The following is a 115,343-nucleotide window of genomic DNA, read 5'->3' as shown; positions in this document are numbered from 1 at the left end:
ACGAACAGCGTCGGGCCGGTGATGATCAGCACGAGCCACGGCACCGGCGTCGTTCCGGTCGGCCTGCTGACGATCAGGTCGAAGGTGGCGGCAGTGCAGACCACGCCGGCCAGCATGACCAGATGGGTGAACGGGGCCAGCCGGGTGGCCCGGCTCCCCTTGGACCCGGCTGCCACCAACAACTCGCCGGCGCGGAAGACGTAGATCTGCCAGAGCAGCAGCATGACGGCGAATGCGCAGAGCAGGGAGGCGAGCCGGAGCTGGTCGAGATGGCCCCGGCTGACCTGCAGCGTCGGCACCAGGATGATGTCGCCGAGGGCCAGGATGATGAACTGTTGGTACCGCTCGCCGAGGTGCTCGGTGGTCCGGCCGTACTGGGTGAGTGGCACCTTGCCCAGCCGGGGCGTGGGGTAGCGGGCCGCCCCGGCGACCAGGTCGATCGTTATGGCGATCCCCCAGAGCGCCCAGTTCGGCGTTTCTGACAGCGCGCCGGTGATCCAGAAGACGCTGGACACCGTGAACCAGAAGAGAAACCGGGTGGCCCGCTCCCTGGCCGTCTGGTGCCGCTGCCGGTGCAGGGCGGTGACCAGGATGATGCAGCGAATGACGTGCGTGCCGACGTACGAGGCCACGAAGAGCAGTTGGTGCCCGATGGTGACCATTGGCAGCGATGCCGCCATCGCCACCGACCCGACCATCGCCAGCATCAGGATGGCCTGGATCGGGCGTTGCTGCGGATCGTAGAACTCGGTGGTGGTCGCGGTGACCGACCACGTCCACCAGACGGCGGTCAGCATCAGCAGCAGCTTGGCGCCGCCGGCCCACGAGAGTTCCTCGGAGAACAGTTTCGACGTCAGCGCGAGGGCGGCCACGAAGACCACGTCGAAGAGCAGCTCCAGCAGCGTGGCCCGGGTCGACCCGTCCAGCCGGCGTACCAGCGTCGCATTCCCTTCGGTGGTCATGCCTGGCCTCCCGCCGCGTCTCCCGAGGATTATCGGTGCCCTGGCACGGGCCGTCCCCCGGATCGGTGATTCTCGCTGGTCGGGGAAGAGGGCGGGCGGAGCTTGCCACGGTGCCGAGCGCCGCGCGATGCTGCACTGCATCCATCGTTCTCGATCTCTTCGGAGGTTCGGATGCGTCGCTCCCCGCTGGCCGCCCTCGCCCTGACCATCCTGCTGCTCGTCACACCCGGCGCGGCGCAGGCCGCCGTCCCCGACCGGGCCGCCGCGCCCACCGCCGACCCGGTGGCCCTGCTGAGTGGGGTACGCACCGCGGGCACCGCCTGGGGCCTCGACCCCGGCACCGGCCGGATGACCCTCACCGTCGACGACACCGTGACCCCCCGCGACCTGCGCGCACTGCGGGCGGTGGCCGACCGGGCCGGTGCGCTGCTGCGCCGTGAACCCGGAACGCTGCGCCCGCTGATCGCCGGCGGGCAGGGCATCTACGGCGGCGGTGCGCGCTGCTCGCTCGGCGCAAACGCGCGCAGCGGCAGCACCTACTACGTGATCACCGCCGGGCACTGCACCGCGGCCGCCGCCACCTGGTACGCCGACAGCGCCCAGAGCACCGTGCTCGGCACCCGCACCGCCACCAGTTACCCCACCAACGACTACGGGCTGATCCGCTACACCGGTCGGATCGCCCACCCGAGCGCCGTCTACACCTACCCCGGCCTGCTGACCATCAACGGCCCCGGCACCGCGTACATCGGTCAGGCGGTGTGCCGCAGCGGCAGCACCACCGGGGTGCGCTGCGGCACGGTCACCGGTCTCAACCAGACCGTCAACTACGCCACCGGCGTGATCTACGGCCTGATCCGCACCAACATCTGCGCCGAGCCGGGGGACAGCGGCGGACCGCTCTACGTGGCCGCCACCGGCACCATCCTCGGCATCCTCTCCGGCGGCAGCGGCAACTGCACGACCGGCGGCACCACCTACTACCAGCCGATCGCGGAGGTGCTGGCCGCGTACGGGCTGACGCTGCCCTGACGGCGGGACACCGCTTGCCCGTCCCGCGCGCGACACCTAGGCTCGGCGACGCCCAGCACCCCCCGCCGCGAGGACGTGTGCCCGATGCCGACCGACCCCCGACCTGACCAGGCGAGTGTGCCGGCCGGCCATCCGGCGGTGGAGGTGGCCGCGGTGGGGGAGACGATGGTGGTGCTCTGCCCCGCGCCGGGTGAGCTGCTGGAGCACGCCGAGCGGGTCGCCGTCTCGGTCGGCGGCGCCGAGTCCAACGTGGCCGGTTACCTGGCCCGCCTGGGACACCTGACGACCTGGGTGAGCCGGGTCGGCGACGACCCGTTCGGCCGGGCTGTCGTGCGGCACGTCGCCGCCGCCGGCGTCCGCGTCGACCAGGTGTGCGTGGACCCGGCCGCCCCCACCGGCCTGTACGTCAAGGACCCGGGCCCGGAGGGGACCGCCGTGCACTACTACCGGGCCGGGTCTGCGGCCACCCGGATGGATCCGGCCACGCTGGCCGACCCGGCGTTGGCCGGTGCCCGGGTGCTGCACCTGTCCGGGATCACCCCGGCGCTGTCCGCGTCCTGCCGGGCGCTCGTCGAGCACGCGGTGACCGACCGGCCGCTGCCGGCGGCCCGGGTCAGCTTCGACGTCAACCACCGGGCCCGGCTGTGGTCCGCCGAGCAGGCCGCGCCGGTGCTGCGGGACCTCGCCAACCGCTGCGACCTCGTCTTCGTCGGCCAGGACGAGGCGGAGACCCTCTGGGGCGTCACCGACCCGACGGCCGTGCGTGAGGTGCTGCCCGCTCCGGAGACGGTGGTGGTGAAGGACGGCGCGGTGGGCGCGACCGCGCTGGTCCGCGACGCCGACTCGGTCTTCGTGCCTGCTCCCCGGGTGACGGTGGTGGAGCCGGTCGGTGCCGGCGACGCCTTCGCCGCCGGCTACCTGGCCGGGCTGCTGCGCGGCCTCGACCCCGTGCGGCGGTTGCGCCTCGGCCACCTGATGGCGGCGCAGGCGTTGACCAGCAGCGCCGACAACTCCCCGGTCCCACCGTGGGCCTGGTTCGAGAAGCTGATCGACGCCCCGGCCGACGCCTGGTCGCCGCTCGACCTGACCGACCTGGGGGCGACGACCTGAGCCGGGCCGCCGGGTGGCGCCCCGGCCAGCAGCACCACTGTCACCGCGACCTTGGATGGAGTGCACCATGACCACACCGGACTTCGACCACATCTTCGGCGGCGCCCGGGTGATGGCGATCCTGCGCGGCCTTCCGGTCGCCGAGACCGTTCGGCTCGCCGAGCGGGCCTGGGACCTCGGCATCGACGTGGTGGAGGTGCCGGTGGCCACCGCCGACGCGGTGCCGGCGTTGCGGGCCGCCGTCGCGGCGGGGGCCGAACGTGACCGGATCGTCGGTGCCGGCACCGTGCTCGACGTCGACCAGGTCGCCGCGGCGGCCGACGCGGGCGCCCGGTTCACCGTCGCGCCCGGCCTGGACCTCGCGGTCGCCGATGCCGCCGCCGCGCGGGGCCTGCCGCACCTGCCCGGTGTGGCCACCCCCACCGAGGCCCAACAGGCACTGCGGCACGGTCTCACCTGGCTCAAGGCGTTCCCCGCGATCTCCCTCGGGCCGGCCTGGTTCAAGGCCATGGCCGGTCCGTTGCCGCAGTTGCGTTTCGTCGCCACCGGTGGCCTCGACGCGGGCAACGCCGGCCCGTTCCTGCAGGCGGGCGTCCGCGTGGTGGCCGTCGGCTCCGCCCTCTCCGACACCACCCAACTGGACGCCCTCGCCAAGCTGACCCGCACCACCCCCTGACCCCGCCGGGCGGGGGACGGGTGGCGGGGTTGTGCCATGGCGTAAAAGCGTCGGGGGCGGCGGCGGTTTTGGGCGGGCTGTTACGTCGATGCTGTGGTGCGTACCACTTCTCGACACAAAGAGGTCACCGTGGCTCTGTCTCACCGGCGTCGCCGATCCGGGCTGATCGCCCTCGGCGCCGCCCTCACCCTGGCGGCCGGGTTCACCCCACCCGGCGCGGGAGCGGCCGCCGCCCCGCCGAACCAGCCCGACCGCCCGGCGGGCCTGCCCCCGGCCGCCGCCGGGCGCGCGTCCACCGTCACCCTGATCACCGGTGACACGGTCACCGTCACCACCGCGGCGGACGGCAGCACGGTGTCGACGGTGCGCCGACCGGACGGCAGCACCCCGAGCTTCCACCGCACCGTGCGCGACGGCGACACCTACGTCTACCCGGACGCCGCGCTGTCCTATGTCACCAGCGGCCTGCTGGACCGGCAACTGTTCAACGTCACCGACCTCATCGCCGACGGCTACGACGACGCGCACACCGACGCGCTCCCGCTGATCGTCACGATGACCGACGCGGCGGCCCGCAACCGCACCCGGCCCGCCCTGGACGGTGCCGAGCTGGTCCGACAGTTGGACAGCGTGCAGGGCGCGGCGCTGACCCGCCAACGCGCCACCGCCGACCGGTTCTGGACCGCGCTCACCGCCGGCTCGACCCGACGTACGGGCGACGCCCCGACCCTGGCCAACGGCATCGCGAAGGTCTGGTTGGACGGCCGGGTGCACGCCGACCTGGCCGAGTCCACCGCGCAGATCGGCGCGCCGACGCTGTGGACCGAGGGCAACACCGCCGCCGGCGTCGACGTCGCGGTGCTCGACTCGGGGGCGGACGCCGAACACCCGGACCTCGTCGGTCAGATCGCCGAGTCCAGCAGCTTCGTTCCGTCGGAGCCCGACATCCTCGACTACAAGGGGCACGGCACGCACGTCGCCTCGACGATCGCCGGCACCGGCGCGGCGTCCGGCGGCGTCGAGCGGGGCGTCGCCCCCGGCGCCCGGTTGCACATCGGCAAGGTGCTCAACAGCGAGGGCAGCGGCCAGGACTCGTGGATCATCGCCGGGATGGAGTGGGCGGCCCGCGAGCAGAAGGCCCGGGTGGTCAGCATGAGCCTGGGTGGTGAGTCCACCGACGGCAGCGACCCGATGAGCCAGGCGGTCGAGCGGCTCAGCGCCGAGACCGGTGCCCTCTTCGTGATCGCCGCCGGTAACAGCGGCCCGGCCACCATCGGCAGCCCGGGTGCCGCGAACTCCGCCCTCACCGTGGGCGCCGTCGACAAGGCCGACCACCTCGCCGACTTCTCCAGCCAGGGCCCACGGGCCGGCGACGGCGGGCTCAAGCCCGAGATCACCGCCCCGGGCGTGGACATCCTGGCCGCCCGCTCGCACCTCGTGCGGGGCGGCTCCGGGGACTACACGCTGATGAGCGGCACGTCGATGGCCACCCCACACGTGGCCGGCACGGCCGCGCTGGTCGCCGCCGCGCACCCGGACTGGACCGGTCAGCGCATCAAGGAGGCGCTGGTCAGCACGGTCAAGGCCACCCCGGAGTACACCCCGTACCAGGCGGGTGCCGGCCGGGTCGACGCGGTGGCCGCCGCGCACGCCACCGTCTTCGCCACCCCGAGTGCGTACTCCGGCTTCCAGGCGTGGCCGCAGCAGCCGGGCATGACCGTCGACCGCACTGTCACCTACACCAATGTCGGCGGCACACCGGTCGCGCTCACACTGGCCGTCGACGCGGCCACCGCGCCGGCCGGTCTGTTCGCGCTCTCCGCCGACCGGGTCACCGTGCCGGCCGGCGGCACCGCCACCGTGACGGTCACCGCCGCGTACGACAAGCTGCCGGTGGAGAAGCAGGTCAGCGGCATGATCGTCGCCACCGACGACGCCGGTGCGGTGCGTGGCCGCACCCTGATCGGCGCCGGCAAGGAGGGTCAGCGGCAGAACCTGACGCTGGTCGCCAAGGACCGGGACGGCAAGCCGCTCGTCGGCAAGGTCATCCTCACCGCCGACACCCTGTTCACCGCCGTGGACCTGCCCGAGAGCGGCACCGCCACACTGCGGCTGCCGGTGGCGAGCTGGAACGGCTGGATCTCGGCGGACGTGCGCGGCGTGCACGGGCCGCACTCCAAGGGCATGGCGATGCTCAGCTTCACCGACGTCAACCTGGACACCGACCGCACCGTCACCCTGGACGCGCGCGCCGCCCGGCAGGTGCAGGCCCGGGTGCCGCAGGAGGCCACCGCCAGTGCGCTGCGGATGGACATCCACCGGTCCACGAAGAACGGTCTCACCGAGAGTCAGGTGCTGCCCGACGACTCGTACGACAGCATGTGGGCGTTGCCGACGAGCCGTCCGGTCACCGACGGCGAGTTCGAGTTCGGTGCCCGGTGGCGGCTGGAGCAGCCCGCGTTGACCGTCTCGGCGGGCGGTCGCTCGTACGACGATCTGTTGGTGAAGCGGGCGACCCCGGCGCTGCCGGAGGGTCGTCGTCAGCTGGACGCGGTGTACGTCGCCGACGCGTCGGCGGCGGGGCTGGCCAAGCGGCCGGTCCGGGACCGGGCCGTGGTGGTGCGCCGCAGCGACACCGTGGACATCGCCACCCAGGCGCAGGCCGCCGCGGCGGCCGGGGCGAAGCTGCTACTGGTGGTCAACGACGGTGTCGGTCGGCTGCAGCCCTGGGACGAGTCGGCGTGGAGCCCGGAGAGCCCGGCCCCGGTGACAGTGGCCACGCTCGGCGCGGACGAGGGTGGGCAGCTCATCGCCGAGCTGGAGCGCGGCGCGGTGCGGCTCACCGTCGAGTCGCACCCGGAGACCACCTACCTGTACGACGTGGCGCACCACTGGTCCGGCACGGTGCCGGCCGATCCCACCTACCGGCCCACCAAGCGGCAGTTGGCCCGGGTCGACGTGGAGTTCCGCAACTACCGGCAGGGCAAGGCGCTGGAGTTCCGCACCGACGTCTGGCGCGGCTGGGCGTCGAGCAACCAGGAGCCGGCCCCGGCGCAGGGTCGGCGCACCGACTGGGTGAGCGCCGACCAGCGGTGGGTCGACGACGCGTTCATCGTCGGCGAGACCGGTCAGCACCTGATGGCGGTGGCCACCTACCCGGCTGGCAAGGCGAGCGCCGTCACCTGGTTCGGGCCGATCCAGCGCCCCCGGATGGGTGGCGGCTACGTGCCGGTCCGGTACCTGGACACCGTCTACCTGCCCGCGCCCGGGTGGGGCGACGGAGGCGGGCACATCGGTGAGGCGTACGCCAACTACGACATGGTCAACCGGACCACCCTCTATCAGGGTGACCAGGAGCTGAACTGGGGCAACGCCGAGTACCTCCAGGTCTCCGGGCTGGCGGAGAAGCGACTGCCGTACCGGCTGGTGGTGGAGAACGACAGGGCCGCCTGGAGCAACCCGTACTCCCGGCAGACCCGCACCGAGTGGGGCTTCACCTCGGCGGTGACGGGGGAGGAGTCGGCCGAGGTGCTGCCGATGATCCAGCTGGACTACCAGGTGGACATCGACGCCGCCGGCCGGGCGGCGCGGCGGGCGCCGCTGACCGTTGTCGCCTCCCACCTGCCCGACGTCACGGGCACGATCGGCGCGGTGACCGTCGAGGTGTCCTACGACGACGGGGCGAGCTGGCAGAAGCAGCGGCTGACCCGGCACGGGGACGGCTGGCGCACCTCGCTGGCCGCACCGGCGACGGCCGGCTTCGTGAGCCTGCGCACCACCGCGCGCGACGCCGCCGGCAACACCGTGAGCCAACGCATCACCCGGGCGTTCGGCCTGCGCTGACGCCACGTGCCCGGCCGTCGTCGGGGGTGCCTCGGGCACCCCCGGCGACGGCCGGTGCCGTCAGTCCCGCTCCTCGGTCAGCTGCTCCCAGTCGGTGACGACCGGCAGCAGCTCCCCGGCCAGCCAGGCGCGGCTCTGGTCGTCGTGGTGCGGGTCGCCGGACACCCCGCACGCGCCCAGCGGGACCACCCACCGGCTGTCGTCGCGGCGGGCCAGGTCCCAGACGAAGCGCGCCGCCGGCCCCCGCAGGCACCGGTGGGTGACCCCGGGCACGCTGGAGGTGGCCAGCACACAGTCGTGGTCACCGGCGAGCCGGGGGCCGGGCACGGCGTCCGCGCCGGGCAGCGCCCGCCACAACGCCAACCGGTGCAGGTCACCCCAGGGCACCGGCCCGGCGGCCGCGTCGCCGGCCTCCTCGGCCGCCGCGCTCACCAGCGCGCCGACGTCCACACCGGGCGGCGGGTTCGCGCCGAGCAGGTGCTCCAGCGCGTAACCGACCCGCGGAGTCAGCGCCAGCCAGGGTGCGAACACCTCGGGGTACGCGGGCGGCTCGGCCAGCGCGGCCAGCGCCGGGTGGGCGGCGAGCCGGCGTACGACAGCCGCCCGCAGGATGGCGTAGGCGGCCGCGTCCGTGCTGTCGGCGGCCATCCGGCGATCCCAGCGCAGCAGCCGGTCGCGTAGCGCGGCGGCGGCCGGGCCGAGCCCCGTCGACTCGGCGAGGACCGCCAGCAGCGGCCCGGCCGCGCCCAGGTACGTGTCGGTGTGCACCGACGCCATCTCGTCGGCCGTCCACGTCGCACGGGCGTCGAGCAGTTCGGCGATGCGGTTCGCCCGGTGCCTTGCGGCGAACTCCACTCCGAACGGTGCCGCCAGCGCGCGCTCGTTGGCCATCACCGCCCGCCCGACCACCTCGGCGCGGGGCATCGGCGCGTGCCAGCCCCGCCAGGCGTGCGCGGCGTCCCATCCGGGGACCACCCGCCGGCCGTTCTCGGGGTGCCGTACCGGCACCGCCCCGGCGACCCGGTGCAGCAGCCCTCCGGTGGTGTCCGCCGCCTGGACCACGTTGACCGGCTCCACCCAGTGCCGCAGCGCGTGATCCACATCGGCCACGGTGCGGGCGCGCAGCAGCTCCGGCAGCGTCGCGAAACCGAGGTCACCCCGGACCCGGGGCGGGTAGCGCAGGCTGAGCGCCGTCTCGTCATCGGGCCCACCGGCGATCACCGGACCACGGTCGGTCTCCACCACCTCGACCTCGACCGGGTCGGCCCCGGCCACCTCGATCGTCTCGACGTGCCGGTGCGCCGGCCGCCAGCCGTCCGGGCCGAGCGCCTGCACCCGGGGGCCGTCGCGGCGTAGCCGCTCCGCGTACACGTCCTGGTAGTCGGCCATCGCGTTGGTGATCGCCCAGGCCACCGCACCGGTGTGCCCGAAGTGGGCGATGCCCGGCACGCCCGGCACCGCCAGCCCGATGACGTCGTACTCCGGGCAGGCCAACCGGATCTGCTGGTAGACACCGGGATCCTCAAGGAACCGGTGCGGATCGCCGGCGAGCAGCGCGGCCCCGGTGCCGGTGCGCTCGGCGGCGAGCAGCCACCCGTTGCTGCCGGCCACGGCCGGCCCGTCGGTGGCGAACAGGTCGACGGCGTCCGGCCCGAGCCGCCGTGCGACGTGCTCGCGCCAGAGCTTGCCCGGAAACCCGGCGAACAGGATGTGGTGGCCCAGCCAGACCGCGAGCGGTGTCCACGGCTCCCACCGACCGGGGCGAAGCCCGGTGGCGGCGAACTCCGGAGACCGGGCCGCCCCGGCGGCGAGACCGGCGTTGACGCCGTCCACGTAGGCGCCCACCCACTCGGCGGTCGCCTTGTCCAGCGCCGCGTGGCAGCGGCGGGCGGTGTCGTCGAGCCGGACCTGCCGGACGAACCGGTCCCAACCGAGCGCGTCCGCGCCGAGGAACGCCGCGCTGGTGCCCCGGGCCCGGTGCCGTTCCACCTCGATCTGCCAGGCCCGGTCGTACGCGGTCACCCGACCCTGCGCCGTGGCGAGGGCGAGCGGGTCGTCGGCCCGCAGGTGCGGCACCCCCCACGGGTCGCGGAAACGTTGCGTGCTCACGCCGGCTCCGGGGCCAGGGTGGTGGCCCGGCGTCGGGCCGCCGGGACGACCAGCGGGGTGCCCGTCTCCGGGTCGTCGATGACCCGGCAGGGCAGCCCGAACACCTCCGCCACCAGGTCGGCGGTGACCACCGACGATGGCTCCCCGGCGGCCACCACCCGCCCGTCGCGCATCGCGATCAGGTGGGTGGCGTAGCGCGCCGCGTGGTTCAGGTCGTGCAGCACCGCGACCAGGGTGCGGCCCTGCTCCTCGTGCAGCCGGGCGCAGAGGTCCAGGATCTCGATCTGGTGGGCGATGTCGAGGTACGTGGTCGGCTCGTCGAGCAGCAGCAGCGGCGTCTGCTGCGCCAGCGCCATGGCGATCCACACCCGCTGCCGCTGCCCGCCGGACAACTCGTCCACCGCCCGGTCGGCGAGGTCGTCGACACCGGTAGCGGCCATCGACTCCTCGACCACCCGTTCGTCCTCGCGTGACCACTGCCGCAGCAGCCCCTGGTGGGGGTAACGGCCCCGGGCGACCAACTCGGCGACGCTGATGCCGTCCGGCGCGATCGACGACTGCGGCAGCAGTCCGAGCGTCCGGGCCACGGTGCGGGCCGGCAGGTCGTGGATGTTACGGCCGTCCAGCAGCACCGCACCGGCGCTGGGGCGCAGCATCCGTGACAGTGCGCGCAGCAGCGTCGACTTGCCGCACGCGTTCGGGCCGATGATCACCGTGAAGGAGTTGTCGGGCACCGCCACGGTCAGGTTCTCGGCGATGGTGCGCTGGTCGTAGGCGAGGGTCAGCGCGGTGCCGCCGAGCCGGGAATCGCCGGGTCGCATGGGTGCTCCTTCGAGGGTGTCGCGGGTGTTCACAGCCGGCCGGCCCGGCGTTCCACGGCGAGCAGCCAGACCAGGTAACCGCCGCCGATCACGCCGGTCACCACGCCGACCGGCAGTTGGTGCCCGTCGAACGCGCGTTGGGCCAGCAGGTCGGCGCCGGCCAGCAGCGCCGCGCCGACGGTCATCGACGGGACCAGGTTCGGGCCCGGTGCCCGGGTCAGCCGTTTCGCCACGTGTGGGGCGACCAGCGCCACGAAGGACACCGGCCCGGCGGCGGCCGCCGCGAACGAGACCAGCAGCACGGCGGCGGCGAGCAGCACGAGGCGCAGCCGGCGTACCGGCACGCCCAGCGCGCCGGCCGCGTCGTCGCCCAGCTCCATCATCCGCAGCGCCGGGGCGCAGCCGACGAGCACCAGCGGCGCCAACACGAGCAGAACGGCGAGCAGCGGCCCGGCGTTGGCCCAGCCCCGCCCGTCCAGACTGCCGGTGAGCCAGAGCACCGCGCGGGCGGCGTCCATCAGAGGTGCCCGGGTGAGCAGGTAGCCGTTGACGCCGGTCAGGATCGCGGCCACCCCGATGCCGACCAGGATGAGCCGGTAGCCGTGCACCCCGCGCCGCCAGGCCAGCGCGTAGATCAGCAGGCCGGTGCCGAGCCCACCGGCGACCGCCGCGCCGGCCAACGCCAGGCTGCTGCCGCCGAGGACCACCACCACCAGCGCGCCGGTCGACGCGCCCTGGGTGAAGCCCAGGATGTCCGGGCTGCCCAGCGGGTTGCGGACCAGCGACTGGAACACCGTGCCGGCCAGCGCCAGCGCCGCACCGACCAACAGGGCGGTGACCAGCCGGGGCAGGCGCAGGTCGTACACGATGAACTGCTCCGCCGCGGTCCCGCCGCCGGTCAGCGTGCGCAGCACGTCCGCCGGCCCCATCGGGTAGTCACCACTGCCCAGGGCCACCAGGCCGAACCCGGCCGCGAGCAACGCCGCCCCGGCACCGACACCCAACGCGCGGGGCCGGAACCGCAACGACAACCCCCCGGGAGTACGGATGACGCTCACGCCATCGCTCCGCTTCGCTGCGCGATGACGCGAGGCGTCACGCTGCTGAGCCTGCTGGTTCGCTCGCTTCGCTCGCTCACGCCATCGCTCCGCTTCGCTGCGCGATGACGCGAGGCATCACGCTGCTGAGCCTGCTGGTTCGCTCGCTTCGCTCGCTCACGGTCGGGCCACCCGTCGGCGGGTGACCAGCCACAGGAAGAGTGGACCGCCCAGCACGGCGGTCACCATGCCGACCTGGAGTTCCCCCGGTCGACCCAGCACCCGGCCGAGCACGTCGGCGCCGAGCAGCAACGCGGGCGCGAGCACCGCGCAGTACGGCAGCAGCCAGCGCAGGTCCGGGCCGGTCAGGGCGCGGACCAGGTGCGGCACCAGCAGCCCGACGAAGACGATCGGACCGCACGCGGCGGTCGCCGCGCCGCAGAGCAGGGTGACCGCGACGATCACCGCGGCGCGGATCAGCGCGGGTCGGGCGCCAAGGGCTCGCGCCGCGTCGTCGCCGAGCGCGAGCGCGTTCAGCGGACGGGCCGCGCCGAGCGCGACCAGCAGCCCGATCGCTATGAACGGCAGGACCCGGGTGACGGTCGCCGGGTCCGCGCTGGCCAGCGAACCGACCGTCCAGAAGCGCAGCCGCTCCAGCGACGCGGTGTCCAGCAGCATCACCGCGCTCACGTAGGAGTAGAGGGTGGCGTTGAGCGCCGCCCCGGCCAGCGCCAGTCGGGCCGGGGTGGCGCCCCGCCCGCCGCCGACGGCGTAGACGAGCGCGGTCACCGTCGCCGCGCCGAGCAGCGCGAACCAGACGTACCCGCCGACGGCGGTGACACCCAGGAACGCGGCGGCGGTGGCCACGGCCGCCGAGGCCCCGGCGTTGATGCCGAGCAGCCCGGGGTCGGCGAGCGGGTTGCGGGTGAGGGCCTGCATGATCGCGCCCGCCACACCGAGGGCGGCACCGGCCAGCAGCCCGAGCAGGGTTCGGGGGAGGCGCATCCGGTGCACCACCGCGTACTCGGCGGCGTCGCTGTGCAGCAACCCGGACCAGGCGTCGGCGAGCGGCATGGACTTCGCGCCGACCGCGATGCTGAGCACCACGATCACCGCGAGCAGTGCCACGGCGACGACCAGACCGCCGGCGCGGGCCGCCTGGCGACCACGCCGGCTCGGGGGTGCGACAGCACTCCGGGCCGGCACGGACGGTGCCGGTCGGGTGACGGTGGGTGTGGCGTCCAGTGTGGGCTCCGGGGTGGTGGCGAAACGGCGAACCGCTGTTGACAATGACCGAGGTTAGGCTAACCTAACCCCGCTGCCCTGGTCGAGCCCGGCCAACCCTTGATCGAAAGACAACACCATGCCCGATGCCCTGTCCGCCCGCCGTCTCTCCCGCCGTGGTCTGCTGGCCGCCGGTGGTGCCGCCACGCTCGCCACCCTGCTCGCCGCCTGCGGCACTGACGACGCCCCGAAGCCCGCTGCCGGCAACGGGGGCGGCCCCTGGTCGTTCACCGACGACCGGGGCAGGAAGGTCGAGGCGGCGGCCCGCCCGACCCGCGTGGTGGCGTTCACCGGCGTGGCGGCGGCCCTGATCGATTTCGGTCTCGACAAGCAGCTCGTCGGCGTGTTCGGTGAGACCAAGCGCGCCGACGGCACGGCCGACCCGCAGGCCGGCGACCTGAACGTCGAGGGCGTCGAGATCCTCGGCAACGTGTGGGGCGAGTTCAGCCTGGAGAAGTACGCGGCGCTGCGCCCCGAACTGCTGGTCACCCACATGTACGACCCGGACGCGCTCTGGTACGTGCCGGACGAGAGCAAGGACAAGATCCTCCCGCTGGCGCCCAGCGTGGCGATCACCACCGCCCGGGTGCCGATGACCAAACCCATCGAGCGGTACGCGGCACTTGCCGAATCGCTCGGCGCGGACCTGTCCGCGAAGAAGGTCACCGACGCGAAGGCCCGCTTCGACGCCGCCGCCGAGGCGGTCCGACAGGCGGTCAAGGCCAACCCCGGAATCAGGGTGATGGCCTGCTCCGGCAGCCCCGACCTCTTCTACGTCTCCAACCCGAAGGTCAGCACCGACCTGATGTACTTCGCCGAGCTGGGCGTCGACATCGTGGTGCCCACCAAGCTCGAGGCCGGCGACTACTTCGAGGCGCTGAGCTGGGAGAGCGCTGGCAAGTTCCCCGCCGACCTGATCCTGCTGGACAACCGCAGCACCGCGCTGCAGGCCAAGGACCTCACCGCCAAGCCGACCTGGCAGCAACTGCCGGCGGTGAAGGCCAACCAGGTGAGCGCGTGGGACGCGGTGCCCCGCTTCTCGTACGCCGGCTCCGCGCCGCTGCTGGAGAACCTCGCCACCGCCATCCGGAACGCGAAGAAGGTCAGCTGACGAACACCGCACCTACCCGAGGCGCACCGCCGCGCCTGGGGTGGGTTCCGGCTGCCCTCGTCGAGAACGTGGAAGGACATTCCGTGACCGTGCCGACGCACCCCGTCAAGACCACCACGCCGCCGTCGGCGTCGACCGCCGCGCGGGCCCAGCTGCTGCATGGCGGCTCGGTCGAGCAGTACCGCCGGACAATCGCCGACGGCGTCGACCGGGTCGCCCGCCGGGTGGCGACGGTGGACCGTCCCGGCACCGGAATCACGCCAACCGAGCTGGCCCCCCTGGTCGACCGGGTCGACCTGGACCGTCCGCTGGGCGACGCGGGCGCCGCGCTGGACGAACTGGAGAACGTCTACCTGCGCGACGCCGTCTGGTTCCACCACCCCCGCTACCTGGCCCACCTCAACTGCCCGGTGGCCATCCCGGCGCTGCTCGGTGAGGCGGTGCTCACCGCCGTGAACTCCTCCCTGGACACCTGGGACCAGAGCGCCGGGGCCACCCTCATCGAGCGCCGGCTGATCGACTGGACCGCCGAACGGATCGGCCTCGGCCCGCACGCCGACGGCATCTTCACCAGCGGCGGCAGCCAGTCCAACCTGCAGGCGCTGCTGCTGGCCCGGGAGGAGGCGTGCGTCGGCGCCGTCGGTCCGTCGGCCCGCGCCGAGCTGCTTCCCCGGCTGCGCGTGCTCACCTCCGCCGCCGGTCACTTCAGCGTGCAGAAGTCGGCCAAGCTGCTCGGCCTCGCCCCGGACGCGGTGATCGCGGTACCCACCGACGCCCGGCGACGGATCCGGCCGGCCGCCGTCCGCGCGGAGATCGCCCGGTGCCGGCAGGCGGGGCTGGTGGTGATGGCGGTCGTCGGCACCGCCGGCACCACCGACTTCGGCTCGATCGACCCGCTCACCGAACTGGCCGAGATCTGCGCGGCGGCCGGCGTCTGGCTGCACGTGGACGCCGCGTACGGCTGCGGTCTGCTCGTCTCGCCGACGCGCCGGCGCCTGCTCGACGGCATCGAGCGGGCCGACTCGGTGACCGTCGACTTCCACAAGTCGTTCTTCCAGCCGGTCAGCTCCAGTGCGCTGCTCGTCCGCGACCGGCGGGCGCTGCGGCACGTCACCTACCACGCCGACTACCTCAACCCGGCCCGGATGGTGGAGCAACGCATCCCCAACCAGGTCGACAAGAGCCTGCAGACCACCCGCCGCTTCGACGCGCTGAAGCTCTGGCTCACCCTGCGGGTGATGGGCCCGGACGCGCTCGGCGCGCTCTTCGACGAGGTCGTCGACCGGGCCGCCGACGCCTGGCAACTGGTCAGCGAGGACCCGCGCTTCGAGGTGGTGACGCGCTCCGAGCTGAGCACCGTGGTGTTCCGCTACCTGCCCACCGGCCCCGGCCGGGACCTGGCCGACGCCGCCAACCTGCACGCCCGGGAAGCCCTCGCCGCGTCCGGTCTCGCCGTGGTCGCCGGGACCCGGGTCGACGGCCGGCACTTCCTGAAGTTCACACTGCTCAACCCGGAAACCACAGTCGACGACGTCGGGTACGTGCTCGACCTGATCGCCACCCACGCCGGGCGGTACGTGCACGACCACGTCGCCGCCGACCTGACCTGCCCCGTCGGCTGACGCCGATGAACCTGCCCCGTCGGCTGACGCCGGTGACCACGAACCCGCGCCTGGAGACGACCTCGATGTCCACCCACGACTTCATCGCCATCGGGCTGGGCCCGTACAACCTGGGCCTGGCCTGCCTCACCGCGCCGATCGACGAACTCGACGGGGTGTTCCTGGAGGCCCGGCCGAGCCTCGCCTGGCATCCCGGCATGCTGCTGGAGTCGGCCCGGTTGCAGACCCCCTTCATCGCCGACCTGGTCAGCCTCGCGGACCCCACGTCGCCCTTCTCCTTCCTCAACTATCTGAAGGAGATCGGCCGGCTCTACCCGTTCTACATCCGGGAGAGCTTCTACCCGTTGCGCAGCGAGTACGACGCGTACTGCCGGTGGGCGGCGGCGAAACTGCCGAACCTGCGCTTCGGTCAGACCGTGACCACCGTGGAGTACGACAGCACCGACGAGCGGTACGTGGTGCGGGCCGCCACCGGCGAGGGGGAGACCGTCGAATACCGCGCCCGGCATCTGGTGCTCGGCACCGGCACCCCGCCGCACCTGCCGCCGGCCGTCGCCGGACTGCCCGGCGACGCCGTGCACAACTCCCACTACCTGGAGCACCGCGCGACGCTACGCACCAAGCGCAGCATCACCGTGGTGGGCAGCGGGCAGAGCGCCGCCGAGATCTACCACGACCTGCTCGGTGACATCGACAGGTACGGCTACCAGCTCAACTGGGTGACCCGCTCACCGCGGTTCTTCCCGCTCGAATACACCAAGCTGACGCTGGAGATGACCTCACCGGACTACGTGGACTACTTCCACGCGCTGCCCGAGGCGACCCGCTACCGGTTGGAGTCCGCGCAGAAGGGCCTGTTCAAGGGGATCAACGCGGACCTGATCAACGACATCTTCGACCTGCTCTACGCGCTCAGCGTCGACGGACCGGTGAACACCCGCCTGCTCACCAACACCGAGCTGGTCAGCGCCGAGCACCAGGACGGTGGGTACACGCTGGGATTGCGTCAGGTGGAGCAGGAGCGCGACTTCACACTGCGCACCGAGGGCCTCGTCCTGGCCACCGGCTACCACTACCGGGTGCCGGAGTTCCTCGCGCCGGTGTCCGACCGGATCCGTTGGGACGCGCACGGCCGCTTCGACGTGGCCCGCAACTACAGCATCGACCACAGCGGCCGGGGCATCTTCCTGCAGAACGCGGGCACCCACACGCACAGCATCACCTCACCGGACCTGGGCATGGGCGCCTACCGCAACTCCTGGATCATCTCGGAGCTGCTCGGCCGGGAGCACTACCCGATCGAGAAGAGCATCACCTTCCAGGAGTTCGGGGTGTCGTCGTGACCAGCGTCTTCACCCGCGTCGACGAGCGGCTCGGCGAGTTCGCGCTGCGGCCGCTCGACCCGGACGCCGACGCGGCGCTGCTGCACGGCTGGGTGACCCACCCGAAGGCGGCGTTCTGGCTGATGCAGGACGCCGACGAGGCCCAGGTGGCCGAGGAGTACCGGCGGATCGCCGGTCACCCGCACTACGACGCGTACCTCGGGCTGTGGCGGGGGAGCCCGACCTTCCTCGCGGAGCGCTACGACCCGGCCCACGTCGAACTTGTCGGACTGTACGACCACCAGCCCGGTGACGTGGGCATGCACTTCCTCTGCGCGCCGGTCGGCACACCGGTGCACGGCTTCACCCGGGCGGTGATCGGCACCGTGATGGCATGGCTCTTCGACGATCCGACGACCCGACGGGTGGTGGTCGAGCCGGACGTGCGCAACACGGCCGTGCACGCGCTGAACGCCGCCGTCGGGTTCACCGTCGTCGGCCCGATCGCCAAGCCGGAGAAGGACGCGCTGCTCAGCGTCTGCACCCGAGCCCAATTCCAGGCCGCCGCCGACCGCGCCGCCGACCGCGCCGCCGACCGCGCCGCCGACCGCACTGCCGCCGCCGACGGCGTCACCACCCGAACCGAAGGAGCCCCGGCGTGACCACCACCGCCGTCCCCAGCCACCCGCCCGTCGCCACCGCGTACCCCGCCTCCGGCGACCCGGTCGGGCACCTCACCCCGCAGCGGTGGGCCCGGGCCAACCGGCTGCTGGTCCGCAAGGCGCTCGGCGAGTTCACCCACGAGCGGCTGCTCACCCCGCAGGCCGTGGCCGGCCCCGACGACCGGCAGTGGTACGAGATCCACAGCGACGACGGCACTGTCAGCTACCGGTTCGCGGCGCGGGTACTCGCCCTGTCCCACTGGCAGATCGACGCGGACAGCATCACCCGGCACCGCGACGGCACGTCGCTGGCACCGGACGCGGTGGACCTGATCGTCGAACTGCGCGACACCCTCGGGCTCTCCGCGCGGGTGCTCCCGGTCTACCTGGAGGAGATCACCTCCACCCTGGCCGGTACGGCGTACAAGCTGGCCCAGGCCGCGCCGAGCGCCGCCGAGCTGGCCGAGGCGGACTTCCAGACCATCGAGACCTCGATGACCGAGGGCCACCCCTGCTTCGTGGCGAACAACGGTCGGCTCGGCTTCGGCGTCGACGAGTACCACCGGTACGCGCCGGAGGCCGCCGCGCCGGTGCGGCTGGAGTGGCTGGCCGCGCACCGGGACCACTCGACGTTCAGCAGTGCCGCCGACCTCGACTACGACACGCTCATCGAGGGCGAGCTGGACGCCGGGACCCGGGCCCGGTTCGCGGCCACGATGGCCGATCTCGGGCTGGACCTCGCCGACTACCACCTGATCCCGGCGCATCCGTGGCAGTGGTGGAACAAACTGGCCGTCACCTTCGCCGGTGAGCTTGCCGAGCGTCGGCTGGTGCACCTCGGCCCCGGGCCGGACGTGTACCTCGCCCAGCAGTCCATCCGCACCTTCTTCAACGTCAGCGAGCCGGGCCGGCACTACGTCAAGACCGCGCTGTCGGTGCTGAACATGGGCTTCATGCGAGGGCTGTCGGCGGCGTACATGGCGGCCACCCCGGCCATCAACGACTGGTTGGCCGACCTGATCGCCGGCGACGAGGTGCTGACCGGCACCGGGCTGACCGTCATCCGGGAGCGGGCCGCGGTGGGTTACCGGCACCGGCAGTACGAGGCGGCGACCGACCGCACCTCCGCGTACCGCAAGATGTTGGCCGCCCTGTGGCGGGAGAGCCCGGTGCCCGACCTGGCGCCGGGGGAGCGACTGTCCACCATGGCCGCCTTGCTGCACGTCGACGACGAGGGCCGCTCACTCGCGGCGGCACTGATCGCCCGGTCCGGCCTGGCGCCCGAGGTGTGGCTGCGCCGCTACCTGGACGCCTACCTGACCCCGCTGCTGCACAGCTTCTACGCGTACGACCTGGCCTTCATGCCGCACGGCGAGAACGTCATCCTGGTCCTCGACGAGCAGGACACGGTCCAGCGGGTGATCTTCAAGGACATCGCCGAGGAGATCGCGGTGATGAGTTCCGACGTCGAGCTTCCGGCGGCGGTGGAGCGGATCCGCGTCGACGTGCCCGACGACACCAAGCTGCTGAGCATCTTCACCGACGTGGTGGACTGCTTCCTGCGGCACCTCAACGCCGTCCTGGTCGAGGCGGGTGTGCTCGCCGAGGACGACTTCTGGCGTACGGTCGCGGCCTGCGCCGCCGACTACTTCAACCGGGTGCCGCACCTGGCCGAGCGGGTCCGCCACTACGACCTGTTCGCCCCGGAGTTCACGCTGTCCTGCCTCAACCGGTTGCAGTTGCGCGACAACCAACAGATGATCAACCTGGCCGATCCGTCGGCGGCACTCCAGTTCGTCGGCACGCTCACCAACCCGCTGGCCGCTCACGCGCCGGCCCGGTGACCGGGAAGCGCGTTTGATCATTGTGCGCGTCAGCGGGTGCAATAGGCGGATGGGAATTCTGAGCACCGCCAGCCTGTTCGCCGCCACGGTGACCACCGGCCTGACCGCCGGGTTGTTCGCCGCCTTCGCGTACGCGGTCATGCCGGGTCTGGCGCGTACCGACGACCGGACGTTGGTGCTCGCCATGCGGCGGATCAACGAGTCGATCCTCAACGGATGGTTTGCGGTGTGCTTCGGCGGCGCGCTGCTGTTCACGCTGCTGGCGGCGGCGCTGCAGCTCGGTGACGGGCGTCGGACGGTGTTGCCGTGGGTCGTCGCCGCACTGCTGCTGTACCTGGTGGTGCTCGGCGTCACCGCCGTGGTCAACGTGCCGCTCAACAACGTGCTGGCCCGCGCCGGCGACGTCGACGACGGCACCGACCTCGCCGCGCTGCGGTCGCGTTTCGAGGTCACCTGGGTACGCGGCAACGTGGTCCGGGCCGTCGCGTCGACCGGCGCCTTCGGGTTGCTGGCCTGGGCACTGGTGGCGCAGGGTCGGCTGTCCGGCTGAGTCGGGTGGGTGACCGACTGGGCCGCCGCCGGCTCAGTCGGTCGGCTCCGCGGTGCCGGCGCGCTGGAACGCGAGGGCCAGTTGGGTGAGGTCGAAGCCTTCGAAGTGCTGCAGGAACCGGCGGCGTACGGCGGCCAGGTGGCTGGGCCAGGACTCCGTCAGGCGGGCGAAGCCGGCGTCGGTGAGGACGGCGTTCCAGCCGCGCGCGTCCTCCTCGCACCGTTCCCGCCGGACCAGCCCCTGCGTCTCCAGCCGGATGATCGTGCGGGTCATGCCGCTGAGCGAGAGGTGGCAGAGCGCGGCGAGCTCGTTCATCCGCATCCGCCGCTCCGGCGTCTCGGAGAGGTTCATCAGCGCGGTGTACTCGGTGAGCGGTAGCTGACGGTCAGCGACCATGTCGGCGTCGATCGCGCGGGGCAGCACGTGCATGACCTGGCCGAGGGCGCGGACCAGGGATTCCTCGTCAGGGGTGAGGGGTTGCGGAGTCGCTGCGGAGGGGTCAGGCATCCTCATATCATACTTGTTTGACTGAGCAAATGCTTACCCTCTGTGTGACCACGCCCATAGCCCAGATATTTGCTTGACCAATCAAGCAGAAGTTAGCGTTCCCGTCGTCCGGCACGCACCTCTGAAAGGCGCCACACATGACCAGGATCGGGATCATCCTCGGCAGCACCCGCCCGGGGCGTAACGGCGAGGCCGTCGCCCGCTGGGTGCTCGAGATCGCCAAGCAGCGCTCCGACGCGGAGTACGAGCTGATCGACCTGCTCGACTACCAGCTGCCGCACCTCGACGAGGCGTACCCGCCCTCGATGGGCCAGTACACCCAGCCGCACACCAAGCGGTGGGCCGAGACGATCGCGTCGTTCGACGGGTTCGTCATCGTCACCCCCGAGTACAACCACTCGACCTCGGGTGCCCTGAAGAACGCCATCGACTTCCTCTACGCCGAGTGGAACAACAAGGCCGTCGGGTTCGTCAGCTACGGCTCGGTCGGCGGCGCGCGCGCCGTGGAGCACCTGCGGCTGATCTCCGGTGAGCTGCAGATGGCCGACGTGCGTTCGCAGGTCGCGCTGTCGCTCTTCACCGACTTCGAGAACTTCAGCATCTTCAAGCCCGGCCCGTTCCAGCAGGACGCGCTGAACACCACCCTCGACCAGGTGGTCGCCTGGAGCGGTGCGCTCGCCCCGCTGCGCAAGGGCTGAGCGTTCCGCTCATCCGGAAACGGCCGCGGGGGATCCCGCGGCCGTTTTCGGGCATCTGGCCCTGCCGCCCGTCAGGGCCACCATCGGACGGCCGCGTTCACTACCCTTGGCGCGATGAGCCGATCTGCCACCGCCCGGCGGGCTCCCCTCTGGCGGGACCGGACCTTCGGCACGTACTGGATCGCCCAGTCGCTCTCGGCGGCCGGCGACTCCTTCGCCTACCTGGCGGTGCCGCTGCTGGTGCTGCAGGCGACCGGTTCGGTGGCGCAGATGGGCCTGCTCACCGCCGTCGCGGGTGCGGCGTCAGTGGTCGCCGGGATCTTCGGCGGGGTGCTGGTCGACCGGTACGACCGCCGCACCCTGATGATCGTGGCGGATCTGACCCGGCTGGTGCTCTACGCCCTGGTGCCACTGGCGTGGCTGTCCGGCCCGCAGGTCTGGCTGCTCTTCGTGGTGCTGCCGATCTGCGAGGCGGCCGGCATGGTGTTCCAGGTCGCCGCGGTGACAGCGGTCCGCAACCTGGTCGACCGCGACCGGATCACCGAGGCCAACGGCCGGTTGCAGGCCACGTACGCGGCGGCGGCGGTCCTCGGCCCGCTGCTCGCCGGGGTGGTGGCGGCCCGCTTCGGTCCGCCGACCGCCATCGCCGTCAACGCGGCGAGCTTCGCGCTCTCGGCGGCCGGCATGTGGCTGATCCGACTGCGCCCGGTGCAGGTGGACGAGGCGGTGGCCCGGCAGCGCCCGCTGGCCGAGTTCCTGGCCGGTGCGCGGTTCCTGTGGCGACAGCCCGTGCTGCGGGCGTTGACCGTCCTGTTGTCGGTCTTCATCTTCCTCACCTACGGCTTCGTCGACGTGCTGATCTACCACGTCACGCACGACCTCGGCGGCTCCGAGGGCACCGTCGGCACGGTGCTCGGCCTGGCGGCGCTGGGCACGGTCGCCGGTGCGCTGCTGGTGGCCCCGTTGCGTCGCCGTCGTGGCTTCGGTGCCACCTGGATCGGCGCGCACACGCTCTGCGGGTTCGCGGTGGCGGGTGTCGGCATCGCCACGACCGTGCCGGCGGTCACCGCGCTGACAGCGGTGTACCTGTGCTGCCTCAGCATCGGCGGGATCTGCTCGATGTCGCTGCGCCAGGAGATCACCCCCGACCACCTGCTCGGTCGGGTCACCTCCGCGTTCTGGAGCACCCACTACGCCCTCGGCCCGGCCGGCGCCGTCGTGCTGACCTGGGCCGCCGGCCGCTACGGCGCTTCGACGGTCACGCTCGCGGCGGGCGTCGGATGTCTACTGGTAGCGGTCGGTGGCCTCTTCACCCCGATTCGCCGTGCCGGCGGGGAGCCAGCCGCGGGACAACCCGGACTGCGCCCGGCACCGGCCGGAGGCACCGTTGGTGGTTGAGACGCTATGGAGCTGATGCCGTAAACGATTCACCCGGTGGCGACGGTCCGGCCGGTGGCGACGGTCCGGCCGGTGGCGACGGCCCGGCCAGGGGAGCAGACCCGATGGTGGCGACGACTCGGGCGGCACGGCCGGCAGCCGATTCGTTTGTGACATCAGCTCCAAAGGCGCCGACCACCGGTGCCGCTCCGAGGGTGTCGACCACCGGCGCGGTCAGAACTCCTGGTACATCACGTGCAGGCCGACCCGGCCGAGGGCGGGGTGCCGGAACGCGCCCGGCACGGTGCCGACCACCTCGAAGCCCTCGCGCTGGTACAACTCCACCGCCGAACGGTTGGTCTGCACCACGGCGTTGAACTGCATGCCGACGTACCCCTGTTGGCGGGCCCAGGTCAGAGCCTCGCGGCACAGCGCGGTGCCCACGCCCCGGCCCCGGGCCTCGGCGGCGACCATGAAGCTTGCGGTGGCGACGTGCGCGCCCGGCCCGGGTCGGTTGGTGCCCATCTTCGCGGTGCCGAGCACCCGCCGGCCGTCGACCGCCACGACGGTCCGGCCCGGTGCCGCCTCGACCCACATGCCGTACGACTGCTCGGCGGTCATCGTCGGGTCGTAGGGGAAGGTCTCCTGTGCCCGGATCACCTCCTCGATGATGGGCCACACCTGCGACCAGTCCTGGTCGACGAACTCCCGAATCAGCACCGGGGGAGGTTAAGCCGCGCGCGGGCCCCGGACAATCGGTTATCCGCTGGTGCATCCGGGCGGCGTACCCGGTGCGAAGCATCCATCGTGACGAGACGTCACGGATCCGGTCGCTTCGACGAAAGGCCCGCTGATGAAGATCGCACGATTCGCCGCCCGGATGGCGGTGGGCGCCATGGCCACCGCGCTGGCCACCACCGCCGTCGCCGTACCGGCGGCTCAGGCCACCGGCAAGCCCAAGCCGCCCGGCACCACGTCCCTCGCCCAGGTGCTCACCAAGGACAAGGGCGGGTTCGACCGCAACTCGCGGGACTTCGACGTGCTCACCGCGGCCGTGCTGGCCGTGCTGGAAGCCAAGCCGAACTCGCCGGTCAAGGTGCTCACCGACGGCACCGTGGCGCTGACCGCGTTCATCCCCACCGACGCGGCCTTCCAGCAGTTGGTCCGCGAGATCACGCAGGCCAAGAAGTTGCCGAGTGAGAGCGCGGCCTTCACCGCCGTCGCCGGGCTCGGCATCGACACCGTCGAGTCGGTGCTGCTCTACCACGTGGTGCCGGGCGCCACCATCGACCGCAAGACGGCTGTCCGGGCCGACGGCACGGACCTGACCACCGCGCTCGGCTCCACAGTGGAGGTCGACGTGCGTACCTACCTGTACTTCTTCCGCCAGGTGCGGCTGGTCGACGCCGACACCAACGACCGTGACGCGCGCGTCGTCACCTTCGACGTCAACAAGGGCAACCGGCAGATCGCGCACTCCGTGGACCGGGTGCTCCGTCCGATCGACCTGCCCTGACCGGCGGCGGGTGGCGTCCGATCACGCGTCGGACGCCACCCGCGCCGGCCGTCAGCCCGAGGCGAGCGCGGCGATCTCCTCGTCGAGCAGGGCGGTCAGCTGGGCGTACCGCCCGGGATGGCTCTGTGCGGTCATCCCACGGCTGGGCATCTCCACGGTCATCAGCAGGTACAGGTGCAACCGGTAGAGACCGAGCCGGCGGCGGGCCGACGCGTCCAGCACCAGCGGCCGCGGTGCGGCGGCCCGGTAACCGCGCAGCAGCGGATGCTCCGGGTCGTCCTCGGCGCGCTGGAAGAGCCGCGGCGAGACCAGGTCCAGCAGGGGGTCGCCGTAGAGGAACCGTTCGCCGTCGACCAGGCCACAGAGCCGCAACCGGCCGTCACCGTCGGGTGCCGCCAACACGTTGCCGTCCCAGCAGTCGAAGTGCAGCAGCGCCGGGCGGCGCACCTCGTCCAGCACGTCGGCGTTCCGCCCCAGCAGCTCGTGCAGGCGCTGCGGTGTCACCGGCAGTCGGACGTCCCAGTCGGCCGCGTCGGCCAGCAGCTCGTCGAGCATCGCCGTGAACGCCGCCCGCCAGGTCGCTCCGGCGGCCCGGCCGCCGTCGTAACCGAACCGGTCACCGGTCACCTGGTGCAACGCGGCGAGAGCCACCCCCAGGTCGTAGCGCGCCGGGCCGTCGTCGAGCGCGCCGCCGGCCTCGGCCAGGTCGAACAGCGACCGGCCGGGCAGCAACTCGGTGACCAACCACTCGCCGTACGCCGGGTCGGTGCCGTGCCACAGCACCGCGGGCACGGGCACCTGCGGCGCGCGCTCGGCGACGAGCCGGAAGTATCGCTCCTCGGCGGCGCAGAGCCCGCGCTCGTAGCGCAGCAGCGGCGTCTCGGCCGACGGAGCCAGCTTCAGCACCACCCGCCGGCCGTCGTCGAGCAGCGCCCACCAGACCGTCGCGTACCCACCGCCGGTCAGCGGACCGGCGTCGGTGACCCGGGTGCCCGGCCCGAACGACGCGCCGACCAGGTATGCCACATCGGCGCTGGTGAGGGACTGTTGGGTCGGGCTGACGGCGGTCACGACGTGGTGTCCCCCCGGCGGGCCCGTGGCGCGGAGGCCGCGGTGGCGCGGGTGGAACGTGGGACGGGGCCGGCGGTGTCGCGGCGGATCAGCTCGGCGGGGAGCACCTCGACCCGGGGCACGGCGGCCCCGGGGCCGAGCACCAGGGACATCGCCCGCACTCCCATGTGGACCAAGGGTAGTCGCACGGTGGTCAACGCGGGGGTCACGTCCCGGGCGATGGGCATGTCGTCGAAACCCAGCACCGACACCTGCTGCGGCACCGCCAGCCCACGGATGCGCAGGGTGGCGAGCGCGCCGATGGCCATCGAGTCGTTGAGCGCCACGATCGCGGTCAACTCCGGGTCGGCGTCGAGCAGTCGGGCGGTGGCCTCGGCGCCACCGTCGCGGTCGAACTCCGCGTACCGGATGCGTCGTTCGGGCAGCTCACGGCCCTGCTCGGTGAGCGCCTGCCGCAGACCGGCCAGCCGGTCGGTCGTGGTGGTCAGGATGCGCGGGCCGGCGATCACGCCGATCGCCCGGTGCCCCAGGCCGCACAGCTCCCGCCCGGCCAGGTAGCCGCCGGCCCGGTTGTCCGGCATCACCGCGTCGCCGGAGTGCTCGTGCCGGCCGATCACCGCCACCCGCCCGCCGGTCGCCTCGTACGCGGCGAGCTTCTCGTTGAGCTGCCGGGTGAACACCTCGTCGTGGTAGCCCGAGCCGGCCAGGATCAGCGCCGCCACCTGGTGGCCGCGCAGCAGCTCCACGTATTCCAACTCGCGGTCCGGGTCACGGTAGCTGTTGCAGATCATCAGCAGCCGGCCCTGGTCGGTGGCGACCCGTTGCAGCCCTCGGGTGATCTCCGCGAAGTACGGGTCGGAGACGTCGTGCACGATCACCCCGACCGCACTGCGGTGCGAACGGGCCAGCAGTTGGGCGTGCGCGTTGGGCACGTACTGCAACTCGGCGACGGCGGCGAGCACCCGCTCGCGAAGCTCGTCGGTGACCGGTTTGCTGCTGCCGTTGATGACACGGGAAGCGGTGGCGGGTGAGACGCCCGCCCGGCGGGCCACATCGGACAGGGTCGCCATGGCCCGCCCCCTCGATCTGTTGACGGCGTTTCATCGTGCCGGCTAGCGTCACCGTACCGCAGAGAAAGCCCTTTCCCGCAGGGAGGCACGGCCGTGTCCGATCGCTTCGCGGTACGTCAACCCGACCACCCTCCCGCCCGCGCTGATCGGCCGGCACCGTTGCCCGGCGGGATCGGGGTGTCCCGGCTGCGCGTCTACGACACGGTGGCCCCCGACGGCCTGGTCGGCGGCACCCCGCACGTGCACCTGTGCTGCACCGAGGGGTACGTGGTGACCGACGGCGAGGGCGCGGTGCAGACCCTGACCACCGCCGGTTTCCGGGAGACGCCGCTGCGGCCGGGGGTGGTGGTCTGGTTCGAGCCGGGCACCGTGCACCGGCTGGTCAACGGGGGCGGGCTGGAAATCGTGGTGCTCATGCAGAACAGTGGCCTGCCGGAGGCCGGCGACGCGGTGCTGACCTTTCCGCCGGAGGTGCTGGCCGACCCGGCCGCGTACGCCGCGGCGGCGGCGTTGCCCGACGGGGGAGCGCCGGGGGCGGATGTGCGCGCCGCGTACCGCAGGCGGGATCTGGCGGTCGCCGGTTTCCAGGAGCTGCGGTCCGGCGGTCCGGCGGCGCTGGCCGCGTTCCATGCCGCCGCTGTCACGTTGCGCCAGCCGTTGCTGGCCCGGTGGCGGCAGCGGTGGGAGGACGGCGCGGGCCGTGCCGCCGCCGAGACCGCCGCGCAGCTCGACGCCCTGCGACGGGGGGATCCCGGGCACCTGGGCGACGCCGGGGTGTACACGGTGGACGAGCCGGTAGAGCGCGGTCGGCTGGGCATGTGCGGTCTCCTCGACACCTATCCGGCGATCGACGAATAGATCGAGGAAAGCCCTTGCCTGGTGTGAGGGGGGCCGCCTACTCTCCAGGAAAGCGTTTGCCTGATCCGCCGACCGGCCCGGTCCCTGGGTGCCGTGCCCGGCCCCGAGGAGGTTCCGCGTGACCGAGAACTCTTTGGACACGGCGGGCCGGCAGGCCGCCGACGAGGCGGGCGGTGCGCGCACCGCCGCCCCCGGGCCGGGAAGCGCCGGTGCTGCTGCGTCCACAATCCAGGAACAGTCGCGCGGCGCTGACCGACCCCCACGCCCGACGCTCGGCCGGCGGGCAGCCGCCCTCGCCGACTCGCTGTGGCGACCGGCGTTGGTGCTCGCGGTCTGCTTCGTCGCCTGGTGGTTCGTGGCGGCCCGGGAGTACGTCCCGAACTACCTGGTGCCCACACCTGGCCAGGTCTGGGAGACGATGACCACCCAGTGGTCCGAGCTGGCCCGGCACACAGTGGTCACCCTCTACGAGACGGTGCTCGGCTTCGTGCTGGCCGCCGCGTTGGGCCTGGTCACGGCGGTCGCCATCGCCTACTCCCGCACCCTGGACAAGGCGCTCTACCCGATCGTCCTGTTCGCTCAGGTCATCCCGAAGATCGCCATCGCCCCGCTGCTGGTGGTCTGGTTCGGCCTCGGCCTCACCCCGAAGATCATCCTGGCGGTGCTGATCGCGTTCTTCCCGGTGGTCATCTCCGGGGTGGCCGGTCTGCGCTCCACCGACCCGGAACTGCTCGACCTCGCCGCCACCATGGGCGCCGGCCCGTGGCGTACCTTCCGCAAGATCCGCTTTCCGAACGCGTTGCCACACCTGATGGCCGGCCTGAAGGTGGCCGTCACCCTCGCCGTGGTCGGTGCCGTGGTCGGCGAGTTCGTCGGCGCCAGCGAAGGGCTCGGCTACGTCCTGTTGCTGGCCAACGGCAACCTCGACGCCCCGCTGCTGTTCGCCGACCTGATCCTGATGTCCGCCATCGGCATCGTCCTGTTCGTCCTGGTCGAGATCGCCGAGGCACTGCTCATTCCGTGGCACGCCAGCCGACGCGCCGGCGTGTCCCTCACCACCTCCTGACCGACCCCATCACGGAGGCACCGATGAAACGCACCGCCACCACCATCCTGGTCACCGCCGCCCTGCTTCTCACCGCGACCGGCTGCGGTGGGGACGACCCCGCCGGCAGCACCAACGCCGACGGCAGCAAGCAGGTCACCCTCACCCTCAACTGGGTTCCCTACGGCGAGCACGCGCCCTTCTACTACGGCCTGCAGAAGGGCTACTACTCCGCCGAGGGCATCGACCTGAAGATCCTGCCCGGCAACGGCTCGGGCAACACGGTCAAGCAGGTCGCCCAGAAGCAGACCGACTTCGGTTGGGCGGACAGCCCCGTGCTGCTCAAGTCGGTGGCCAGCGGGATGCCGGTGCGCAGCCTCGGCGCGTACCTGGAGAAGGGACCCTCCTCCGTGGAGTTCTTCACCGAGGAGAACATCAAGACCCCGGCCGATCTCAGGGGCAAGACCGTCGGCGGCACCCCCGGCGACGCCCTCTACGCGACCTTCCCCGCCTGGCTGGAGAAGAACGGCGTCAAGAAGGACGACGTCAAGGTGGTCAACGTCGACGCCGCCGGCAAGATCGCCGCCCTGGCCGAGGGCAGGGTCGACGCCATCATGGGCTTCTTCCACGACCAGGCGCCCACCATCGAGAGCAAGACCGGCAAGAAGGTCGACGTCCTGCTCTTCGCCGACTACGGGATGAACCTGCTCGGCACCGGTCTGGTCGCCAACACGCAGACCCTGCAGAAGGACCCGGAGCTGGCCCGCAAGTTCGTCCGGGCCACCCAGAAGTCCTGGGCCGACGCCGCCCGGGACCCGGCCGGCGCGGTGAGCGCGATGGCGGCCCTGGCCGAGAACGAACCGGCGCCCGAGGTGCTCACCAAGCAGCTCACCCTCAACCTGCCACTGATCGGCGCGGACGGCCCGCCCGGGGTGAACACCGAGGCCCAGTGGACCGAGACCATCGAGCTGATGTCCCGCTACGCCGAGCTGAAGGACCCGGGAGCGCCCAGCGCCTACTGGGACTCCTCGTACGCGGCGCAGGGGTGACCCGGTGACCGCCGCGCCGGCAGCCACCGGCACCGCCATCGGGATGTCCGGGCTGACCGTCCGGTTCACCACCCGGCGGTCGCAGACCACCGCCCTGGACAACGTGTCACTGGACATCGAGCCGGGCGAGTTCGTCACGATCGTCGGCCCGTCCGGCTGTGGCAAGTCCACCCTCCTGAAGATCGTCGCGGGGCTGGTCACGCCGACCAGCGGCGAGGTGTCGCTGCTGCGGCGTCCGGTGCGCGGGCCGCAGAAGGACATCGGGTTCGTCTTCCAGAAGGCCGCGTTGCTGGAGTGGCGTGGCGCGCGGGCCAACATCCTGCTCCAGGCCGAGATGCGCGGCATGGACCGGACGACGGCCGCCCGCCGCGCCGACGAGCTGATCGAGATGACCGGCCTGACCGGCTTCGAGAAGGCGTTGCCGCACGAGCTGTCCGGCGGCATGCAGCAGCGGGTGGCGCTCTGCCGCGCGCTGCTGCACGCCCCGCCGGTCCTGCTCATGGACGAACCGTTCGGCGCCCTGGACGCGTTGACCCGCGAACAGATGAACGCCGAGCTGCACCGGATCTGGCGGGAGACCGGGACCACGGTGGTGCTGGTCACCCACTCCATCGCCGAGGCGGTCTTCCTCGGCACCCGGGTCGTGGTGATGAGTCCCCGGCCCGGCCGGATCATCCGCACCTTCCCGGTCGAGCTGCCGGCGCACCGCGACTACGCGCAGGTGATGTCGGATCCCCGCTTCGACCGGCTCGCCACCGACCTGCGTGGGTTGCTCGGCAGCGCTGCCGCCAACCACTGAACGCGGATCGGCACGACCAGCACGACGGAAGGAACACCATGACCCGCAGGTCGATCGGCATCATCGTCAACGGCGTGACCGGACGGATGGGCTACCGGCAGCACCTCGTCCGGTCGCTGCTGACCATCCGCGAATCCGGTGGTGTGGCGTTGGCCGACGGCACCACCATCTGGCCGGAGCCGGTACTGGTCGGGCGCAACGAGACGAAGCTCCGGGAGCTCGCCGAGCGGCATGGGCTGACCGACTGGACCACCGACCTGACCTCGGCGCTGGCCCGCGACGACATCGAGATCTACTTCGACGCGCAGGTCACCCAGCAGCGGGAGAAGGCGATCCGGCAGGCCATCGAGGCCGGCAAGCACATCTACACGGAGAAGCCCCTGGCCGAGGACACCGCGGCCGCGCTCGACCTGGCCCGGGCGGCGGACGCGGCCGGCGTACGGACCGGTGTGGTGCAGGACAAGCTCTTCCTGCCCGGTCTGCGCAAGCTCAAGCGTCTCATCGACGGCGGCTTCTTCGGGCAGATCCTGTCGGTACGCGGCGAGTTCGGGTACTGGGTCTTCGAGGGCGACTGGCAGCCCGCGCAGCGGCCGTCGTGGAACTACCGGGCCGAGGACGGCGGCGGCATCGTGGTGGACATGTTCCCGCACTGGCACTACGTGCTGGAGGAGCTGTTCGGCAGTGTCAACGCCGTGTCCTGCGTGATCGCCACGCACGTGCCCGAGCGGGTGGACGAGGCCGGCCACGCGTACCCGGCCACCGCCGACGACGCCGCGTACGCCATCTTCGAGCTCGACGGCGGGGTGATCGCGCAGATCAACTCGTCGTGGACCGTGCGGGTGTACCGCGACGAGCTGGTGGAGTTCCAGGTCGACGGCGTCGAGGGCAGTGCCATCGCCGGCCTGCGGTCCTGCCGGGTGCAGCACCGGGCGGTCACCCCGAAGCCGGTCTGGAACCCGGACCTGCCGGCGACCGAGGACTTCCGCGCCCAGTGGGCCGAGGTGCCCGACAACGAGGAGTTCGACAACGGCTTCAAGGTGCAGTGGGAGGCGTACCTGCGGCATGTCGTGGCCGGCGAACCGTTCCGGTGGGACTTCCTGTCCGGCGCACGCGGGGTGCAGCTGGCCGAGCTGGGGCTGCGCGCCGCCCGCGAGGGCGTCCGCGTCGAGGTGCCGGAGCTGCGCCCATGACCGCGGCCGTAATGTTGCCGGGTGGACGCCGGCACCGGTTCGTCGGGGGGAGCGGCTTCGCCCGACCGGACGCGCCGGTGACCAGCCGGATCGCGTACGCCGCCGCGCACGTGGTCGCCGATCCGGCCGCGGAGAACGTGCCGGGCGCCCCGGCGGCGGTGGACTGGGACACCACCCTCGCCTTCCGGCGGCACCTGTGGTCGTACGGGCTGGGGGTCGCCGAGGCGATGGACACCGCCCAGCGGGGGATGGGGTTGGACTATCCGGCGACCCGGGAGCTGATCCGGCGCAGCGCCGCCGAGGCCCGCGCGGTGGGTGGGCGGATCGTCGCCGGGGTCGGCACCGACCAGTTGCCGGCCGGTCCGGCCACCCTGGCGGCGGTCACCGCCGCGTACGCCGAGCAGCTCGACGACGTGCGCGCGGCCGGCGCCCGGCCGGTGCTGATGTGCAGCCGGCACCTGGCCGCCGCCGCGCGCGGCCCGGAGGACTACCTCCGGGTGTACGACGAGCTGCTGAGCGCCGCCGACGAGCCGGTGGTGCTGCACTGGCTGGGTCCGATGTTCGACCCGGCGTTGACCGGCTACTGGGGTGCGGTCGACCTGGACCTGGCAGCCGACACGGTCGTCGAGCTGATCAAGACCCACCAGTCCATGGTGGACGGCATCAAGGTATCGCTGCTGGACGCCGACCGGGAGGTCGCGTTGCGCCGTCGCCTGCCGGCCGGGGTACGCCTCTACACCGGTGACGACTTCCACTACCCGGAGCTGATCCGGGGCGACGAGGTGGGTCACTCCGACGCGCTGCTCGGGGTGTTCGCGGCCATCGCGCCGGCCGCCGCCGCCGCGCTGGCCGCCCTGGACCGGGGGGACCTGACGGCGTACGACGGGATATTCGCGCCCACCGTGCCGCTGGCCCGGCACCTGTTCGCGGCGCCGACCTGGCACTACAAGACGGGGATCGTGTTCCTGGCGTGGTTGGCCGGGCACCAGGACCACTTCACCATGGTCGGTGGCGCGCAGTCCGGACGGTCGCCGGCGCACCTGGCCACCCTGCTCACCCTGGCCGACGCGGCCGGGCTGCTGCCCGACGCCGAGCTGGCCGCCGCCCGCGCCCGGGCCCTGTTCACCGTGGCAGGGGTGGCCCAGTGAGCGCGAGGAGTGAGCCGGGTTTGCGAGCCCCGCAGTCGCGAGCGGAGACCAGCCCAGTGAGCGCGAGGAGTGAGCCGGGTTTGCGAGCCCCGCAGTCGCGAGCGGAGACCGGCCCAGTGAGCCTGACCCGATTCTCGTTCAACCAGGCCACCGCCCAGCGTTGGCCGTTGCCGGAGGTGGTGGCCGGGTGCGCGGCGGCCGGCGTGCCGGGCATCGGCCTGTGGCGGGAGCCGGTGGCCGGGTACGGGTTGGCCCGTTCGGCGAAACTGGTCCGCGACGCGGGTCTCGCCGTCACGTCGCTGTGCCGGGGTGGGTTCTTCACGGCCGACGACTGGCGCGCGCAGAACCTGCGGGCCATCGAGGAGGCAGCCGTCCTCGGGGCCCCGGAGCTGGTGCTGGTGTCCGGTGGGTTGCCCGCCGGCAGCCGGGACATCGACGGCGCCCGGCGTCGGGTCGCCGACGCGATCGGTGAGTTGGCCCCGCACGCCCAGGCCGCCGGGGTGCGGCTGGCCATCGAGCCGCTGCACCCGATGTTCGCCGCCGACCGGTGCGTCATCAGCACCCTGGGTCAGGCGTTGGACATCGCCGAGCGGTTCGACCCGGCGGTGGTCGGCGTGGTCGTGGACGCGTACCACGTCTGGTGGGATGACACGGTGTACGCGCAGATCGCCCGCGCGGGCGAGTGGATCGCCGCGTTCCAGGTCTGTGACTGGGTGACCCCGCTGCCGGAGGGGGTGCTGCTCGGCCGGGCGTTGCCCGGCGACGGGTGCATCGAGCTGCGCCGGCTGCGCGAGGCGGTCGATGCGGCCGGTTACGCCGGCCCGATCGAGGTGGAGGTCTTCTCCGCCGAGGTGTGGGCGCGTCCGGGCGCGCAGGTGCTCGACGCGGCGATCGCCGGGTACCTGCGTCACGTTGTCTGACCTGCCCGAACGGCGGTGGCCGGCGGCCGTCGGCGCCTGGCTGGGCATCGGCACCGCACCCGCCACGCTGGTGCTCGGCGCGGCGATGGCCGCCCGGCACGGCGGCGCGGTGCCGGTGGCCGGGCTGCTGGTCGGTGGGGCGCTGATGGCGGCCCTGCTCTGGGGGCAGGGCCGGATCGGTCTGCGCCGGCCGCTCGGCGACGGCGCACCGTTGACGGCGGTGCTGCCCGCGTACCTGGGGGACACCTCGCGGTTGCTGCTGGCGGCGGTGCTGGCCGCGTCGATGATCGGGTGGAACGGGTTCAACGTGGGCCTCGGCGGGGCCTCGCTGGCGGCGCTGACCCACCTGCCGGCCTGGGCCGGGCCGGCCTTGCTGGAGGTGGCGGTCCTCGCCGTCTCGTGGGCGCCGGCCCGGCTCGGCAACCGGGTCGCGGTGCTCACCACGCTCAGTGCTGTGGTGCTGGTCGGCTGGTGCCTGACGGTGCTGCCGCCACCGGGTGCGCCGGTCCGGCTGGCCGCCGGTGGGCTCGTCGACGCTGCGGCGCTGATCGGGTACGCGGCCGTGTTCGCGCTGCGCGCACCGGACTTCAGCGTGGGTCTTGCCCGGCGGCGGGACCTGGCCTGGTGCGTGGGGTTGTTGGTCGGGCCGGCGTTGCTCGGGGTGCTCGCCGGTGCCGGCCTGTGGCTGCGCACCGGCTCGGCCGACGTGGTGGCGTTGCTCGCCGCCGGCTCGGGGCTGGCCGGGTACGCGAACCTGTTCGTCGCGGTGGCGGTCTTCGCGGCGGCGCTGACCACCACGTACTCCGGTTCGTTGGCGTTGCGTGGCCTGGCTCCCCGGCTGCCGGTGCGGGCGGCGATGCTGCTCGTCGCGGTGCTCGGCGGTGTGTTGGCGGTGGCGCGGTTCGACCGTCTGGTGCTGCAGTGGTTGACGGTGCTGGCCGCCGCGCTCCCGGTGCTGGTGGTGCCGATGGCCGTGGAGGCAGCGGCCCGTCGGCGCGGTCGTGTCCCGCGTACCGTCCCCGCCTGGTGCTGGGTGCCTCCGGCGCTGCTCGCGGTGGCCTGCACGCTCGCCGGCGTGGGTGCCGCCCCGCTGCTGGGGCTGGCCCTCGCCGGGGCCTGTACTGTGCTCTGGAGGCGCCGAGGTGGCGGGGGCCACCCGATTGGTGGCGCTTAGCGGGTGGCGTGCGAGCCGTGGTCGCTGACCTGGGCATCGAACCAGTGGTGCAGGGCATCGCGAAGCGCCGCGTCGTCTGTGGCGTAGGTGACGCGCGCGCCGCCGGGAACGGCTTCGTACGTGATGGTGATCCGTCCGCCGTGTGCCCGAAGCGTTGCCAGGCCCGGCATCTCGGCGCCGTGGATGCGGGCGGGGTCGCTGAAGTCACCGCGCCGGAACCGCTCGACCTCGGAGCTCAGGTGTTGTTGGACCAGGGTGACCTGGGTGGTGTCCTGGGGGTCGTCGGCGACCACGCTCTGCACGCCGCCGGTGTCGCTCTTCGTGAACCGGTGCGTGGTGCGTTCCAGGTCGAACGGCATGACGGAAGCCCCTCGTTCGGCGACGTCGGCCTGCCGATCGGAGGTGGTCGTTGTCGGTATCGACGGCGCGGAGTCGTCGGCGCAACCGCCGGTCAGCGCGGCGGCGGCGATGGCCGCCAGGAGGAGAGCCCGATGGGGGCGAGGGCGGTTAGAACGGTTCACCGGTGGCCTCCACGAGGGTCTGGAGCGCACGCACCACTGCCGCGCGCTGGTCGTCGGGCACGCGATCGAGCAGTGCGGACAGCCGGGTCCGACGGGCATCGGCCTGTCGGGTGGCGGCCGTGGCGCCAGTGGGAGTCAGCAGAAGCAGAACGCCACGACCGTCACCCTCGGCCGTCTCTCGGTGCACCCAGCCCCGGTTGACCAGGTTGGTGACCAGGCGGCTGACGCTGCTCTTCTCCAGACGCAGCCGGCGAGCCAACTCCACCTGCCGGATCTGCCCCTCCCGAGCGATCTCCACCATGGCGTGCGCCTCCGACACGGGCAAGGGCTGCCCGCAGGGTGTCCGGTCGGGCTGATGGAGGCCGAAATTGCGGACGAAACGCATCAGTGCTTCCTGCGCCGCGTCGAGCTCAGCAGCCTGCATGGTTCGACAGTACAACCAGGTAGTTCGGCCGTGCAACCATTGTGGAGAGCCGAGTCGGAGCCTCTTGGGAAACACGGCGTCACACCGGAGAGCGACCCGGTTGGAAGACCTGCTGGGCGGTCACCCCTCCGTCGGGCCCGACGCTGACCGGGGCGTACGCCCTGCCCTGGCGGGGTCCGGAAAAAGTGATCTAGGCGCGGCCGGCAGAACGTGATCTTATACGCACCGGCGATCCGTAACACCGCGCAAACCATCGATTAACCGTCGGCGGCTTAGGTGGGGGAGCGCTCCCATAAGCGGGTCGCGTTCGATGAACAGCTCCACAAGGGAGCAACCGAAAGGAGCCTCGTGGCTACAGGCACGAGCAGAGACAGGGTGCGAAGACTAGCGATACCGACTCTGGTCTTCGCCCTGATCGCCGGCACCACCGGCATCGCGGGACCGGCGTCGGCGGCCCCGGCGGGACCCAAGGGCGGCGGCGCGGGCGGGTACTTCACCCCCGGGTCCGACAAGAAGGTCATCCTGACCGACGGCGCCGATCGCCGGCCGGGCGGCAGGAACGCGGCCGAGCAGCAGGCCACGGCGGACGAGAGCCGTCCGGGCAGGTACATCGTCGAACTGGCCGAGGAGCCCCTGACCTCGTACGCCGGTGGCTCGTCCGGGCTGGCGCGAACCCGCCCGGAGCCGGGTGACCGGCTGGATGTGACGTCCGCGCCGGCGCGGGCCTACCGCAGCCACCTCGACGCGCAGCGCAGCGCCGTCGCCGCCGCCGCGAAGGTCCAGGTCACCGCCGCCTACACCACCGCCTTCAACGGGTTCTCCGCGAAGCTGACCACCGAGCAGGTGACCGCGCTGCGGGCGGACAAGCGCGTCCGCGCCGTCACCGCCTCACGGGCGCTGGGCACCCCGACGCCCCCGCCCACCGCTCCGATCGCGACCACCCCGGCCACCGCCACTCCTGAGCAGCGGGCCCAGTCGGCGGGAGCGGACACCGCCGGCCGGCCGGACACCCCCGGCAAGCCCGGCAAGCCCGGCCCTGGTACCGGCGCGGGCATGGTGATCGGCGTCCTGGACACCGGCATCTGGCCGGAGAGCGCGTCGTTCGCCAAGAAGATGCCCGCCCCGGCGAGTTGGCGCGGCACCTGCCAGACCGGTGTCGCCTTCGTGGCCGAGCACTGCAACGGCAAGATCGTCGGTGCCCGGTACTTCGCCGACTCGTGGCTCGCCTACGGCGGCACGGTGCCCGAGGGTGAGATCCTGTCCCCCCGCGACGTGGCCGGGCACGGCACGCACACGGCCTCCACCGCGGCCGGTCTGCCGCTGCCGAACGTCACCATCGACGGTCGCCGCTTCGGCCCCGTCTCCGGGGTGGCCCCGGACGCCCAGATCGCCGTCTACAAGGTGCTCTGGGGTGGCATGGGCTACGACGCCGACATCATCGCCGGTATCGACGCCGCGGTCGCCGACGGCGTGCAGGTGCTCAACTTCTCGATCGGCTCCCAGCTCGGTGACTGGGAGGCCAACACCCCGATCGGCATCGCGTTCCTCAACGCCACCCTCGCCGGGGTCTTCGTGGCCGCGTCGGCGGGCAACACCGGCATCGTGAGCGGGGCGATCAGCAACGCGGCACCGTGGGTGACCACTGTCGGCGCGGCGGTGACCAAGCTCGACGAGGCGACGGTCAAGCTGGGCGACGGTACGAAGCTCGTCGGCGGTTCGCTGGACGCCCTGCCCGGTGGCGACTCGCGGCCGATGGTCTTCGGCGACCAGGCCGGCTCGCCCGACCTGGGCGCGGTCTACTGCGAACCCGGCAGCCTCGACAGTGCCAAGATCAAGGGCAAGGTCGTCGCCTGCGCGCTGTCCGACATGTTCGGCTCCGCCGCCGAGATCAAGGCCAAGGGCGGGGCGGCGATGGTGGTGTTCGACCCGGTCGGCAACTACCGGATCAACTCCATCTTCAACTTCCCGGTGGTCTACCTGCCCACCGAGAAGCAGGCCGGCACGCTCTTCAACTACCTGATGCGCCACCCCACCGACGCGAAGGTCTCCCTGCGCAGCGGTGGTGACGGCTCCAGCGTTCCGGGCCTGCCCAGCGTGGCGGACTTCTCCTCCACCGGCCCGGACAAGGTGACCCTCGGCGTCTTCAAGCCGGACCTGGTCGCCCCGGGGTCGAACATCATCGCGGCGGTCTCCCCGGCCGGTAACTTCGGGCGGAACTACGACGCGTACTCCGGCACCTCGATGGCCTCGCCGTACGTGGCCGGCGCGGCGGCGATCCTGCGCGCCACCCACCCGGACTGGTCACCCGGCGCGGTCGCCTCCGCGCTGCGGACCACCGCCACCGACACCGTCGGCACCACCGACCCGCTGGAGCAGGGCAGCGGGTTCATCAACCTGGCCAAGGCCACCGACCCCGGCCTGGTCATCCAGCCGACGGCGAAGGAACTGGTCACGTTCAGCGAGACGGCCCAGCCCGACGGCAAGGAACTCAACCTGCCGGCCATCTCGTTGCGCGAGTACGACGGCACCCGCCCGGTGACCGTCACCCGCACCCTGACCAACGTGGGCAAGACGAAGGAGACCTACCGTTCGTCGGTGTCCGGCCTGCCCGGCATGAAGGTCACCGTGTCCCCGGCATCGGTGACGCTGGCACCCGGCACGTCCGCGACGGTGACCATCACCGTGCGTCGGGGCAGCGCACCCTGGGACCGGTACGTGACCGGGGCGATCACCTGGCAGGGCAAGGCACACAGCGCCCGGATCCCGGTCGCCGCCCGCCCGTGGGGCATCACCCCCCGACCGTACGCCGACGACGGCGAGGAGTTCGGTCGGATGACCAACGGTGCGTTCGGCTCGCTCCAGCCCGGCTTCACCGGACCGTTCGTCGGCCGTAGCACCGGTTACACGCCGATGCGGCGGACGTCGTACTCGATGCCGGCCGGCGTCTACGGCGGCGTGTTCGACCCGAAGGCCACCGGGGTGAAGAAGGTCGACTTCACAGTGCCGGCGAACACCGCCGGCATCGTGGTCGAGACCACCACCGACGACCCGAACACGAACCTCGACCTGTACCTGTACAAGGGTGACAAGCTGATCTACAGCAGTGACAGGTACTGGACCAGCACCGAGCAGGCCTACAAGTTCCTGCCCGAGCCGGGGCGCTACACGGCGTACGTGTTCGCGCAGTTCCCCGGCTCTCCGGTGGTCGACTTCCAGCTCGGCCACGCCATCATCGGGCGCAACGCCACGTACGCCGGTGCCACGCTGGAGCCCCCCTCCACGGTGGAGCGCGGCCTGACGTACTCGTTCAAGCTGAAGCCGACGAAGCCGCTGCCCGATGGTGACTTCTGGGCCTACACCGAGTGGAGCACCAACGGCACCGTCGTCCCCGGCAACCTCGTCTACACCCAGCAGAGTTCCTGGGAGTAGACCGTCCTGAGCTGTGGGGCGGTGCCGTCGCGCACCGCCCCACAGCCCGCGTCCGGATCAGAGTGTCAGTCGTTCGACGAAGGCGCGGCGCGAGTTGACGTCGCTCAGCGGCAGGGCAGTCAGCTCGTAGCCGAGCTGGGTGTAGGCGGCGGCCATGGCGTCGTGGGTGCGTACCGCCTCGGCGAAGTCCTGGTGTCGCTCGCTGTCGTTGGCGTATATCTCCGGCCAGGGCGGTGCGATGAAGACGCGCCGGTGGTAGCGGAACCGCCGTGCCGCCGCCGCCACGTGGTCCGGAACGGGCCAGCCGAGCAGGAGGTGGTAACCGACCAGGTCCGGAATGCCGCGATCGAAGAAGACCGGGCCGGTGTGCTGGCCGGCGAGACGGTAGGACCGGATCTCCCAGCTCAGCGTGATCTCGGCGTACAGCCGGGAATCCGCGCCGTGCACAGCCTGACCGCCAATCCGAAGCTGGTCCTGGGTGATCTGTCGCCCCGCCTCCTCGACGCAGGCATGGCCGACACGTCGCAGGCTGTCGAGCAGCGTTGACTTGCCGGCTCCCGGTCCACCGGTGATGACCACGTATCGACTGCTCATGCGGACCCTCTGAATCGGTGGGCGACGGGCGCGCCCTTGGACTTCTCGCGGCGCTGAGAGGGAGATCTTGGACAGTTTCCGTTACGTCGGAACAGCAACTGTCCAAGATCTCCGTCATTTCACGACGCGATCGTGAGCGGTGGCGGGCGGGGTCGCCCCGCCCGCCACCGCGTGACGGTCAGCTGACCGTGATGGTCAGGTTGATCGAGCGGGTCTCCCCGCTGGTGTAGGTGGTCGTCACCCGGGCGGTGAAGGTGCCCCTGCGGGAGTAGCTGTGGGCGATCGAGCGCAACGTCGCCCCGTGCGTGACGGCGCTGTTGTCACCGAAGTCCCACGCGTAGTCGGTGATGCTCTGCCCGGACGGTGCCGTCGCGGTCGCCGTCAGCGTGGTGTTCAGCGTTCCGGTGCCGCTGGCCGGGTTCGCCGCCAGGGACAGCGTCCCGCCCGGCTCCTGCTTGACTCCGGCGCCGTTGAACCGTAGCCAGTCCAAGGCGAGCAGGTCCGGGGTGCCACCGGTCTGGGCGGCGTTGACGAACCGGGCGTACAGGGTGGTGGTGCCGGTGGGCTTGTTGGTCAGCGTGACGGTGGGGGAGACCAGGTTGTCCCAGCCGCCGGTCGAGCCGATGGTGGCGCTGCCGATCAGCGTGCCGGTGGGTGAACCGGTCCGCAGTTCGATGGTTCCGCCGAGCCCGCCGTTGGTCACCCCGAGCGTCACCGACCCGATGTTGCGCAGGTCTGCCGGCCCGAACGCGACCCAGTCGTTGTGGTCGACCTCGCCGAGCCGCTTTCCGGCGCGGGCGGTGGCCCGGTCGTTGACGGTGACGCCGGACTGGGCGCTGAAGTGCTCCGCCTCCTTGCTCTTCGGCTGCAACTGGACCCGGGTGGAGCCGGTCAACGCCGGTACGCCACCGGCCGCGCCGCCGTCGGTGTACTGCGCGGTGATCAGGGTGTACAGGTTCTGCCCCGGCCCGTGGCCGTCACCGGCGTCGGCCTCGGTGGCGAGCAGCCCCGAGCAGCCGGTGTACACGTCCAACGGGTGGGCGTGCTGGTCGTGGCCGAGTTGCGTCTGCACCGTCACCTTGGCGCAGTCGATGGTGGCGTCCTCCGGGTCGGTGACCGTCACCGTGTACGGGATCTTGTCGCCGAAGTCGAAGAAGCCGCCGTCGGGCACGGTGATGGTGACCGTCGGTCGGGTGTTGCCGACCACCACCTCGGTGACGGCGGTGGCGGTCAACCCGTTGCCGCTGTTGCGGACGGTCACCCGGGCGGTGTGCCTGCCGGCGGTGGAGTAGGTGAAGCTCGGGTTGGCGGCGGTCGAGTCGGTGCTGCCGTCGTTGGTGAAGTCCCAGGCGTAGCTGAGCGCCGTGCCGTCACCCGCCGTCGTGCCGGCCGAGGAGAAGCTGACCGACAGTGGCGCGCGTCCGCTGTCCGGGGTGGCGGCTATCTTCGCGGTCGGTGGCCGGCCGTTGGCGACGTAGTCGATCCGGTAGATGCCGGCACCGGCGTTGCTGCCGCCGCGTCCGCTGCCGGTGCCCTCGCCGAAGTCGATGACGTAGAGCGAACCGTCCGGGCCGAACTCCGCCTCGAAGGGCTGGATCCAGCTCATGGTGTCGAAGATTCCGTTGATCGACTGGAGGTCACCCACGGCGGTCGGCGCGAAGCGGGCGTTGCCGAACGTCTGCGCCGTCTTGTGGATCGACAGCGTCTTGAACCACCGGCGGGTCAGCTCATAGGTGATCCACTTGCCCTCGAAGTACTCCGGGAACTTCGTCGTGCGGGGGTTCGCCGGGTCGTAGTCGTAGACCGGGCCGCTCATCGGCCCGCCACCGCCGGTGCCCAGCTCGGGGAACTGGGTCGAGGCGGAGTACGCGTACCAGACCAGCGCCGACTTCGCCGCCGGCAGGGTGGTCAGGCCGGTGTTGTTGGGCGAGTTGTTCACCGGCGCGGCGCAGTTGAACTTCGCCCCGGAGGTGTTGGTGGCGAAGTTGTAGTCGTTGAACGGGATGTTGTTGCCCACGCAGTACGGCCAACCGAAGTTGCCGGCGCTGGTGATCCGGTTGAACTCGACAGTCCCCTCCGGGCCACGGTTGGGGTCGGCGGCGCGGGCGTCCGGGCCGTAGTCGGCCACCAGCACCGCATTGGTCTGCGGCTCGATGGTGATCCGGAACGGGTTGCGCATGCCCATCGCGTAGATTTCCGGCCGGGTCCTGGCGGTGCCGGCCGGGAAGAGGTTGCCGCTGGGCACTGTGTACGTACCGTCGGCCTGTGGGGTGATCCGCAGGATCTTGCCGCGCAGGTCGTTGGTGTTGCCGGCGGTGCCCTGGGCGTCCCAGGCGGCGCGGCCGGCGCGTTCGTCGATCGGGGTGTAGCCACTGGAGGCGAACGGGTCGGTGTTGTCACCGATCGCCGCGTAGAGCCGGCCGGCACCGTCCATGGCGAGGGACCCGCCCATGTGCGAGTTGGCCCGGCCCTCGCCCCGGTAGGTGGGGACGGCCAGCAGGCGTTTCTCCGAGGAGAGCGCCACGCTGTTGTTGGCGACGGTGAACCGGGAGAGGTTGAGCTGTTTGAGGGTCTTGTCCGACCAGAGCAGGTAGATCCAGCCGTTGCTGGCGAAGTTGCGGTCCAGGGTCATGCCGAGCAGCCCGTCGGACTGGTCGGTCATCGCCGAGGTGTACGCGAAGTCCAGCAGCGTGGTGACCTGGAGCGTGTCCTGGTTCACCACCTTCAGCGCGCCGGTGCGCTGGATGTAGTAGACCTTCCGGTCCGGGCCGACGGCCAACTCGAACGGGTCGGCCAGGTTCTCGGTGACCAGACCCACCCGTTCGAAGTTGCCGGACTTGGTGGCCGAGCAGTCACCGGCGACCGCGCCGGCCGCCCACTCGATGCCGTAGCGCAGGTGCTCCAGGAAGGTGGCGTTGCTGAACTGGGAGCTGGCGTGCCCGCCGGCGGTGAACCAGGACCGGCCGCCGTCGTAGCGCTGACACCAGGAGTACGCGTGGTCGACGCCCTCGTCCAGGCCGTTGATCCCGTCGCGCACCTTGATCTGCGCGAGGGTGTGCACCTTGCCGGTCGGGTTGGTCCGCCAGTTGTACCACTCCTCGCTCTGCTCCCAGAGCTCCGGCAGGTTGCGGGTGGAGGGGTGCGCCCGGTCGAGCACCTTGACCCGGCCGGGGAACGTGCCGCCGGTGGCGGAGAAGTCGGGGTGGTAGTCGAAGATCGTGCCGACCAGACCCTCGTACCAGGTCCAGTCGCGTTCGCTGGCCGAGGCGGCGTGCAGGCCGGCCCAGCCGCCGCCGTTGCGGATGAACGTCTGCAACGCCGCCCGCTGGCTGGCGTTGAGCAGGTCGCCCGAGGTGGGCAGCGAGTTGGTGTTGTTGAACACGAGAGCGTCGAAGGTGGCGAGGTTGGCGTCGGTGAAGGCCGCGGCGTCGGTGGTGGCGACGACCTCGAAGTTGTGGGCGGCGCCGAGCTGCTGGATCGCGGCGATGCCGGCCGGGATCGAGTCGTGGTAGAAGTTGGTGATCTTGGAGAAGACCAGCACCCGGAAGCGCGGGGCGGCCTCGGCGGGCAGGGCGGTGGTGGTGCTCACCACGGCGGCGACGGCGAGCAGGATCAGGCAGAACGCGCGGAGGTGTCCGGGCATGGGGGCGCTCCCTGTTGGACGGTGAGGGGTCGGAAAGCGCTTTCTCGCTGCCCGCACCACGGTACTGACAGCCAGTGACAACCGTCAATAGCGCTCTGGTAAGCGTTTTCCTGAGCCGTTGCGACTGGTGACCCTTGCACTACGCTGCTTTCTGCGAGATGCGGCGATGAGGAGTACCGGTTGACCGACATGCGCGGCAACGGGCCGGAGGGGCCCTGGGGTGAGCTGGTCACGGTCATCATGGACAGGTACGACGCGCTTCCGCCGCTGCGTCGGATTCGTCCGGAGGTGGAAGAGGCGGCAGCCGTCCTGGCGCGCACCGGCTTCGTTCGCGCGGCCAACGACCTGCCCCGCGACGGCCTCGCCGCCAGCGTGAAGGAGGCCATCCGCCAGTGGTCCCCGAACCCGCGCCGGCTGGTGGTCTACTGGGCCGGTCACGGCAAGGCCGTGCACGGCGGCGAGTTCTTCCTGTGCTGCCGGGACACCACCGGCCCGGAGCCGGCGCAGGAGACCGCGATGTCGGCACGGCGGCTCGGTGAGCTGCTCGCCACGAAGGACGTCGCCGAGATCGTCGTCCTGGTCGACGCGTGCGGCGCCGGTGGTGCCGCTGACGAGATCGTCGACGGGTTCCGTCGGCAGGCGGAGCGCCGCGTCGCGGCCGGTGGCGGCCGGCCCAACATCGCGGTGATCAGTTCCGCGAGCCGGTTCGAGGTGGCGAAGGAACGGGTCTTCTCCCGGGCTCTCGCCGAGGTGCTCAGGGACGGGCCGCCACCGGATCCGTCGTACCTGCCGTGGACCGACCGGGACCGGCACATCACCCCGAACGAGCTGGCCCAGGCGCTGCGGGTGAAGCTCGCGGGCATCGGTGCCGGCCGGATCCTGCAGACCCCCGACCATGACATGGCGGGCATGGTGGGCCGATTCTTCCGCAACCCACGGCACCGCGGCTGGCTGCCCGACGTCAACGTCGACGAGCAGCGCCAGCGCAACGCGTTGCTGCCGGCGGACGTCGTCGAGCACTTCATGCTCAAGTTCCGGGGCATCGATGCCGGAGACGACCAGGGGTGGTATTTCACCGGCCGGCACACCGTGCTGCGACGGATCGTGGCCTGGCTCAACGACGACCGGCCGGGCATGCTCGCCGTCACCGGGTCTCCGGGGTGCGGCAAATCGGCAGTGCTCGGTCGGCTGGCGATCCTGTCGGTCCCGGACTACCGGCAGGAGGTGGAGATCCACGGTGGCCTCAGCGGGGTCCCGGTGGACACCATCCCGACAGCCGGGTCGATCCACGCGGGAGTGCACGCCAAGAACAAGGCCATCCTGGACTGTGTCAACGAACTGTCCGAGGCCCTGAACATCACCGCGCCCAGCCGTGGTTGGCAGACCGCGAGCGAGTTCGTGCACCGGGTCAGCGAGGTTCGCCGTCACCGGGCGACGATCCTGCTGGACGCGCTGGACGAGGCACAGCACCGCGACATCCGCCTGATCGCCTCGGAACTGCTGCGACCTCTTGCCGAGCTGCCCGGCATCAAGGTCCTCGTGGCTACCAGGCCGGACCGCTCGCGTGACCCGGTGAGAGCCGAGCAGGGCCACCGGCCGTTGCTGCGTGCCCTGGGGGTGAGCGACGACCAGGTGATCTGGCTGGACCGCGACGCCGACCAGGACGCGGACATCGCCAGCTACTCGTTCCGGCGGCTGACGCACACCGCAGGCTCTCCCTACATAGGACGCGACGGCGAGGCCCGGCTTGCGGCGGAGGAGATCGCCGCCCACAGCAACGGCGTGTTCCTCTTCGCCCGCCTCCTCACCCGACGACTCGCCCGGATGCCGCAGGTCGCTGACCTCGGCTCGCCGCAGATGCGCAGCATGCTCAGCGGCAGTGTCGTCGATGCCTTCGCCGAGGACCTCGCCCGCTTCGGCGACCACGAGCGCAGGGTCCGTGACCTGCTCACCCCGCTGGCCTGGGCGGAGGGCGCCGGGCTGCCGCGCCGGGACGTGTGGCTCGCCCTCGCCAACGCCGTCACCGACGGCGGTTCGTACACCGAGGCAGACCTGCACTGGTTGATGGCCAACGCCGGCGCGCACCTGGTGGAGTCGAGTGAGGACGGCCAGGCTGTCTACCGTCTGTACCACCAGTCGTACAACGACTACCTCCGACTGGGCACCCAGACCCGGCGGGTGCAGGCGCTCATCACCAGGGCCCTGGTCGGCCTGACGACGATCGATGGCGTCCGTCGGTGGCCGGACGCCAATCCGTACGTCCTGCGGCACCTGGCGACGCACGCCGCTGCCGGTGACAGCCTGCCGGAACTCGTCGACGACAGCGCCTTCCTGCTCTACGCCGAGCCGACCCGGCTGTGGCGGGTCCTGGCCGGTGTCGACCACCGCGATCGGCCGTTGGTCCGGCTCTACTGGCGCACCGCCGCCGATTTCCCGGACATGTCCACCGCGCAGCGCGCCGCCGCGTTGCAGTCGGTGGCCCTCGCGCACGAGCCGGAGGCCCTGCCGCTGTTGCACCCGGTCGACGAAGTCCCCTGGCGGGGCCTGTGGGGCCGGGGCGAGCGCAGCGCCTTCCACCGACGCCTGGCCGGGCACACCAGCGCGGTGACCGCGGTGGCGATCCGTGAGGTGTCGCGCGACGTGGTCATCGCCACGGCCAGTGGGGACGGCACCGTCCGCGTCTGGGACACGACAGGCAACCACCGGGCGACGCTGCGGGGGCACCGCGCTCCGGTGCTCGCCGTCGAGATCGTCGCCGTCGACGGGCGAAACTTCGTCGCCACCGGTGGCGCCGACGGCACGGTGCGGCTCTGGGACCTCACCACCGGCGCGCAGGAAGCGTCGGTGAGTCACGCCGGCGGTTGGGTGCACGCGCTGGCGGCGGTCAACCTGCCGGGCGGGCGGGCGTTGCTCGTCGGCGGCGACGAGGCGGGCAGCGTGCGGATCTGGGGGCTGCCGGCCCTGAACCTGCACACCACCCTGCCGGACCATCTCACGACGGTGCGGGCGATCGTGACGGCCCAGGGTCGGGACGGCCGTTGCCTCGTCGTCACCGGCGGCGACGACGGCCGGGTACGCCTCTGGGACCCCGACGGGTGGGTCCTGCTGCGGACGTTGGGGACCACCGGTTGGATCTACGCGTTGGCGGCGGCCACCATCGGCGGTCGGCTCCTGCTGGCCACCGGCGGTGCGTTCGGCACGGTGACACTGTGGGACGCGGGGACCGGCGAGTCCCACGTCAGCTGCACCGGTCACACCGGAGCGGTCAACGCTCTCGCCTTCGGTGAGATCGACGGCCGGACGGTGCTGGCCACCGCCGGTGACGACGGCGGTGTGCGCCTGTGGGACCCGGTGAGTGGCTCCGCGCTGCGCACGCTGCGGCATCCGCCGTCGGTGTACCACTCCGAAGCCGACTGGGCCGGTGAAGGCCGCCGGATGCTCGCGCTCGAAGGGCCGGAGGGTCCCGGCGATGAGCAGGCGCCGCGCGACGATCCGCCCGCCGACCGCGAGTCGATCCTCGCCCTGGGGTTCAACACGGGTCGGGGGCCGGCGGTGCTGGCCACCGGCGGTGCCGACCGCACCTTGCGGCTCTGGGAGACGGTGACGTCGACCGGCGGCACCACCCGGGACGACGGCAGGTTCACCACCAGCGCGGTGTTCACCCGGATCGGCTCCGAGCACGTGCTGGTGACCGGCGGCCGTGACGGGCGGGTGCTGGTCTGGGATGCGGTGACCGGACGGGTCCGCCAGCCCATCGTCGGGGTCGGCGCGGTGAACGCCCTGGCGGTCACCGAGCTGGGTGGCCGGCCGGTCGTCGCCGTCGCCGCCGGTCAGTCCGTACGACTGCGCGACGCCGCCACCGGCAACCTGTTGGACTCCACCCGTGCGAATGCCGTGCTGTCCGTCATGGCGGTGGCGTTCTGCGACCTGGGGGAGGGCGTCCTTGTCGCCTACACGGGCGACCTGGGGCAGCTTGTGCTGTGGTCTCCGGCGACGCACGAGAGGTGGACAGTGCAGACGGCGGGCGGCCGGGTCAACGCCCTCGCCGTCGCCGTCCACGGGGACCGGAGGGTCGTGGCGACGGTCGGCTTCTCCGACACCGTCGAGCTGCGGGATCTCGGTGCTGAGGAGGTCCAGCTGCTGGTCGGGCACAAGGGCTACGTGCGGGCGCTCGCGGCCGGCAGCCTGTCCGGCCGACCAGTGCTCGCCACCGGCGGGCAGGACAACAACGTCGTGCTCTGGGACGTCGAGCGGGGCGAAAAGATCCACACGCTGCGGGGGCACGGGGAGGCGGTGAACGCGCTCGCCTTCGGTGAGATCGACGGGCGCACGGTGCTGGTTTCGGGCGGCGACGACCGCACGGTGCTGCTCTGGGACTGCCGGACCGGCCAGCGTCTGGCCCAACTGACCACCCAGACGGCGGCGGTACGCGCACTGGCGATCATTGAACGCGACGGTCGGACGCTCCTGGCCAGCGGCGGCGACGACGGTGTTCACACGGTGGAGCTGCGGCGACTTCCGGCACCGCCCGAGCAGGGCGGGGCGACGGACGGCCGCCGGCAGCGCGTCCGGGCGGATGGGCCGGTCTTCGCCCCGGAACCGGAGCCCTCCTCCATGGCGGCGACGCCGACCCCGCCGGAAGAGTCAGAGGGTCGGCGACGCCGCACCTGGACGCCCTGGCCCCGAGGGAACTGAGCCAGCCGAACCATCCGAGCGGAGGAGCCGCATGCCCACCCGTGACCTGGTCGTCATGGTGCCCGGGGTGACGGGGAGCGTGTTGACGCTGCCCGGGCGGGGTGACGTCTGGAATCTGTCGTGGCCCACCGTCGCCCGCGGCGCTGCGGCGTTCGCCCGTACCGTCGAACTGCTGCGCGTGGCCGAGGGCGCGCCGGACACGGACGGTCTGCGGCCGGCGGGTGCGGTTCGCGGTCTCCACCTGTGGCCTGGGTTCTATGGCGGCCCCGGGTACGACCGCCTGCTGCGACAGCTCACCGATGCTGTCGGCCCGGCTCTGCGGGTGTTCAGCTACGACTGGCGTCGGTCGAACCGGCACACCGCGAGGCTGCTCAACGAGCAGGTGAGGTCCTGGTTGGACGAGTGGCGACGCGGCGCCGGCGGCCCGAGCGCCAAAGTCGTCTTCGTCTGTCACTCGATGGGCGGGCTCGTCGCCCGGTACCTCATCGAGGTGCTGGGTGGCCGGGAGTTGACCCGCCGACTGGTCACACTGGGCACGCCCTACCGCGGTTCGGTGAACGCGGTGCGGGCGTTGACCGGCGATGCCTTCCGGCCGCTGCGTTCGCTCGGCTGGGACACGCTGCTGACCGACGTCACGCGGACCTTCCCGTCGCTGTACGAGCTGCTGCCGACGTACCGTTGCCTGGACGTCGGCGGTGGACCGACGACCGTGCGGGACGTGGCCCTGCCGGGGCTACCGCCGGACGCGGTGGCGTCCGGACTGGCCTTCCATGACGAGATCGCCGCGGCGGTGCGGGTGAACGGCCGCCCCGAGTACACCGTTCACGCCGTCGCCGGCAAACGCCAGCCCACCTGGCAGAGCGTGACCGTCGACCGGGACGGCCTGTCGTACGGGAAGGCCTACCAGGGGCGGGACTATCTGGGCGACGGGACGGTGCCGCTGTTCAGTGCCGTGCCGCCGGAGTGGGCCACCACCGAGGAGGCGACCTGCTTCGCCGAACGACACGGCCCGCTGACCGCGTCGCGTCGGGTGCTCGACGTGATCCTCGACAAGATCGATCCCGTCGACCTGGGGGAGATCCTGGCGCCGCCGGTGGAACTCGGCCTGGACGTACCCGAGGTGGCGGTGGCGGACACGCCGCTGCCGGTGGTGGTGACCGCCGATCGGCCGGACCTGCTCCTGCACGCCCGACTCGAGTGCCCGGACCGCGGCGAACCGGTCGCCGTGACCATGCTGCGCCCAGACGGGCACTGCCGCTACGACGGCTACCTGCTGCCGCCGGTGGGGACCTGGCGGGTGGTCGTCGAGGCGGTGGCCGAGGTTCCTCCGGTGGTCATCTCCGACCTCGTCTTCGTGGCACCGGCGGGGTGAACCGCCGGTGCCCGGCCGGACGGGCTGGTATCAGTCCGCGTGTGCCGGTTCCGCCGGCCGGGTGAAGAAGCGGACGATGTCGTCCGCCGCGCTAGGGGACAGCATCATGGCCTGGACCCGTGCGGACATCTCGGCGATCGGGTGGATCCTGGTGAACATCGACTCTTCGTACCCGCGGATCGCCGCGTTCGGGTCGGCAGGGCTGCCGGCGAGCTGGCCGGCGAGTTCCGCCGCGTCGAGCATGGCCTGGTTCGCGCCCTCGCCGACCGGTGGCATGAGGTGCGCGGCGTCGCCGATGAGGGTGACGCCCGGCCGGTTGGCCCAGCGCGTGCCGGTGGGCATCGCCTCGATCAGGCGTCGGGTCGGCGGGCTGTCGGCGGCCTCGATGAGTGCGGTGAGGCGGGGGGCCCAGCCCGCGAACAGGTCCTGCAGGGCGCGCTTGCTGCGGTAGGTGTCGAGGGGCTGTTCCGGCGCGCGCAGCGAGATGCCGACCCGGAGGCTGCCGTCGCCGAGGCGTTGGGCGGCGAGGATCTGGTTCGCGCCGACGCACCACAGGTTCCCGGGGCCGACCAGCTCGGCGAGGTCGGGATGACGCCGGTCGACGTCCACGACGCTCAGCTCCACCAGGGTCGCCACATAGGACAGCGCGACGTCGGTCAGCAGGGATCGGACGACCGACCGCGCGCCGTCCGCGCCGATGAGGATGTCGCAGCTGGCCCGGTGGCCGTCGTGGAACGTCAGATCCCAGCCCGCGTCGGGGCGTGCGGTCGCCGCGACGAGCCGGTGCCCCCAGCGAACCGTGTCGCTGGGCAGGGCGCCGAGCAGGAGATCACGCAGGGCGCTGCGGTCGATCTCGGGTCGCCCGGAGAATGAGCCGGGTTGCGGCACGTGGTGCACCAGGGTGCGTCCGGTCGGGTCGAGGATGCGGTGTTCCTCGCCCTCGGGCCGTGCCGCCGACTGGAACCGGTCGGCGAGACCCGCCTCGGCCAGTGCCAGTTGCCCGGACTCCGGGTGCAGATCGAGGGAACCGCCCTGGGGGCGCGCGGACCGGCTCGCCTCCCGGTCGTACACCACCGCGTCGATGCCGTGCCGGTGCAGGATCCGTGCCAGCGTCAACCCGCCGAGGCCACCACCGGCGATCGCGATTCGCGTTCTCATGGCGCTACCGTACACTGTATTCGTGAATACACCGTACGGTAGCGAGCCGTTGTCAGTGTGGGAGCGGCCGGAGCCTCAACCGAGGGCGGCGCCGGTGCCGTTGAGCCGGGACACGATCGCCGCTACGGCGATCCGGCTCGCCGACGCGGGCGGCCTCGACGGGTTGTCGTTGCGCAAGATCGCCAAAGAGCTCGGTGTGGGCCCGATGCGGCTCTACGACTACGTGACCAACAAATCCGAACTCCTGGACCTCATGGTCGACGTCGTCTATGCCCGGATCGCCGAGGTGGCCGAGCACGCGGAGTGGCGCGCCACGGTGCTGGCCATCGCCCACGCGACCCGTGACGCCGCCCTCGCGCACGAGTGGTTCGCCGACCTGCTCGGCGGACGGCCGCACCTGGGGCCGCACGCGCTCGCCGTGGGTGAGGCGACCGCTGCGGCGCTCAGCAAGGCTCCCGCCGTGCGTGACATCGACGACCTCCAGCGAGCCGTGGGCGCCCTCAACGCCTTCCTCGTCGGAGCGGTCCGCAGAGAGGTCACCGAACGCCGTACCAGCCGTTCCACCGGCACCGACCTCGCCGCCTTTCAGGCCAGCCTCGGCCCCTACCTCACCCGCATGTTGACGACCGGCAGGTACCCCACCGTGGCCCGGCTCGTCGTCGACGGCGCGCACCTCAATGCCGAGGAGACCTTCCACCACAACCTGACCGCCATCCTGGACGGCATCACCGGCCAACCTCGCAGGTGACCCGCGGAGCGAGTTCGCCTCGCCATTCAGACAGGAGCCCACCCGTGCGGGTCACCATGGCGACGAGCGCTGGCACTGCCGACCGGTCGAACGAGGACTTCGTCGGTGCGGTTCCCGGCGCTGTCATCCTGCTCGACGGTGCCGGCATTCCGGGAGCCGAGTCACTCTGCTCCCACGGCGTCGCCTGGTACACGCACCGCCTCGGCGGTGCGCTGCTCGGTAAACTGTCGCGCGGCGACGGGCGAGAGCTCGCCGCGATCCTCGCCACCGCCATCGGCGAGATCGCCGCCGAGCACGGCGACACCTGCGACATCGCGGACCCCAACAGCCCGCAGGCCACCGTCGCGATGGTCCGCGCCCACCAGGACCGGCTGGACTGGCTCCTGCTCGCGGATTCGTTCCTCGTTGTGGACCAGGTCGACGGGGGTCCACAGGTGATCACCGATGAGCGCGAGATGACTGCCCGGCGGGAATGTTCGACGCCGCTGGCCGGCATTGCTCGGGAAACGCCAGAGTACGACCGGGTGCGAGCCTCCTGCGCCACCGCGCTGCGTGCCCGCCGGAACCAGCCGGGCGGCTACTGGATCGCCAAGGACGACCCGCGCGCGGCGTGGGAAGCGGTGACCGGCAGCCGGTCCCTCGCCGACCTGAACGGTGTCGCGTTGCTCAGCAACGGTGCCAGCCGCATCGTCAGCCCGTACGGTCGGACCGACTGGCCGGGCGTGCTGGACCTGCTCCGCACCAGCGGGCCGGCCGGCGTCATCGCCCGCGTCCGGCAGGCCGAGGCGCAGGCCGCCGGTGGCGCGGGTGCGCACAGCCCGGACGACGCCACAGTGGCCCACTGCACGCACCTGCCGCGTTGAGCACCTGCCCGCAGAGGGCCGATGATCCGTCCGTCGACTCGTGCCACGGGAGCGTGCTCGGCGTCACGCGTGCGACGGGGGAGTTGCGGCAGCAGCCCGCTCGTCCGACCCGCCCGGCGCGCTGATCGAGGCCGCGATGATCCGGCTGGGCACCACCGGCGCGTCCCGCCCCGTGCCCCGCCGGTCGTCGCCGCCGGCGGATTCCTCGTGATAGTCCTGCTCCACGTTGACCGACCAGACGTCGTGCGTACTGCCGGTGGTGATGTTCTCGACGGTGAGCATCGCGGTCAACATCGAGTGGTCCTGGTTGTTGTAGCGGTGCATGCCGTTGCGGCCCACCGGATGCACGTTCGGCACCGCCTCGGCCAGCCAGGCCCGGATCACCTCCACGTTGTGCTGGTAGCGCTCGTCGTACACCGGGTACGCCTTGGGCATCCGCACGACGTAGCCGGCCTCCACCACACCGGGTCGGACCAACCCCAACCGCTCCAGCTCCGCGGTGGCCAGGGCCACCAGATCGGCATCCGGGGTACGCCACATCTCGTCGTCCTCGAACACGAAGTACTCCAGGCCCAGGCAGGTGCGGCCGTCCTTCACCAGGTACGGCGACCAGGAGCCGAAGTTCTGGATCCGGCCCACCCGCACCTCCGGGTCGTGCACGTAGATCCAGTTGTCGGGAAACGAGAACTCCGCCGGCACGACCAGAGCGACCGTCAGGAAGTCGCGGTAGCGCAGGTCGGCCGCGCAGGCACGGACCTCCGGCGGCGCCGGAGGATGCAGCGCGGCCACCAGCTCCGCCAGCGGCATGGACGAGATCACGTGGTCGGCCGCCTCGGTGCGCTGCCCGCCCACGCCGTTGACGGTCACGCTGATCGCCCGTCGGCGGGCCGGGTCGCGGTGCACGGCGGTGACCCAGCTGCCGGTGGACAGCTGCCCGCCCCGCTCGCGGACCCGCTCGGCGCAGCGTTCCCACATCATCCCCGGACCGTACTTCGGGTACTGGAACTGCTCGATCAGGCTCGTCACGTCGGTGCGCCGACCCCGGGGCAGCAGCGCGTTGCGGATCGCCGTGGCCAGCGACAGGTTCTTGATCCGTTGCGCCGCCCAGTCGGCCTGCAACCGGTGCGCCGGCATACCCCACACCTTCTCCGTGTACGTCTTGAAGAAGATCGAGTACAGCCGCCAGCCGAACCGGGCCGACACCCAGCCCTCGAAGTGCGACTGGTCGCGTGGTGGTCGCAACCGGGCGCGCGCGTACGAGCCGAGGCAGCGGGCGGCCTCCGGCAGACCCAGGTTGCGCAGGGCGTTCATGGCGCTCAGCGGGTAGTTGAACAGGGCTCCCCGGTACGCGATGCGGCTCATCCGGGGCCGGGTCAGGAAATCCTCGTCCGGCAGGATTTCGTGCCAGAACGCCTCGACCCGGGGCACCTTCGTGAAGAACCGGTGCCCGCCGATGTCGAACCGCCACCCGTCGCGCTCCACGGTCCGGCTGATCCCGCCGACCACCTCGTCGGCCTCGAACACCTGCACCGACCGGCCGTGCCGGAGCAGCTCGTACGCCGCGGTGAGCCCCGCCGGCCCCGCACCGATGATCACTGTGCCGTGCTGCTCGCTCATGCTGCCGCGCTCCCTGTTCACCGCCATGGTCGAGGTGCGGCGTCTACCCGTTCTGCGCAGAATGTCACACTTGGTGGCGGACAGCCCTCGCTTCGGCGGGGGCGCGCGGAGGCGTACCACGAGAAGAACGGTGCCCCCGCGCGGCCGGGGGAGCGGGGGAAGCGGGACCGATGCGGCGGTGGCGGAGCGGCGCGGCGGCGCTGGCCGCCCGGGCGGTCGTGGCCGGCCGCGGCGCGGCGCGCCTGGTCCGTCGGGTGCCGGCGCCCTGGACGTACGTCATTGCCCTGTTTCTCGGCGCGAAGCTGCTGCTCACAGTCCTCGGCCTTCTGGTCCTCCACGCCTGGGACGGTGTCCCCGGAGCGCCGCCGCCGGACGAGACGTTGATGTGGGCGCAACAGCGGGACCTCTCCGGGCACCGGTGGATCTCGCTCTGGTTCGCCTGGGACTCGATGCTCTATTTGCGGCTGAGCACGCTGCCGCTGACCGGGCCGTGGAACGATTTCGGCTTTCCCCTGCTGTACCCGTTCCTGGCCCGGCCGGTCGGCGTGCTGGTCGGCGGTGACACCGCCCTGGCCCTGCTGCTGATCAGCAACGTCGCGTTCCTGCTGGCGCTCTGGTACGGCTACCGGCTGGCGGAGCTGCTGCTCGGCGACGCGCGCGCGGCCCGCCGGTTCACCCGGTACCTGGTGCTGCTGCCGACCGCGTTCCTGTTCCAGGCCGCGTTGACCGAGTCGCTCTTCGTCTGCCTCGCGTTGGCCGCCTTCTACTACGCCGAGCGGAGGCGCTGGCTGCTGGTCGGGGTGGTCGGCTACTTCCTGGCGATGAGCCGCTCCGTCGGCCTGCTCGTGGTGCTGCCGCTGGCAGTGGTGCTGCTGCGCCAGCACGACTGGCGGCTCGGCGCGCGCGCCGTGGTCGGCTACCTGCGGATCGGGTGGCCGTTGTTGCTGCTGCCCGCCGGGTGGTTCACCTTCATGGCGTACTGCCGGTGGCGGGGTGGGGACTGGTTCGCCTACCAGCACGCCCAGCAGACCGGGTGGGGGATCGAGGTGCAGAACCCGGTGCCGGTGCTGCTGAACGGGCTGACCGGGGAGCCACGTGACGCCGCCCGGGTGTGGTTCGCCGTGGCCGTGCTGGCCGTGCTGGTCGCCGGGTTCCGCCGCCGGGACCTGGCCTACCTGGTGTACGGCGTCCTGATGGTGCTGGTGCCGCTGTCGATGGGCCCGCCGGTGTACAAGAGCCTGCTGCGCTACCTGCTCGCGGTTTTCCCGGTGGCGCTGGTGCTGGCCCGCTGGGCCCGGCACGCCAGCGTCGACGTGTGGCTGACCGCGACGCTCGCCGTGGTGCAGGGCGTGCTGTTCGTGTTGTGGCTCAGCTACTGGACCCACACGATCATCTGATCGGCTCGGCCGCCGGGTGCGCCTCGGCGACGGTGCCCCGGCACACGTGCGCCGGACGGCTGTGCGAGCCTGTCACCGATGTTCGGAGCGTACTGAGTGGAGGCCCGGTGTTCGCAGTGCCGCTGACCGAGGACGTCGAGCTGCGCCCGCTGGAGCCGTGGCGGGCCGAGGAGTTCCTCGCCAACCTCGACCGGGCCCGGGAGCACATCCAGCCGTGGGTGTCGCCGACCTTCGTGGCCACCGACCTGTCGTCGGCCCGAGCGGTCCTGCAACGCTACGCCGACCGCTGGGCCAGCGACAGCGGCGGCATCTGGGGGCTGTGGTGGCGCGGCACCCTGGTCGGCGGGGTCCTGCTCGTGTCCTTCGACGTGACCCGAGGTGTCTGCGAGGTCGGCTGCTGGGTGGAACCGGCAGCCGAGGGAAAGGGCATGGTCGCGCCGGCGGTCCGCCGGGTCGTCGACTGGGCGGTGCGCGAGCGCGGCATCCAGCGGGTGGAGTGGCGCACCAACGCCGACAACACCCGCAGCAAGGCCCTCGCCGGTCGGCTCGGCCTGCGCCTGGACGGCACGCTCCGCCAGGTCGCCCCCGGCCCGGACGGCCGGATCGACCTCGAAGTCTGGTCCGTGCTGGCCGACGAATGGTTGGCCGGATCGGGTGGGTCGCCGGCCACTGTCCATTGACGACGCATTTCTGTCGTACCCGGGCGACACCATGCATCCATGGCCGTCCCCGCGCTCACCCCTCGTCCCGACCCGCCGCGTTCCGTGCCGCTGCGTGAGGCGCGCACCCGGTTCAGCCAGCTTGTCGCGCTGGCTGAGCTGACCGACGCGGTCACCGTCGTCACCCGCGACGGCGACCCCCGCCCGGTCGCCGCGATCGTCCCCGCCGCGGCCGCCCGCAGCGGCGCTCAGGCCCGCGCCGACGCCGACCGTCTCGCCACGGTCACCGCCGGCTGGGCTCGGCGCCTCGACGAGCAGCACCGACGCAGCAGCCAGCGGCACGCCGCCGAGTTGAGTGCGGTCCGCGCGGCGCTGACCGAGGTGTGGTCCGAGCTGGATCGCCGGGTCGTCCCGGGCAGCGACCCGGCGCTGGCCCGGCTGCGCGCCGCACACAACGACCTGCTCGCCGGCTGACGCGCTCCCGTGTGGGTGGGCGATGTCCGCGCCGGTGCGGGCCGCGCGGCCGGAGTCAGCCGGTGGCCGGGTACGCGTGCGTCTCGGTCGCCTTGACCGCCGCCCACACGCGCTGGCCCGGGATCAGCCGCAGGTGGGCGGCGGCGGCCGGCGTGACGTCGGCGGCCACCCCGATCGGCCCGTCCAGTTGCACCCGTACGTTGTCACCGTGGCGTTGCACGCCCACCACCGTCCCCGCCCAGGTGTTGCGCGCGCTGCCCTCCGGCCGGGCCGGGTGCAGCGCCACCGCGGCCGGCCGGAACGCCACGAACGCTTCGCCGTCCAACCGGTCGGCGACAGTGAGGGTCAGCTCCGGTGAAACCCGCACCCCGTGCCCGTCGGCGCGGCCCCGGTACAGGTTCAACCCGACCAGCCGGGCGACGTAGTCGGTGCGCGGCCGGGCGGTCACGCTCGGCCCGTCGCCCTCCTGCACCACCCGGCCCCCCTCGACGATGACCAGTCGGTCGGCCAGCGCCAGCGCGTCCAGCGGGTCGTGGGTGACCAGCACCGTCGCGCCCGCGTGCGCCGACAGATGCCGGTGCAGCTCCGCGCGGGTGTCCAACCGGGTGCGGGCGTCCAGCGCGGCCAGCGGCTCGTCCAGCAACAGCAGCGACGGTGCCACGGCAAGCGCGCGGGCCAGCGCCACCCGCTGCGCCTGGCCGCCGGAGAGCTGCCGGGGCCGGTGCCGCGCCTGCGCGTCAAGCCCCACCCGGGTCAGCCACTCCCGGGCCGTGGCGCGGGCGGCCCGCCGCTCGACACCGTGCCGGCGCGGCCCGAAGGCCACGTTGTCCACCGCGCTCAGGTGCGGAAAGAGCAGGTAGTCCTGAAAGACCACGCCGATCGGCCGGCGCTCGGTGGGCACCCAGCCACCGGTGGCCGGGCGGTCCAGATCGACGCCGTCGAGGGTGACGTGACCGGCGGTGAGCGGATGCAGCCCGGCCAGCGCACGCAGCGCGGTCGTCTTGCCGGCCCCGTTCGGGCCGAGCAACGCGACCACCTCGCCGGGTGCGACCCGCAGCGGCACGTCGAGCCGGAAGACGCCCCGGTCGACGACGACCCGGGCGTCCAGCAGGGTCTCACTCATGCGGTGCTCATCCAGCGGTCGCGCAACGCGACCAGGATGCCCACCGACACGACGAGCAGCACCAGGCTGAGCACGATCGCGGACTCCAGGTCGGTCTCCAACGCCAGGTAGACGGCGAGCGGCATGGTCTGGGTGCGGCCGGGATAGTTGCCGGCAAAGGTGATGGTGGCCCCGAACTCGCCGAGCGCCCGCGCCCAGCAGAGCACCGCCCCGGCGGCCAGCCCGGGCGCCACCAGCGGCAGCGTGACGTGGGTGAAGGCGGTCCACCGGCTGGCCCCCAACGTCGCGGCGGCCTCCTCGTAGCGGTGGTCGGCGGCGCGCAGCGCACCCTCCACGGCGATCACGAGGAACGGCATGGCCACGAACGCCTCGGCCAGCACGACACCAGTGGTGGTGAACGGCAGGGTGATGCCGAACGTGGTGTCGAGCCAGCCGCCGAGCAGCCCGCGCCGGCCGAAGACCAGCAGCAGCGCCACCCCACCGACCACCGGCGGCAGCACCAGCGGCACGGTGACCAGTGCCCGCACCAGCCGGCGGCCGGGGAACTCGACCCGGGCCAGCAGCCAGGCGAGCGGCACCCCGAGCAGCAGGCAGAGCGCGGTGGCCAGCGTCGCGGTCTGCACCGACAGCCGCAGCGCGGTCAACGCGCCCGGCTCGGTGAGCCGCTGCGGCAGGGTGGTCCACGGCGCCCGGATCACCAGCCCGACCAGCGGCAGGACGAGGAAGAGCAGCCCCAGCCCGGCGGGGATCAGCAGCGCCGCCGGCACCCGCCCCCGTCGTCGCGGCGTGTCCCGGTGCTCGCGTGCCGCGTCGTCACGCTCGGGTGCCGCGTCGTCGTGGACCTGCCTCACGGAGCCTGGAACCCCGCCTCGGCGAGGACCGCCTGCGCCGGTGCCGAGCGGACGTACGCGACGAAGGCCCGCGCGCCGGCCGGATTGGGCGCGTCCTTCAGCGCGACGATCGGGTAGTCGTTGACCGCCCGCGCCGCCTCGGGGAACTCCACACCGGTCACGTCGGCGCTCGCCGCTCCCACGTCGGTGCGGTAGACCAGGGCGGCGTCGACCTCACCCAGCTTCACTTTGGCGAGCGCGCCCTTGACGTCCTGCTCCAGGGTGACCGGTGTCAGCGCGACACCGGCCGCGTCCAGGGCGGTGCGGGCCGCCGCGCCGCAGGGCACCTGGTTGGCGCAGATTGCCACCTTCACGCCAGGTCGGCTCAGGTCGGCCAGCCCGGTCACGCCTCCCGGGTTGCCCCGGGGCACCGCGACGACCAACTGGTTGCGGCCGAAGACGATCGGTGTGCCGTCGGCGTTGCCCGCCTCGGTGACCGTGGCCATGTTCGCCGGGGCGGCCGAGGCGAACACGTCCGCCGGCGCGCCCTGGTTGATCTGGTTGGCCAGGGCGGAACTGCCCGCGACGTTGAGGGTCACGGTGCTGCCGGGATTGGCGGCCTCGAACTCCTCGCCGATCCGGCGGAACGACTCGGTCAGCGAGGCGGCCGCGAACACCGTCACCGCCCCGGTGACCCGGCCGTCCGCGCCGGAGGCCCGGTCGTCGCCCGCCCCGCAGCCGGCGACCGCCAGCGCCATGACCACGGCCATCGCCGTGCGCGTCGTCCGTGCGCTCACCCGCCCGACCTTCCCCTGCTCGGGGCTGGTGCGGCCCGCTCCACCACCACCGTTGTCGACTTGATCACCGCGACCGCCACCGACCCGACCTGCAGGTCGAGCTCGTCGACCGCCTCGCGGCTCATCAGCGACACGACCCGGAACGGGCCAGCCTGGATGTCGACCTGGGCCATCACCGTGTCCTTGCGGACGTCGACGACGATGCCGCGTAGCCGGTTGCGGGCCGAGGAGAACTCGGCGCCCGCGTCCGGGTCGGCGGCCTGGGCGCGGGCGAACGCCGCCAGGTCGACGCCGTCGATCACCCGGTGGCCGTGCTCGTCGCGCCCGGCCGTCAGCCGCCCGGCATCGACCCAGCGGCGGATCGTGTCGCTGCTGACGCCGAGCAGGTCGGCCGCCTCACCGATCCGGAACCTCGTCACCGGCTCACCATAGCCGCCGCATCTGCGAGCGCGAAAGGCCGAAACGGGTCGTGTCTGCGTACCTATCGGGGCTTCTGTGGCCGTGATTGCGTGACTCCTGTGCGGCCCGGTGGTTGCCTCGGGCGGCGCGCGGCTCAGGCGTCGCGGTTGTCGTACGTCGCGCGGTTGGCGAGCACGTCGTCCATGTGCGTCTCGGCCCAGCTCTTCAGGCTGCGCATCAGTTTGTGCAGGGAGATGCCGAGGTCGGTCAGTTCGTAGGTGACGGTGACGGGCACCGTCGGCACCACGGTGCGGGTGATCAGACCGTCGCGTTCCAGGGAGCGCAGTGTCTGGGTGAGCATCTTCTGGCTGACCCCGGCCAGCAGGCGCGACAGCTCCGAGTAGCGCATGGACCGGGGCTTGCCGGCGCAGTCGAGGCCGAACCGGTGCGAGCCGTCGCTGTTCAGCGCCGCCAGAACCAGGGTGACCCACTTGTCCGCGATGCGGTCGATCAGCTTACGACTCGGACACTGCGCCAGGAAGGCGTCATATTCCACCTTGGCCTGAGCCCTCTTCTGCGCCGCCGTGGTCGTTGTCATCGAGCCGCTCCTCAGCCACCGGGGCGTTACGCACCTTCAGGTGCCTACTTCCGATAGTGAAGCTACACCCCGATGGTGGAGCAGGTAGACGATGCGCCGGCACCGCCCGGCGCGACACGAGAGCCAGAGGTACGAACATGCTCACCACCTCCCTTCCCGGCGGCACCTGGACCTTGGGAGGCCTGACGGTCACCCGGTTCGGCTACGGCGCCATGCAGTTGGCCGGCCCCCGGGTGATGGGACCGCCGGCCGACCACGACGGCGCACTCGCCGTCCTGCGTACGGCCGTCGAGCTCGGCATCACCCACATCGACACCTCGGCGGCGTACGGGCCGCACGTCACCAATCAGTTGATCCGGGAGGCGCTGCACCCGTACCCCGATGCGCTGCACATCGTGACCAAGGTCGGTGCGAACCGTGACCCGCAGGGCGGCTGGCCTCCGGCCCGTGACCCGCAGAGCCTGCGCCGGTCCGTGCACGAGAACCTGGAGACCCTCGGTCTCGACGTGCTCGACCTTGTCAACCTTCGGCTGGGCGACGCCACGGGCCCGCGGCCCGGCTCTCTCGCCGAGGCGTTCGAGACCCTCGCCGACCTGCAACGGCAGGGCCTGATCCGGCACCTCGGGGTGAGCAACGCGACGCCGGAGCAGGTGGCCGAGGCGCAGGCGATCGCACCGATCGTGTGCGTGCAGAACATGTACAACCTCGCGCACCGCCGGGACGACGAGCTGATCGACGCGCTCGCCGGGCAGGGCGTCGCCTACGTGCCGTTCTTCCCTCTGGGCGGTTTCAGTCCCCTGCAGTCGTCGGTGCTGTCGACGGTGGCCGCCCGGCTGGAGGCGACGCCGATGTCGGTGGCCCTGGCCTGGCTGCTGCGACGGTCGCCGAACATCCTGCTGATCCCGGGCACCTCGTCCGCGGCGCACCTGCGCGAGAACATCGCCGGCGCGGCACTCTCCCTCTCCGCCGACGACCTCGCCGAGCTGGACACGATCGGCCGCTAGCTAGCGCCCCCCCAGGGTGGACCCACCGGCGACTCCGGCGGGTCCACCCCGGGCGATTGTCGTTTTCATTAACGGCGTCAGCTGAGCAGATCACGTCCGTCGAACGACGTCAACGATGTCCAGGCGCGCCGCGCCGCGACCCGCGCGACAGACGGTGCCCCGGACCGACGAGCCGAGATCAGGGACGGCGGGGGTGGCCCTTGAGGTGCCGACCCAGCTCGCGGGCGATCTCCCGGTTGGCGTCGCGCTCGGCCAGCGTCTGCCGCTTGTCGTAGGAGCGCTTACCCTTGGCCAGGGCCAACTCGACCTTGGCGAAACCGTTCTCGAAGTACATCGACAGCGGGACCATGGTCACCCCGCCCTCGCGGACCTTGTCCAGGATCCGGTCGATCTCGGCCCGGTGCAGCAACAGCTTCCGGTTGCGGCGCGGGGCGTGGTTGGTCCACGTCCCGTAGGCGTACTCGGCGATGTGCAGGCCGTACAGCACGATCTCGCCGTCGCGCTCGTGGGCGAACGCGTCCACCAGCGAGGCCCGACCCTCGCGCAGCGACTTCACCTCGGTGCCGACCAGCACGATGCCCGCCTCGTATGTGCGCAGCACCGTGTACTCGTGCCGGGCCTTCTTGTTGGAGGCGATCAACCGGCGTGCGGGCGGTGTGGACGGGCTCACCCCGCGACGATAGCCGGCCGGCGGCTCAACTGGACGCCCGGTGTTCGGGGCGCAGCCGCCGGGTCAGCTCCCGTACCGCCTCGGCGAACGCCTCCTGCGACTCACACGGCCAGTGCCCCAGGATCGGCGGGGGAACACTGTCGCTGGGCGGTGGCACCACGTCCTGCGGGTCGGTCAACCGCCGATCCACCGTCGCCGCCGGCCCGGTCAGCGTCTCGGCCTCCCCGGGACGGTGGGCGGCGAAGATCCAGCCGCCGATCGGGTCGGTGTCGCGCCACAGGTTGATCCAGCGCCAGCCGACCCGTTCGCCGATCTCCCGCAGCGCCGGCTCGTCGGCGTACGCCGGGAACAGCCGGGAGTACAGCCGGCCCAGTGGCGACCCGTAGGTCAGCAGGGCGACCCGGTCGGTGATCCGGGTGGGCAGTTGCAGCACCGTGGCGGCGAGCAGCACCGAGCCGTGGCTGTGCCCGGCCAGCAGCACCCCCTGCCCCTGCTCCACCAGGTAGGTGATCCGTTTCGTCAACTCCGGCACCGCCCGTTCGGCGTAGCAGGGCGGCGCGAACGGGTGCGCCGCCCGGGGCCAGAACGTGCCCAGATCCCAGAGCACACCCACGTACCGCCGGAACTGCGCTGTCCGGTACGCGAAGATACCGCCCACCACGAGACCGAGCAGGATCGCGGCGATGACGTAGCTACCCGACCCGATCAGGAAGTTGACCATGCTCTCCGGCACTCCCACGTAGCGCTGCGCCACCTCGCCCGGCGGGAGTTGGAGCAGGCCGAGCACGCTGGTGGCCAGGCCGAGCGCCGCCAGGCAGGCGTACACCACGGAGAGCGGTTCCAGGTTCTCGGTGAAACGCGCCCGGGCCACTGCCTGCTCGACCCGCCGCAGCCGGTCCGCCGCCTGCGGCGGCGCGTGCGGAAAGTCGGCGGCCACGATCGCGCGCGCGGCCCGTCGCCGCTCCCGCCGGGTCATCCTGGTCACCAGGCCGGCCACCAGCAGCGCCGTCACCACGGCCAGGAAAAACCCGAAGATCGCCCACTTGTACGCCAGCGGAGGGCTGGTCTCCAGGCCGTCGGCGGTCGTCCCGTTGCGATCCAGCAGGTCCGCCACCCGGTAGACCAGCTCGGCGGAGAACGCCACGGCGAGCCCGGCCGAGATCGTCATGAAGACCGGCGACCCCAACGCGCGCAGGGGTGACCGGCGCTGCCCGTCACCCCGGCGCCAGATCACCAACGCGCCGAGCACCACCACCAGCACGGTCTGGCTGACGAACAGCCAGGCCACGATCGCGCCGTAACCGGGCAGCGAACCGCCCTGCGGCCACGGCGCCGGGCTGATCACGACGTGCACGATCACCAGCATCGTCACGCCGCAGGCGATCGTGCGCAGCCCGCGACAGACGCCGTCCACCCGGGGCGACGGATCGGTGTGGTCGATGCTCGCCACCACGGTGACCAGGACCAGGCAGGCCAGCAGCACCGCCCCGGTGGCCGCCAGCAGGACCACCATCACCCACGAGCGGTGCTGGCTGGCGCGGGCGGCCAGCAGGCTGCCGCTCAGGGTGGCGAACGCCGCCGCGACGTGGACCGAGCGCAGCCGCCCCACCAACGGCTCGCCGTCCCACTGGCCGACGGCGCTCAACTGGTGCTTCGACGTCCGCGTCGCCGGCGTCCGGAACGCGTCGAACGAATGGCTCGGGCGGGCGCCCAACCACCAGACGACCCCGATGGCGGCGACCGGCACGAGCGCCAGCACGCCCAGGCGCAGCCCGGTCGGGCGTCCGCCGAGCCAGGACAGCCAGCTCCGGCCGGCCAGGCACGACGGGGTGTCCATGCAGCGCCAGGCGATCAGGTCCAACGCCACCCCGACGATGGAGAGCACGTAGAGGGCGGTGAGGGTGAGCGCGAGCACCCGGCACAGCGCCATGAAGCCGCGCTTCGAGACGGTGTTCGCCGGGCGCATCCACAGCGCCACGTTGCAGAGCATGAACGGCAACAGGAAGACCAGCGACAACGTCCGCACCGCCGTGCCGGACGGCAGGTCACTCCAGCGGTACGCCTCCAGCGTCACCCCGTCGGTTCCGGTGGAGTCCGGATAACCGGGACGCGGACGGTAGAACCCTCCGCTGCGGTCCCCCGCGACCTGGTGCACGTGGGGCCGGTTCAACACCTGGTCCGCCCCCGCGCCGGAGACCCCGTGCACCCGCAGCTCCACGATCGCGCCCGACGTCGTCGGTCGGGTCGGTGTCGCGTGCGCCATGGGCCCCCCGAGGTGTGCGCGGCAACCGGGCGGGTCGTCGATCTCCGGGCACCCACGCGGCTCCCCGGCTTACCCATCGCGAACGCGATCAACCATGGGTCCGACCCGGCGGTGGTGCGGTCGACAGGGTGCAGGTGATTTCATGGCGCCATGGCGAACCCGGTGATCCTGACCGTCGACGACGACCCCGTGGTGTCCCGGGCGGTGGCCCGCGACATCCGGCGCCGCTACGGCGACCGTTACCGGGTGCTGCGGGCATCCTCCGGGCCGGAGGCGCTGGACGCGCTGCGCGAGGTCAAGCTGCGCGGCGAACAGGTGGCGCTGCTGCTGGCCGACCACCGGATGCCGGACATGACCGGCGTCGAGTTCCTCGAGGCGGCCATGGACATCTTCCCGGCCGCCCGTCGGGTGCTGCTCACCGCGTACGCGGACACCGACGCCGCGATCGAGGCCATCAACGTGGTCGACCTGGACCACTACCTGCTCAAGCCCTGGCACCCGCCGGAGGAGAAGCTGTACCCGGTGGTCGACGGGTTGTTGGAGGCGTGGGCGGCCACCCCGGACGCGGCCAGCGCCGAGATCCGGGTCGTCGGGCACCGCTGGTCCGCGCCGTCGTTCAAGGTCCGCGACTTCCTGGCCCGCAACCTGGTGCCGTACCGGTGGCTGTTGTCCGACGACCCGGAGGGTGTCCGGTTGCTCGACGCGGCCGGGGCCACCGAGGCGGACGTGCCGCTGGTGGTGACGCCCGAGGGCAAGGCGCTGGTCGCCCCGAGTGAGGCCGAGTTGGCCGCCCTGGCCGGGTTGACAGTGGTGCCGGCGTGTGACTTCTACGACCTGGTGGTGATCGGCGGCGGCCCCGCCGGGCTCGGCTCCGCGGTGTACGGCGCCTCGGAGGGGCTGCGTACCGTGCTCGTGGAGCGACGGGCGACCGGCGGCCAGGCCGGGCAGAGCAGCCGGATCGAGAACTACCTGGGTTTCCCGGACGGGGTGTCCGGCGCGCAGTTGACCGACCGGGCCCGGCGCCAGGCGGTCAAGTTCGGTGCCGAGCTGCTCAGCGCCCGGGAGGTGGTCGGTCTCAGCGAGGCCGGCGGTGCCCGGCTGCTGCGCTTCGGCGACGGCACCGAGATCGCCGCGCACACAGTGGTGCTGGCCACCGGCGTGTCGTACCGGGTGCTCGACGCCCCGGGGCTGGCCGACTTCACCGGGCGGGGGGTGTTCTACGGCGCCGCCGCCACCGAGGCGCCGAGCTGCGTCGAGCAGGACGTCTACATCGTCGGCGGGGCCAACTCCGCCGGTCAGGCGGCGGTGCACTTCTCCCGGTACGCGGCCAGGGTGCACCTGCTCATCCGGGGTGCGGACCTGACCGCCTCGATGTCGCGGTACCTGATCGACCAGCTGGAACGGATCGACAAGATCACTGTGCATCCGCACACCGCCGTGGTCGGCGCGGCGGGGGAGGACCACCTGCAACGGCTCACCCTCTGCGACACCCGCACCGGGGAGGCCCGCTCGGTCGACACCTCCTGGCTGTTCATCTTCATCGGCGCGGAGCCGCGCACCGACTGGCTGGACGGGGTGCTGGTCCGCGACGGGCGCGGGTTCATCGTGACCGGCCCGGATCTGCTCGCCGGAGGCCGTCGACCGCCCGGCTGGTCGCTGTCGCGCGACCCGTACCACCTGGAGACCAGCGTGCCGGGGGTGTTCGCCGCCGGGGACGTGCGGGCCGAGTCGGTCAAGCGGGTCGCCTCGGCCGTCGGCGAGGGCGCGATGGCCGTGTCGTTGGTGCACCGCTATCTGGAAGCCCAGTGAATCGGCTCCCGCCAACCAAGGAGTCCCAGTGACGACCGAGTCTGACCGGCTGACACCGGCGCAGTTGCGCACCCTGTTCCTGTTCGAGGCGCTCGACGACGGGCAGCTCGACTGGCTGGCCGAGCACGGCCGGGTCGAGCAGCGTGCCGGCGGCACCCTCGTGTACGGCGAGGGCGAGCCGGCGACCTGCTTCTTCGTGTTGCTGCGGGGGGCGGTGGCGTTGAGCCGCGTCGTGCGTGGCGACGACGTCGAGGTCAGCCGGACCGACCAGCGCGGGGTGTACGGCGGGGCCACCCAGGCGTACCTGGGTGAGCAGGTCGAGCAGACCTACCGCAACAGCCTGCGGGCGGTGACCGACGCGGAGTTCTTCGTGCTGCCGGCGGAGGATTTCGCGTACGCCCTGCGGTCCTGGTTCCCGATGCCCATGCACCTGTTGGAGGGGTTGTTCTTCGGGATGCGGGACAGTCAGGCCATCGTCGGTGAGCGGGAGCGGCTGCTGGCCCTCGGTTCGCTCTCGGCGGGGCTGACCCACGAGCTGAACAATCCGGCTGCGGCGGCGGTCCGGGCCACGTCGGTGCTGCGGGACCGGGTCGCCGGGATGCGGCACAAACTCGCCATGATCGCCGATGGGCGGCTCGACGGCAGTGCCCTGCACGGCCTGGTCGCGTTGCAGGAGGAGGCGGTCGCACGGGTGGCCACCGCGCCGAAGTTGACGCCGATGGCGACCGCGGACGCCGAGGACGCCCTCACCGACTGGTTGGAGGAGCACGGGGTCGACGGGGCCTGGGACCTGGCGCCGATCCTGGTCGGCGGTGGGCTCGACGCGCAGTGGTTGACGCAGGTGAAGGCCGCGGTCGGGGCGGCGGACCTGGAGGCGGCGGTGCGCTGGCTCACCTACACGGTCGACACCGAGCTGTTGATGCGCGAGATCGGCGACGCGGTCACCCGGATCTCCGGGCTGGTGGGCGCCGCCAAGCAGTACTCCCAGCTGGACCGCGCGCCGCACCGGGTGGTGGACGTGCACGACCTGCTCGACGCCACGTTGGTGATGTTCAAGGGCAAGATCCCCGCCGAGGTCAAGCTGGTCCGCGAGTACGACCGCAGCCTCCCACCGGTTCCGGCGTACGCGGCCGAGCTGAACCAGGTGTGGACCAATTTGATCGACAACGCGTTGGGCGCGATGGGGGAGAAGGGGGTGCTGACCGTCCGCACCGGACGGGTCGGTGAGCTGCTGGCGGTGGAGATCACCGACACCGGGCCGGGTATCCCGCCGGAGGTGCGTCCGCGCATCTTCGAGCCGTTCTTCACCACGAAGCCGGTGGGTGCGGGCACCGGTCTGGGGCTGGACATCTCGTACCGGATCGTGGTGCACAAACACCACGGCGACATCCGGGTGGAGACCGAGCCGGGGCGCACCACCTTCCGGGTCCTGCTGCCGATCACCGAGGGCCCGTCGGACGACGTGCCGACCACCTAGAGACAGTGCCGGGGGTGAGGAAGTCGGCCAGCACCTGGGTGTGGGTGGAGAACGCCAGCTCGACCGGGTCGGTGAGCACCAGCCACTCGGTGGCCTCGTCGGTCGGCGCCGACGGTGGCAGGTCCTCGGCCGCCCGTTCGGGCAGCACTCCGAAGATCATCATGGTGCCTCCCGCCGGTGCGCCGTACACCGCGAACAGCTGGGCGTCCTCGGCCGCCGCGATCAGGCCGGTCTCCTCCCGCAGCTCACGGACGAGCGCGTCGGACCACTCCTCGCCGTACTCGATGAAGCCGCCGGGCAGTGCGAGCAGGCCGCGGGCCGGCTCGATGTCCCGGCGGACCACCACCACACCCAGGCTCCCGGCCGTGCGGACCGGCAGCACCGCGACCGCCACCGGCAGCGGGTTACGCCAGACGGTCTCGCCGCAGACCGCGCAGACCCGTGGCCATCCGGCGGCGGCCGGGTAGGCGGCGCCGCAGTAGGAGCAGTGCGAGTACGGCGTGCCGGTCATGCCGCAGCACGTTACTCCGAACCGCGCCCCGACTGCCGCGCTGCCGTCCCGTCGTGCGGTCAGGCTGCCGGGGTGCCGGTGTAGAAGGCGGTGGTGCGCTCGGCGGCGGCCTTCGCCTCGTCGGCGTCGGTGCCGGCGGCGATGCTCGCCTCGCACCACAGCTGGCTGCTCAGCTCCATGGCCCGTCGTCCCTCGTCCGAGGCGGTCCACTCGGCACCCTGCTCCGGGGTGATGCCGCTGCCGTCGCCGGCCAGGTGCGAGGCGAGGCCGAGTAGCCCCAGGTCCCAGCCGACACCGACCGCGCCGGGCCCGAACTGGGCCCACCGGTCCTGGTCGACGTGCGCGATGTGGTCCAGGTCGAGCCGTGCCCGATCGCCGTCGACCGCGGTGATCCGTACCTCGATCCAGCTCACCTCTCCGCCGAACTCCCAGGTGGCGGTGAAGCGGTGCGGCGGCTCGCAGCTTTCGACGGTGCCGCCGGCGTTGCCCTCAAGCTGGTACGTGCCGCCCAGCCGCAGGTCGCCGGAGATCGGCAGGAACCAGCGCGGGATGCGCTCGGCGCTGGTGCAGGCGTCCCACAGGTCCTCGGCCGTCGACTGGTAGGTCTGACTGATCGTGGTGACCCGCGCCTCGCCGGCTTCCAGGGTGCGGCTGCCGACGGTGCGTTGGACGGCGTTGATCTGCTCGGTGGCGTCGAACATCAGGTGTTCCTCTCGTCGGATGGGTCGGCGGGCCCACGGAGGCGACGCTCGCGTCGGCCCCGGGCCAGCTCGGTGGCGAGTGCCGCCAGGGGCGGGGTCCAGAACCGGCGGAAGTGCTCCAGCCAGCCGTCGACCTCGCGCAGTGGGCGCGGGTCGACCGCGTAGAGCCGTCGGGTGCCCTGCGCCCGCACCGTGGCGAAGCCGTTGTCGCGTAACACCTTGAGGTGCTGGGACACGGCGGGCTGGGAGATGCCGAACTCCTCGCGGATGACCGCGCTGACCGCGCCGGCGGGCTGCTCACCGTCGGCGAGCAGCTCCAGGATGCGGCGCCGGACCGGATCGCCCAGCACGTCGAAGGCGTGCACGACGACAGTTGTATCACTGATGGCTTATTTAAGCCAAGCCCGATACTCCGAGGAGCTTGTCCAGCCGGATCGGCAGCTCCCGGATCCGGACGCCGGTCGCGTGGTGCACCGCGTTGGCCACCGCCGCCGCGGCACCGACGATGCCGATCTCGCCGATGCCCTTCACCCCGGCCGGGTTCAGCTCGTCGTCCCGCTCGTCCAGCCAGTACGCCTCGATGGACTCCACATCCGCGCAACCGGTGATGTGGTAGGTGGCCAGGTCGTGGTTGACCCAGTCGCCGTACCGCTCGTCGAGCAAGCCCTCCTCGTGCAGCGCCATCGACAGCCCCATCGTCATGCCGCCGATGAGCTGGCTGCGCGCCGTCGTCGGGTTCACCACCCGCCCCGCCGCGAACACGCCGAGCATCCGGTTCAACCGCACCTCGCCGGTGTCCGCGTCGACCCGCACCTCGACGAACTGCGCCCCGTACGCGTACCGGGGTCGTGTCGGCTGACCGCCCACCTCCTCGGCGGTGTCCGCCTCGGCGGTCACCTCTTCGGTCGGCGGCCCGCCGTCGCGCAGCTTCTCGCGCAGCGCCTGAGCGGCCCGCATCACCGCCCAGCTCCAGCTGGCGGTCCCCATCGACCCCCCGGCCACCGGCGCGGCCGGCAGGGCGCTGTCGCCGATGTGGATCTCCACCTGCTCGGGCGGCACCCCGAGCGCGTCGGCGGCCACCTGCCACATCGCCGTCCGTGCGCCGGTGCCGATGTCGGTGGCGTTGACCTGCACCAAAAAGCTCCCGTCGGGCCGGGCGGTGGCTGTCGCCGAGCACGGCCGGGCCCGGGCCGGGTAGCTCGACCCGGCCACCCCCGTGCCGATCAACCAACGCCCCTCGCGCCGGGCCCGGGGAGACGGGTCGCGGCCGGCCCAACCGAAGCGTTGTGCGCCCTCGCGCAGGCAGGCCACCAGGTTGCGGCTGGTGAACGGCTGCCCCTGGTCGGGGTCGACGTCGGTGTCGTTGCGGATGCGCAGCTCCACCGGGTCGATGCCGACGGCCACGGCCAGCTCGTCCATCGCCGACTCCAGGGCGTACGCGCCGGGGCACTCGCCCGGTGCGCGCATCCAGAACGGCGTGGGCACGTCGAGGCGGGCCAGCCGGTGCGTGGTGCGTCGGTGCGGTGCGGCGTACATGCTGCGGGTGTAGACGGCGGTCTGCTCGGCGAACTCGTGGATGGTCGAGGTCTGGCTGATGGCGTCGTGGCAGATGGCGGTGAGCCGGCCGTCGGTGTCGGCGGCGAGGCGGACCCGCTGGATGGTGGGGGTGCGGTAACCGATCGGCCCGAACAGTTGCTGGCGGGTCAGCGCCAGCTTCACCGGGCGGTCCACGTGTCGGGCGGCGAGGGCGGCGAGCACCACCGCGGCCTTGGCGTACCCCTTGCTGCCGAAGCCGCCGCCGACGTGCTGCGCCACGACCCGGACCGACTCCGGGGGCAGCTCGAACAGCTCTGCGAGGGTGGCCTGGACCGACGACGCGCCCTGGTTGGAGTCGTGCACCAGCAGCCGCCCGTCGCGCCACTGCGCTGTCGTGGCGTGCGGCTCCATCGGGTTGTTGTGGTACGCCGGAGTCCGGTACGTGGCGTCCACCCGTACCGGGGCCGCCGCGTACCCGGCGTCGAAGTCACCCTCGGCGGTGTCCGTCGGATAACTGGGATTGACGTGGTCCGGCTTGTACAGGCCCGGGTGGTCGTCGGTGAGCACCGTGCTGTGCGGGCCGGTGTCGTAGTCGATGTGGACCAGCCGGGCGCCCTCGCGGGCCGCCTCCAGGCTGGTGGCCACCACCACCGCGACGTACTGCCCCCGGTAGTGCGCCACCGGCTCCTGCAACAGCCACAGCTCCGGCTGCTGGCCGGGCGCGATCCGGGGCGCGTTGCCGTGGTGCAGCACGGCCAGCACGCCGGGCGACGCCAACGCCTGGGTGGTGTCGACCCGGGTGATCCGGCCCCGCACCACCGTCGACGGCACCGCCCAGCCGTAGGTGACCCCGTCCACCGGGTACTCCACCGCGTACCGGGCCGTGCCGGTGACCTTCTCGCGGCCCTCCAGCCGGGGGTACGGGTGGCCGACGGCGTCGGTGCTCACGACGACGCCAACTCGGTGAGCGCCCGCACGGTGATGGCCCGGGTCAGTGGCAGCTTGAAGCCGTTGTGCCGCAGCGGGCGCGCCTCGGCCAGCTCCACGTCGGCGGCGCGTGCGGCCAGCTCGGGACTGAACCGTTGGCCGCGCAGCTCCTCCTCGGCCCGGTACGCCCGCCACGGCCGGTGCGCCACCGCCCCGTACGCCAGACGCACGTCGCGGACCACGTCCCCGTCGATGTCCAGCACCGCGGCCACCGACCCGGCGGCGAAGGCGAACGAGGCCCGGTCGCGCACCTTGAGGTACGTCGAGCGGCGCGCGGCCGGCAGCGGCGGGAGCCGGACGGCGGTGATCAGCGCGCCTCGGGCCAGCGTCGTCTCCCGCTCCGGGTGGGTGCCGGGGGAGCGGTAGAGGTGGGCGATCGGAATGTCGCGGGGGCCGTCGGGCTCGTGCACCTCCACCACCGTGTCGAGGGCGGCCAGCGCGACGGCCAGGTCCGACGGGTGGGTGGCGACGCACTGCTCGGACCAGTCCAGCACCGCCAGGTCGCGGTTCTGGCCGTGCAGGGCGGCGCAACCGCTGCCCGGCTCCCGCTTGTTGCACGCCTTGCCGGTGTCCTGGAAGTAGACGCAGCGGGTGCGCTGCAAGAGGTTGCCGCCGGTGGTGGCCATGTTGCGCAGCTGCCCGGAGGCGGCGGCGAGCAGGGCACGGGCCAGCACCGGGTAGTCGCGGCGCACCACCGGGTGGGCCGCCAGGTCGCTGTTGCGGACGGTCGCGCCGATCCGCAGCCCGCCGTCGGGCAGCTCCTCGACGGTGTCCAGCGGCAGCCGGGTCACGTCCACCAGCACGTCGGGGCGCTGCACCCCGAGTTTCATGAGGTCCACCAGGTTGGTACCGCCGCCCAGGTAGGCGGCCTGCGGTTCGGCCGCCAGCACGGCGACCGCCTCGGCCACGTCGGCGGGCCGGTGGTAACGGAAGGCCCTCACGACGCCGCCGCCCTCATCGCGCCGGCCGTCGGCTCGCGCGCACCCGCCGCCTCCCGCACGGCCGCGACGATGTGCGGGTACGCCGCGCAGCGGCACAGGTTGCCGGCCATCCGCTCGCGGATCTCCGCGTCGGTCAACGCGGCGGGCGTGCTCAGGTCGTCGGTGACGGCGCTGGGCCAACCCTGGGAGACCTCGTCGAGCATGCCGCGGGCGGAGCAGAGCTGCCCGGGGGTGCAGTAGCCGCACTGGAACGCGTCGTGCGCGATGAAGGCGGCCTGCAACGGGGACAGCTCGTCCGGCCCGGCCAGCCCTTCGACGGTCACCACCGACCGGCCGTCCACGGTGACCGCGAAGACCAGGCAGCTCTTGACTCGGCGGCCGTCCAGCAGCACCGTGCAGGAGCCGCACTGGCCGTGGTCGCAGCCCTTCTTCGCCCCGGTCAGGTCGAGGTGCTCGCGCAGCGTGTCGAGCAGTGTGGTGCGGTTGTCCAGGGTGACCTCGCGGGACACGCCGTTGACCTCGACCGTCACCCGGGACGAGTGCCGCTCGTCGATCGTGGTCGTGTTCTCCGGTCCGCCCCGCACCGGCCCAGACTAGCTTTGTCGGTATATCTCAGGGCGAATAACGCAAAGCCGTTCGTACGGGAGGTGACGGTGGTGACCGCCGGACTGCTGCTGGCCGCCGGAGCCGGCCGGCGTTACGGCCGGCCCAAGGCGCTCGTCGAGCTGGACGGCGAAACGCTGGTGCGGCGCGCGATCCGGCTGCTCGCCGACGGCGGCTGCGCACCCGTGCACGTGGTGCTCGGCGCGGGCGTCGACGAGGTGCCCGACCTGCCCGGCGCGGTGCGGGTCCGGCACGACCGCTGGGCCGACGGGCTGGGGTCGTCGCTGCTGCGGGGCCTGGCCTCGCTGCCGGCCGACGTGCCGGCCACCGTCGTGGTCCTCGTCGACCAGCCGCTGCTCAGCCCGGTCGCGGTGCGCCGGGTGCGCGCGGCGTACGACGACGGCGCGGTCGTCGCGGTCGCCACCTACGCCGGCCGCCCCGGGCACCCGATCCTGCTGGCCCGGCCGACCTGGCCGCTGCTGAGCGGGTACGCCGTCGGCGACCGGGGCGCCCGCGACCTGCTGCGCGAGCGGCCGGACCTGGTGGTCGAGGTGCCCTGCGACGACGTCGGCTCCCCGGTCGACGTGGACAGCGCGGCCGACCTGCGGCGACTGACGCGGCGGTCGGCGCCGGGGCCGGCCTGACACCGGGGACCGCCTCGACCGGTCAGCGACGGGTGAGCCAGCGGGGCAGCCCCGCGCTGGTGACCGCGTGATAGGCGATCATGACGATGACGCCGATCAGGCCCAGCACCGGGTTGACGAACCAGCCGAGCAGACCGCTGAGCCCGTACAGGATCAGGCCGGTGATCGGCCGCAGCCGCTGCGTCCGCACGTACTCGGGGGTGACCCGACGGTCCAGCAGCGCCGGGTGCCGGTGCAGGTAGCCGAAGAACACCAGCCAGGGGGCCGACATCAGGGCCGCGGCCAGGGCGTACAGGGCGACGGCGGCGCGCTGGTCGTCGGTGTTGCCGTGGGTGAACGCCGACGCCAGCACCGCCGTGGGGAAGGGAATGATCACCGCGCCGAACAGCACGGCGAGGTTGATCCAGCTCAACGCGAGGGTGGTGCCACGGATCAGCCGCAGCAGCGCGTGGTGGTTGAGCCAGAGCACCCCGATGTAGACGAACGACACCACGAAGGCCAGGTAGGAGGCGCCCTCACCGAGCAGGCCGGTGAGCAGTGCGCCCTCGTGGTATTCCGGCACCCGCAACTCGATGACCAGCAGCGTGATGACGATGGCGAAGACGCCGTCGCTGAAGGCCGTCATCCGGTCGGTCGGGGAGACCCGCCCCCGGGGACCGGGCTGCTCGATCTCGTCGGGTGCTGCGGACATTGCCGCAGGCTAGCCACTGGGCAACGCGGCCGGCGGCGGTTTCGGCCGATCGGTGGATGAACGGCCGCCCGGGGTCGCCATCCCGGGCGGCCGCTCACACCGCCCCCGTTCAGGCCACCGGCGTCGCCGTGCCGGTGGTGCGGGCGAGGCGCTGGTGGGCGCGGATCAGCTCGGCGTAGCGCAGACCGCTCGCCTTCACCGTCCGGCGCTGGGTGGCGTAGTCGACGTGCACCAACCCGAAGCGCTTGTCGTAGCCGTACGCCCACTCGAAGTTGTCCAGCAGCGACCAGACGAAGTAGCCGTCCAGCGGAACACCCCGGGCGACCGCCGACGCGCAGGCGGCCAGGTGCTGCTCCAGGTGGTCGGTGCGCTCCTTGTCCTCCACCGTGCCGTCCGGGGTGACCTCGTCCGGCCACGCCGAGCCGCTCTCGGTGACGATGATCCGGCCCGGCCGGTACTCCTCGTGCACGTCGACGAGCAGCCGCTCCAGGCCCGCCGGGTACATCTCCCAGGCCATCGCGGTTTCCACCGAGCCGGGCACCGGCACCTGCCGGGCGTACGGCGCGGCGCCCGTCGGATCGTCGACCACCAGCTGCCGGAAGTAGTAGTTCACCCCGAGGAAGTCCGTCGGCGTGGCGATCGTCGCCAGGTCGTCGCCGCGTACCGGCGGCTCGACGCCGTAGGTGGCGATCATGTCGGCGGGGTAGCCGCGCCCGTGGATCGGGTCCAACCACCACCTGTTGACGTGCCCGTCGGCCCGGCGGGCCGCCGCGACGTCCTCGGGCCGGTCGGTCGCCGCCTCGATCGGGCTGAGGTTGAGCACCAGACCGACCGACGCCGGCCGGGCCGCGTTGGCGCGGATCGCCTGGGTGGCCAGCCCGTGCCCGAGCAGCACGTGGTGCGAGGCGTGCACCGCGCGGGTCAGGTCCCGTTCGCCGGGGGCCATCGTCCCCTCCAGGTGCCCGATCCAGCACACGCAGAGCGGCTCGTTGACAGTGCACCAGTCGGCGACCCGGTCACCGAGGCGGGCGGCGACGACCGCCGCGTAGTCGGCGAACGCCTCGGCGGTGGCGCGCTGCGGCCAACCGCCCCGATCCTGGAGGACCTGCGGCAGATCCCAGTGGTAGAGGGTGACGAACGGGCGGATCCCGTCGGCGAGCAACGTGTCGACGAGCCGATCGTAGAAGTCCAGCCCGGCGGCGTTGACCCGCCCGACCCCGTCGGGCATGACCCGGGGCCAGGCCACCGAGAAACGGTACGCGTCCACGCCGAGGCGGCGCAGCAGCGCCAGGTCCTCCGGCCACCGGTGGTAGTGGTCGCACGCCACCGCGCCGGTGTCGCCGTTGTCGACGGTGCCGGGAGTCGCCGAGAAGGTGTCCCAGATGGACGGTGCCCGGCCGTCGACGTCGACGGCCCCCTCGATCTGGTACGCCGCCGTGGCGACACCCCAGAGGAAGTCGGGTGGCAGCTTGGACAGGTCGGGCACGGGTCGGTTCTCCTCTGGGGTTGGGTGGTTCACTTGACCGCGCCGGCGGTGAGACCGGCGACGAAGTACCGCTGCAGGGCCAGGAACCCGACGACGACCGGGATGCTGACCACCAGCGAGGCGGCCATGATCTGGTTCCAGTAGACGTTGAACTGCGTGGAGTAGCCCTGCAGGCCGACGGCCAGGGTGCGGCTGCCCTCGTCGGTCATCACCGAGGCGAAGAGCACCTCACCCCACGCTGTCATGAACGCGTACACGGTGACCGCGACGACGCCGGGCACGGCGGCCGGCAGGATGACCTGGAACAGGGTGCGCAGCGGGCCGGCGCCGTCGACCTGCGCCGCCTCGTCCAGACCCCGGGGGATCGAGTCGAAGTAGCCGACCAGCATCCAGATCGAGAACGGCAGCGAGAAGGTCAGGTACGTGATGACCAGGCCGGTACGGCTGGCGTACAGCTCGATGCCGGTGGCGTTGCCCAGGTTGACGTAGATGAGGAACAGCGGCAGCAGGAACAGGATGCCGGGAAACATCTGGGTGGACAGCACCGTCACCGAGAAGACACCCCGACCGCGGAACCGGTACCGGCTCACCGCGAACGCGGCGAAGATGGCCACCGCCACCGAGCAGATCGCCGCGATGCTCGACACCACCAGGCTGTTCACCAGGTACCGGGCCAGCGGCACGGTGCTCCACATGTCGATGAACGGTTGCACTGTGGGCCGGCTGGGCCACCAGGTGAAGCCGTTCTGTACGTCCTGCAACGGCTTCGCCGCCGAGGTGACCATCACGTAGAGCGGGACGAGGACGAAGAGGGCGAGGAAGGTCAGCACGATGCGCCGGCCCCAGCGCTCACCGGCGGTCTCACGCATGGTCGTCCCTCCGACGGTTGGTGATCAGCAGGTAGGCGGCCGAGACGACCAGCAGGAACAGCAGCAGCGCCACCGACATCGCCGACCCGGAGCCGAAGTCCCAGGTCTTGAAGGAGCTGCGGTAGATGTGGATGGAGATGAGGTCGGCCTGCTCGGGCGCGGAACCGCCGAAGAGCACGAACGGGGTGTTGAAGTCGTTGAAGGTCCACAGGAACAGCACCAGCAGCAGCACCAGGTTCACCGGCCGCAGCATCGGCAGGGTGACCGAGCGCAGCCGACGCCAGAAGCCCGCGCCGTCGATCGCGGCGGCCTCGTACAGCTCGCCGGGCACGTTCTGCAGCCCGGCCATCAGGCACAGGAACGCGAACGGCCAGTTGCGCCACACGGACACGACCAGCAGCGACCAGAAGCTGTTGTCGCCGATCAACCAGAACGGCCTGTCGTCGACCAGCCCGAGCTGGTCGACGAGCACGTGGTTGACCAGGCCGGTGTCGCGTTGCAGCAGGAAGCTCCAGGTGATGACGGCGGCGTAGACCGGCAGCGCGTACGGGGTGAGGAACAGCGCCCGCAGGATCGCCCGGCCCCGGAACGGCCGTTGCAGCACGACCGCCGCCGAGATGCCGAGCAGCCAGGCGAACCCGACCGAGAGCAGGCTGTAGGCCAGGGTGACCCAGAACGAGTGCAGCAGTTCCTTGCCGGCGGCGCTGTTCAGGTCGAGCGTCGCCCGGTAGTTCTCCAGCCCGACGAAGGGCGCGGTGGACCAGTCGCGGATGTGGAACTGGGTCAGCTCCAGCAGGCTCATCCAGACCCCGACCACCATCGGGATCACGTGGATGGCGAGTTCCAGCACGACGGCCGGTGCGAGCAGCAGGTACGGCAGGAGCGAGCGGCGCGGGCCGCGGGGCCGGCGGGCCGGCCCCCGGGCCGGCGAACCGGCCCGGGGTTCGCGCCGGTCGGCGTCCGGCGCGGTGGTGCTGGTTGCCATCGGGGTCCTCTCGGAGGCGGTGGCCGTGGCCGGGCTCAGCGCCCGACCACGGCCACCGGTGCCGCCTGGGTCAGCGCATCTTCTGCTGCGCGTCGGTCAGCTTGGCCTTCACCGATTCCTCGGTGACCGGCTTGCCGCTGGCCGCGTCGGCGAACAGCTCCTTCATCGCGGTGCCGACCAGGGTCTCGAAGGTGCTCTCGTCGGGCACCTGCGGCAGCGGGGCCGCGGTGGTGACCAGGGTCTCCTGGATGGTCTTCTGCTCGGTGGCGCTGAACGCCGGGTCGGAGGCGGCGGTCTTCACCGCCGGCAGCGAGCCGTACGTCTTGTTGAGGATCGTCTGCTCCTCGTCGCTGGTCATGAACTTCACGAAGCTCAGCGCGCCGTCCTTGTTCTTGGTGTGCTTGAAGACCGCCATGTTGATCCCGGCGACCATGCTGTTGACCTTCTTGCCGCCGGCCGGCGGGTTGGCCAGGAACGGCACCGGGGCCACCCCGTACGCGTCGGCGGGCATGTTCTGCGTCTTCAGGTTCGACCCGGCGGACTGCCACAGCAGCATGGCGGCCTTGCCGTTGGCGAAGTCGGAAACCGACTGGTTCTGCGCGTACTCGGCGTTGCTCGGGTTGGTGATCTTGTCAGCGGCCATGAAGTCGATGTACCGCTTGATGGCCGAGACGTTCTGCGGGGTGTCGAAGGTCGGCTTGCCGGCCGAGTCGAACCACTCGCCGCCGTACTGCTGGCTGAAGGTGAAGGCGTGGTGCGCGTTCTCCGACGGGTTGGCCCCTTCGATCGCCAGGCCCCACTTGCCGCCGGTGCTGAGCTTCTTGCCGTACTCGGCGAGCTGCTCCCAGGTGGTCGGCGGGGCGGTGATGCCGGCGTCGGCGAACGACTTCTTGTTGTAGTACAGGCTGTAGGCCATGGAGTAGAGCGGCACGGCGGCCGGCGGCTTGCCGGGGGCGCCGGCGGCGGCGAGCGCGGCGGGCACGATCCGGTCCTTGCCGCCGACGGCCTGCAGGGTGGCGTCGTCGAACTCGACGAGCGCGCCGGTGGCCTGCAACGACGCCGACCAGGTGTTGCCGATGTTGACCACGTCCGGGCCCTTGCCGGAGGCGGCGGCCGCGAGCAGCCGGTTGAGCAGGTCCGACCAGGGGACCACCTCGACGGTAACCTTGATGCCGGTCTGCTTCTCGAACTTGTCCAGCTCGGGCTGGAGGATGGTCTTGTCGGCCTCCAGGCTGGCGCCCTGGTTGCTGGCCCAGTAGGTGAGCGTCTTGGGCGACGCGGCGGAGTCGTCGCCGGAGCCACCGCAGGCGGTCAGCGAGGCGGCGGCCAGTACGGCGGCGGTGAAAATCCCGAGGTGTCGTCTCGACACGGGTCAGCCCTTCCGGTGCGTGGTGGGGGTCCGCTGGCCTTCGTCACCGATAGGGGTCGGGTGACGGGGGCCGGCTGCGGGCAGGGTTTCGGGGGTGCGCCGTCGGGTCCGTCGGCGTTTCCCGGGAGTTACATCACGGCTTAATTTATGTCGTCATTAAAGTTGCTGGTCGGTGGGTCGTCAAGCACGAGGCGGTTACAGTCGCCTCGAACGGCCGACGGGAACGAGGTGACGAGTGGAGCTGGCGCGTGCCACCAACCGCAGCGTGCGGCTGCGCAACCGGTCCGCCCTGCTGACCAAGCTCTTCCTGGACGGCCCGCTCACCCGGCAGGACCTGGTGCGCAGCACCGGGCTGAGCCAGCCCGCGGTCAGCAACGTGGTGGCCGACATGATCGACGAAGGGCTCGTCGCCGAGGCCGGGGCCGCCGAGTCCGACGGCGGCCGGCCCAGCATGCTGCTGCGGATCGAGCCCCGCTTCGCGTTCGTGGTCGGCGTGGACGTCGGCGAGACGCGGGTCCGGATGGAGCTGTTCGACTTCGCGATGACCCTGCTGGCCAGCGTCGAGTACCCGCTCGACCCGGCCCGCACCGAGCCCGACCTGGTGGCCGGGCACGTGCTGGCCGGCATCGACGCGCTGACCGGCCAGGCCGGGGTGACCCCCGGCGACGTGCTCGGCGTCGGCATCGGCGTCTCCGGCGTGGTCGAGCAGGGCGCCGAGGCCGTGGTGCACGCCCAGGCCCTCGGCTGGGACCGGGTGCCGCTGGAGCGCCTGATCGGCGCCGGCACCGATGTGCCGCTGCACATCGACAACGGCGCGAAGACCCTCGGCCAGGCCGAGATGTGGTTCGGTGCCGGTCGGGGCGCCCGGCACGCCGTCTTCGCGCTGGTCGGCTCCGGGGTGGGCGCGTCGGTGGTGACCAACGGCGTCACCTACCGGGGGGCGTCCAGCAGCGCGGGGGAGTGGGGGCACACCACCCTGGTGTACGGCGGCCGGGCCTGCCGGTGCGGCGCGCGCGGCTGCCTGGAGGCGTACGTGGGTGCGGAGGCGATCATCGACCGCTACCGCGAGGCGCGTCGGGGTCGCGCCGTTCCGGGCGAGGACGAGGAGTCCCAGCTCGCCGCGCTGGTCGCCGCCGCCGAGACGTCGGCCACCGCCCGACGGGTCCTCGATGACACCGCCGGTTACCTGGGCGCGGGCGTGGCCAACCTGATCAACCTGTTCAATCCGGAGCGGGTGGTGCTCGGCGGCTGGGCGGCGATGGCCCTCGGTGACCTGCTGCCGGCCGTCCGGGAGGCCGCCGGCCGGCAGGCGCTGCGCCAGCCGTACGAGCAGGCGTCGATCGAGCTGTGCCGGCTCGGGGTGGACGCCGTGGCGCTGGGTGCGGCCACCCTTCCGATCGCCCGCTTCCTCACCGAGGGCGGCGTCCGCCGAACCTGACCCCCGTAGCCGAGCCGCCGTCCCGCTCGGCGGGGTCGATGGCGGGCCGACGGTCGATGGCGGGGGAGAATTACACAAAACCCGGCTCTCGGGATAAATAACGAAGTTATAGATCGATGTCTTGACGCCGTCGCAATCTCGCCGCAACACTCCTACGAGAGCGCTCTCCTCCCCGGTGTCGCGTCGGCGGCGACACCATCCACGGCGCTACGGGCGCGCCCGATCCCCTCCGCGTGGCAACCCGTAACCCCCTATCGACAGGCGATGTCATGACATCTCGTGCTACATCCGTACGCCCGCGTCCCCGGGTCGTCCGGCACCTGCTGGTCGGGCTCACCGTGGCCCTGGTCGCGGCGCTCACCCCGACCGGCCCGACCACGCCCGCACAGGCCGCGCCCACCCTGCTGTCCCAGGGCCGCCCCGCCACCGCCTCGTCCACCGAGAACGCCGGCACCCCGGCCTCCGCCGCCGTCGACGGCAACACCGCCACCCGCTGGGCCAGCGCGTTCAGCGACCCGCAGTGGCTCCAGGTCGACCTGGGCGCCCGCGCCACCATCAGCCAGGTCAACCTGCTCTGGGAGGGCGCCTACGGCCGGGCCTTCCAACTCCAGACCTCCGACGACGGGGCCACCTGGACGACGATCTACTCCACCACCACCGGCACCGGCGGCACCCAGAACCTCGCCGTCACCGGCGCCGGCCGCTACGTGCGGATGAACGGCACCGCCCGGGGCACCGGCTACGGCTACTCGCTCTGGGAGTTCCAGGTGTATGGCGAGAGCGGCGGCAGCACCCCCACCTGCGGCAGCACCAACGTCGCACAGGGCAGCCCGGCGACCGCCTCGTCCACCCAGGACGCCGGCCTCGCCGCGTCCGCTGCGGTCGACGGCAACCCGGGCACCCGCTGGGCCAGCGCCGCCAGCGACCCGCAGTGGCTGCGCGTCGACCTCGGCAGCACCCGCACCATCTGCCGGGTGGTGCTCACCTGGGAGGCCGCGTACGCCCGGGCGTTCCAGCTCCAGACGTCGGCCGACGGGGCCACCTGGACCACCATCTACTCCACCACCACCGCCACCGGCGGCACGCAGTCGCTCACCGTCAGCGGCAGCGGCCGCTACCTGCGGATGTACGGCACCGCCCGGGGCACCGCCTACGGCTACTCGCTGTGGGAGCTGGCGGTGAACACCACCGGCGGCGGCACCACCGAGCCGCCGGTCGGCACGACCGACCCGTACAACCCCAACCTCGGCGCGAACACCTTCGTCTTCGAGCCGGGCACGCCGACGTCGACCATCCAGAGTCGCCTGAACACCCTCTTCACCCAGCAGGAGACCAACCAGTTCGGTCCGCAGCGCTACGCGGTGCTGTTCAAGCCCGGCACCTACACCGCCGACGTCAACCTCGGCTTCTTCACCCAGGTCGCCGGCCTCGGCCTGAGCCCCGACGACGTCAACCTCGACGGCCACGTCCGCGCCGAGGCGTTCTGGTTCGGCGGCAACGCCACCCAGAACTTCTGGCGGGCCGCCGAGAACCTCTCCGTCACCCTGCCCGCCGGGCAGACCGTCGAGCGGTGGGCGGTGTCGCAGGCCGCGCCGTACCGGCGGATGCACCTGCGTGGTGCGCAGAACCAGATCCAGCTCTGGAACGGCGGCGACGGCTGGTCCAGCGGCGGCCTGCTGGCCGACACCCGCATCGACGGCCTGGTCGTCTCCGGCTCACAGCAGCAGTGGTACTCCCGCAACAGCGAGTTCGGCAACGGCTGGACCGGCTCGGTGTGGAACATGGTCTTCCAGGGCGTCGTCGGCGCCCCGGCGCCGAGCTTCCCCAACCCGTCGCACACCGTCATCGGGCAGACCCCGCAGGTCCGGGAGAAGCCGTTCCTCTACGTCGACGCCACCGGCGAGTACCGGGTCTTCGTGCCCGCGCTGCGCACCAACTCCACCGGCACCAGCTGGTACAACAAGACCCCGGCCGGCTCGTCGATCTCGCTGTCGCAGTTCTTCGTGGTCCAGCCCGGTACCAGCGCCGCCACCATCAACGCGGCCCTCACCCAGGGCCGGCACCTGCTGTTCACCCCGGGCGTGCACCACGTCACCGAGCCGATCCAGGTCAACCGGGCCGACACAGTGATCCTCGGTCTCGGCCTGGCCACCATTCAGGCCGACAACGGCGCGGTGGGCATGCGGGTGGCCGATGTGGACGGAGTGAAGGTCGCCGGCATCATGTTCGAGGCCGGCACGACCAACTCGCCGGTGCTGATGGAGGTCGGGCCGGCCGGTTCGTCCGCGAGCCACGCCACGAACCCGACGTCGCTGCACGACGTGTTCTTCCGCATCGGCGGGCCGCACGTCGGCAAGGCCACCAACACGCTGACCGTCAACAGCGACAACGTGATCGGCGACCACATGTGGCTGTGGCGGGCCGACCACGCCGCCAGCGGCGTACCGACCGGGTGGACGCTGAACACCGCCGACACCGGGCTCACCGTCAACGGCGACGACGTCACCATGTACGGCCTCTTCGTCGAGCACTACCAGAAGTACCAGACCATCTGGAACGGCAACGGCGGGCGGACGTACTTCTACCAGAACGAGCTGCCGTACGACGTTCCGAACCAGGCGGCCTGGATGAACGGGTCGACCCGCGGCTACGCCGCGTACAAGGTCGCCGACTCGGTGACCAGTCACCAGGCGTGGGGGCTGGGCAGCTACAGCTACTTCAACGTCAACCCCGCGGTGGTCGAGGAACGGTCCTTCGAGGTGCCGACCAACCCGAACGTGCGCTTCACGAACATGGTCACCGTCTCGCTCGGTGGCGTCGGCACCATCAACCGTGTGATCAACAACGCCGGTGGCACCGCGAACGCGGCCAACCAGACGGTGTACCTGACCACCTACCCCTGACCCGGGCGTCCCGCGCCGGCCCGAACGTCTGACGGACGGGTCGGCCGGGTCGCACCGTGGGCCGAGGCCGGCCCGGTCCCGCCGAGACCGGGCCGGCCACGGTCGCGCCCGCCGCTCAGCCGGCCAGCACCTCGGCGGCCGCCCGTTCACCGGCGCGCACCGCGCCTTCCAGGTAGCCGGTCCAACGGGTCGCCGTCTCGGTACCCGCCCAGTGCACCCGGCCCACCGGTGCCCGCAGCCGCGGGCCGTACGCGCTCCAGGCGCCGGGGGTGAGCGCACCGCAGAAGCAGCCCCGCGTCCACTCCTGGGTCGTCCAGTCGTACTCGACGAGGTCGACGGGGTCCCCGGCGCGTGGCCCGACCACCGCGGCGAACGCGTCCAACAGGCACCGGCGACGCTGCTCGGGAGACATCTCGCGCAACACCGCGGCGTCCGAGGCGTAGCTGAACCCGGTCAACACCCCGATCGGCGAGGTCGGCGTGGAGTTGTCGACCGTCTCGGTGAGCGGACCGGTGGTGCTGGTGGACACCCCGGAGACACCGTCGGCGCGCCAGAACGGCTCCGGGTAGACGGCGTGTACCTTCAGCGCCGAACCCATCGGCATCCGCTGGGTCAACCCGTCGCGCTGCGCGGGCAGCGGCGGGGCGTACCAGATCCGGCCCGCCAGGGTCGGGGGCAGCGCGACCACCACGAAGTCGCCGTCCACGCGCCCGGTGTCGGTCCACGCCGTCACCCCGTCGACGCTCTGTTCGACGGCCCGCACCGGTGTGGCCAACGTCAGCACCCCCGGCGGCAGGGCGGCGGCCATCCGTTCGGCCAGCGCCGGTGGCCCGCCCACGATCCGGTCCTGCTGCGCGCCGCCCGCCATCCCCAGCAGCGGCCGGGTTCCGCCGCCGCTGCGCAGGTAGAACAGCAGGTGCAACAACGACACCTCGTCCGCGCCGGTGGCCAGCAGCCCGCCGGCGAGCACCCGCCCCAGGTAGTCGGCGGTGTCGTCGTCCCCGGCCGTGGCACGCAGCCAGCCGCCGAGGACCGTCCGGTCCCACTGCCCGGCCTCCGGCGCCTGCCAGGGCGCGGCCGGGTCCAGCCGGGCGGCGTACTCGTCGAGCAGGCCGAGAACCCGGGCGGCCTGCGCCGGCGGCTCGGTTCGGCGCTCGCCGGCCCAGAGCACCGTGGGCGCGCCGAACGCCGCCGACGCGAACGTGGTCAGCCCGTGCTCGGCGACCAGCGCGTACATCCGATCCTGCGTCGGGCCGATCCACTGCGCGCCCAGGTCGAGTTGGGTGACGTCGGGCAGCCAGCGGGTCAACACCCGACCGCCGACCCGGTCGCGGGCCTCCAGCAGTCGCACCTGGGCGCCGGCACGGGTGAGTGCCAGCGCGGCGGCGAGCCCGGAGAAACCGGCGCCGACCACGACCACCCGCAAGGCGTCAGCCACACCGGGGTCTACCCACAACTGTCGTCGCTATGACTGTCGGCTCCGGTCCCGGCACCGGCGGACGCGACCCCTGTCCTTCGTCCTTTGCTCTGCACCCACCGATGCGACACCCGGCCTGCGCCCCCGTCGCCTCCGCAGGTGCAGAGCAAAGGACGGTTCAAACGGGTCGGGTCGGGTGCCTGTCGCCTCCGTGGGTGCAGAGCAAAGGACGGGTCAACACCGGGCTGGGTCGGGCGCCGAGAATCTTCTGCCGACCTGTCGATTGGGACGGCGGCCGATCGTATGGAGGATGAGAGGTCGGCGAGCGGCCGGCCGCCCCGCGAGGAGGAACGATGACGTTGTACCTGCTCAGCCTTCACCAGCCCCAGGGCGAGCTGCCACCGGACCCGGAGTTCCTGGCCGGGGTGATGCGTCAGCTCGCCGGTTTCCGCGACGAGCTGGCGTCCACCGGGTCGTGGGTGTTCGGGCAGGGCCTGCACGGCCCGGAGACCGCCACCGTGCTGCGGGCCCGCGAGAGCGGCGAGGTGCTGGTCACCGACGGACCGTTCGTGGAGGGCAAGGAGTACCTGGGCGGCATCACCATCATCGACGTGCCGGACCTGGACGCCGCGCTGGACTGGGGTCGCCGCTACGCGCTGGCGACCACCCTGCCGATCGAGGTACGTCCCTTCCAGGGCGGGGCCGGCGACTGACCGTGTCCGACGTGGAGGCGGTGTTCCGCGCGGAGTACGGCCGCGCGGTCGCCGTCCTGGTCCGCCTCCTCGGCGACATCGACCTCGCCGAGGAGGCCGTCCAGGAGGCCTTCGTCATCGCGGTGCGGCGGTGGCCGCGAAGCGGCCCACCACCCAGCCCGGCCGGTTGGATCATCACCACCGCCCGCAACCGGGCCATCGACCGGCGTCGTCGGGAGGCGTCCCGGGCGCACCGGCACGCCGAGGCGGCCCTGCTGTTCGCCGCCGACCCACCCGTCGAGGAGGGACCTGTGCGCGACGACCAGCTCCGGCTGATCTTCACCTGCTGCCATCCGGCGCTCGCCCCGAACGCTCGGGTCGCGCTCACCCTGCGACTGCTCGGCGGCCTGAGCACCGCCGAGATCGCCCGCGCCTTCCTCGTGCCGGAGCCGACGATGGCGCAGCGGCTGGTCCGCGCCAAGTCGAAGATCCGCAACGCGGGGATCCCGTACCGGGTGCCCCGCGACGCCGACCTACCCGACCGGCTGCACGGCGTCCTCGCGGTGCTCTACCTGATCTTCAACGAGGGGTACACGGCCAGTGCCGGCCCGCACCTGGTCCGCGTCGAGCTGTGCGCCGAGGCGATCCGGCTGGCCCGGTTGCTGGTCGCGCTGATGCCCGACGAGCCGGAGGCGATCGGCCTGCTCGCCCTGATGCTGCTCACCGAGTCCCGCCGTGCCGCGCGGACCACCGCCACCGGCGACCTGGTGCCGCTGCCCCGTCAGGACCGCGGCCGGTGGGACGCCGGGCTGATCGCCGAGGGGCAGGCGCTGGTCCGCCGCTGCCTGCGCCGCGACCGGCCCGGGCCGTACCAGATCCAGGCCGCGATCGCCGCCGTGCACAGCGTCGCGGGGCGCGCCGCCGACACCGACTGGGCGCAGATCCTTGCGCTGTACGACCAGCTGGCGGTCATCGCCCCCAGCCCGGTGGTGGCGCTGAACCGGGCTGTCGCGCTCGCCGAGGTGGCCGGTGCGGCGGTGGCGCTGGCCGAGGTGGACCGCCTCGATCTTCTCGGCTTCCACGTCTACCACGTGGTCCGCGCCGACCTGCTGGCTCGCCTCGGCCGGGACGGGGAGGCCGTCGAGGCGTACCGGACAGCCGTCGCCCTGACGGACAACGCGGCGGAACGGGCCTTTCTCACCGCCCGCGCGACGGCCCTGGCGACGCCCTGACGGGGCGTTTGCCGTAGAGGTGGTCGGGAACCCCGACGCACCGGCCGGCCGCAGCAGGGGATGGGGAGGGGTCATGGCCTACCGTCCGACCGCCGTCGACACCGCGCCCGACCTGTCCACCCTCACGCTCGGCGTGGAGGAGGAGTACCTGCTGCTCGACCCGGACAGCGGCCGGAACCTGCCGGTCGCCGACCAGGTGCTCGCCGCGCTGCGCGGCACCGCCCGCAACCAGAGCCGCCAGGAGTTCCGGCACAGCATGGTGGAGATGGTCACCCCGGTCTGCGCCGACCTCACCGAGCTGCGCGCGCACCTGGTGGCGCTGCGCCGCTCCGCCGCCGAGGCCGCCACGGCGGCTGGGGCCCGTCTGGTGGCGGTCGGCGCCACCCCGGTGGCCGAACCGCACCGGACCGTCCCCGACGAACCGCGCTACCACGCGATGTCCCGCCGGTACGGGCCGGTGGCGCACGACCCGGCGGTGTGCGGCTGCCACGTTCACGTCGGGCTGCCCGACCGGGAACTGGCCGTGCAGGTCTGCAACCACCTGCGGGTGTGGCTGCCGGTGGTGCAGGCGATCACCGCCAACTCCCCGCTGCACGACGGTTACGACACCGGGCACGCCAGTTGGCGCTCCATGCAGTTGGAGCGGTGGCCCAGCATCGGCCCGACGCCGTACTTCGACTCCGCCGCCGACTACGACCGCACCGTCGACGAGCTGATCGCCGCCGGCATCATGCTCGACGCGGCGATGGTCTACTGGTACGCCCGGCCGTCGTCGGCGTACCCCACGGTGGAGGTGCGGGTCGGCGACGTCTGCACCGAGGTGGACGATGCGGTGCTGGTCGCCGCGCTGGTCCGGTCCCTGGTGGCCACCCTCGCCGACGACGTCCGCGCCGGGGTCGACGCCCCGAACGTCCGGGACTGCCTGGTCGCCGCAGCGCACTGGCGAGCCGCTCACGACGGCCTCGACGGCGAGCTGATCGACCTGCGGGCCGGCGGCACCCGCCCGGCCTGGGCGCTCGTCGACGAACTGATGGCGGTGATCGCCCCGGCCCTGCTGCGCCACGGCGACCTGGGGTACGTGTTGGCGCAGCTCGCCCGGCTTCGCCGCGACGGCACCGGCGCGACCCGGCAGCGGCAGGTGCTGGAGCGGGACGGGGACCTGGGTGCGGTCCTCGACGACCTGATCGCCCGCACGGCGGCGGTGTGACCGGGCGCGCTTCAGTTGATGTCGTGCGTCTGGAGCCACAGCTCCAGCAGGCCGAGCTGCCACAGCTTGTTGCTGCCGGCCGCCGCCTGCGCCCGGTCCGGCTCGGCGAGCAGATGCGCCACGTACTCCGGGCGGAACAGTCCCCGCTCGCGGGCGACCGGAGCCTGCAACGCCTCGGCGACCATCTCGCGCACCGGGCCGTCCACGTTGCGCAGCGCCGGCACCGGAAAGTAGCCCTTGGGCCGGTCGATCACCTCGGCGGGCAGCACCTCCCGGGCCACAGCCTTGAGCACGCCCTTGCCGCCCTGGGCGACCTTGTGCTCCGGTGGGCAGTGCGCGGCCAGGGTGACCAGGTCCTGGTCGAGGAAGGGCGTCCGCACCTCAAGGCCCCACGCCATGCTCATGCTGTCCACCCGCTTGACCGGGTCGTCGGGGAGCATCAGGTGGGTGTCCAGGCGCAGCACGGCATCCAGCGCGGTCTGCGCCCCGGGTGCGTCGAGGTGCCCGGTGAGCAGGTCCCGGCTGGCGTCCCGCTCCAGCGCGTACGCCGGGCCGACGATGCGGCGTAGCTCGTCGTGGTCGCGGTCGAAGAACGCGGCGGCGAACGTCTCGGCGGCGCCGTGCCGGGGCGCGTCGACCAGTGGCTGGTGGTAGCCGTAGCCGGCGAACACCTCGTCGGCCCCCTGCCCCGACTGGGCCACCTTCACGTGGTGCGCCACCTGTTCGGAGAGCAGGTGGAAGGCGACCACGTCGTGGCTGCCCATCGGCTCGGTCATCGCCTGCACGGCCCGTCGGACGGCGGGCACCAGGTCGCCGTCGGCCAGTCGGATCCGGTGGTGGTCGGTGTCGAACGCGCGGGCCACCAGGTCCGAGTAGTGGAACTCGTCGCCGGACTCGCCGCCGTGGCTGTCGAAGCCGATGCTGAAGGTGCGCAGGTTTCGTTGGCCGGCCTCGGCGAGCAGCGCCACGATGAGGCTGGAGTCCAGTCCGCCGGAGAGCAGCACCCCCACCGGCACGTCGGCGACCAGTCGTCGGCGTACCGCGGCGCGCAGCGCGTCGCCGATCGCGGTCCGCCAGTCGGCGGCGTCCATCCCCGCGTCGGCGGGTTCGCGCACGTAGTCGGGCCGCCAGTAGACCTCCTCGCGGCTGCGCCCGTCCGCCTCGATCACCCGCACTGTGGCCGGCGGCAGCTTGCGCACGCCGCGCAGCACGGTGCGCGGGGCGGGCACGATGGAGTGCCAGGACAGATAGTGATGCAGGGCCACCGGGTCGATGCCGGTGTCCACGTCGCCGGCGGCCAGCAGCGCGGGCAGGGTGGAGGCGAACCGGAGCCGCCCCGGCGTCTCGGCGAGGTAGAGCGGTTTGATGCCGAGCCGGTCGCGGGCCAGGATCAGCCGCCGCCGGGCCCGGTCGACCAGCCCGACCGCGAACATGCCGACCAGGTGGTCGACGAAACGTTCACCCCAGTGCGCGTACGCCACCAGGATGACCTCGGTGTCGCTGGTGGAGTGGAAGGCGTACCCGGCGTTCCGCAACTCCTCGCGCAACTCCGGGTAGTTGTAGATGCAGCCGTTGAAGACCAGCGCCAGGCCCAGATCGTCGCGGACCATCGGCTGCCCGCCGGCGTCGGACAGGTCGATGATGGTCAGCCGGCGGTGGCCGAGGGTCACCCAGCCGTCGGCGAACAGGCCCTCGTCGTCCGGGCCGCGTGAGCGCATCGCCTCGGTCATCCGGGTGACCGCCGCCGCGTCGGGCGAGTGGCCGTCGAATCGCGCCTCCCCGCTGATCCCGCACATCAGCCGGGACGGTGCTGGTCCAGGGCAGACATGGCCCCTCCTGTCAGGTCTCCCCGACTGGTGGTGGCGGGGCCCGGTGGGAACGGGGCCGCTGGCTACCCGCACGTCGGGCGGGCAAACCCGCAGGTGATCCTGCGTGTGCGGCTCAGTCGAGCAGGGTGCGCAGGATGCGGGCCAGTTCGCCGCGGTCGGTGTCGTCGAGGTGGCCGAAGAAGCGGTCGGCCTCGGCCCGGCGCGCGGCCCGGATGGCGGTGCTGACCCGGTCGCCCTCCTCGGTGAGCGCGACCAGGGTCGCCCGGCGGTCGGCCGGGTCGGGCCGACGCTCGACCAGGCCACGGGCCTGTAGGTCGTCGACGACCTCGGTCGCCGAGCGGGGCGCGATGCGCAGGTGCTCGGCGAGGGTGCCGGGGCGCACCTCGCCGTGCCGGGTCAGCACGCGCAGCGCCCGGGACTGGCTGGGGGTGATGTCCCAGGGTGCCAGCGAGTCCCGGGCCTGCCGGCGCAGCCGGGACGCCACCGCCCAGAACGTCTCCGCCAGGCTCTCGTCGTCGGCGCTGTCGGCGGTGTGCTCGGTCACCGGAATACGGTAGCAGGAGATGTGGTTGCTACCTCATGATGAGGTAACCTCAGCAATATCGCCGACGAAAGGCAGTGCCCCTTGGAACCCACCCCGATGGGCCGCGACCGCGGCCACCGCACCGTCAGCGCCGAAGAGAAGACGCAGGCCCGTCAGGTCTCCCTGCGCCGCATCGGCCGCCTGTTCACCCCCCACCGGCCCGCGCTGGCCGCCGTCACCGCGATCATCGTGGCCTCCTCGATCATCGCGATGGCCTCCCCGTTCCTGCTCCGCGCGGTGATCGACCGGGCCCTGCCGCAGAGCGACGTGACCCTGCTGGTCTGGCTGGTCCTCGGCATGGTCGCCGTCGCGGCGGTCACCTCCGCCCTCGGTGTCGTGCAGACGTGGATCTCCACCCAGGTCGGCCAGCGGGTCATGCACCGGCTGCGCACCGACGTCTTCAGTCACCTCCAGCGCCAGTCGCTCGGCTTCTTCACCCGCACCCGCACCGGCGAGGTGCAGTCCCGCATCACCAACGACATCGGCGGCATGCAGTCGGTGGTCACCTCCACCGCCACCGCCGTCGCGGCCAACCTCACCACGGTGGTCGCCACCGCCGTCGCCATGGTCGCGCTCTCCTGGCAGCTCTCCCTGGTCTCGCTCGTGGTGCTGCCGCCGGCCATCTGGCTGACCCGTCGGGTCGCCCGGATGCGTCGCGAGATCACCGCCCAGCGGCAACGCGAACTCGCCGACCTCAACGTCACGGTCGAGGAAGGGCTCTCGGTCAGCGGGGTGCACCTGGCCAAGACCCTCGGCACCGGCCCCGCGCTGATCGACCGGTTCACCGCCTCGTCGCAGCGACTGGTCGACCTGGAGCTGCGCAGTGAGCTGGCCGGCCGCTGGCGGATGGCCTCGATGAGCATCATCTTCGCCGCCGTACCGGCGGTCATCTACCTCGCCGCCGGGCTTCCCGGCACCGCCGGGACGCTGAGCATCGGCACGCTGGTCGCCTTCACGGCCCTGCAGGGCGGCCTGTTCCGCCCGCTGATGGGCCTGCTCAACGTGGGCGTCTCGCTCACCGCGTCGCTGGCGTTGTTCGCCCGGATCTTCGAATACCTGGACCTGCCGGTCGACGTGGCCGACCCCGCCGACCCGGTCCGCCTCGACCCGGCCCGGGTGCGCGGTCACCTGCGCCTGGAGGATGTCACCTTCGGCTACCCGGGCAGCGACACCGCCGCCCTCGCCGGGATCACAGTGGACGTGCCCGCCGGCACCAGCCTCGCCCTGGTCGGCGAGACCGGCTCCGGCAAGAGCACCCTCGCCGGGCTGGTCAGCCGGCTGCACGACCCGACCGCCGGCCGGATCACCGTCGACGGCGTCGACCTGCGCGACCTGCGCCTGGCCGATCTGGCCGCGATCGTCGGCGTGGTCAGCCAGGAGACGTACCTGCTGCACACCACGGTGCGGGAGAACCTGCGCTACGCCCGCCCGGACGCCACCGACGCCCAGCTCGAGGACGCGGCCCGCGCCGCCCAGATCCACGACCTGATCGCCGGGCTGCCCGACGGGTACGACACCATGGTCGGCTCGCGCGGGCACCGGTTCTCCGGCGGTGAGAAGCAGCGCCTGGCCATCGCCCGCACGCTGCTGCGTGACCCGCGCATCCTGGTCCTCGACGAGGCCACCAGCGCATTGGACACCGAGACCGAACGCGCCGTGCAGCGGGCCTTCGACGTGCTCGCCCAGGGCCGCACCACGATCACCATCGCGCACCGGCTCTCCACGATCCGCGACGCCGACCAGATCGCGGTGCTCGACCACGGTCGGATCGTCGAGGCCGGCACCCACGACAGCCTGCTGAACCGCAACGGCCGCTACGCCACGCTGGCGGCCTGACCCCTGCCGGCCTGACCCCGGCTCACAACCGTCTCAAAATGCTCTTGGAACTGTCTCGTTATGGCGCGGTCAGGTGGCGGTAGACGGTGGCCCGTGAGACACCCAGCGCGGTGGCGATGGCGTCCACCGAGTGGGTGCCCGCCTCGTGCATCCGCCGGGCCGCCTCGACCTGCTCGCGGCCCAGAGCCCGGGGTCGTCCGGGCCGCCGCCGGCTGCCACCGGGGGGCGCGGCCGGCAAGCCCCCGAGCACGGCTGCCGCGTCTGTCGGCGGCCCGTCCGTCGGGGTCGCGCCCGTCGAGGTCGCGCCTGTCAGCGCACCGTCCGTCGGGGTCGGCGTGACGAGCAGGCGGCGTACGCCGTCGAGCATGTCGGCGCGCAGCACCTCGTCCGACACGTCGGTGAAGAAGACGATCGGATCGCTGCACGCGGCGACCGCCTGTACCGCCCGGACCCGCTCCCGACGCCCGGCGTCCGGCCCCGCGATGAGGTCGTTGGCCCGCATCGCGATCACCATCAGCCGGTGGTACGTGTCGCCCCGGCCGACCAGCGCGATGTCGTGGAAGAGCATGCCGAGTGGCCGGCGATGGGCGAGCATGACGTCGACCCAGCCCTCCAGCACCGTCCACCGGGCCTGGTCGGTCGGCTGTCCCTGGGCGGCGTCGAGCAGCCTCTCCAGGTCGGCCAGCAGTGGCTCGATCAGGGCGGCGAGCAGATGCTCCTTGGCCGGGAAGTGGTACAGGATCGCGGTCTTGGTGAGCCGCAGCCGCTCGCCGATCTGACGCAGCGAGGTGCGCTGGTAGCCGTGTTCGGCGAACAGGTCGAGCGCGGCGCGCAGGATCCGGGTGCGGGTGTCGTCCGCGGGATCGGCGGTCATGCCGGCCAGCCTAGCGACGTCCTGACCGGTGGGCACGATCACCGTTGATTCGACTGACCAACGGTCAGTACAGTGGGGGCGGTCGACGAAGCAGCCAACAGCAGGAGGGGCCATGCCCGTCATCTCCATCGGCAACCTGGTCAAGACGTTCGGCGCCATCCGGGCCCTCGACGGGCTGGACCTGCACGTCGAGCAGGGGGAGGTGCACGGCTTCCTCGGCCCCAACGGCTCGGGAAAGTCCACCACCATCCGCATCCTGCTCGGGCTGCTCCGCCGCGACTCCGGCGACGCCCAGGTGCTCGGCGCCGACCCGTGGCGCGACGCGGTCCGCCTGCACCGCCGGCTGGCGTACGTGCCGGGAGACGTCAGCCTCTGGCCCAACCTCACCGGCGGGGAAGCCATCGACCTGCTCGGTCAGCTACGCGGCGGCCTCGACCGGCGCCGCCGCGACGAGCTGCTGCACCGCTTCGACCTGGACCCGACCCGCCGCTGCCGCACCTACTCCAAGGGCAACCGGCAGAAGGTCGCCATCGTCGCCGCCTTCTCCTCCCCGGTGGAGCTGTACGTGCTCGACGAACCGACCTCCGGTCTCGACCCCCTGATGGAGGCGGTGTTCCAGGACGAGGTCCGGCGGGTCAAGCAGGCCGGCGCCACCGTGCTGCTCTCCAGTCACGTGCTCGCCGAGGTCGAGGCGCTCTGCGACCGGGTCAGCATCATCCGCGAGGGCCGCACCGTCGAATCCGGCACCCTCACCGAGCTGCGCCACCTCACCCGCACGGCGGTGACCGTCGAGACCGCCCGCCCGGTCACCGGCCTGGACGCGCTCCCCGGCGTGCACGACGTGCACGAGGTCGACGGCCGCACCCACCTGGAAGCGGAACCCGCCCACCTCGACGAACTGCTCGGGCACCTCATCGGCTTCGGCGTCCGCGCGCTGACCAGCACGCCACCCACCCTGGAGCAGCTCTTCCTGCGCCACTACGGCGACGCCTCCGCCGGTGCCGCGTCGACCGGTGCTGCCACGGCCGCTGGGTCCGCCGCCGGTGCCGTGGACGTCGACGCGCCGCAGGCCGGTGCCCGGTGAGCGCCCTCACCGGCACGACCCGGCTGGCCCGGCTCGTCCTGCGCCGCGACCGGATCCGGCTGGCCATCTGGATCCTCGGCACGCCTCTGCTCGGCTACGCCCTCGCCGGCAGCGTCGCCGGCATCTACCCGGACCAGGACACCCGGCTGGGCTACGCCACCACGTCGGCGTCCAGCCTGGTCGCCCGCGCCTTCAACGGCCCCATCCACGGCACCGACCTCGGTGCGGTGGTGGTCGCCGAGACGTACGTGACACTGGCCCTGATCGTCGCGCTGCTGAGCACCTTCGCGGTGACCCGGCACACCCGCCAGAACGAGGAGACCGGCCGCGCCGAACTCCTCGGCGCCAACGTCGTCGGCCGGTACGCGCCGCTGACCGCCGCGCTGCTCGTCATCGTCGCCGCGAACGCACTGGCCGCCGCGCTGCTCGCGGTCGCGCTGGTCGGTGCCGGTCTGCCGCTCGCCGGTTCCGTCGCGGCAGCGGCAGCGATCGGCGGCGTCGGGGTCGCCTTCACCGCGATCGCCGCGGTCACCGCCCAACTCTCCGTCACCGCGCGCGGCGCCAACGCGCTCGCCGCCGCCACCGTCGGGCTCTCCTTCGTGCTGCGCGCCGCCGGCGACGTGCTCGGCGAGCAGAGCGCCGACGGCACCCGGGTCCGCAGCGCCTGGCCGTCGTGGATCTCCCCGCTCGGCTGGGGCAACCAGGTCCGCGCCTTCGACGGCGAACGCTGGTGGGTGCTCGCCCTGACCGTCGCGCTGCTGCTCGTCGGGGTGGCGCTGGCGTACGCCCTCGCCGAGCGACGCGACCAGGGCGCCGGGCTGATCGCCCCCCGACGCGGCCCGGCGACCGGCGCGCCACTGCTGCTCAGCCCCACCGGGCTGGCCTGGCGGACGCAGCGCGGCACCCTGCTCGGCTGGGCCGTCGGGGTGGCCGCGCTCGGCCTGCCCATGGGCGTCGCCGCCGACGAGTTCAACGACATGATCGACGCGAACCCGGCCGCCGCCGAAGCGATAAACGCGATGGGCGGCGGGGACGACCTCATCAAGGCGTACCTGACCGCGATGCTCGGCCTCTTCGCGCTGACCATCGGCGCGTACGTCGTGCAGGCCCTGCTGCGGGTCCGCGGCGACGAAGCCGACGGGGTGTTGGAGGCCGCCCTCGCCACGGCGGTCAGCCGCACCCGCTGGCTCGGCATCCAGGTCCTCGCCGCGACGCTCGGCGCGGTCGCCCTGCTGCTGCTCGCCGGCGTGACCACCGGCCTCGGCTACGGCATCGTCATCGGCGACCCGCTCGGGCAGGCCGTCGAGCTGGGCGGTGCCGCGCTGCTGCGCCTGCCCGCCCTGCTCGTGGTCGCCGGGGTGGTGACAGCGATCTTCGGGCTGCTGCCCCGCTGGTCCGTGGTGCTGTCCTGGACGGCGCTGCTGGTCTTCCTGCTCCTCGGGCAGCTCGGCGCGGTGCTGGAGCTGCCGCAGGCCGCGCTCAACGTCTCGCCGTACACCCATGTGCCGGCCGTGCCCGCTGTCCACCCGGCGGCGCTTCCCCTGGTGGTGCTGGCGGCGGTGGCCGCGCTGCTCCTCACGGCGGGCGCGGCCGCCTTCCGCTACCGCGACGTCCCGTCCTGACGTGTTGCCCGACCGCCGGGTGAGAGCGGCGGCCGCCGGGCGACGAGCGGGGTGTCCTGGCGGGCGCGGGTCGACCACAATCGTGCGGTGCACCGTCGCGGGTGGAAGTGGGGTTCGCTGGGTGTGGTGGCCGCGCTGGCCGCCGGCGGCACGGCGTGGGTGTGGCTGCGGTACGACTTCGAGAAGGTCAACTGGACCTGGGGCGTCGTCGCCGGGGTCATCGCCGTCTACGTCCTGCTGGACCAGCTCTTCCGCACCGGAACGACGGGTCTCGCCGAGGCCGCCGCGCACCGGCGCGCCGCCGCCGACGAACTCGTGGAGCTGATCCGACGCGACCCGACCGACGAGGCGCTGCTGCGGACCGTCGACGAGCCGTACCCACTGCCGGTGCGGTGGCGCACCGCCCCCGACCGGTTCCTCCCCTCCTGGCGGGCCATCGGCCGATCCAGCGCCGCCGTGCCGGTGGACCTCGCCGGCGGCAACGGGACACTGTGGAGCTGCTACCGGCGGGTCCCCTCCGGTCGGCTGCTGCTGTTGGGGCCGGCCGGCTCCGGCAAGTCGATCCTCGCGCTGCGGATGGCCCGGGAACTGCCCGTGCACCGCGAGCCGGACACCCCGGTACCGGCGCTGGTCGCGGCCGACTCCTGGGATCCCGACCGGGAAGGCTTCCACGACTGGCTGGTCGACCGGATCGCCCGGCGCTACCCGCAGCTCGCGGCCGACCACCCGCGCCGCGACGCCGTACTGCGCGACCTCGTCGAGACCGACCTGGTGGTCCCCGTCCTCGACGGACTGGACGAGGTGCCCGAGGACCGGCTGATCGCCTGCCTGGACGAGCTGAACGCGCTGCCGACGCAGCGGTTCGTCCTCACCTGCCGTACCTCGGTCTACGAGCGTTACCTGACCCAGGGGGAGAAGCTGCGCGGCACCGCCGTGGTCGTGCTCGAACCGCCCGCACCCGCCGAGGTCGCCGACTACCTGGTGGACGCGGCCCCGCTGCACCAGGTCGACAACTGGACCGCCGTGGCCACCACACTCGGGGACGCCCCCCAGCTGACCGCCGCGCTCTCCACCCCCCTGATGGTGGCGATGGCCCGCAGCGCCTTCGATCAGCCGGGCACCGATCCCCGGGACCTCGTGCCGCTGGCGCGGGAGCGGGGCCAGCGCTCCGTCGAGGACGACCTGCTGACCAGGGCTGTGGACGCCGCGCTGCGCTCCCGTCGCGGCTCCCAGGGGCTGCGGCGTTGGGAACCCGGCACCGCCCGGCGCTACCTGACGTTCCTCGCCGCGCACCTGGAGTCGCTCGACGTCCGGGAGTTCCGCTGGTGGCAGTTGGCGAGCGCGCAGCCCGGCCCGTTCTGGGCGCTCGTCGCCGGTGCGCGTACCGCGGTGGCGGTGTGGTTGGCGTTGACTCTCTCCGCGGACGCTCTCACGGCGACGGCGCAGTTGGTGACCCACCCACCGACCCGCAACCTCCTCGACGACCTGGTCCGCGAGACGGACGCCCTGGCGATCACGGCCTTCCTGCTGGCCGGGGTCGTGGCGCTGGTCGGTGGCTCGGGTCGGGCCGGTCGAGAAACACCCCGGCGGGTGGCGTTCGTCGGCGGTCTGCGGGCGTTTCGCGACGGGCTGCTCGACGGGCTGTTCGGCGGAGCCGTCCTGGCACTGTTTACGTTCGGCTTCCTCACGGCCTTCGCGCCCACTGCGCAACTGATCGCGCTGGTGGACCGTGTGCCGGGGTTGCCACAGTGGCCCGACCCGGTCCGGGTCGCCGTCATGGTCGGCCTGGTGCGGTGGGCGTTCCTAGCCGTCCAGGCTGGACTGCGGGTGGACGTCGCCGCGCCGGCCCCCGAACTCGGGGCGACCAGCGTGGTCGAGACCGTCGAAGCCGATCGGGCCGCCAGCGTCGCGTCCGCGTTGGCCAGCGCCGCCACCGGCGTCCTTCGGCTGCTCGTCGTCGTCGCGGCGCTGCGTCTCACCGGGGTGCTGTCCGCCGTACCGCCGCTGCCGGCGCTGGTCTGGGCCGGGGTGGGGCTCGGTCTGGGCTGGTGGCTGCACCGGCGCGGGGGTGGGGCGTGGATGCGCTTCGCGCTCACCCGTGCCGCCCTCGCCGTCCGTGGCCGTACGCCCCACCGGCTGCTCGCCTTCCTGGCGTACGCGGAGACCGTCGGCCTGCTGCGCGACGGTGCGGGCGCCTACCGTTTCCGGCACGGACGCCTACAGAGCCGACTCGCCGCAGGGTCGGTGAGCGCCCGACGGGGCAGCCGGCTGCGCGAGGAGTTCGGCGTCGAGCTTGCCGGCGCCGGCTACTGGCCGGAGGCGCTCGGCGTTTTCGCCGACGTCACGCAGGCGCGGGCCGCGAGCATCGGGCACGCCGACGACCTCACCGTGGCGGCGCTGCGTCGAGCGCTGCTGGCCGGGGCGGCGGCGGGGGAATGGACCCGGTTGGCGAGCCTGCTGGCGCTCATCCCGCCACCGAGCGAGCCGATACCGTCGACGGTGCAGCGACAGCGGCTCGCCCAACTGATCGCCGACGACGCGCCGGTGACCGAGCTGATCGCCGCGGCTGAGGAGCTGGACCGGGCGGCCGCCGGCGTCACGCCGGATCATGCTTCCGTGACCCGTCCGGCAGCGCACGGGGTGCAGGAGTTTCTGGCCGTCCTGCATCACGTCAACGGGGACGTCGAGGCGGCGCGCACCCACCTGGACCTGTTGCGCGCCGCCGCCGACCAGGACGTCGGGGAGCCCGCTCCTATCGGTGCCGGCCTGCTCGCCAGCATGCTCGTCGAGGCGGGTGAACCCGCCTCGGCCCTGGTCGTCTGCCATCACGAACTGCTCCTCGCCGACGAACCGCCCGACCGGGTCGACCTGCTGCTGCTCGCCGAGACGTGGCGCTGGTCGGTGGAGGTGATGCGCCGCAACACCGACGAACAGGCCGAGCTGCGCCGCCGCATCCGGGCGGTGCTGGCCGGACAGCATGACCAGCCACGGCGGATCGAGCTGGGCCGACGCGAGGTGGCCGAGGTGGGACTTCAGCTGTGCCACGCCGTGATCGAGCACCAGACGTTGGGTCCGCTCGCGGTCGCCGCGTCCCGACGGCTGGTCGCCGTCCTCGCCGAGCCGGCCATCGTGGTGCAGACCGTCAACCGCAGCGCCCCCATGTGGTACGACGGCTGACGGGTACCTGACAGCCTCGGCGACCGAGTGCGCGGTGTGTCGCACCCGGCCGCCACACTGGTGCTTCCTCGACCGGGGAGGTGCCTCGTGCCGTACGTCAGGTCACACACCAGGAAGGGCAGCGCGCGAGTTCGGGCGCACTACCGAAGGCGGCGCACCGGCGGTGTTCGGCGCAGGTCGACGGTCCGCCGCGTGGCCGGTGGCGACGGGTCGGCCAACGGCTGGCTGCTCGCGCTGGGTGCCGTCGTCGCCTTCGTGCTCCTGCGCGCGGTCGTCGACGTGGTGCGCCGCCATCCACACTGGACCGCGCTGCTGGTGAGCGTCGTCGTCGCGGCGGCGGTCGCGGTGGTTGTCGTGGTGTCGAAGCAGCGGGCCCGCGAGCGGGCCGAGCAGGCCCAACGGGACCGGTTGATAGCGGTGACCGACACGATGAGCGGTGCCGAGTTCGAGCAGTGGTTCGCCCGGCTCCTGGTCGCCTCCGGGTTCCGCGACGTGAGGGTGTGCGGCGGCTCCGGTGACCGGGGAGCCGACGTCACCGCGGCAGCCCCGGACGGCCGACGGGTCGTGGTGCAGTGCAAGCGGCAGAGCGTCACCAATCGGGTGGGCAGCGCCGCGATCCAGCGGTTCGCCGGCACCTGCCGGGTGATCCATGGCGGCGAGATCTGCCTGCTCGTGACGAACAGTTTCTTCACCGTCGGCGACGGCATCCAGATGGCCCGACAGCTCGACATCGGCCTCATCGACCGGGACGCGTTGCAGATGTGGGCCTGGACGGGGATTCCCCCCGCTGCGATCCGGCACTGAAAGATCGAGGACAGCGAATTGACAGTGCGAGAATTACTGTCTCGACATGGCACCGTCAATTCCCAGAAGTGTCAGTGCGAAAGGCGTTGCCGACCCACTGCGCGGCCGTAGCGACGGAGGGTCGACGCTGCCCTCGGTGCCAAAGGACCTGGCCAGCCGGCAGATGTGCGGCGCCATGCATCTGCGTCCGCCGTTGGCGGCGCAGGTGTTGCTGCTGTACAGCCTCGACAACCCGAAGGCATGGTGTCCCTCTTTCGGAGTGGACGCGGTCGCGCTGGTGCGCCACGCCCAGGCGGCCGACACCCATTGGCGGAAGCTGTACGACGCGGTCGCGATGACGCGTTACGCGTTACTCGGTCTGGTCGGGCTGGGCATCCTCCTCCTCTGGCGTGACGGGCTGGCGACGGCGCTGCTCACGCTGCCGCTCATCGCCGTGGCGTGCGGGGTCGGGTGGCGCACCACCTTCCTCAGCCTCCAGGAGACCCGCGCGGCGGCGATCGGCACCATGGCCGAGGAGAAGGCGCTGGCCGCCCAGGCGCCCGAGGTCGAGTCCGAACTGGAGGACGAGCTCGCCGACCTGCAGGACGCCAACATGATCGTCTTCGACGTTGCCGCGGGCAACCCGTTCGTCGGCAGCGGCACCGAGGTCGGCCGCTGGGCTCTGCCACCCATCGACGTCAGCCGCGGCCGAGAAAAGAACCAGGACGGTACGCGCACACCCGCGACCTTTTCCATCCGAGAGCTGCACGACGATCTGATCCGGCTCGCCCGGTCACGGCTCGGGCTCAGCGACATCGAGGTCACCAAGCGGATCTACGTGCGGGGGGACGTGCTGCCGGACTGTGAGGGCCTGTTCCACCCCGACGAGGTACGCCCGCCGTCCCGACTGGAAACCTCCTGGGTCGACCTGGGCAGCGACGCGCCGGGGGAGCAGGCCAGGACGTACGTGTGTCTGGCGAAGAGCCTCGTCGGCGGCCAGATCGTCGTCACCCTCTTCGCCCGCTACACCCTCGACCAGGGCATTCTGTCCTGCGAGTTCGCCGCCTTCGTGCTGCCACCCGTCCGTCGCGACCCCGCGCCCGCCACCGGCTTCTACGGCCTGTTCGGGGAGGATCTGAGCCCGCTGCACGGACGCTCGACCACCTGGGCCCTCGCCCTCGCGGCGTGGCGTACCTACCTTGCCCAGCTGTTCCTGCGCTCGGACCGGGGCATCGACCTGGCCGAGGCGCACGAGGAACGGATGCAGCAGCACTACGAGGCGCTCGAGGAGGGGCGACGCTACGACTACGGGGCGCCCTTCAGCGCCCGGGAACTCGCGGCCAGCAACAGCATCGAGAGCTATTTCGAAGTCGCGGATGTGCGCGACTGTCTGCTGCGGATGCAGCGAGGAGTTATCGACTGTCTGGTCGCGTTCCTGACGGACAAGGGCATCGACACGTCCGAGATAGCCGCCGGAAAGCAGCGGATCATCAACAACATCACCAACATCGGAGAGGTGTCCGGCCGGGGCAACATCTTCGGAAACCACGGACGCGTGACGAATGTCGATCGCGACGACCAGGCGGACTGATCGGTTGGTGTCCCGCAGGCCCGGCCAGCGGGCGACCCGGAAGGACGAGTCAGTGAGTCAGTTCAACTTCAGCGGTGACATCAACGGTGAGGCGAACGTCTTCGGTGACCACGCGCAGGTGCACAACCGGAGCAACGATTTCAGTCGAGGCTCGGACCTTTCCGGGCTCGTCGCCGCCCTAATCGACGAGATCGCGAAGCACCGGACGGAGGTTCGCGAGGCCGAACGGCTGACCCAGTTGGCGAGCACGGCAGCGGCGTACGCCGCCGAGCCACGTCCCAACGTGGAGGGCATCCGCGGCCTGCTACCGGCGCTGCTGGCAGGCGCCGGAACGGTGACCGCCGTCGCCGACGCCGTGCTGCGCGTCTCCCAGGCCGTCAACAGCCTGTAGCGGATGTGAACGTCGCCCTGGCGACCTCGATCGGCGAGCACGAGGGAGGCGCCCAGTCGGCAGGTGAGGTGGCGGTTCGGCCGGGCCGGATGATCGACCGCCCGGATGCTCGGGTGGGCCGGTGTCTGTGAGCCGTACGGGGGTCAGTTGGCACCCGCGGACCAGTGTGGACCGATGTCTCCCAGGTGGCCGACACGTTGTAGCTGCGCCAGATCGTGAACGACGATCTGCCGGTAACCGGTCCGGATGACTCCCGCCCGACGCAGTTCGCGGAGGGCCTTCTCGACCGTCGGCTCCGCAGCACCGCAGAGTGACGCCAACTCCGGCTGAGTCAGCGCCACACCGACGGTGCGTCCGTCGCTGATGGCCTCTCCGTGCGCCGTCGAGAGCTCGGCCAGAACGCGTGCCAGGCGGATCTTTGCCGGGTAGGCGGTGAAGTCGACTCGGCGGCGGTTCGCCCACCGGAAGCGCGCCGCGATGGTCCTTGCCAGGGCAAGCGCCGCCTCCGGCTGGTCATGTAGAAATGGATACCACTCTCGCTTGTAGATGACGCTGACCAATCCCGCACCGCACGTCGTGACCGTCGCCGTCCGTGGGGTGTCATTGAGCGCGGAGATTTCGCCGACCAGGTCACCCGAGACCCGGATCGCCAAGAGCGTCTGACGGCCATCTGCCATGTTGACGGTTACTTTTGTTAGGGCTTCCCTGAGCAGTACCAAGTGATTACCGGTGGTTCCCTCCCGCAAGATGTGGTCTCCGGCTTTAACCGAGACGGTTGTTCCCAACGCGAGAAGGTTGGCTCGTGTCTTCGGGCTGAGACACGCGAGCAGCGTGCCAGGAGGCCAGCGAAGGCTCGTCGGCGGCTGCTCGTGGTCGCGTCGCACCTCAGCACCCCGTTCGTCGGCGGCAACCCTGCTCATGTCGGATGCAGCACGGTTAGTCAACGGATGCAAGTATTTCTGATTGCGGATCCCGGGAGAAGCCCTGCACTGCCTCTTTCAATCGCTCATCAGGGCAATGGCCAGCCAAACTGTGGCGGCGCAACTCGCCGCCACGCTCCACGGCACAGCCGCCTGCACCCGCCGGTGCTTCCTGAGTGCGGTGTTCGCGAGAACCGTCGCCAGAGACCATGCTTCGGTGGCCTCCCGACCCGCGTCGAGGCGTGGCGGCTCGATGCGGGCGCTCGGCTGCGCTGGGAACCCGAACCTGTTGGGCGAGCGGGGGCCGGACGTCTGTGGTCGAAAGCCGATGGCGAGGTGTCGCGCCGCAATCAGGAGAGTGATCACGAAGAGCAAGCCGACTCCGGAGACGACCATGGATAGGACGGGGGAATCCATGAGGTCGAAGACCGCGGGCGCCTTGCTGACAATGAGCGCTACCACCGAGCCGTGGAAGGCGAACAGCTGAGAGATCTTGGCGTCGGCATGTCGGATGGCGTCCTGGTGTAGGCGGGTCGCGGCGAGTGCCCGATCTACCTCCAGGTCGGACCGGCGGTTTTTCACATGGCGCGATGAGGTGGTCATGCATCCAGTGAAGGCAACCGGGTGCCGTCGACGTCCGTAGGAATATGGGATCTCGCGAATCCGACACATGCTCAGCTACTTCCTGACAACCCGTACTTCGACGGGTTTCCCACGGCTGGCCATCGCTATAAGTGACATGACCAGGAGCGCCGAGCGTGCGGAGGCAAGAATGGCAACGCTGCAGCCAGACCGCAGATTGATCATGTTCGTCGACATGGAGAGCTACAGCCGGCACGACGACGCCGGCCAGGTCAACGCCCAGATGAACTTCCGTCGACTCATGCGAAGGGCAGCCGAGCAGTGCGGGCTTGACCGGGACGGCTGGGAGATCCAGCCGTCCGGGGATGGGGAACTCGCGCTCTTTCCCCTCGGGACGCCTGAACCTCGGCTTGTTGCCGACCTCGCACCCGCCATGGACCGGATCCTCCGCGACCACAATCGGGATGCCGGCGCGCACGCGCAGGTGCGGATGCGGGTCGCATTCCACCAGGGACTTGTGACGAGGACCGAGAACGGTTACGCCGGATCAGCAGTGGTGACTGCGGCTCGCCTGGTGGAGGCGCCCGCGCTAAAGGAGGCGTTGGCGTCGTTCCCTGCGGCAGCGGTAGGGATGATTGTGTCTTCAACGATCTACCAGGAGATAGTGAGCCAGTCGTACAGCGGGATTCGGAAGGAGCGTTACGGTCGGGTCAGCGTTCGCGTCAAATCGTTCGGCGATGAGGCCTGGATCTTCATTCCCGATGAGAATGTCAACGCCGGGCCGATCGCATCTGTCGACGCCTCGACACCGGCCCCTCGGCCTGACCTGGGCGGAACCGAGCGAGTCGAAGCCGAGCCGACGGGTGGCAGCCGCTTCACCTTTGGGTCGGTAGTCACCCACGGTCCGAGCGTCTTCGGTGACAATGGCCGAGCGTGGGGCACGGAGGATGCACGAGCTCATCGGCAGGGGCGACAGTGAGCCCGGAGTCCGCAACAGGGGCGGTGCAGGCGGGTGCGCCGGCGGCCGAGCCAGCCGCCGATCCGGCTGCGCCCGCTGCGCCGCAAAGCCCAGATTCCGCGGAGTCGCGACCTGTTCCAGAGCAGGGTACGCAGCGCGAGGCGAAATCGGATGACAGAGGCCATCGCGATTCGGAAGACCCGACAGACGTATCCGACGAGCGGAATGATGATCGCGACTCGCCTGACGATTTCATTCGCGCCAATCCCACCCTTCGCTCCTTCACGTCACGCAGGGGCAGTGGGTTCCGGATCGAGGACTTGAGCAACACTGGTCCCAGTGCGTTCGGCGATCGGGCAACGGTCATCGGAAATCTGAATCTCGGGCAGGGCAACTCGAAGCCGAGGTTCTTCGCCGACCGAATCAGCGACCTGACCGCGAGGCGTCACACCTTCGTGCGGCCAGCCCACTTCGGTGAGTTGCGGGATCGGTTGCGTCGTTACCCAGTAGTGGGACTTGCTGGACCAGTGGGCAGCGGTCGTTCGACGGTCGCCTGCGTCGCTCTCGCAGAGCATATTGGGTCCGACGAGGTCATGGAGATTGTGATGCCTCCCGGATTGGACGACGTCCGATTGATCCGTGAGCAGCCCGATTTTCTGGAGAAGGGCGTTGGTTACATCATCAAGGTTGGCGGCCGGCAGGTCCGGAGCGCCGTCCGATCTATCGAGGCGGCGTTTCACGAGAACGAATGTAGCGGGGTCATAATTCGCGACACGGAGGAGTCCGAGACGTCCCGCCACCGGGCCGAGGTGTTCCACCACTCATCGGTCTCGCGTGTAGAGGTCTTCCGTCAGCATCTCTTGTATCACCTCAGAGAGAAATGCGTTGGCAACTGCATCGATTGTGATCGCAGTTGCGGGAGAGCGTACATGGTCCAGATGCTCACACCAGAGGTGAGCAGGTTAATTGATCTGCTGACGAGACCGGGCGAGTGCGTCCTGCACGCGGAAACGATCGCGCGTGAACTCCCGGCAGACGCTCATGGTTTCGTGGCGCTGCTGCCATCCGAGAACAAGCGGTACCGCGATAAGGCGCGGCAGATCCTCTTGCTGCCCGACGACAAAGAACCGGTTTTTCAGAACAGACCCGCACAACATAGACGAGCGTTGCGGATCGCCTACGCGGTGTTCGCTGGACAATCCATGGCGCGGGTTTCAGAGGGTGCTGGTCTGCTGCTCGGAAAACTCGATCGACTCTTCAATGAGCCGGCCATCGGCCGACCCGCCCTGCTCAACGACATGCCGGCCCTGCTGGGTCAGGAACTAGGAGCTGACTGGCACGACAGAGCCACGGAGGGAGAGTCTCCGCATACCAAGGCGAGAGTGGCCCAAATAAAGCCCGAGATGGTGAGGGCGATCCTCGACGTTGCCTGGAACGATTTCGACAACACCCGCCCGGCCCTCATTGAATGGATCGACGAACTCGCCGCCCATCCTGCCCCAGGGTTCAGCAACTGCGCCGCAGTCGCCGCTGCGATCTTCGCCACTCATGACTTCGAGCAGGTCTACGAGGAGGTGATTCGGCGATGGGCGAGGGATCGAAGGCGCGGAAGGCGGAAGGCAGCCGCAGCCGCCATGGCTTCCGCCGCAAACCTCGACGGTGCGGTGCCGGTTGGCTTGACGGTGAGCTCTCAGGTCAGGGCAGACGTGGGTAAGAAGCTCGAATGGCTCGCCCACTCCAGGTCGGCGTTCGAACGAGACACCGCAGCGATGGTGTGGGGGATGGGCTACACGCCACGGCACCCCTTCCAGACCGCACGCGCCCTCACTGCCGTGGCAGCAAATGCCAACGCGTCGTCCATCTGGACCGTCACGGACGCGATCGATAATCTGTCTCGAAAGTACGGCAGCGCATGGACGATCAACGTCCTTTCCTGGTGGCTCGAAAGCGACGACGTGACTCTCCGCGCTGCTGCCACCCTCGCCTTCCTGAACTGGCTGGAGGAGCCGCTCACCGAGCGAGTTGATCAGCTCGTGGCTCTCCTGGAGGCCCAGCCATCCATGGTCGATCGGGTGGCCACGCTGTGGCGAGTCGTACTCCTCGATCCCGGATGCTCCGTCGCCGCGTGGCGGCGCCTCGCGGCTTGGCTACGCAGTGGTGCCAGCGACGCACGACTCAGGGAGCCGGTCCGAGCGCTCGCGATGAGGCTTGCCGCTGAACCCGCGATCCGTTCCCGGCTCAACTACTGGCTCTCGAAGGCCCCAACGACATCCACTTCCCCCGCCTGATCCAGGAGCCACCATGACCCCAGATAATCGGGTTTCTCCAAAATCGGCGCTCCCCCAGGGCGCCAGCCCCATTCGCCGTCTGCTGAGCCACTTTCGAGTGGCGCTCGGCTATTGGGATCGGACGCCGCCGCCCGACCTCACCCAACGCCGCCGCCACCCCAGGCCGGTCATCGTCCCAGCTCGGGGCCATGTCTTCTCGTTCGAAATACATGTGGCTCTCACCTGGTACTCGGAAGGTTTGAGGGAGGATCAGCTCGGCGCGTGGTCGCTGCAGTTCGCGGACCTCGCCCGTCGCGACGTCGAACACAAGGCGGCGGACCTCGCTCGACATTTCCATCCTCACCAGGCAGGTGCCCTGGAGATTCAGCTCAACCGTGAGCTCTCTCGCGGTCGTCGACGTTACGAGCGTCAGGGTGTCGTATTGCACTGCAAGCCAGAGGTGCGGGTGAAGCTCGACGAGGACGTGAAGGCCGAACTTCGGCACGCCCACCTGCAGCGGCTCCGGGAAGAGAGCGAACACGAGCTGCGGATTCGTCGGATCCAACTGACCGACCAGCTGACGCAACGCTGGATCGCTCTGATCGATCGTCTACGCCTGAGCCCACTGGCGCCCGCTGCCCTTCGCCTCACCGACCAGGAGCTTGCCAACGTCCTCGACCAATTCGTCCTGAAGGAGGAACGGTCAAACGTCGAGCGCCTGGCGGCCCTACTCGAGGAAGCCCTGCGCCGTAGCGGCCGAGTCGGGCAGCCCTTGGAAGAGCACGAAGCCGCAGAGATCATTAAGCTTCTGGACGACATCCTCAGGGACGAGGCGACGCCGCCGACTCCAGAGGCGACCGGGATGAACGGAAACGGTCGACACGCAGCACCGCCCAGCGGGTAGACCGTGACAGAAGGCCGGACCGGGACGCCCGACGCAGGCCCTGAATCCGACATGGGACACCGCGCTCAGCGCGGACAGCGTCATGGAGGGCGCGGGCGGCGATCATGCTGGGGAAGTGCGTCGAGCAGGCAGCGTGGCTGCGTACTGTGCCGTCGCTGTACGCCCTGCTGTCTGCCTCTGATGGACCGGTGCTGTTTCACGACGCGGCGGTATACCGGGCGATGAAGCGGCTGCATGAGGTAGTCGATGCGGCGCGCGGTGGGGCAGGGATACGTGGTTGTTCTCCCCGATGGAGGATCCGGCGCTGCTGCCGAAGCTGGACGGTGCGGTAACGAGCCGGGAGTGAGGCGGCGGCCCGACACCTGACGACCGTCCGGCTCGTCGCGCACGGCCGGTTTCCCGACAGCGTCCGCAGCCCCAACGGCGTACCGTCCGGGTCCAAGCAGGGAGGAGTCGGATGAGTTTCCTACGGCAGGCAGAGCGGTCCCCGGACACCGAGCGGATGTTCGACACCGACACGAAGGCGATGGGCTACCTGCCCAACTACACCAGGTTGTTCGCCCACGACCCGGCGGTGTACCTGGCATGGCAGCAGCTCAACGGCGCGGTGAAGGACGGGATGGAGTTGCGCCGCTATGAGTTGGCGACCCTCGCCGCGGCCCGGGCCCTCAAGTCCTCCTACTGCGGTCTGGCACATGGGAAGTTTCTGCGCGACAAGTTCTTCGACGCGCCGACTGTCGCCGCCATCGCGTCGGACCACGGCAGCGCCGGTCTCTCCGCGCAGGAGGTCGCCGTCGTCAACTTCGCAGGCAAGGTCGCGGCCGATGCGACCTCCGTCACCGAGGCCGACGTCGCGGGCCTGCGCGCTCACGGTCTCGATGACACGGATATCTTCCGCGTCATCCTCACCGTTGGCGCGAGATGCTTTTTCAGCACCGTCCTCAGTGCTGCCGGGGCTGAGCCCGATCCGCAGTACCAGGAGAGCCTGGACGCGGATCTGCGGCAGGCGCTGAGCTTCGGCGGTTAGACCCAGCGAGACGCACCCTGCCCGGAGTTGATGCAGCGGGCGCGGGAGCGCGGCGGAGGCCGGCGAGTTGGACGAAGACCTCACGTTTGGCTGTCGCGTTACCTCGGCGGGTTGAGGACGTAGCCGGTCAACCAGACCCAACCCTCGTACGTCGGCTGCTCGCAGACCGAGACGACGCGGAAGGTCAGCGCGCGATCCCCAGCGAACTGCACCGACGCCCGGCTGTCGATGACGAGCAGGTCGCCCGGGCAGGGGCGCGCGGTCACCAGTGGCCGGAGTTGCGGCCCTGCTCCTGGGCCGGCGGGCACTCCCGGGCGTGCATGGTCTGCCAGTTGAGTCGGTCGAGGAGAGGCTTGTCCACGTCCTAAGCAGGAGCAGCAGCCCCGACCGTGAACGTTCCCCGTCTGTTGTGGTCGCAGGCGCTTGTTCCAGTTCAGGAAGCGTCTCGTCGCGTGTTTGCCAGGCACTTCCCGTACTCCCAGACTGCCCGCTCCACAACGTCAGTCTCCGTCCCGGCGCCCCATCCCCTTGCCTTTTCCTTGGCCCAGGAGAGGTACTCGCAGTACTGGTCCGTCGTCCATGGGCCGAGTGGCTTCCACTCGGTGTTCCGGGATGCGTTCAAGCCGATCACGACGTACTGGTCCATGATCAAGGGTCGATGACCTCCCACCACGGAATCCCAGCCAAAGAAGTAGAGCAGCTTGGTGAAGAAGGAAGCACCCAGCCCTTTCAATCTCTGGTCGCCGCCGTGATTAAGGCCTTCGTATGCGGCGAGAGAGCCCCTGGTTCGCACCAGGTGGAGGGTCTCACCAAGATGCTGTTCGACCCGGCTGACGTTGCGGTCGAACACTTGGCGTAGGCGGGCGGGTCCCCGACGGGCGGGCAACCCGTGGCCCCATGCGTACGCCCCGATCAGAACGTCGACTGCCGCGCTGCCGGTGTCCGCAGCTGCGCCGTCACGAAGCAGGTCACCCCGTGTGATCCGCGGCCATCGGTCGAGGCGCGGGAGAGCACCGAATCGGGCCGGTAGGTCGATTCCGTCAGGCAGCCGCCGTTGCCAGCTTTCCGGATTGAACCGCAATCCATGATCAAGGATGTACGCCTCACGCGGGGGAGGCTCTTCATCGAAGAGCGGCGTGCAGGGTGGTTTCCCCGTCACCATGACGTCCTCTGCTCTGGGACGAATCGAACTGTGCCACGCGCAAGATCCGGATGAGCTGTGAATCCGGCATCGCCCCATGACCGGCTCTGCGGATGGCTGGGGTCGCCGTTGGCCCACCACGCTTCGTACCGATACGCCGACGAGGGAAGTCCGCCCGGCACCAAATCAGAGACCTCCTTCAGCGTGTGTCTGACCTCGCCTGTCCGGTGCCGGAGGTGGTCCCGTAGGGCGTTGTACTTTGACATGTCGTCCTCCGTGGACCGCTCCGGAGATCGGCACCTGTTGTAACCGTCAGGTGAGGAGCGAGCCTATTGTCGGTACCGGACGCGGACCTCGTCCGATCGGCTCGACCGGGGCCACGGGCGGCCCGAAGACGGCCGGACTATCAGCGGTACGCCGACGCTTATCGGATTCGTTAAGATCAACGCCCTGGATCAAGCGAGGGGAGCCGGCATGGCGAAGCCAGGTGGTGTCTTCTGCTTTGAGGGCGAGTGGGAGGACGATCTCGCGGAGCGGGGTTCAGTTCTGCCGACCCTTGAACTGCTTGAACGGCTCGGCAGTATCCGCTTCATCCATCGTGACACCGCTACTCCACAGGAGCTGCGCTACTTCCTGGAGCGATGGTTGTCTCGCAAGTATTCCGCATACCAGGTTGGCTTCTTCGCGCTGCACGGCTCGCCCACCCGGCTGCACTTATCCAGTTCGCACTCGGTAGGGCTCGCCGAGATCGCGAGCTGGATGTCAGGTCAGTGCGAGGGTAAGCGGTTCTATTTCGGAAGTTGCTCAGTGCTTCGCGCCTCGGATACCACGCTCGCCGAGTTCCTCCGTGAGACGAAGGCCGCGATGCTGTGCGGCTTCACCAAGGAGATCGACTGGATCGAGTCTGCGGCATTCGAGACGGTGGTCCTCAACAACATGGTCAACGGTGGCAAGGTGGACAGCGTGGAGCGGCTCGTTAAGTCGTCACGCTGGGCGGCGCTGGCGCGACACTATGGGTTCAGGGTCGTCTACCAGAACGGCCGTTCGACGTAGGTCCCGCCTGGGCGGCGACCTGTGCGCCTGGACCGCTGGCTGCCTACCGTTCGCCGACCTGGTCGACCGGTGCTCGTCGGCCTGGCCACCACTGCCGGCGTGGCCGTGGGGTGGCGGGGGCGGCCGTCGTGGTCTTCTCCGCCGGTGCGGTGCCGTTCAGGTTCGCCAGGGTCAGGTGCCGGCGTGGCCGCTGGGCCGCCCGAAGGTCGTTGAACCAGCGGACGAAGGTGCCGATGAAGATGCCGTCCGGGTCGTTGATGATGTAAATGCCGGTCAGCTCGACGATGTCCTCACGCGGCTGCCCATCGACGTGTTGGTGCATCTGCCAGATCAGCCGGCCACCGTATTTTCCGTCTGCGGCGTTCTGGACGAGGACGAAACAGGTCGGGTATTTGCCGAGCACCGCCTCCAGCACCGCTTCCTTGCCCTGCTGGCCGGCTTTGACGATTTCCCGATAGTGCGCCAGGTAGTTCTCCGCCACGAGCTCCGCGATCGATTCGTCGGGGTGGCGCTCCAAACGGGCCATGTCGAAGTGCGAGAGCTGCACGATGCGGTGGTAGGCGACCTTGCCGAGCTTCCGGTTGAGTGATTCGAGGTAGCGCAGGCTGTGATCCTTTACGTGAGCGTCGCCGGGTTGGACGCCGACTTCGACGAATGAGTTGACCGCGTAGATGCGGGAGTCGCCGTCCTCGTTCGCCGACTCGATGACCATCCGCGCGGCCGCGTAGAGGGCCCGCGCCTTCTCGTCGCGCTCCGGCGAGTGTCGGCCGGGATCCAGCGGATAGTACTGAATGGAGAGGCCGGCGCGTCGGGTCAACTCCTCCACGCTGCCGCGTAGTGAGGCGAGGATGGCGATCGCCACGATGAGGATGAAAATGAGCACCACGGTGAGCCACGTTGATTGGGTGGTGGCCTTGTCGGCGACGTTCTGACCCAGCTGTCCCACCAGCGCCTGACCGAGCACCGCGAGCGTGAACGCGATCCCTGCGGTGAGTACGGCGACAAGTGGACTCTTTCGGAAGAACAGCCAGGTCCTGCGCATCAGCCCACCCGTCCTGGAGTTGTTTTCTTGGGCGTAGCGCCGACCGAGCCGCCCACCGTCCGATTTCGATGTTTGCACGCCGATCAAGGCGTCGAGAATGACAAAAATCTGACAGCCGATTGCTCGCTGGGCCGCCTCAACCCGGCAGGTCACCACCGGTGTCGAGGCCACTCGGTCGGGGTACGACGGTCGGTGACGCGAACCGACCCTGCTGCGGGCGAAGGCGCTGGGCCAGCAGTTCGTCGATCCACCGGATGGCGTCCCGCTGTCTGCTGAGCATGTGCTGGCGCGCGGTGGCCAGGTCCGGGTCGCCGCCGGCCACCGCCAGGTGGTCATCCAGGATCACCACCCACCGGCGGCTGAGCTCTTCGGCGTACCGCGCCTGCCGCAGGTGCTCTTCGAGGCGGCATTCGAGGTTGACCAGCCGATCGATCTGTGGCTGAACCGCTCGTCTGATGTGCTCGTCGAGCCGGACGGCGACGTCGGGCGCGCAGCTGACCTCAAGGTCGCCTCGCTGGTAGCGCCAGGGGCACTGCGCGGCGAGCGTCTGTTGCAGGTGCATCTCCAGTTCCGCCGCGCGATGGGGGGCCAGCTCCCGGGCGGCGTCGGCGGCGAGCCGGGTCAGCCGCTGGATCGCCTGCGGCATGAAGTAGTCGGCGTACCAGGTCAGCACCTCGGCGCGCAGGCTGACCGTCGACGACCAGGCGAACGTCGCGCGGATGTGGAAGGAGTACACGTAGCCCTGGGCGGGCACCACGATCTGCCGGGGCGCGGTGCGCTGCTCGACGAGCGGACCGGACGGCGTCGCGGGCGCGCCCAATCCGACCGGCTCCTCGTCCTGGAGGGCCGCCACCAGTCGGTCCCAGTTCCGCGCCCACCACCGCCATCCGCGGACACTCGTGTCCCGGGTGGCAGTGAGGCTGCGGATTGCCCAGTGCCGCCGCGGCTCCGCCGGTCTCGGCCTGCCGTCGGGGGCGTCGGCCATACCACCCCTCCCTGGTCACGGATTCGCATCCCACGCTAACAACGGGTAACCGATCTGGTCGCCGCCACGCCGACGTGACGCCGCGGCGAAGCGGTCACGCCCATTCGGGCCCGGGGCTGGCACTCCGCGGGGGAGAGGGTCGTCCGGGGTTCACCGGGCATTGTGGCGACGTTGGGGCGGCAAGGGCTGTCGCCGTCGACTGGCAACGGTGAGACTGGTCCTGGTCCGACAATCACGCGGATCGATGGATCGGATGGTCTGGAGGCAGCCTGTGTCCACCCTCGTGTCCCCGCTGGCCACGCTCGGCGCGATCCGCCGGCGTACCACCAGCGTCGCCCTGCTCCTCGCCATGGTCGCCGCCGCGTTGGTCGGCCCCTCCGTGGTCACCCCCCGGTTGACCGACTCGGCGTCGGCGGCGGTCTACAGCTCCTGCACCATGAGCCGCTGCGCGGACGCCCGCACCGCCCGTTCGGGCTGGTCCGCCAAGGGGTTCCCGACCAGCCGTGGCTGGTATTCCTGGAGCGGGGGGAAGTCCAACTTCGCCGGTGGCCAGTTCTACAACTACGAGGGTCAACTGCCCACCAACGCCACCTACTACGAGTACGACGTCTACCCGCGAACCCAGGGCGCCGCCCGGGATGCGTACCGGATCGTGGTGAACCGCAGCACCGGGGTCACCTGGTTCTCGCCCAACCACTACACGGACTTCTACCGGCTCTGACCGAACCGGGGCCGGCCGGTCGAGGCCGGTCGGCCCCCGTAAGGTCGTCGCCCAGCTCGGATCAGGAGGCAGATGATGGTCGATGAGAACGCGGATCGGACCCCCGATTGGCTGACCGTCTGCCGGGACGACGCCCTCGACGTGCCCGGCGCGGTGGTGCTGGCCGGGGCGGGGGCCCGCAACAGGGCCGACCTGTTCGCCGCGCTCGCCGCCGGGCTGGCCCTGCCGGCGTACCTGGGGAACACCTGGGACGCCCTCTCCGACGTGCTCCGGGACCTGCTCGACGCCGGCCCGCTCACCCTGCTGATCACCGACGCCGACCAGGTGCTCGCCGACGAGCCGACCGATCAGTACGGCCTGCTGTTCACCGTGCTCGGCGACCTCGCCACCACCGCGCCCCACCCGCTGCGCGTCGTCCTCGGCGAGGCCTCGCCCACCTGATCGCCTCCCGCCTCGCGGTGAACCGGCTGTCATTCGCAGAGCCGACGGCGTCTCACGGTGGGTGACGGCGTCTGGTGGCGCATGGTCGGTTGAGCGATATGACTCAGAGGTATAAATATGACTCTGAGGTATGTCGCGCGTCAGCGACACCGCCCCGCGCCGGCGCCCGTGCTGGAGGGCAACCTGGGCTACGCGCTGGGGGCGCTCGCCGAGCGGCTCACCACGCAGGGCCGGTACAGCGAAGCGGTTCAGGTGGCGTTGACCGCCGTGCACCTGGCCGAACGGAACATCAACGAGGCGGTACGCCGGTTCGAGCTGTTCCGCGCCGACCTCGGCCGGGAGTTGGGCGTCGCCCCCCCGGGCCACCTCTCCTTCGTCCTTTGCTCTGCACCCACGGAGGCGACAGTCACCGTCCGTAGTTGGTGCGCCCATGGGTGCAGAGCAAAGGACGCGCATGAGGTGAGGTGAGCTGAGCGGGGCGCGATGGCCGGTCAGGTCAGTGCGTCGCGGGCGGGATGCTCTGCTCGTACTGGAAGACGTTGTGCGGGTCGTACTTCGCCTTGATCTTGCGTAGCCGCGGGAAGTTGCGCCCCCAGTAGGCCTTCTCCCACTCGGCCATGCCGATGTTCGGCACGTTGACGTAGGCGCCGTCCACATAGGGGCGCAGCGCCTGGCTGAACTCGGCGATCCAGGTCTGGGCGATCGGGGTGACGGCGTCGCCGCTGTCGGGCTCGCCGCGGGTGCCCCAGCCGGCGCCGGGCTCGGAGTAGAAGAGCGCGTCGCGGTGCGGGAACGCCGCGCCACCGAACGGCTCCTGCCGCTGCGCCCCGCGGCCGAAGGCCTGGGTGAAGAAGTTGCTGTCGGGCGAGGGCGCCTTCTCCATGAACGCCTTGACGATGCTGACCGCCTTCTCCGGGAACGGCTCGCGGGTGAACTGGGAGAAGAACTTCCACTTCGCCGGCTCGTCCTCGTTAGGGATCTGGAAGCCGGCGTAGACGTCGCCCCAGCCGCCGATCTGCACGGTGACAGTGGGGTTTCCGATCGACAGGATCGGCGCCAGCAGCTTCCTGGCCTCCGATTCGGAGCCCTCCGCGAGCACCGCGAACAGCAGGATCTCATCCGGGTGGACCTCGACCTGGCTGCCGAGCCGGGGGTCGGTGAAGGGTGCGACGCGCTGCCAGGCGTCGAAGACCTCGTGCAGGTCACCGAGACCGGGCCAGGTCACCTGCAGGTAGGCGACGCTGGTCAGCGGAGCGACCTGATAGGTCAGGGAGGTGACGATCCCGAAGTTGCCGTTACCCGCCCCGCGTAGCGCCCAGAGCAGGTCCGGATGGTTCCACGGGTCCACCTTGAGCACCTTCGCCCCGTCGGCGCCCGCCGCCACGACGATCTCCGCGCCGATCAGGTTGTCGCAGGCCATCCCGAGGTAGCGGGTGAGGAAGCCGAAGCCGCCGCCGAGGGTGGCACCGGAGAGGCCCACCGTCCCCTCCGTGCCGGTTGTCGCGGCGAGGTCGTACTCCCCGAGGGCGGTCACCGCCTCCAACTGGTTGAGCCCCGCGCCGAGCTTCGCCGTGCGGCTGGCGGTGTCGATGTGGACGTCCTTCAGCTCACTGACGTCGATCACGATGCCGTTGTCGACGTTCGACCAGCCTTCCAGGTTGTGCCGGCCACTGCGTACCCGCAGCGCGACGTTGTGCTGCCGCGCCCAGGTGAGCGCGTTGACCACGTCCTGGGTCTCCTGCGCGAAGACGATGACCAGCGGATAGTGCACGAACAGCTCGTCCCAGCCGAGGCTCGCCTGCGCGTAGTCGGGGCTCTGCGGGCGGACGATACGTCCGGTCAGCTGTGCCGGCGGGTACGTGGTGTCCGCGGACCACCCGGGACCATCGGCCGCGATCGCCGAGCTGCCAGCGATCACGCTCGGGATAGCGACCGCTCCGGCGCCGACGGCTGTGGCCCTGAGCAGATCCCGACGGGAAAGGTCGCGCATGATCCGAATCCTCTCGATTGGTGGCGCGCCCGAAAGATGAATCACGAGGGGATATACCGCTCATCTGGCGCAAACCAACCGTAATGCGTGAGGCTTTCCGGCAGACCTGAGAACTTGTCACGGAACCCGGTCGGGTGATCAGGGACGGATCAGTTCGGCGCGGGCTGGTCGAGGATGGCGCTGAACCGCTCCTCGGCCAGGTCGAGCTGGCCGAAGATGTGCCGCTTCACCGCCAGCGACAACGGGGTGTCCGGTCGGCCGATCAGGTCCCGGAAGAGCGGCACCAGCGGGCGGTACTTCCGGGCCGACGAGATCACCTTCGGCCCCACGGTGTGGATCACGCCCACTCCGTTGTCGGT

Annotated in this window: 99 protein-coding genes (2 of these 99 cut by a window edge); 53 read left to right on the top strand and 46 right to left on the bottom strand. The window is 71.5% G+C overall.

Annotation, left to right across the window (positions count from 1 at the left end; genetic code table 11):
* Positions 1–962 carry the 5' portion of a low temperature requirement protein A gene (locus tag QSK15_RS24395; RefSeq protein ID WP_285796472.1) on the bottom strand. 220 nt of this gene lie to the left of the window's left edge, so 962 of the gene's 1,182 nt are visible here — the first part of the coding sequence; the start codon lies at positions 960–962; its stop codon lies beyond the left edge, outside the window.
* Between the two features lie 171 nt (positions 963–1,133).
* Between QSK15_RS24395 and QSK15_RS24390 the strand changes: the two genes are divergently transcribed.
* From QSK15_RS24390 to QSK15_RS24375, 4 genes are all read left to right on the top strand, one after another.
* Positions 1,134–1,994, top strand: coding sequence for a S1 family peptidase (locus tag QSK15_RS24390; RefSeq protein WP_285796471.1), 861 nt, complete (start codon positions 1,134–1,136; stop codon positions 1,992–1,994).
* Between the two features lie 84 nt (positions 1,995–2,078).
* Positions 2,079–3,104: a sugar kinase gene (locus QSK15_RS24385; protein ID WP_285796470.1), complete on the top strand. Its 1,026-nt coding sequence runs from the start codon at positions 2,079–2,081 to the stop codon at positions 3,102–3,104.
* A gap of 67 nt (positions 3,105–3,171) precedes the next feature.
* Positions 3,172–3,780: a bifunctional 4-hydroxy-2-oxoglutarate aldolase/2-dehydro-3-deoxy-phosphogluconate aldolase gene (locus QSK15_RS24380; protein ID WP_285796469.1), complete on the top strand. Its 609-nt coding sequence runs from the start codon at positions 3,172–3,174 to the stop codon at positions 3,778–3,780.
* 129 nt (positions 3,781–3,909) lie between these two features.
* On the top strand, positions 3,910–7,623 hold the full coding sequence (locus QSK15_RS24375) for a S8 family serine peptidase (protein ID WP_285796468.1): 3,714 nt from the start codon (positions 3,910–3,912) through the stop codon (positions 7,621–7,623).
* A 60-nt stretch (positions 7,624–7,683) separates the two neighbouring features.
* Here the strand turns inward: QSK15_RS24375 and QSK15_RS24370 are convergent, their stop codons facing one another.
* The 4 genes from QSK15_RS24370 to QSK15_RS24355 form a co-directional block, all read right to left on the bottom strand.
* Positions 7,684–9,732 carry a penicillin acylase family protein gene (locus QSK15_RS24370; protein WP_285796467.1) on the bottom strand — a complete coding sequence of 683 codons (2,049 nt, stop codon included), beginning with the start codon at positions 9,730–9,732 and terminating at the stop codon, positions 7,684–7,686.
* The gene (locus tag QSK15_RS24365) at positions 9,729–10,553 is read right to left on the bottom strand and encodes an ABC transporter ATP-binding protein (protein WP_285796466.1); all 825 of its coding nucleotides are present in this window, start codon (positions 10,551–10,553) and stop codon (positions 9,729–9,731) included. The genes QSK15_RS24370 and QSK15_RS24365 overlap by 4 nt, the downstream gene beginning before the upstream one ends.
* A gap of 29 nt (positions 10,554–10,582) precedes the next feature.
* Entirely contained in the window at positions 10,583–11,611 is a 1,029-nt protein-coding gene (locus QSK15_RS24360) for a FecCD family ABC transporter permease (protein WP_285796465.1), read from the bottom strand.
* Positions 11,612–11,767: 156 nt separating this feature from the next.
* A complete protein-coding gene (locus QSK15_RS24355; RefSeq protein WP_285796464.1) occupies positions 11,768–12,880 on the bottom strand; it encodes a FecCD family ABC transporter permease in 1,113 nt (370 codons plus the stop codon).
* A gap of 73 nt (positions 12,881–12,953) precedes the next feature.
* Between QSK15_RS24355 and QSK15_RS24350 the strand changes: the two genes are divergently transcribed.
* The 6 genes from QSK15_RS24350 (at position 12,954) to QSK15_RS24325 (ending at position 19,985) form a co-directional block, all read left to right on the top strand.
* Complete coding sequence (locus tag QSK15_RS24350; protein WP_285796463.1) at positions 12,954–13,985, top strand: ABC transporter substrate-binding protein; 1,032 nt, start codon at positions 12,954–12,956, stop codon at positions 13,983–13,985.
* 83 nt (positions 13,986–14,068) lie between these two features.
* Complete coding sequence (locus QSK15_RS24345) at positions 14,069–15,607, top strand: pyridoxal phosphate-dependent decarboxylase family protein (RefSeq protein WP_285796462.1); 1,539 nt, start codon at positions 14,069–14,071, stop codon at positions 15,605–15,607.
* 65 nt (positions 15,608–15,672) lie between these two features.
* Positions 15,673–16,950 carry a lysine N(6)-hydroxylase/L-ornithine N(5)-oxygenase family protein gene (locus tag QSK15_RS24340; protein ID WP_285796718.1) on the top strand — a complete coding sequence of 426 codons (1,278 nt, stop codon included), beginning with the start codon at positions 15,673–15,675 and terminating at the stop codon, positions 16,948–16,950.
* Complete coding sequence (locus QSK15_RS24335; protein ID WP_502889646.1) at positions 16,947–17,591, top strand: GNAT family N-acetyltransferase; 645 nt, start codon at positions 16,947–16,949, stop codon at positions 17,589–17,591. Before QSK15_RS24340 ends, QSK15_RS24335 begins: the two co-directional genes overlap by 4 nt.
* Positions 17,588–19,435, top strand: a complete 1,848-nt coding sequence (locus tag QSK15_RS24330) for an IucA/IucC family protein (protein ID WP_285796461.1) — start codon at positions 17,588–17,590, stop codon at positions 19,433–19,435. Before QSK15_RS24335 ends, QSK15_RS24330 begins: the two co-directional genes overlap by 4 nt.
* Positions 19,436–19,484: 49 nt before the next feature.
* Positions 19,485–19,985 (top strand): anthrone oxygenase family protein, encoded by a 501-nt coding sequence (locus QSK15_RS24325; protein ID WP_285796460.1) that lies wholly within the window; start codon positions 19,485–19,487, stop codon positions 19,983–19,985.
* Positions 19,986–20,018: 33 nt separating this feature from the next.
* Here QSK15_RS24325 and QSK15_RS24320 read toward each other — a convergent pair whose 3' ends face one another.
* Entirely contained in the window at positions 20,019–20,492 is a 474-nt protein-coding gene (locus QSK15_RS24320) for a MarR family winged helix-turn-helix transcriptional regulator (protein ID WP_285796459.1), read from the bottom strand.
* A 137-nt stretch (positions 20,493–20,629) separates the two neighbouring features.
* Between QSK15_RS24320 and QSK15_RS24315 the strand changes: the two genes are divergently transcribed.
* Both QSK15_RS24315 and QSK15_RS24310 read left to right on the top strand, forming a co-directional pair.
* Positions 20,630–21,190, top strand: coding sequence for an NADPH-dependent FMN reductase (locus QSK15_RS24315; protein ID WP_285796458.1), 561 nt, complete (start codon positions 20,630–20,632; stop codon positions 21,188–21,190).
* A gap of 114 nt (positions 21,191–21,304) precedes the next feature.
* On the top strand, positions 21,305–22,588 hold the full coding sequence (locus QSK15_RS24310) for an MFS transporter (protein WP_285796457.1): 1,284 nt from the start codon (positions 21,305–21,307) through the stop codon (positions 22,586–22,588).
* Between the two features lie 213 nt (positions 22,589–22,801).
* Here QSK15_RS24310 and QSK15_RS24305 read toward each other — a convergent pair whose 3' ends face one another.
* On the bottom strand, positions 22,802–23,287 hold the full coding sequence (locus QSK15_RS24305) for a GNAT family N-acetyltransferase (protein WP_285796456.1): 486 nt from the start codon (positions 23,285–23,287) through the stop codon (positions 22,802–22,804).
* A 133-nt stretch (positions 23,288–23,420) separates the two neighbouring features.
* On the opposite strand from QSK15_RS24305, the gene QSK15_RS24300 reads away from it, so the two are divergent.
* Complete coding sequence (locus QSK15_RS24300; RefSeq protein WP_285796455.1) at positions 23,421–24,083, top strand: fasciclin domain-containing protein; 663 nt, start codon at positions 23,421–23,423, stop codon at positions 24,081–24,083.
* Positions 24,084–24,134: 51 nt separating this feature from the next.
* Here QSK15_RS24300 and QSK15_RS24295 read toward each other — a convergent pair whose 3' ends face one another.
* Entirely contained in the window at positions 24,135–25,154 is a 1,020-nt protein-coding gene (locus tag QSK15_RS24295; RefSeq protein ID WP_285796454.1) for a phosphotransferase family protein, read from the bottom strand.
* A complete protein-coding gene (locus QSK15_RS24290) occupies positions 25,151–26,224 on the bottom strand; it encodes a LacI family DNA-binding transcriptional regulator (protein ID WP_285796453.1) in 1,074 nt (357 codons plus the stop codon). Before QSK15_RS24290 ends, QSK15_RS24295 begins: the two co-directional genes overlap by 4 nt.
* 93 nt (positions 26,225–26,317) lie before the next feature.
* Between QSK15_RS24290 and QSK15_RS24285 the strand changes: the two genes are divergently transcribed.
* The 8 genes from QSK15_RS24285 to QSK15_RS24250 all read left to right on the top strand — a co-directional run bounded on the left by QSK15_RS24285 (position 26,318) and on the right by QSK15_RS24250 (position 34,407).
* Complete coding sequence (locus tag QSK15_RS24285) at positions 26,318–27,082, top strand: cupin domain-containing protein (RefSeq protein ID WP_285796452.1); 765 nt, start codon at positions 26,318–26,320, stop codon at positions 27,080–27,082.
* A 118-nt stretch (positions 27,083–27,200) separates the two neighbouring features.
* Entirely contained in the window at positions 27,201–28,148 is a 948-nt protein-coding gene (locus QSK15_RS24280; RefSeq protein ID WP_285796451.1) for an ABC transporter permease, read from the top strand.
* 23 nt (positions 28,149–28,171) lie between these two features.
* The gene (locus QSK15_RS24275; RefSeq protein WP_285796450.1) at positions 28,172–29,176 is read left to right on the top strand and encodes an ABC transporter substrate-binding protein; all 1,005 of its coding nucleotides are present in this window, start codon (positions 28,172–28,174) and stop codon (positions 29,174–29,176) included.
* A gap of 43 nt (positions 29,177–29,219) precedes the next feature.
* Positions 29,220–29,975: an ABC transporter ATP-binding protein gene (locus tag QSK15_RS24270; protein WP_502889649.1), complete on the top strand. Its 756-nt coding sequence runs from the start codon at positions 29,220–29,222 to the stop codon at positions 29,973–29,975.
* A gap of 38 nt (positions 29,976–30,013) precedes the next feature.
* A complete protein-coding gene (locus tag QSK15_RS24265; RefSeq protein ID WP_285796448.1) occupies positions 30,014–31,165 on the top strand; it encodes a Gfo/Idh/MocA family protein in 1,152 nt (383 codons plus the stop codon).
* Positions 31,162–32,313 carry a dihydrodipicolinate synthase family protein gene (locus QSK15_RS24260; RefSeq protein WP_285796447.1) on the top strand — a complete coding sequence of 384 codons (1,152 nt, stop codon included), beginning with the start codon at positions 31,162–31,164 and terminating at the stop codon, positions 32,311–32,313. The genes QSK15_RS24265 and QSK15_RS24260 overlap by 4 nt, the downstream gene beginning before the upstream one ends.
* 122 nt (positions 32,314–32,435) lie before the next feature.
* A complete protein-coding gene (locus tag QSK15_RS24255; RefSeq protein ID WP_285796717.1) occupies positions 32,436–33,233 on the top strand; it encodes a sugar phosphate isomerase/epimerase family protein in 798 nt (265 codons plus the stop codon).
* Entirely contained in the window at positions 33,226–34,407 is a 1,182-nt protein-coding gene (locus tag QSK15_RS24250) for a purine-cytosine permease family protein (RefSeq protein ID WP_285796446.1), read from the top strand. The genes QSK15_RS24255 and QSK15_RS24250 overlap by 8 nt, the downstream gene beginning before the upstream one ends.
* Here the strand turns inward: QSK15_RS24250 and QSK15_RS24245 are convergent.
* Together QSK15_RS24245 and QSK15_RS24240 are read right to left on the bottom strand one after the other, a co-directional pair.
* Positions 34,404–34,928: a hypothetical protein gene (locus QSK15_RS24245; protein WP_285796445.1), complete on the bottom strand. Its 525-nt coding sequence runs from the start codon at positions 34,926–34,928 to the stop codon at positions 34,404–34,406. The genes QSK15_RS24250 and QSK15_RS24245 overlap by 4 nt on opposite strands.
* Positions 34,915–35,352, bottom strand: coding sequence for a MarR family winged helix-turn-helix transcriptional regulator (locus QSK15_RS24240; protein WP_285796444.1), 438 nt, complete (start codon positions 35,350–35,352; stop codon positions 34,915–34,917). The genes QSK15_RS24245 and QSK15_RS24240 overlap by 14 nt, the downstream gene beginning before the upstream one ends.
* A 375-nt stretch (positions 35,353–35,727) precedes the next feature.
* On the opposite strand from QSK15_RS24240, the gene QSK15_RS24235 reads away from it, so the two are divergent.
* Complete coding sequence (locus QSK15_RS24235) at positions 35,728–38,781, top strand: S8 family serine peptidase (RefSeq protein WP_285796443.1); 3,054 nt, start codon at positions 35,728–35,730, stop codon at positions 38,779–38,781.
* A gap of 57 nt (positions 38,782–38,838) precedes the next feature.
* On the opposite strand, the gene QSK15_RS24230 is transcribed toward QSK15_RS24235, so the two are convergent.
* Together QSK15_RS24230 and QSK15_RS24225 are read right to left on the bottom strand one after the other, a co-directional pair.
* On the bottom strand, positions 38,839–39,375 hold the full coding sequence (locus tag QSK15_RS24230) for an AAA family ATPase (protein WP_285796442.1): 537 nt from the start codon (positions 39,373–39,375) through the stop codon (positions 38,839–38,841).
* A gap of 178 nt (positions 39,376–39,553) precedes the next feature.
* Entirely contained in the window at positions 39,554–43,018 is a 3,465-nt protein-coding gene (locus tag QSK15_RS24225; protein WP_285796441.1) for a ThuA domain-containing protein, read from the bottom strand.
* 189 nt (positions 43,019–43,207) lie between these two features.
* Here QSK15_RS24225 and QSK15_RS24220 point away from each other — a divergent pair, with 189 nt between their 5' ends.
* Both QSK15_RS24220 and QSK15_RS24215 read left to right on the top strand, forming a co-directional pair.
* Positions 43,208–47,713 carry a WD40 repeat domain-containing protein gene (locus QSK15_RS24220; protein WP_285796716.1) on the top strand — a complete coding sequence of 1,502 codons (4,506 nt, stop codon included), beginning with the start codon at positions 43,208–43,210 and terminating at the stop codon, positions 47,711–47,713.
* 31 nt (positions 47,714–47,744) lie between these two features.
* Entirely contained in the window at positions 47,745–49,085 is a 1,341-nt protein-coding gene (locus tag QSK15_RS24215) for an esterase/lipase family protein (protein WP_285796440.1), read from the top strand.
* A 30-nt stretch (positions 49,086–49,115) separates the two neighbouring features.
* On the opposite strand, the gene QSK15_RS24210 is transcribed toward QSK15_RS24215, so the two are convergent.
* Positions 49,116–50,243: an FAD-dependent oxidoreductase gene (locus tag QSK15_RS24210; RefSeq protein WP_285796439.1), complete on the bottom strand. Its 1,128-nt coding sequence runs from the start codon at positions 50,241–50,243 to the stop codon at positions 49,116–49,118.
* Between the two features lie 22 nt (positions 50,244–50,265).
* On the opposite strand from QSK15_RS24210, the gene QSK15_RS24205 reads away from it, so the two are divergent.
* Positions 50,266–50,991 (top strand): TetR/AcrR family transcriptional regulator, encoded by a 726-nt coding sequence (locus tag QSK15_RS24205; protein WP_285796438.1) that lies wholly within the window; start codon positions 50,266–50,268, stop codon positions 50,989–50,991.
* A gap of 44 nt (positions 50,992–51,035) precedes the next feature.
* Complete coding sequence (locus tag QSK15_RS24200) at positions 51,036–51,854, top strand: protein phosphatase 2C domain-containing protein (protein ID WP_285796437.1); 819 nt, start codon at positions 51,036–51,038, stop codon at positions 51,852–51,854.
* Between the two features lie 63 nt (positions 51,855–51,917).
* Here QSK15_RS24200 and QSK15_RS24195 read toward each other — a convergent pair whose 3' ends face one another.
* Positions 51,918–53,471, bottom strand: coding sequence for an NAD(P)/FAD-dependent oxidoreductase (locus tag QSK15_RS24195; RefSeq protein ID WP_285796436.1), 1,554 nt, complete (start codon positions 53,469–53,471; stop codon positions 51,918–51,920).
* A 170-nt stretch (positions 53,472–53,641) separates the two neighbouring features.
* Between QSK15_RS24195 and QSK15_RS24190 the strand changes: the two genes are divergently transcribed.
* From QSK15_RS24190 to QSK15_RS24180, 3 genes are all read left to right on the top strand, one after another.
* Entirely contained in the window at positions 53,642–54,868 is a 1,227-nt protein-coding gene (locus tag QSK15_RS24190) for a hypothetical protein (RefSeq protein WP_285796435.1), read from the top strand.
* Positions 54,869–54,975: 107 nt separating this feature from the next.
* Positions 54,976–55,548, top strand: a complete 573-nt coding sequence (locus QSK15_RS24185) for a GNAT family N-acetyltransferase (RefSeq protein ID WP_285796434.1) — start codon at positions 54,976–54,978, stop codon at positions 55,546–55,548.
* A 39-nt stretch (positions 55,549–55,587) separates the two neighbouring features.
* Complete coding sequence (locus tag QSK15_RS24180) at positions 55,588–56,001, top strand: type II toxin-antitoxin system Phd/YefM family antitoxin (RefSeq protein WP_285796433.1); 414 nt, start codon at positions 55,588–55,590, stop codon at positions 55,999–56,001.
* A 55-nt stretch (positions 56,002–56,056) separates the two neighbouring features.
* Here QSK15_RS24180 and QSK15_RS24175 read toward each other — a convergent pair whose 3' ends face one another.
* From QSK15_RS24175 to QSK15_RS24155, 5 genes are all read right to left on the bottom strand, one after another.
* A complete protein-coding gene (locus QSK15_RS24175; RefSeq protein WP_285796432.1) occupies positions 56,057–57,124 on the bottom strand; it encodes an ABC transporter ATP-binding protein in 1,068 nt (355 codons plus the stop codon).
* Positions 57,121–57,891 (bottom strand): molybdate ABC transporter permease subunit, encoded by a 771-nt coding sequence (gene modB / locus QSK15_RS24170; protein WP_285796715.1) that lies wholly within the window; start codon positions 57,889–57,891, stop codon positions 57,121–57,123. The genes QSK15_RS24175 and modB overlap by 4 nt, the downstream gene beginning before the upstream one ends.
* 80 nt (positions 57,892–57,971) lie before the next feature.
* On the bottom strand, positions 57,972–58,751 hold the full coding sequence (modA, locus tag QSK15_RS24165; protein WP_285796431.1) for a molybdate ABC transporter substrate-binding protein: 780 nt from the start codon (positions 58,749–58,751) through the stop codon (positions 57,972–57,974).
* Positions 58,748–59,170 (bottom strand): TOBE domain-containing protein, encoded by a 423-nt coding sequence (locus QSK15_RS24160; RefSeq protein ID WP_285796430.1) that lies wholly within the window; start codon positions 59,168–59,170, stop codon positions 58,748–58,750. The genes modA and QSK15_RS24160 overlap by 4 nt, the downstream gene beginning before the upstream one ends.
* A gap of 134 nt (positions 59,171–59,304) precedes the next feature.
* Entirely contained in the window at positions 59,305–59,748 is a 444-nt protein-coding gene (locus tag QSK15_RS24155) for a winged helix-turn-helix transcriptional regulator (protein ID WP_285796429.1), read from the bottom strand.
* Between the two features lie 137 nt (positions 59,749–59,885).
* Here QSK15_RS24155 and QSK15_RS24150 point away from each other — a divergent pair, with 137 nt between their 5' ends.
* Positions 59,886–60,752 carry an aldo/keto reductase family oxidoreductase gene (locus tag QSK15_RS24150; protein WP_285796428.1) on the top strand — a complete coding sequence of 289 codons (867 nt, stop codon included), beginning with the start codon at positions 59,886–59,888 and terminating at the stop codon, positions 60,750–60,752.
* Between the two features lie 178 nt (positions 60,753–60,930).
* Here the strand turns inward: QSK15_RS24150 and smpB are convergent, their stop codons facing one another.
* Together smpB and QSK15_RS24140 are read right to left on the bottom strand one after the other, a co-directional pair.
* Complete coding sequence (gene smpB / locus QSK15_RS24145) at positions 60,931–61,422, bottom strand: SsrA-binding protein SmpB (RefSeq protein ID WP_030327414.1); 492 nt, start codon at positions 61,420–61,422, stop codon at positions 60,931–60,933.
* A gap of 25 nt (positions 61,423–61,447) precedes the next feature.
* Positions 61,448–63,685, bottom strand: a complete 2,238-nt coding sequence (locus QSK15_RS24140; RefSeq protein ID WP_285796427.1) for a hypothetical protein — start codon at positions 63,683–63,685, stop codon at positions 61,448–61,450.
* Positions 63,686–63,835: 150 nt separating this feature from the next.
* Between QSK15_RS24140 and QSK15_RS24135 the strand changes: the two genes are divergently transcribed.
* Together QSK15_RS24135 and QSK15_RS24130 are read left to right on the top strand one after the other, a co-directional pair.
* Positions 63,836–65,494 carry an NAD(P)/FAD-dependent oxidoreductase gene (locus QSK15_RS24135; RefSeq protein ID WP_285796426.1) on the top strand — a complete coding sequence of 553 codons (1,659 nt, stop codon included), beginning with the start codon at positions 63,836–63,838 and terminating at the stop codon, positions 65,492–65,494.
* A 28-nt stretch (positions 65,495–65,522) separates the two neighbouring features.
* Positions 65,523–66,971, top strand: coding sequence for an ATP-binding protein (locus QSK15_RS24130; protein ID WP_285796425.1), 1,449 nt, complete (start codon positions 65,523–65,525; stop codon positions 66,969–66,971).
* On the opposite strand, the gene QSK15_RS24125 is transcribed toward QSK15_RS24130, so the two are convergent.
* The 6 genes from QSK15_RS24125 to QSK15_RS24100 are packed head-to-tail and all read right to left on the bottom strand — an operon-like array spanning position 66,934 to position 72,177.
* Entirely contained in the window at positions 66,934–67,482 is a 549-nt protein-coding gene (locus tag QSK15_RS24125; RefSeq protein WP_285796424.1) for an NUDIX domain-containing protein, read from the bottom strand. The genes QSK15_RS24130 and QSK15_RS24125 overlap by 38 nt on opposite strands.
* A 59-nt stretch (positions 67,483–67,541) precedes the next feature.
* Positions 67,542–68,183: an SRPBCC family protein gene (locus QSK15_RS24120; protein ID WP_285796423.1), complete on the bottom strand. Its 642-nt coding sequence runs from the start codon at positions 68,181–68,183 to the stop codon at positions 67,542–67,544.
* The gene (locus QSK15_RS24115; protein WP_030327423.1) at positions 68,183–68,548 is read right to left on the bottom strand and encodes an ArsR/SmtB family transcription factor; all 366 of its coding nucleotides are present in this window, start codon (positions 68,546–68,548) and stop codon (positions 68,183–68,185) included. Before QSK15_RS24115 ends, QSK15_RS24120 begins: the two co-directional genes overlap by 1 nt.
* A 28-nt stretch (positions 68,549–68,576) precedes the next feature.
* Complete coding sequence (locus tag QSK15_RS24110; protein ID WP_285796422.1) at positions 68,577–70,667, bottom strand: xanthine dehydrogenase family protein molybdopterin-binding subunit; 2,091 nt, start codon at positions 70,665–70,667, stop codon at positions 68,577–68,579.
* Positions 70,664–71,647, bottom strand: coding sequence for an FAD binding domain-containing protein (locus tag QSK15_RS24105; RefSeq protein WP_285796421.1), 984 nt, complete (start codon positions 71,645–71,647; stop codon positions 70,664–70,666). The genes QSK15_RS24110 and QSK15_RS24105 overlap by 4 nt, the downstream gene beginning before the upstream one ends.
* The gene (locus QSK15_RS24100) at positions 71,644–72,177 is read right to left on the bottom strand and encodes a 2Fe-2S iron-sulfur cluster-binding protein (RefSeq protein ID WP_285796714.1); all 534 of its coding nucleotides are present in this window, start codon (positions 72,175–72,177) and stop codon (positions 71,644–71,646) included. Before QSK15_RS24100 ends, QSK15_RS24105 begins: the two co-directional genes overlap by 4 nt.
* A 126-nt stretch (positions 72,178–72,303) precedes the next feature.
* Here QSK15_RS24100 and QSK15_RS24095 point away from each other — a divergent pair, with 126 nt between their 5' ends.
* Positions 72,304–72,894, top strand: coding sequence for a nucleotidyltransferase family protein (locus QSK15_RS24095; protein ID WP_352232214.1), 591 nt, complete (start codon positions 72,304–72,306; stop codon positions 72,892–72,894).
* 22 nt (positions 72,895–72,916) lie between these two features.
* Here QSK15_RS24095 and QSK15_RS24090 read toward each other — a convergent pair whose 3' ends face one another.
* The 5 genes from QSK15_RS24090 to QSK15_RS24070 form a co-directional block, all read right to left on the bottom strand.
* Positions 72,917–73,585 carry a TMEM175 family protein gene (locus QSK15_RS24090; protein ID WP_285796419.1) on the bottom strand — a complete coding sequence of 223 codons (669 nt, stop codon included), beginning with the start codon at positions 73,583–73,585 and terminating at the stop codon, positions 72,917–72,919.
* Positions 73,586–73,694: 109 nt separating this feature from the next.
* On the bottom strand, positions 73,695–75,071 hold the full coding sequence (locus QSK15_RS24085) for a GH1 family beta-glucosidase (protein WP_285796418.1): 1,377 nt from the start codon (positions 75,069–75,071) through the stop codon (positions 73,695–73,697).
* A 29-nt stretch (positions 75,072–75,100) separates the two neighbouring features.
* On the bottom strand, positions 75,101–75,940 hold the full coding sequence (locus tag QSK15_RS24080; protein WP_285796417.1) for a carbohydrate ABC transporter permease: 840 nt from the start codon (positions 75,938–75,940) through the stop codon (positions 75,101–75,103).
* Positions 75,933–76,925, bottom strand: a complete 993-nt coding sequence (locus QSK15_RS24075) for a carbohydrate ABC transporter permease (RefSeq protein WP_285796416.1) — start codon at positions 76,923–76,925, stop codon at positions 75,933–75,935. The genes QSK15_RS24080 and QSK15_RS24075 overlap by 8 nt, the downstream gene beginning before the upstream one ends.
* 70 nt (positions 76,926–76,995) lie before the next feature.
* Positions 76,996–78,294, bottom strand: coding sequence for an ABC transporter substrate-binding protein (locus tag QSK15_RS24070; RefSeq protein WP_210866045.1), 1,299 nt, complete (start codon positions 78,292–78,294; stop codon positions 76,996–76,998).
* A gap of 235 nt (positions 78,295–78,529) precedes the next feature.
* Between QSK15_RS24070 and QSK15_RS24065 the strand changes: the two genes are divergently transcribed.
* Entirely contained in the window at positions 78,530–79,732 is a 1,203-nt protein-coding gene (locus QSK15_RS24065; RefSeq protein ID WP_285796415.1) for an ROK family transcriptional regulator, read from the top strand.
* Positions 79,733–80,001: 269 nt separating this feature from the next.
* Positions 80,002–82,635: a discoidin domain-containing protein gene (locus QSK15_RS24060; protein ID WP_285796414.1), complete on the top strand. Its 2,634-nt coding sequence runs from the start codon at positions 80,002–80,004 to the stop codon at positions 82,633–82,635.
* Between the two features lie 115 nt (positions 82,636–82,750).
* Here QSK15_RS24060 and QSK15_RS24055 read toward each other — a convergent pair whose 3' ends face one another.
* Positions 82,751–84,073: a flavin monoamine oxidase family protein gene (locus QSK15_RS24055; protein WP_285796413.1), complete on the bottom strand. Its 1,323-nt coding sequence runs from the start codon at positions 84,071–84,073 to the stop codon at positions 82,751–82,753.
* Between the two features lie 332 nt (positions 84,074–84,405).
* On the opposite strand from QSK15_RS24055, the gene QSK15_RS24050 reads away from it, so the two are divergent.
* The 3 genes from QSK15_RS24050 to QSK15_RS24040 all read left to right on the top strand — a co-directional run bounded on the left by QSK15_RS24050 (position 84,406) and on the right by QSK15_RS24040 (position 87,183).
* A complete protein-coding gene (locus QSK15_RS24050; protein WP_285796412.1) occupies positions 84,406–84,765 on the top strand; it encodes a YciI family protein in 360 nt (119 codons plus the stop codon).
* 2 nt (positions 84,766–84,767) lie between these two features.
* Positions 84,768–85,976 carry an RNA polymerase sigma factor gene (locus tag QSK15_RS24045; RefSeq protein WP_285796411.1) on the top strand — a complete coding sequence of 403 codons (1,209 nt, stop codon included), beginning with the start codon at positions 84,768–84,770 and terminating at the stop codon, positions 85,974–85,976.
* Positions 85,977–86,049: 73 nt separating this feature from the next.
* Positions 86,050–87,183 (top strand): carboxylate-amine ligase, encoded by a 1,134-nt coding sequence (locus QSK15_RS24040; RefSeq protein ID WP_285796410.1) that lies wholly within the window; start codon positions 86,050–86,052, stop codon positions 87,181–87,183.
* A gap of 11 nt (positions 87,184–87,194) precedes the next feature.
* Here the strand turns inward: QSK15_RS24040 and QSK15_RS24035 are convergent, their stop codons facing one another.
* Both QSK15_RS24035 and QSK15_RS24030 read right to left on the bottom strand, forming a co-directional pair.
* A complete protein-coding gene (locus QSK15_RS24035; protein ID WP_285796409.1) occupies positions 87,195–88,979 on the bottom strand; it encodes an N-acetylglutaminylglutamine amidotransferase in 1,785 nt (594 codons plus the stop codon).
* 145 nt (positions 88,980–89,124) lie between these two features.
* Positions 89,125–89,556 (bottom strand): MarR family winged helix-turn-helix transcriptional regulator, encoded by a 432-nt coding sequence (locus QSK15_RS24030; protein ID WP_285796408.1) that lies wholly within the window; start codon positions 89,554–89,556, stop codon positions 89,125–89,127.
* 96 nt (positions 89,557–89,652) lie between these two features.
* Between QSK15_RS24030 and QSK15_RS24025 the strand changes: the two genes are divergently transcribed.
* Complete coding sequence (locus tag QSK15_RS24025) at positions 89,653–91,431, top strand: ABC transporter ATP-binding protein (RefSeq protein ID WP_285796713.1); 1,779 nt, start codon at positions 89,653–89,655, stop codon at positions 91,429–91,431.
* A gap of 58 nt (positions 91,432–91,489) precedes the next feature.
* On the opposite strand, the gene QSK15_RS24020 is transcribed toward QSK15_RS24025, so the two are convergent.
* A complete protein-coding gene (locus QSK15_RS24020; RefSeq protein ID WP_285796407.1) occupies positions 91,490–92,305 on the bottom strand; it encodes a TetR family transcriptional regulator in 816 nt (271 codons plus the stop codon).
* A 112-nt stretch (positions 92,306–92,417) separates the two neighbouring features.
* On the opposite strand from QSK15_RS24020, the gene QSK15_RS24015 reads away from it, so the two are divergent.
* The 6 genes from QSK15_RS24015 to QSK15_RS23990 all read left to right on the top strand — a co-directional run bounded on the left by QSK15_RS24015 (position 92,418) and on the right by QSK15_RS23990 (position 100,953).
* Positions 92,418–93,389: an ABC transporter ATP-binding protein gene (locus QSK15_RS24015; protein ID WP_285796406.1), complete on the top strand. Its 972-nt coding sequence runs from the start codon at positions 92,418–92,420 to the stop codon at positions 93,387–93,389.
* Complete coding sequence (locus tag QSK15_RS24010; protein ID WP_285796405.1) at positions 93,386–95,011, top strand: ABC transporter permease; 1,626 nt, start codon at positions 93,386–93,388, stop codon at positions 95,009–95,011. Before QSK15_RS24015 ends, QSK15_RS24010 begins: the two co-directional genes overlap by 4 nt.
* Positions 95,012–95,098: 87 nt before the next feature.
* Positions 95,099–98,188, top strand: coding sequence for an NACHT domain-containing protein (locus QSK15_RS24005; RefSeq protein ID WP_285796404.1), 3,090 nt, complete (start codon positions 95,099–95,101; stop codon positions 98,186–98,188).
* A 192-nt stretch (positions 98,189–98,380) separates the two neighbouring features.
* Entirely contained in the window at positions 98,381–98,992 is a 612-nt protein-coding gene (locus tag QSK15_RS24000) for a restriction endonuclease (RefSeq protein ID WP_285796403.1), read from the top strand.
* Positions 98,993–99,128: 136 nt separating this feature from the next.
* Entirely contained in the window at positions 99,129–100,562 is a 1,434-nt protein-coding gene (locus QSK15_RS23995) for an AbeC-like domain-containing protein (protein WP_285796402.1), read from the top strand.
* 52 nt (positions 100,563–100,614) lie between these two features.
* Positions 100,615–100,953, top strand: a complete 339-nt coding sequence (locus QSK15_RS23990; RefSeq protein ID WP_285796401.1) for a hypothetical protein — start codon at positions 100,615–100,617, stop codon at positions 100,951–100,953.
* A 143-nt stretch (positions 100,954–101,096) separates the two neighbouring features.
* Here QSK15_RS23990 and QSK15_RS23985 read toward each other — a convergent pair whose 3' ends face one another.
* Together QSK15_RS23985 and QSK15_RS23980 are read right to left on the bottom strand one after the other, a co-directional pair.
* Positions 101,097–101,873 carry a Crp/Fnr family transcriptional regulator gene (locus QSK15_RS23985; protein ID WP_285796400.1) on the bottom strand — a complete coding sequence of 259 codons (777 nt, stop codon included), beginning with the start codon at positions 101,871–101,873 and terminating at the stop codon, positions 101,097–101,099.
* Between the two features lie 78 nt (positions 101,874–101,951).
* Positions 101,952–102,476 carry a Pycsar system effector family protein gene (locus tag QSK15_RS23980; RefSeq protein ID WP_285796399.1) on the bottom strand — a complete coding sequence of 175 codons (525 nt, stop codon included), beginning with the start codon at positions 102,474–102,476 and terminating at the stop codon, positions 101,952–101,954.
* A gap of 169 nt (positions 102,477–102,645) precedes the next feature.
* Between QSK15_RS23980 and QSK15_RS23975 the strand changes: the two genes are divergently transcribed.
* From QSK15_RS23975 to QSK15_RS23960, 4 genes are all read left to right on the top strand, one after another.
* Positions 102,646–103,434, top strand: a complete 789-nt coding sequence (locus QSK15_RS23975; RefSeq protein WP_285796398.1) for a hypothetical protein — start codon at positions 102,646–102,648, stop codon at positions 103,432–103,434.
* Positions 103,431–105,701 carry a hypothetical protein gene (locus QSK15_RS23970; RefSeq protein WP_285796397.1) on the top strand — a complete coding sequence of 757 codons (2,271 nt, stop codon included), beginning with the start codon at positions 103,431–103,433 and terminating at the stop codon, positions 105,699–105,701. Before QSK15_RS23975 ends, QSK15_RS23970 begins: the two co-directional genes overlap by 4 nt.
* A 13-nt stretch (positions 105,702–105,714) precedes the next feature.
* The gene (locus tag QSK15_RS23965) at positions 105,715–106,584 is read left to right on the top strand and encodes a hypothetical protein (protein ID WP_285796396.1); all 870 of its coding nucleotides are present in this window, start codon (positions 105,715–105,717) and stop codon (positions 106,582–106,584) included.
* 502 nt (positions 106,585–107,086) lie between these two features.
* Complete coding sequence (locus tag QSK15_RS23960; protein ID WP_285796395.1) at positions 107,087–107,611, top strand: carboxymuconolactone decarboxylase family protein; 525 nt, start codon at positions 107,087–107,089, stop codon at positions 107,609–107,611.
* 98 nt (positions 107,612–107,709) lie between these two features.
* Here QSK15_RS23960 and QSK15_RS23955 read toward each other — a convergent pair whose 3' ends face one another.
* The 3 genes from QSK15_RS23955 to QSK15_RS32630 all read right to left on the bottom strand — a co-directional run bounded on the left by QSK15_RS23955 (position 107,710) and on the right by QSK15_RS32630 (position 109,018).
* Positions 107,710–107,877 (bottom strand): hypothetical protein, encoded by a 168-nt coding sequence (locus QSK15_RS23955; RefSeq protein ID WP_285796394.1) that lies wholly within the window; start codon positions 107,875–107,877, stop codon positions 107,710–107,712.
* Positions 107,878–108,044: 167 nt separating this feature from the next.
* A complete protein-coding gene (locus tag QSK15_RS32550; protein WP_352232213.1) occupies positions 108,045–108,773 on the bottom strand; it encodes an 8-oxoguanine DNA glycosylase OGG fold protein in 729 nt (242 codons plus the stop codon).
* On the bottom strand, positions 108,767–109,018 hold the full coding sequence (locus QSK15_RS32630) for a DUF7662 domain-containing protein (protein ID WP_455565557.1): 252 nt from the start codon (positions 109,016–109,018) through the stop codon (positions 108,767–108,769). The genes QSK15_RS32550 and QSK15_RS32630 overlap by 7 nt, the downstream gene beginning before the upstream one ends.
* Before the next feature lie 208 nt (positions 109,019–109,226).
* On the opposite strand from QSK15_RS32630, the gene QSK15_RS23945 reads away from it, so the two are divergent.
* On the top strand, positions 109,227–109,805 hold the full coding sequence (locus tag QSK15_RS23945; RefSeq protein WP_285796392.1) for a DUF6642 family protein: 579 nt from the start codon (positions 109,227–109,229) through the stop codon (positions 109,803–109,805).
* Positions 109,806–109,848: 43 nt separating this feature from the next.
* Here the strand turns inward: QSK15_RS23945 and QSK15_RS23940 are convergent, their stop codons facing one another.
* Complete coding sequence (locus QSK15_RS23940; protein WP_285796391.1) at positions 109,849–111,018, bottom strand: hypothetical protein; 1,170 nt, start codon at positions 111,016–111,018, stop codon at positions 109,849–109,851.
* Positions 110,984–111,700: a hypothetical protein gene (locus QSK15_RS23935; protein ID WP_285796390.1), complete on the bottom strand. Its 717-nt coding sequence runs from the start codon at positions 111,698–111,700 to the stop codon at positions 110,984–110,986. Before QSK15_RS23935 ends, QSK15_RS23940 begins: the two co-directional genes overlap by 35 nt.
* A gap of 403 nt (positions 111,701–112,103) precedes the next feature.
* Here QSK15_RS23935 and QSK15_RS23930 point away from each other — a divergent pair, with 403 nt between their 5' ends.
* The 3 genes from QSK15_RS23930 to QSK15_RS23920 all read left to right on the top strand — a co-directional run bounded on the left by QSK15_RS23930 (position 112,104) and on the right by QSK15_RS23920 (position 113,462).
* A complete protein-coding gene (locus QSK15_RS23930; RefSeq protein WP_502889645.1) occupies positions 112,104–112,553 on the top strand; it encodes a ribonuclease domain-containing protein in 450 nt (149 codons plus the stop codon).
* A 75-nt stretch (positions 112,554–112,628) separates the two neighbouring features.
* Positions 112,629–112,994, top strand: a complete 366-nt coding sequence (locus tag QSK15_RS23925) for a barstar family protein (protein ID WP_285796389.1) — start codon at positions 112,629–112,631, stop codon at positions 112,992–112,994.
* 117 nt (positions 112,995–113,111) lie between these two features.
* A complete protein-coding gene (locus QSK15_RS23920) occupies positions 113,112–113,462 on the top strand; it encodes a hypothetical protein (RefSeq protein ID WP_285796388.1) in 351 nt (116 codons plus the stop codon).
* 28 nt (positions 113,463–113,490) lie between these two features.
* Here QSK15_RS23920 and QSK15_RS23915 read toward each other — a convergent pair whose 3' ends face one another.
* Positions 113,491–114,984, bottom strand: a complete 1,494-nt coding sequence (locus QSK15_RS23915) for an FAD-binding oxidoreductase (protein ID WP_285796387.1) — start codon at positions 114,982–114,984, stop codon at positions 113,491–113,493.
* Positions 114,985–115,133: 149 nt separating this feature from the next.
* On the bottom strand, positions 115,134–115,343 hold the final stretch of the coding sequence (locus QSK15_RS23910) for an HD domain-containing protein (protein ID WP_285796386.1). It continues 516 nt past the right edge of the window; the window shows 210 of its 726 coding nt (coding positions 517–726); its start codon lies off the right edge, out of view; its stop codon occupies positions 115,134–115,136.

Source organism: Micromonospora sp. NBRC 107095 (assembly GCF_030269705.1).
Taxonomy (GTDB): Bacteria; Actinomycetota; Actinomycetes; order Mycobacteriales; family Micromonosporaceae; genus Micromonospora; species Micromonospora parva.
Note: the sequence above shows the minus strand (reverse complement) of the source record. Positions and strands in the feature narration are given on the sequence as shown.

Bases quoted from the DNA above. Each gene is read 5' to 3' on its own strand.
- QSK15_RS24390 (WP_285796471.1), top strand. From the start codon at position 1,134: ATGCGTCGCTCCCCGCTGGCCGCCCTCGCCCTGACCATCCTGCTGCTC.
- QSK15_RS24385 (WP_285796470.1), top strand. From the start codon at position 2,079: ATGCCGACCGACCCCCGACCTGACCAGGCGAGTGTGCCGGCCGGCCAT.
- QSK15_RS24380 (WP_285796469.1), top strand. From the start codon at position 3,172: ATGACCACACCGGACTTCGACCACATCTTCGGCGGCGCCCGGGTGATG.
- QSK15_RS24365 (WP_285796466.1), bottom strand. From the start codon at position 10,553: ATGCGACCCGGCGATTCCCGGCTCGGCGGCACCGCGCTGACCCTCGCC.
- QSK15_RS24350 (WP_285796463.1), top strand. From the start codon at position 12,954: ATGCCCGATGCCCTGTCCGCCCGCCGTCTCTCCCGCCGTGGTCTGCTG.
- QSK15_RS24340 (WP_285796718.1), top strand. From the start codon at position 15,673: ATGTCCACCCACGACTTCATCGCCATCGGGCTGGGCCCGTACAACCTG.
- QSK15_RS24325 (WP_285796460.1), top strand. From the start codon at position 19,485: ATGGGAATTCTGAGCACCGCCAGCCTGTTCGCCGCCACGGTGACCACC.
- QSK15_RS24320 (WP_285796459.1), bottom strand. From the start codon at position 20,492: ATGCCTGACCCCTCCGCAGCGACTCCGCAACCCCTCACCCCTGACGAG.
- QSK15_RS24315 (WP_285796458.1), top strand. From the start codon at position 20,630: ATGACCAGGATCGGGATCATCCTCGGCAGCACCCGCCCGGGGCGTAAC.
- QSK15_RS24310 (WP_285796457.1), top strand. From the start codon at position 21,305: ATGAGCCGATCTGCCACCGCCCGGCGGGCTCCCCTCTGGCGGGACCGG.
- QSK15_RS24300 (WP_285796455.1), top strand. From the start codon at position 23,421: ATGAAGATCGCACGATTCGCCGCCCGGATGGCGGTGGGCGCCATGGCC.
- QSK15_RS24290 (WP_285796453.1), bottom strand. From the start codon at position 26,224: ATGGCGACCCTGTCCGATGTGGCCCGCCGGGCGGGCGTCTCACCCGCC.
- QSK15_RS24275 (WP_285796450.1), top strand. From the start codon at position 28,172: ATGAAACGCACCGCCACCACCATCCTGGTCACCGCCGCCCTGCTTCTC.
- QSK15_RS24270 (WP_502889649.1), top strand. From the start codon at position 29,220: ATGTCCGGGCTGACCGTCCGGTTCACCACCCGGCGGTCGCAGACCACC.
- QSK15_RS24265 (WP_285796448.1), top strand. From the start codon at position 30,014: ATGACCCGCAGGTCGATCGGCATCATCGTCAACGGCGTGACCGGACGG.
- QSK15_RS24260 (WP_285796447.1), top strand. From the start codon at position 31,162: ATGACCGCGGCCGTAATGTTGCCGGGTGGACGCCGGCACCGGTTCGTC.
- QSK15_RS24240 (WP_285796444.1), bottom strand. From the start codon at position 35,352: ATGCAGGCTGCTGAGCTCGACGCGGCGCAGGAAGCACTGATGCGTTTC.
- QSK15_RS24230 (WP_285796442.1), bottom strand. From the start codon at position 39,375: ATGAGCAGTCGATACGTGGTCATCACCGGTGGACCGGGAGCCGGCAAG.
- QSK15_RS24225 (WP_285796441.1), bottom strand. From the start codon at position 43,018: ATGCCCGGACACCTCCGCGCGTTCTGCCTGATCCTGCTCGCCGTCGCC.
- QSK15_RS24220 (WP_285796716.1), top strand. From the start codon at position 43,208: ATGCGCGGCAACGGGCCGGAGGGGCCCTGGGGTGAGCTGGTCACGGTC.
- QSK15_RS24215 (WP_285796440.1), top strand. From the start codon at position 47,745: ATGCCCACCCGTGACCTGGTCGTCATGGTGCCCGGGGTGACGGGGAGC.
- QSK15_RS24210 (WP_285796439.1), bottom strand. From the start codon at position 50,243: ATGAGAACGCGAATCGCGATCGCCGGTGGTGGCCTCGGCGGGTTGACG.
- QSK15_RS24195 (WP_285796436.1), bottom strand. From the start codon at position 53,471: ATGAGCGAGCAGCACGGCACAGTGATCATCGGTGCGGGGCCGGCGGGG.
- QSK15_RS24190 (WP_285796435.1), top strand. From the start codon at position 53,642: ATGCGGCGGTGGCGGAGCGGCGCGGCGGCGCTGGCCGCCCGGGCGGTC.
- QSK15_RS24180 (WP_285796433.1), top strand. From the start codon at position 55,588: ATGGCCGTCCCCGCGCTCACCCCTCGTCCCGACCCGCCGCGTTCCGTG.
- QSK15_RS24175 (WP_285796432.1), bottom strand. From the start codon at position 57,124: ATGAGTGAGACCCTGCTGGACGCCCGGGTCGTCGTCGACCGGGGCGTC.
- QSK15_RS24155 (WP_285796429.1), bottom strand. From the start codon at position 59,748: ATGACAACGACCACGGCGGCGCAGAAGAGGGCTCAGGCCAAGGTGGAA.
- QSK15_RS24150 (WP_285796428.1), top strand. From the start codon at position 59,886: ATGCTCACCACCTCCCTTCCCGGCGGCACCTGGACCTTGGGAGGCCTG.
- QSK15_RS24140 (WP_285796427.1), bottom strand. From the start codon at position 63,685: ATGGCGCACGCGACACCGACCCGACCGACGACGTCGGGCGCGATCGTG.
- QSK15_RS24135 (WP_285796426.1), top strand. From the start codon at position 63,836: ATGGCGAACCCGGTGATCCTGACCGTCGACGACGACCCCGTGGTGTCC.
- QSK15_RS24125 (WP_285796424.1), bottom strand. From the start codon at position 67,482: ATGACCGGCACGCCGTACTCGCACTGCTCCTACTGCGGCGCCGCCTAC.
- QSK15_RS24120 (WP_285796423.1), bottom strand. From the start codon at position 68,183: ATGTTCGACGCCACCGAGCAGATCAACGCCGTCCAACGCACCGTCGGC.
- QSK15_RS24090 (WP_285796419.1), bottom strand. From the start codon at position 73,585: ATGTCCGCAGCACCCGACGAGATCGAGCAGCCCGGTCCCCGGGGGCGG.
- QSK15_RS24080 (WP_285796417.1), bottom strand. From the start codon at position 75,940: ATGCGTGAGACCGCCGGTGAGCGCTGGGGCCGGCGCATCGTGCTGACC.
- QSK15_RS24075 (WP_285796416.1), bottom strand. From the start codon at position 76,925: ATGGCAACCAGCACCACCGCGCCGGACGCCGACCGGCGCGAACCCCGG.
- QSK15_RS24060 (WP_285796414.1), top strand. From the start codon at position 80,002: ATGACATCTCGTGCTACATCCGTACGCCCGCGTCCCCGGGTCGTCCGG.
- QSK15_RS24050 (WP_285796412.1), top strand. From the start codon at position 84,406: ATGACGTTGTACCTGCTCAGCCTTCACCAGCCCCAGGGCGAGCTGCCA.
- QSK15_RS24040 (WP_285796410.1), top strand. From the start codon at position 86,050: ATGGCCTACCGTCCGACCGCCGTCGACACCGCGCCCGACCTGTCCACC.
- QSK15_RS24035 (WP_285796409.1), bottom strand. From the start codon at position 88,979: ATGTGCGGGATCAGCGGGGAGGCGCGATTCGACGGCCACTCGCCCGAC.
- QSK15_RS24025 (WP_285796713.1), top strand. From the start codon at position 89,653: ATGGGCCGCGACCGCGGCCACCGCACCGTCAGCGCCGAAGAGAAGACG.
- QSK15_RS24020 (WP_285796407.1), bottom strand. From the start codon at position 92,305: ATGACCGCCGATCCCGCGGACGACACCCGCACCCGGATCCTGCGCGCC.
- QSK15_RS24015 (WP_285796406.1), top strand. From the start codon at position 92,418: ATGCCCGTCATCTCCATCGGCAACCTGGTCAAGACGTTCGGCGCCATC.
- QSK15_RS23985 (WP_285796400.1), bottom strand. From the start codon at position 101,873: ATGAGCAGGGTTGCCGCCGACGAACGGGGTGCTGAGGTGCGACGCGAC.
- QSK15_RS23980 (WP_285796399.1), bottom strand. From the start codon at position 102,476: ATGACCACCTCATCGCGCCATGTGAAAAACCGCCGGTCCGACCTGGAG.
- QSK15_RS23975 (WP_285796398.1), top strand. From the start codon at position 102,646: ATGGCAACGCTGCAGCCAGACCGCAGATTGATCATGTTCGTCGACATG.
- QSK15_RS23965 (WP_285796396.1), top strand. From the start codon at position 105,715: ATGACCCCAGATAATCGGGTTTCTCCAAAATCGGCGCTCCCCCAGGGC.
- QSK15_RS23960 (WP_285796395.1), top strand. From the start codon at position 107,087: ATGTTCGACACCGACACGAAGGCGATGGGCTACCTGCCCAACTACACC.
- QSK15_RS32550 (WP_352232213.1), bottom strand. From the start codon at position 108,773: ATGGTGACGGGGAAACCACCCTGCACGCCGCTCTTCGATGAAGAGCCT.
- QSK15_RS32630 (WP_455565557.1), bottom strand. From the start codon at position 109,018: ATGTCAAAGTACAACGCCCTACGGGACCACCTCCGGCACCGGACAGGC.
- QSK15_RS23945 (WP_285796392.1), top strand. From the start codon at position 109,227: ATGGCGAAGCCAGGTGGTGTCTTCTGCTTTGAGGGCGAGTGGGAGGAC.
- QSK15_RS23925 (WP_285796389.1), top strand. From the start codon at position 112,629: ATGGTCGATGAGAACGCGGATCGGACCCCCGATTGGCTGACCGTCTGC.
- QSK15_RS23920 (WP_285796388.1), top strand. From the start codon at position 113,112: ATGACTCTGAGGTATGTCGCGCGTCAGCGACACCGCCCCGCGCCGGCG.
- QSK15_RS23915 (WP_285796387.1), bottom strand. From the start codon at position 114,984: ATGCGCGACCTTTCCCGTCGGGATCTGCTCAGGGCCACAGCCGTCGGC.